This window comes from Stenotrophomonas sp. 85239_Sma (genome assembly GCF_056481725.1).
Window position 1 is genome coordinate 227,142 of sequence record NZ_CM151163.1, and the last position, 111,502, is coordinate 338,643.

Below are 111,502 nucleotides of genomic sequence, written 5' to 3' on the forward strand. Positions count from 1 at the left end.
TGGCGCCCGCAGTGCTTGCAACTGCGGCCACGGCGGCCAGCTGCCACAGGGCATCATCCGTGTCGCCCACCGCACTCAACGCGGCGTGCTCGCGTTCGATCAGCGCGGTATCCAGCCTGGCGTGCGCGAACGAATCGGTGTTCACCAGGCGGCGCAGGAAGCCGGCATTGGTGGTCACGCCCACTACCTGGCAGTCGGCCAGCGCCTGGCTCATGCGGCGCAGCGCGGCATCGCGGTCCACGTCCCAGACGATCAGCTTGGCGATCATCGGATCGTAGTACGGGGTGATGCTGTCGCCTTCCTCCACGCCGGTATCCACGCGCACATGGGCTGACGGCGTGGGCAGGCGCAGCCGGCGCAGCGTGCCGGTGGAGGGCAGGAAGCCACGGTCGGCATCTTCGGCGTACAGGCGCGCTTCGATGGCGTGGCCGTGGATCGAAAGCTGCTCCTGGCGCAGCGGCAGCGGCTGGCCCGAAGCCACGCGCAGCTGCCACTCCACCAGGTCGGTGCCGGTGATGTACTCGGTGACCGGGTGCTCGACCTGCAGGCGTGTGTTCATTTCCATGAAGTAGAAATCGCCGTCCGGGCCGGCGATGAACTCCACCGTGCCGGCACCGACGTAGCCCACCGCGCGCGCGGCATCCACCGCGGCCTGGCCCATCGCGGCACGACGTTCGGGGCTCATGCCCGGCGCCGGCGCTTCTTCCAGCACCTTCTGGTGGCGGCGCTGCACCGAGCAGTCGCGCTCGAACAGGTACACCGCCTCACCGTGGCTGTCGCCGAACACCTGGATCTCGATGTGGCGCGGGCGCTCGACATACTTCTCGACCAGCACGTGGTCGTTGCCGAACGCCGAGGCCGCTTCGCGCTGGCAGCTGGCCAGCGCATCGACGAAGTCCTCGCTGCGCTCGACCTTGCGCATGCCCTTGCCGCCACCGCCGGCACTGGCCTTGATCAGCACCGGGTAGCCGATGGTATCGGCCTGGGCACGCAGGAACGCGGGTTCCTGCTGGTCGCCGTGGTAGCCCGGCGTCAGCGGTACACCGGCCGTGGCCATCAGCGCCTTGGCCGCGCTCTTGTCGCCCATCGCGCGGATGGCGCTGGCCGGTGGACCGATGAAGATGATGCCGGCGGCGGCGCAGGCATCGGCGAAGTCGGCGTTCTCGGACAGGAAGCCATACCCGGGGTGGATCGCCTGCGCGCCGGTCAGGCGTGCGGCGTCGAGCAGGGCATCGGCGCGCAGGTAGCTCTCACGTGCGGCGGCCGGACCAATGTGGATGGCTTCGTCGGCCAGGCGCACATGGCGTGCGTTGCGGTCCGCATCGGAATACACCGCCACGGTGGCGATGCCGAGGCGACGGCAGGTGGCGATGACGCGGCAGGCGATCTCGCCACGGTTGGCGATCAGGACTTTGGTGAACATGGCAACAGGCTCGGTCATGGCACGGGTTACATGCGGAACACGCCGAAGCGCGTCTGCTGCGGGGCGGCGTTGAGGCTGGCCGACAGCGCCAGGGCCAGCACCCGGCGGGTGTCGGCCGGATCGATCACGCCGTCGTCCCACAGGCGCGCGCTGGCGTAGTACGGGTGGCCCTGCTGTTCGAACTGGTCGCGGATCGGCGCCTTGAACGCGTCCTCTTCCGCTGCCGGCCACTGGCCACCCTTGGCTTCGATGCCATCGCGCTTGACCGTGGCCAGCACGCTGGCGGCCTGTTCGCCGCCCATCACGCCGATGCGTGCGTTCGGCCACATCCACAGGAAGTTCGGCGAGTAGGCGCGGCCGCACATGCCGTAGTTGCCGGCGCCGAACGAACCACCGATCACCACGGTGAACTTGGGCACCTTGGCGCAGGCCACCGCCATCACCAGCTTGGCCCCATCCTTGGCGATGCCACCCTGTTCGTACTTGCGGCCGACCATGAAGCCGGTGATGTTCTGCAGGAACACCAGCGGGATGTTGCGCTGGGTGCACAGCTCGATGAAGTGCGCACCCTTCAGTGCCGACTCGGAGAACAGGATGCCGTTGTTGGCGATGATGCCGATCGGGTAGCCGTTCAGATGGGCGAAGCCGGTGACCAGGGTTGCACCGTAGCGCGGCTTGAACTCGTCGAAGCGCGAGCCATCGACCAGGCGCGCGATGACCTCGCGCACGTCGTAGGGCTTGCGCGTGTCGGCCGGGATCACGCCATACAGGTCGTGTGCCGGCAGCAGTGGCTCCTCGCTGGCCTGCACCGCCATCGCCGGTTCCGGCTTGCGCCAGTTCAGCTGCGCGATGATCGCGCGCACCCGTGCCAGCGCCTGCAGATCGTTGTCGGCCATGTGATCGGCCACGCCGGAGATGCGCGTGTGCACATCGGCGCCGCCCAGTTCCTCGGCCGTCACCACTTCACCGGTGGCCGCCTTCACCAGCGGCGGGCCGCCGAGGAAGATCGTGCCCTGCTCGCGCACGATCACGGTCTCGTCGCTCATCGCCGGCACGTAGGCGCCACCGGCGGTGCAGCTGCCCATCACGCAGGCGATCTGCGGAATGCCCTGTGCCGACAGGTTGGCCTGGTTGTAGAAGATGCGGCCGAAATGGTCGCGGTCGGGGAAGACTTCGTCCTGCAGTGGCAGGAACGCGCCACCGGAATCGACCAGGTAGATGCACGGCAGGTGGTTCTGTTCGGCGATCTCCTGTGCGCGCAGGTGCTTCTTCACCGTCATCGGGTAGTAGGTGCCACCCTTGACCGTGGCGTCGTTGGCCACGATCACGCATTCCACACCGCTCACCCGGCCGATGCCGGCCACCACGCCGGCGGCGGGCACGGCATCGTCATACATGCCATGCGCGGCCAGCGGCGCGATTTCCAGGAAGGCGCTGCCGGGGTCGAGCAGGGCGTCGATGCGGTCACGCACCAGCAGCTTGCCGCGTGCGGTGTGCTTGGCACGCGCGGCGTCGCTGCCGCCCAGCGCAGTGCGGGCGAGGGTGGCATGCAGGTCATCGACCACGGCCTGCATCACCGCGCGGTTGCTTTCAAACGTTTCGCTGCCCGGTTGCAGCTGGCTGTTCAGGACGGTCATCGCGGTGGCCTTACAGGGTGCGCTGGAACAGTTCGCGGCCGATCAGCATGCGGCGGATCTCCGAGGTGCCGGCGCCGATTTCATACAGCTTGGCGTCGCGCCACAAACGGCCGGTCGGGTATTCGTTGATGTAGCCGTTGCCACCCAGGATCTGGATCGCCTGGCCGGTCAGCCAGGTGGCCTTCTCGGCGGCGTACAGGATCGCACCGGCGGCATCCTGGCGGGTGGTGCGGCCCTGGTCGCAGGCGCGCGCCACGGCGTAGACATAGGCGCGGCAGGCACCGAGGCCCACGTACATGTCGGCGATCTTGGCCTGGATCAGCTGGAAGCTGCCGATCGGTTCGCCGAACTGGTGGCGCTCGTGCACGTACGGCATCACCACGTCCATCGCCGCCGCCATCAGGCCCAGCGGGCCACCGGACAGCACCACGCGCTCGTAGTCCAGGCCGGACATCAGCACGCGCACGCCACCGCCGACCTGACCCAGCACATTCTCTTCGGGAATCTCGCAGTCCTGGAACACCAGCTCGCAGGTGGGCGAAGAGCGCATGCCCAGCTTGTCCAGCTTCTGCGCGGTGGAGAAGCCCTTCATGCCCTTCTCGACCAGGAACGCGGTGATGCCCTTGGCACCTGCGTCCATGTCGGTCTTGGCGTAGACCACCAGCACATCGGCGTCCGGCCCGTTGGTGATCCACATCTTGTTGCCGTAGAGCACGTAGCGGTCGCCACGCTTGTCGGCACGCAGCTTCATCGACACCACGTCCGAACCGGCGCCCGGTTCGCTCATCGCCAGCGCGCCGACCAGGCTGCCGTTGCACAGGCCGGGCAGGAAGCGCTGCTTCTGTTCTTCGTTGCCGTTCTTGCGCAGCTGGTTCACGCACAGGTTGGAGTGCGCGCCGTAGGACAGGCCGATGCCGCCGGAGGCACGCGAGATTTCTTCCATTGCCACCACGTGGGCCAGATAGCCCATGCCGGTGCCGCCGTATTCTTCTTCCACGGTGAGGCCGAGCAGGCCCTGCTCGCCCAGCTTCGGCCACAGGGACAGTGGGAACTGGTTGCTGGCATCGGCCTCGGCGGCCAGCGGCGCGACCTCGGCAGCGGCAAAATGGGCCACGCTCTGGCGCAGCAGGTCGATGTCTTCGCCAAGATCGAAGTTCAGGGATGGCACGTGCATTGTGGTGGCTCCACGGCGGGATGGCAGGAAATGGACGCACCCGGCGGGGGAGCGGGCGGCGGTCTGCAGGACCGCCACCCGCACGGGCGATGGGCCCAGCGTAGCGGGGTTCGGGTAAGAAGTGAATACGAATTCAAAAATTGAAACTAGAATCAGAACATGGCCTATAAACGCTCTGCATTGATGGAAGAACGCCTGGCGGGCGCCCGAGAACGGATCCTGCTGGCCACCCGCGAGCTGGTCGCCACCGGCGGCTGGCGTAACGCCCCGGTGACCGCCGTGGCGACCCAGGCCGGGGTGTCCACCGGCCTGATCTATCGCCACTTCCCGTCCAAGGCCGAACTGTTCGTGGAGGTGCTCAACGCCGCCGTGGCCCACGAGGTCGCGATCATGGAGCGCATCGCCAGTGGGCCGGAGGTGGCCAGCGAGCGCCTGCGGCTGGCGATCACCGCCTTCGTCCGCCGCGCCCTGGCCGGGCCGGGGCTGGCGCACGCCTTCATCGTCGAACCGGTCGACCCGGACGTGGAAGCCGAGCGCATGCGCGGTCGCCGCGCATTCGGCGATGTGTTCCTGCGGCTGGTGGAAGAGGGCGTGGCGGCCGGTGAGCTGCCGGTGCAGGACGCACATGTGGCCGCTGCCTGCCTGGTCGGTGCCTTCACCGAGGCGATGGTCGGCCCGACCGCGCCGAGCCGCGAAGCGCACCGCGACGAAGACGCGCTGGTGGATGCGATCTGCAGCTTCTGCCTGCGCGCGATCGGCGCCCCGGTAGTCCGGTAGAGCCGGCCGCTGGCCGGCTTCTGTTGCTGGGTCAGATCCCTTTTGCATCGCAAAAGGGATCTGACCCCATTCCCCGCAATGTTGCGCCGCACCAGCAGTGACGCCTGTTGTCGCACGCAAAGCGCGTTCTATACTCGGTCCATCACGCAGTCGCTCAGCCGTGGTCCAACGACTATCAGCCAGGGGTAACGAAGAGTGCGGAATTACGATCTGGAGTTCCTGAAACGCTTCTCCATGGTGATCGCGCTGCTGGCGACCATCACCCTCGGCCTCATCCTCCTTGCCGCCTACATCCACACCCGGATTCCGCCCGAGGTGTCGCCGACCGCGGCCAAGCGCACCGAACAGCGCATCTCGCCCACCGGCGCGGTCTATGCCGGCAGCACCGGCGCCGCCGCGCAGGCCGCCGCCAAGGCCGCTGCGCTGGCCAAGGCCGCCTCGCAGGTGGCCTACGGCGGCACCAAGGATGGCAAGGTGATCTTCGACAACCTGTGCACCGCCTGTCACACCACCGGCGTGGGCATGGCACCGACGCTGGACCATTCGCACTGGGACAAGCGCATCGCACAGGGCAAGGACACCCTCTACAAGCACGCCATCGAGGGCTATACCGGCCCCGACGGCGGCATCATGCCGCCCAAGGGTGGCAACCCGGCGCTGACCGAGGAGCAGATCCACGCCACCGTGGACTGGATGCTGGGCAACTTGAAATAGCCGGTGGTGCCGGCCAGCGGCCGGCACTACCCCGGCTTTGCCCACCAAGGCCTGATCGCCCACATGACCCCGCTGCGCAGGCGGGGTTTCGCATTTCAGGGTTAGTCTGTGCGCCCTCTTCCAAGGAATCGCCCGTCGATGCGCCGCCGCTCCCTCGCCCTTGCCCTGTCCCTGCTGCTGCCGGCCGGCGCCTTCGCCCAGGCCCAGCCGCAGGCCGCACCGGTCGCGTCGCCCTCCGCCGCACGCAGCAGCGCCACCGTGGTGCTGACCGCCGCGCCGGCTGACTGGCGCGCGCTGGATGGCCAGCGCGTGCGCATCGCCGCGCCGCTCACCCTGGCCGGTACCGATGGCCTGGAGCGCTTCGGCCAGCTCACCGTGGCCTTCGATGGCCGCCTCTGGCAGCCGACCGAAGTGGCCGCGCCGGGCACCGCCGGCTACGAGCAGGTGATGGCCGACAACCAGCGCCGCCGCCTGGTGCTGGACGATGGCAGCGATGCCCGCGACCCGGCCAGCGTGGCCTACCTGCAGGGCAACCCGGTGCTGCGCACCGGCATGCAGCTGCGCAACGTGGAGGGCATCGTGCGCGTGGATCCGCAGGGCCGTCCGCGCCTGCAGGTCGAAGGCGCGCTGAAGCTGCCGGAGCTGAAGCGTCCGGCGGTGCCGACGGTGCCGGGCAGCCTGCACGTGGCGGCCTTCAACCTGGAGAACTTCTTCAACGGTGATGGCCAGGGCGGTGGCTTCCCGACCCTGCGCGGCGCGCGCACGCTGGACGAGCACAAGGCGCAGGTGGCCAAGCTGGTCACCACGGTCAACGCGCTGGGCGCCGATGTCGCCGCGCTGATGGAGCTGGAGAACGACGGCTACGGCCCGCAGTCGGCCATCGCCGAACTGGTCGACGCGCTCAACCGCGACCGTGGCGCGCAGGGCGACTGGCGCTTCGTCGACGCGGGCACCGGCCCCGGCGACAATCCGATCCGGGTCGGCATCATCTACCGCAGCACGCGCCTGCAGCCGGTCGGCCAGCCGGCCACGCTGACCGGCGGCCCGTTCGTCGAGCACAGCCGCGTACCGCTGGCGCAGGCCTTCCAGGGCAAGCACGGCGCGCCGTTCGTGGTGGTCGCCAACCACTTCAAGTCGAAAGGCTGCCGCGACGCGAGCGGTGCCGATGCCGACCGCAACGACAACCAGGGCTGCTGGAACGCTACCCGGGTGACTTCGGCGCAGCAGCTGCACGCCTGGCTGCAGACCGATCCGACCGGTACCGGTGCCCAGGACGCGGTGCTGCTGGGTGATTTCAACGCCTACGCGATGGAAGACCCGATCCGCACGCTGCATGACCTGGGCTGGCAGGACGCGTTCAAGGTCGCCAAGGTCGAGCATCCCTACAGCTACGTCTACAACGGCTACACCGGCCGCCTCGACCACGCGCTGCTGAGCCCGGGCATGGCCCAGCGCCTGCGCGGTGCTGCCGAATGGCACAGCAACGCCGACGAGCAGGACGCCAGCGGCTACCAGGGCCGCAACGTGCAGGGCCCGTGGCGCAGCTCCGACCACGACCCGCTGCTGCTGGGCTTCGATAAATAAGGTTCGCCGGGGATCAGCTCTGGGGGGACCTTGATAGGCACGGATGCTGCCGTTGCTTTTGATCTACCAGTCCGCCTTCAAGCGAGCCGAGCATCGCAGGTGAATCAGGGGCGAAGAGGCGCCGATGTCTGAGCGTAGCGAGTTCGGCGCCGTCCCCTGGTTCACCGAGAAGCGCAGGGTACCGGTGCACAGCACCGGCTCGCGGCTGGCGGCGCGTTTCTTTTGGTTACTTTTCTTTTCGCGCGAAAAGAAAAGTGACATCCCACCGTGGGCGCGGAAATGGCCCGCCGCAACCAATGCTCACCCCCAGGCGATCAACCCGATCGCCAGCACCGCCAGTGCAAGCCCGGCGCGGTTCCACTTCGTGGTCGCTTCGCCGAAGGCAAACACGCCCACCAGCGCGCCCAATACCACCACGCCGATGTTCATGCCGGCGAACACGGTGGCCGGGTTCTCCGGCATCGACTGATGCGCATGTACATAGAAAAGAATGTTGCCGCCGTTGAGCAGGCCCAGCAGCGCGCCGGCCCCGAGGTTGCGCCAGGCCAGTCGGCTGCGGCCACTGGTGTGCCGCCACAGCTGCAGCGCCAGCATCAGCACGAAGGCCACGCTGAAGCTGGCCAGCACCGCTGCCATCGAGGGCGTGCCGGAGAGCGCCACCTGCTTGAGCAGCACATCCACCACTGCGAACCCGGCCCATACGCCCAGCAGCCAACCCCAGCCACCGGGTGAGGACGCCACCGCCGGTCCGCGCGGGCGCAGGCTGATCGCCACCATTGCCAGCAGGCCCAGGCCGAGACCGGCCAGCTTCCACGGCGTCGCGGTCTGGCCGAAGAACAGGAACGCAGCAGCCAATGACAGCAGCAGCGACAGCCGCTGCGCCACGTCGCTGCGGACGATGCCGGCCACCGCCACCGCGCGGCCCAGCACCAGGAAGATCGACGGCAGCACCACCGCCAGCGCCAGCAGTGACAGCCATGGCGCGTGTGGTGCGCGCAGCGCATCCAGCGGCGGCTGCAGCACCACGGCGGTGAGCATTGCCGCCACCAGATAGTTCCAGGTGACCATCTGCGCAACATCCAGCTGGCGGCGCGCGGCCACCTTCAACAACACCGAGACCAGCACGCTGCAGATCACGGCCAGGGACAGGTAAAGCATGGGGCGGCCACAGGGCAGGGGCGGGGGACGGTATCATGGTGCCATGCACAAGCCCTCGTTCCCCGTCGCCCCCGGCGAAACTGCCTGCCTTGAACTGGACGGCCCGGCCGGTCCGCTGGAAGTGGTTGTCGACCTGCCCAAGGCCGATGTGCCGGCGCAACCGATCGTGGCCATCGTCTGCCATCCGCTGTCCACCGAGGGCGGCACCCTGCACAACAAGGTGGTCACCATGACCGCTACCACCCTGCGCGAGCTGGGCATCACCACGGTGCGCTTCAACTTCCGCAGCGTCGGCGGTTCGGCCGGTGAGTTCGACCACGGCGTGGGCGAGCAGGATGACCTGAAGGCCGTCGCCGCCTGGGTGCGCGGCCAGCGCCCCGATGACCGCCTGTGGCTGGCCGGCTTCAGCTTCGGCTCGTTCGTTTCGCTGAAGGCCGCTGCCGCGCTGCAGCCGGAAGCGCTGATCTCGATCGCGCCGCCGGCCGGCCGCTGGGATTTCGATGGCATCGCGCCGCCGCCCCGCTGGCTGGTGATCCAGGGCGAGCAGGACGAGATCGTCGACCCGCAGGCCGTCTATCAGTGGCTGGACACGCTGGACGTCCCGCATGAGCTGGTGCGCATGCCCGAGACCAGCCACTTCTTCCACCGCAAGCTGATCGACCTGCGCGGCGCGCTGACCCACGGCGTCAAGCACTGGCTGGGCGCGGCGGCATGAGTGCAACCGAGTTGACCCCGTCGCAGCGGTACGCGGAAGGGGTTGCCCGTGGTGACTGGCAGAACGACCCGGCCCAGCACGCCGCGCTGGCCGAGCTGGACCGCATCCACCTGGGCCTGGTCGACAGCGCCGAAGACGGCTGGCTGGACCGCCTGTCCTCGTTCTGGAAGAAGCCCGAGCCGGTCAAGGGCCTGTACTTCTGGGGCGGCGTCGGCCGTGGCAAGACCTTCCTGGTCGACCTGTTCTACGACGGCCTGCCGATCAAGCAGAAGTACCGCACCCATTTCCACCGTTTCATGCGCAGCGTCCACGAGCGCCTGCGCGAGCACCAGGGGCAGAGCGACCCGCTGGCGAAGATCGCCCAGGAATGGCGCAGCAACCTGCGCGTGCTGGTGCTGGACGAATTCTTCGTCACCGACATCGGCGATGCGATGCTGCTGGCACGGCTGCTGGAGCGCCTGTTTGCCGAAGGCGTGACTCTGGTCACCACCTCCAACACGGCGGTGGAGAACCTGTACCTCAACGGCCTGCAGCGCGAGAGCTTCCTGCCGGCCATCGGCCTGCTGCAGCGCTTCTGCGTCGAGCTGTACGCCGAGGGCACCGAGGATTACCGCATGCGCGCGCTGACCCGCTCGCCGGTGTACCGCGCGCCGCTGGCCGCTGACAGCGATGACTGGCTGGCCACGCGCTGGAACGAACTGAGTGGCGGCCAGCCGGCCAAGCCCGGCAACATCGAGATCGAGGGCCGCAAGATCCCGGTGCGCGGCCGTGGCAAGAGCATCGCCTGGTTCGATTTCGCTGCGCTGTGCGAAGGCCCGCGCGGCCCTTCGGACTACATCGAGATCGCGCACGAGTTCAACACGGTGCTGTTGGGCGGCATCCCCGCCTTCGATCGCCTGAACGAAGATGCCGCGCGCCGCTTCGTCAACCTGATCGATGAACTGTACGACCGCCACGTCAACCTGGTCTGCACCGCCAGTACCTCGCCGATCGAGCTGTATACCGGCACCCGCCTGCAGGGTGCGTTCGAGCGCACCGCCTCGCGCCTGATCGAAATGCAGAGCGCCGAATACCTGGGTACCCCGCACCGGGCGTGAGGGACTCTGTGGGGGTGCATTGCCGGCCAGCGGCCGGCATCGGTCGCGCAGTGATCGGGGGGGGGGGGGCGCGACGGCGTTTCCCTGTGGCCGCTCCTCCGGCCCGGCCGACACATGCAGCCTCGAGTCGCTGCCCGGCTGCTGATCCCTGCATCCACCGGATTCCCACCGGCTGCCCACTACCTATCCACAGGGTTGTCCCTAGCCAGTTTCATCACTGTCATGTGAAGCTGTCATTGTTCCGTTTCTGTGGCGCGTTGTGCCACCGCAATGACGCTTTCGGGCTTGACTGCGCAGCCCGTTCCGGCAGGTCTGAAGCGTCTGATCCAGGCGCTGATGGCACGATCCTTGCGGCGCAAGGGATTGCCGAATTTCACTACATTTGGCGTTGACGGACCCCATTACCCCCACTATCTTGTGGCTGTCGGTCGCAGCAACCCCAATTGCAGGGGGTTGCCCGGGGTACCCATCCGCGATCGTCAACGGCAGTGGCAGGCGCAGGGTCTCACCCCCTGCGACGCCGTCCTGCCATCCTGGGCTGTCATGTCCCGGGCTGCGTCACCCGATGCATCGAGCACCCCCAATCACGCCAAGAGGACACACGCCGTGAGCACCGAATCCAGCGCCACCATCGAGAAGGAAAGCGAATTCCTGTTGACGTCGCCGCCGACGGCCAACGCGATGAGTGTGACCAAGCGCAATGGGACCACCGAACTGGTGGACCTGAACAAGATCGTGCGTGCGGTGCAGCGTTCCTCCGAAGGCCTGCACGCCGTCGATCCGATGCGCGTGGCCACCCGTACCATTTCCGGCCTGTACAACGGTGCCACCACCCGCGAGCTGGACGAACTGTCCATCCGCACCGCCGCCCTGCTGATCGGTGAAGAGCCTGAATATGGCCGCCTTGCTGCGCGCCTGCTGGCCAACTACATCGCCAAGGAAGTCTCGGGCCAGGAAATCTACGCCTTCTCGCAGTCGGTCAGCCGTGGCCATGAAGTCGGCCTGATCAACGACCGCCTGCTGAACTTCGTGCAGACCAATGCACGCAAGCTCAACGATGCGATCGACATGTCGCTGGACCTGAACTTCGATTACTTCGGCCTGCGTACCCTGTACGACCGTTACCTGCTGCGCCATCCGCACACCCGCAAGGTGATCGAGACCCCGCAGCAGTTCTTCCTGCGCATCGCCAGCGCGCTGAGCGAGGACGTGCCGGAAGCCCTGGCGCTGTACAAGCGCATGGGCAATCTGGACTACCTGCCGTCCAGCCCGACCCTGTTCAATTCCGGCACCACCCACGAGCAGCTGTCCTCGTGCTTCCTGCTGGACTCGCCGCAGGACTCGCTGGAGTCGATCTATTCCAAGTACGGCGACATCGCCCAGCTGTCGAAGTTCTCCGGCGGCATCGGCGTCAGCTACACCCGCGTGCGTTCGCGTGGTTCGCTGATCAAGTCGACCAACGGCCACTCCAACGGCATCGTGCCGTGGCTGAAGACCATGGATTCGTCGGTCGCCGCGGTGAACCAGGGTGGCAAGCGCAAGGGCGCGGCCTGCGTCTACCTGGAAACCTGGCACGCCGACGTCGAGGACTTCCTCGAGCTGCGTGACAACACCGGTGACGAAGCCCGCCGTGCGCACAACCTGAACCTGGCCAACTGGGTGCCGGACCTGTTCATGAAGCGCGTCGAGGCCGACCAGGAATGGTCGCTGTTCGATCCGCGCGTCGTGCCGGAGTTCACCGACCTGTTCGGTGAAGCCTTCGAAGCCGCCTACCTGCAGGCCGAAGCCCAGGGCAAGGCCAACCGCACCATCTCCGCGCGCAAGCTGTACGCCCGCATGATGCGTACGCTGGCCGAGACCGGCAACGGCTGGATGACCTTCAAGGACAAGTGCAACCGCGCCAGCAACCAGACCCTGCGTCCGGGCAACGTGATCCACCTGTCCAACCTGTGCACGGAAATCCTGGAAGTCACCTCCAACGATGAAACCGCGGTGTGCAACCTGGGTTCGATCAACCTGGGCAACCACTTCGACGAGCACAACGAGTTCGACTTCGAGAAGCTGGCCGAGACCGTGCGCCTGGCCGTGCGCCAGCTCGACCGCGTCATCGACCTAAACTTCTACCCGATCGAAACCGCCCGCCGCGCCAACCTGCGCTGGCGTCCGGTCGGCCTGGGCTGCATGGGCCTGCAGGACGTGTTCTTCCGCAAGCGCCTGCCGTTCGACAGCGCCGAAGCCCGTGCCCTGTCGAAGAAGATTGCCGAGGCGATCTACTTCCACGCGCTGGAAACCTCCTGCGAGCTGGCCCAGGAACGTGGCAAGCACCCGTCGTTCAACGACACCCGTGCCGCCGGTGGCGAACTGCAGTTCGACGCCTGGAACGTGGTGCCGGAAGACACCGCACGCTGGGATGCCCTGCGCGCCCGCATCAAGGAACACGGCCTGCGCAACTCGCTGATGATCGCGATCGCGCCGACCGCGACCATCGCCTCGATCGCCGGCTGCTACGAGTGCGTCGAGCCGCAGGTGTCCAACCTGTTCAAGCGCGAGACCCTGTCCGGTGATTTCCTGCAGGTCAACCGCTACCTGGTGAACGAGCTGAAGAAGCTGGGCCTGTGGACGCCGGAAATGCGCGATGCCATCAAGCTGGCCGAAGGCTCCATCGCGGGCGTGGCACAGATTCCGGAAACGCTGCGCGAGGTCTACCGCACCGCGTGGGAACTGCCGATGCGTTCGCTGATCGACATGGCCGCCGAGCGTGGTGCCTTCATCGACCAGTCGGCCTCGCTCAACCTGTTCATGGAAAGCCCGAACATCGGCGCGATGTCCTCCATGTACATGTACGCCTGGAAGCAGGGCATCAAGACCACCTACTACCTGCGTTCGCGCCCGGCCACCAAGATCGCCAAGACCACGGTGAGCGCTGCGGCCCCGGCCAAGGTGTTCAGCCCGGACGAAGCCATCGCCTGCTCGCTGGAAAACCCGGAAGCCTGCGAGGCCTGCCAGTAACACACCGCGCGGTGGGTGCCGACCGTTGGTCGGCACTCGAACACTTCGCACCTGTAGAGCCGAGCCATGCTCGGCTGCGGAAAAACACCCACGGTAGCGCCGGGCCATGCCCGGCGGCTCACCCAGGAATTCAAGGAAACACCCATGGCCGACAAGCCCAAGCAGATGCTGCTCGATCCCGGTTTTGAACTGACCCTGCGCCCTATGCGCTACCCGCAGTTCTATGACATGTACCGGAATGCGATCAAGAACACCTGGACGGTGGAAGAGATCAACTTCCAGATCGACATCACCGACCTGCACAGCAAGATGTCGCCGGGTGAGCGCCACCTGATCCACCGCCTGGTCGCGTTCTTCGCCACCGGCGACTCGATCGTGTCCAACAACCTGGTGCTGAACCTGTACCAGCACTTGAACGCGCCCGAAGCGCGCATGTACCTGTCGCGCCAGCTGTATGAAGAAGCGCTGCACGTGCAGTTCTACCTGACCCTGCTCGACAACTACCTGCCGGATCCGGAAGAGCGCGTCAAAGCCTTCGCCGCGGTTGAAAACATCGACTCGATCAAGAAGAAGGCCGACTTCTGCTTCAAGTGGATCGACTCGATCCAGGACCTGACCCGCATCGAGACCCGCGAACAGCGCCGCCAGTTCCTGCTCAACCAGATCTGCTTCGCCGCCTGCATCGAAGGCCTGTTCTTCTTTGCCGCCTTCGCCTACGTGTACTACTTCCGTTCGCGCGGCCTGCTGCCGGGCCTGGCCTCGGGCACCAACTGGGTGTTCCGCGACGAGAGCGCGCACATGGAGTTCGCGTTCGAGTCGGTGCGCGTGGTGCGTGAGGAAGAGCCGGACCTGTTCGATGACGAGATGAAGCAGCAGGTCTACGACATGCTGGCCGAAGCCATCGAATGCGAAGTGCAGTTCGCCGAGGACGTGCTGTCCGGCGGCGTGGCCGGCATCTCGACCCGCGACATGCGCCAGTACCTGCAGCACTGCGCCGACCAGCACTTCGCCAAGCTGGGCATGGAAAAGAAGTACAACGTGCGCAACCCGCTGCCGTTCATGGAACTGCAGGACGTGCAGGAACTGACCAACTTCTTCGAACGCCGCGTCTCGGCCTACCAGGTCGGCGTGCAGGGCGAAGTCGCCTTCGACATGAACTTCTGATCGAACCGGTCAGGCCTGTCGCAACAAAAAACCCCGGCCAACGCCGGGGTTTTTTGTTTCTGTAGCGTCGAGCCATGCTCGACTGCTCGACCCTACGGTCAGCGCCGGCCTTCCACCGCCATGCGCACCGCCAGCCCCGCCAGCACCGTGCCCATCAGCCAGCGTTGCAGCATCTGCCAGATCGGGCGCGCGGCCAGGAAGCCGGCGATGCTGCCGGCCATCACTGCGATCACCGCGTTGACGCTCACGCTGACGGCAATCTGGGTGAAGCCGAGTACCAGCGACTGCATCAGCACGCTGCCATGGCCTTCCGGGTGCAGGAACTGTGGCAACAGGGACAGGTACATCACCGCGATCTTCGGGTTCAGCAGGTTGGTCAGGAAACCCATCGCGAACAGCGTGCGCGGGCCGTCCGGTGGCAGGTCGCGTACCGCGAACGGCGAGCGGCCACCGGGCTTGAGCGCCTGCCAGGCCAGGTACAGCAGGTACAGCGCGCCGCCGATGCGCAGCGCGTCGTAGGCGAACGGCACGGTCATCAGCAGGGCAGTGATGCCCAGTGCCGCGCACAGCATGTAGAACACGAAGCCCAGCGCCACCCCGCCCAGCGAGATCAGGCCGGCACGGCGGCCCTGGCAGATCGAGCGCGAGACCAGGTAGATCATGTTCGGCCCGGGCGTGAGCACCATGCCCAGCGAGATGAGGGCAAAGGCCAGAAGGTCGGAGGTCGCGGGCATGGGCGGTCCTGGCAATGGGCGTGGCGCAGTGTAGCGCTGCCTGCACAGGGCCTGGCTTAAAATCGCGGCACCCCACACCGAAGCACCCCATGACCCCGATCCCCGAGACCGTGCCGCCCATCGAAGTGCGCATGGCCGAAATCGTCTTCCCCAACCACACCAACCACCTCGGCACCCTGTTCGGTGGCCAGGCGCTGGCATGGATGGACAAGGCCGCGTTCCTGGCCGCCGCCCGTTACTCGCGCCGCACCGTGGTGACCGCGCGCAGCGACCAGGTCGACTTCAAGCTGCCGATCCGCATCGGCCAGATGGTGGAAACCATCGGCCGCATCGTCGAAGTCGGCCGCAGCTCGATGAAGGTGGAGGTGGAACTGGTCGCCGAAGACCTGCACAGCGGCGAGCGCAAGCTGTGCACCCGCGGCCACTTCGTGATGATCGCGCTGGACGAGGAAGGCCACCCGATCGCGGTGCCGCCGCTGCCGGCGGCCTGACCCGGCCAACGGACCGGCGCTTGCGGGGGCGTCACCGCGCCCCCATCTGGCAGCCATGACCCCGCCACTGACCGACTTCATCGACCGCGCCCAGCGCCTGTTCGTACTGACCGGCGCTGGTTGCAGCACCGCTTCGGGCATTCCCGATTACCGGGATACCGACGGCCAGTGGAAACGCACGCCGCCGGTGACCTACCAGGCCTTCATGGGCGAGGCTGCCACCCGCCAGCGCTACTGGGCGCGCAGCCTGCTGGGCTGGCCGCGCTTCGGCCTGGCCCAGCCCAACGGCACCCACCAGGCCCTGGCTGCGCTGGAAAGCCGCGGCAAGCTGCAGGTGCTGCTGACCCAGAACGTGGACGGCCTGCACCAGCGCGCCGGCAGCCACAACGTGATCGACCTGCATGGCCGCCTGGATCTGGTGCGCTGCATGGGCTGCGAGCGCCGCAGTGGCCGCGAGGACTTCCAGCAGCGCCTGCTGGACGCCAACCCCGGCTGGGACGCGCTGGAGGCAGGCATCGCGCCCGATGGTGATGCCGATCTGGAGACCGATTTCTCCACGTTCGTGGTGCCCGAGTGCCCGCACTGCGGCGGCGTGTTGAAGCCGGACGTGGTGTTTTTCGGCGAGAACGTGCCGCGCGAGCGCGTGGCCGCCGTGCACGAGCACCTGCAGCAGGCCGACGCCGTGCTGGTGGTGGGCTCGTCGCTGATGGTCTATTCCGGCTTCCGCTTCGTGCAGGCCGCGGCCAGGGCAGGGTTGCCGGTGGCGGCACTGAACCGTGGCCGCACCCGTGCCGACGACCTGCTGTTGTTCAAGGACGAGCGGGACTGCGCCGAAGCGCTGGCCACGTGGGCTTCGCCCTGAGCCGAGCCCACGCCCGGCTGCAGCAGGCCACGCGAAACAGCGATCCATCCAGACGGTTGATCCGGGAGCCGCGCAGCGGTGCAATACGCACCCCCTACGTCGTTCATCACCGTCTTGAGCCAGCTGTTTTCGCCGATCTCGTTCGGCCCCCTGACCCTATCCAACCGCATCGTCATCGCGCCGATGTGCCAGTACTCCGCCGAAGACGGCCGCGCCAGCGACTGGCACGCCATGCACCTGGGCAACCTGGCGCAGTCCGGCGCCGGCCTGTTGATCCTGGAAGCCACCGCGGTCGAGCCGCGCGGCCGCATCAGCTGGGCCGACCTGGGCCTGTGGGATGACGGCACCGAGGCGGCGCTGGCGCAGGTGCTGGCCAGCGTCCGCCGCTGGTCGCCGATGCCGCTGGGTATCCAGCTGGGCCATGCCGGCCGCAAGGCCTCGGTGAACCGTCCGTGGGACGGTGGTGGCCAGCTGCCAGCGGATGATGCGCATGGCTGGGCCACCGTGGCACCGTCCCCGCTGCCGTTCCATGCCGCCGATCCGGCACCGCAGGAACTGGACGAAGCCGGCATCGCCGAAGTCATCGCCGCCTTCGCCGCCAGTGCGGTGCGCGCCGAGCGCCTGGGCTTCGAGCTGATCGAGCTGCATGCTGCGCACGGTTACCTGCTGCACCAGTTCCTGTCGCCGCTGAGCAACCGCCGCACGGATGGCTACGGTGGCTCGCTGCCGAACCGTCTGCGCCTGCTGGTGGAAGTGTTCGATGCGGTGCGTGCGGCGGTGTCCGACAAGGTCGCCGTGGGCGTGCGCATCTCCGCCAGCGACTGGGTCGATGGCGGCTGGGACCTGGTGCAGAGCGAGGCGCTGGCGCAGGTGATGGACGCGCGCGGCTGCAACTTCCTGCACGTTTCCAGTGGTGGCCTGGACGAGCGCCAGAAGATCACCGTCGGCCCGGGTTACCAGGTGCCGTTTGCAGCAGCGATCAAGGCCAAAGTGCGCATGCCGGTCATCGCGGTGGGCATGATCACCGAGCCCGAGCAGGCCGAGTCGATCCTGCGCCACCGCCACGCCGATGCCGTGGCGCTGGCGCGCGGCATCCTCTACGACCCGCGCTGGCCGTGGCACGCCGCCGCCGCGCTGCGCGACAGCGTGGAACCGGCGCCGCAGTACCTGCGCTGCGAACCGCGTGATGCGCGCGGGGTGTTCAAGGCGCGCTGACGCAATCTGCGAGCGCATTGTGACGCTTCAGGATGCAGGGGATCTGCGCGACGGCGAGTTGCGGCATAACCTGTCGCAACGAACTAGGAATGATTGCGGATACTACTTTATGTGAATGACACCTCATTGCGCTGGGTGCGGACATTGCAACGTTGAGCTGCACACACGGGTGTGCAGCCAATGGAGAAACGCAATGAAACCCATGATGCTGGTGGTTCTGCTCTCGGCTGTCTCTCTGTCCGTATCAATGCCTGCCTCTGCAGGTGACAACGTGGCGAATGTCTCCGGGGCGGAGAATGTCTCGCTCATGCACGCCCCTGTGAACTCGCGGGGGCGGCTTGATCTTCACCTGATCGAGCTCTCTCCCGAATCCCCACTGATGTTGCTTTCACCCCTTGCGCGCAAGCAATTTGTCGATTCGCTGGTGTTTGGCGACCGGGGACTGGCCAGCTTCAGCTACGAGCCCATCGTCTCTGAACTGAGTGCAGGTGAAGCCTATCGACTCCTGTCACTCTTCGGGGCACAGCGCGCAATTGTGTACATCCCAGGGTTGCGGAAGGCGTCGGAAGCGGATCATTGGGTTGCACCGGCGGCCAATCCTAACCCGGTATTTGACGATTACCCGGGCTACGCCTGTTCGGGGCGTGCGACCTGCTCAGAGTCCATGCACAGCATCTGCATGTCGAGCTGCTGACCGGATGACGGCGTGCAGGCTGCTTCTCTGGTGCCTGTTGCTGCCCACGAGTGCGTGGGCAGCACCTGCAATAGACACCCAGCTGCGGGATCTCGATCAAGCGCTGCTGGCTTCAGGTGCATCGGACCGGGTCGCGAGGCTGGCGAGCGCATACGCTTCATGGGAGTCTTCGGCGTCGCCAGGTGACGGCTGCAATACGCTGAGCGATCTGGACCTTGAGGCTGCGTTTCGGGCCAGCGTCCACGTCTCAAGGTACGTCGGGGACGAGGAGTGGCTTGGCAAAGTCCGATGCATTCATGCAGAACTGGTGCGGAGAGGTACTGCCAGAGAGACAACGCACAGGAAAATGCACGCGGTCCTCGTGCAGGTTCGACATTTTGCCGAGGCCAATGAGCTGCGTGAGATGGCGTCGTTGCGTGTAAATGAGCTTCCCGAGATAGAGCGGAACGTGCCTGACCAGCATGGAATTCTCCACCCTCTTGCGAGTGGGACGCTGGAATGGCGGCGATGGGAGTCCAGGGAGGGACTGGAAGTGATCGCCTATGTCAGTCCGGCATGCGCTCCCTCCCGACGCGCGATGCGCATGATCATGAACGAACCAGAATGGACATGGATTCGATCCAGCATGCGCTTTGTCGTGCGTCGATCTCCTGCATGGCCGCAGCCGGGTGTCAGTGAGTGGAACAAAAGCAATCCCTCTCATCCCATGCTGCTCCAAGCGGGACCCGCGGGCTGGAAAGCGTTGGATGTCCATGAAACTCCGGTATTCCATGTTTTCAGGAATGGGCTGCTCCTGCGCACCCTGGCGGGATGGGCAGACGCCAGTGCTCACCTGATGAGCCTGAAGGAGAGTTTCTGACCGCGAAGGCTCTGCGCTCTTCCCTTCACACCCGCCAGGCCGGCGCCATGCCGGCCTGCAAGTGCTCGAACAGCGCGCGGATCTTGGCGGTGAAATCGCGGCGGTCGCTGACGCAGAAATAGACCTCCATCGGCTCCGGGCGCCATGCCGTGTCGGCGCCGAACACCGCCCGCAGGCGACCATCGCGCAGGTAGGGCTCGGCCACGAACGCAGCCAGCCGGGTGATGCCGGCACCGGTCGCGGCCAACGTTGCCAGTGCATCGATGTCATCGCAGACCATGCTCGGCGGCAGTGCGGCGTCTACGCGCTGGCCATCCTTCAGCAGGCCCCAGCGCAGCGGCCGGCCATCGGTGGGGAAGCGGTGCAGCAGCCCGCGATGGCTGCCCAGTTCAGAGGGTTCCTGCGGCGTGCCATGGGCCTTCAGGTAGGCCGGCGAGGCGCAGAACACGAACGGCACGCGCGCCAGCTGCCGTGCAACCACACCGTCCTCCAGCTGCGCACCGATGCGGATGCTGGCATCCACCGCCTCTGGACCATGCTGCACGGCCCGGTCGGTCAGGCGCAGCTCCAGCTGCAGTTGCGGGTAGCGCTGCTGCAGCGACGGCAGCAACGGAGCAAGCACATGGCGGCCGAACGCGCTGCTGCTGGCGATGCGCAGCGGCCCGGCCGGTTCAATGTCGCCGGAGGTGACCAACGCCTGCGCGCGTGCCAGGTCGGCTTCGATATGGCGCACCTGCGCCAGGTACAGCGCGCCGGCTTCGCTGAGCGCCAGCTGGCGCGTGCTCCGGTTCAGCAGCCGTACCCCCAGATGCGCCTCCAGCCGGTTGATGTTCTGGCCGACGGCGGTGGCGCTGATGCCAAGGATGCGGGCCGCGGCGGAAATGCTGCCGGTCTCTGCGGTGCGGGTGAAGCTGCGGATCAATTGCAACAGGTTCATGACCGACCAGCTTGCCATGGGTATAGCCAAGTATCGCTTGGGACTGAACCAAGCAGGTCGGTTGCATCGGTGACCATCGATCCATCAGGCAGGGCGCTGCCCTACACTCGGGCGATGCGCCCCGATTCCATTCTTACCTTGTCCTGCCCCGACCGCACCGGCATCGTCTACCGCGTGTCCGGCCTGCTGTTCGACCACGGCTGCAACATCCTCGATGCCCAGCAGTTCGGCGACGAGGAGAGTGGCCGCTTCTTCCTGCGCGTGCATTTCGACCGTGACGCCGGCCTGCCGCTGGAGACCGTGCATGCCGCGATGGCCACGCTGGCCGAAGGCTTCGGCATGGACTGGCAGCTGCATGATGGCCGCCGCCGCGCGCGGCTGCTGGTGCTGGTCAGCAAGCAGGGGCACTGCCTCAACGACCTGCTGTTCCGTGCCCACAGCGGGCAGCTGAAGGTCGACATCGCGGCGGTGGCGTCCAACCACGCCGACTTCGCGCCATTGGCCGCGTCCTACCAGGTGCCGTTCCACCACCTGCCGGTGACCGCCGATACGCGTGCGGTGCAGGAACAACAGATCATCGACCTGGTCGAGCGCGAGCGCATCGACCTGGTGGTGCTGGCGCGCTACATGCAGATCCTGTCACCCACGCTGTGCCGCACGCTGGCCGGCCGTGCGATCAACATCCACCACAGCTTCCTGCCCAGCTTCAAGGGTGCGCAGCCGTACCACCAGGCGCACGCGCGCGGCGTCAAGATCATCGGCGCCACCGCGCACTACGTCACCGAGGATCTGGACGAAGGCCCGATCATCGAACAGGACGTGGCCCGGGTGGACCATGCGATGGCGCCGCGCGAGCTGGTGCGGCTGGGCAGCGATACCGAATCGCTGGTGCTGGCACGCGCGGTGCGCCGCCATGTGGAGCACCGCATCCTGCTCAACGGGCACCGCACAGTCGTGTTCCGTTAGGGTCGGGTTGCATCTACCGTCGCGTGCTCGATCACGGCCTTCCCTTCCTTCCTGCTTGCAGGCCTGGGGCAGGTGGAGCGAACACCGTCGATGTGCTCCAGAAGGCCCTGGGGGACCGGCGACCACATCGGGTCCAGGACGAAGTCCACGCCTTCGCGTCGTGCGAGTTTGGCAGCGGGAATGAAATCGGCATCACCGGCGACCAGAACAATCTGACGGACTTGTCGTTTGAGGGAAAGTGAGGAGATATCCAGGCCGATACGCATATCGACGCCCTTCTGTCTGACCTCGGGGTGCAGATCCTCGGGCAGGAGCGTGGAGAATGCGCGCTTGCCTTTCAGAAGTGCATCGAGCGTTCGGGAATCGGTTGTCCACGAACTGGAATCCGCGAGATGACCAAGGCGCAGTGCCACTTTGCGCTTCTGCTTCAGGGCCTCGTGCAGGCTGACCCTGAAGCATGCCTCCGGTGAGCGTGCATAGTCGATGCAGGCGCCCGAGATCGGGTTGTGCATCCGCTTTCGCAGCGGTGGGCAGTCGTAGAAGAAGATCCGGTAGAGATCCCGCCGCTCGCAACCTGACGAGGCCAGGTGGGCGAGCGCCCACCGATGCGCCACTTCTGCGGCACGCTCAGCGTTGCTGGCGTTGTGAGGTTCAATCCGGCGGAACCGCTTAACGAAGTAACCGCCATCGATCAGGATCGCTGTTGGCATGCCTTTGCCCTTCCGATTCCACCCAGTAAAAAGCCCCCGGTTCGGCCGTCCCGCGATCTGTAGGGGGGCGTACTTGGAGGGCTGGATCGAGTTCATTGTGTTGCCGCAGGCTGCGGCCTGCAAGCGGCAGAGGCGACATTCTTGGCTTTGGTATCTCACACCCAGCGACGCCGCGTCCATTGAGCGGCGGTCGCCCGTCAGATGATCGCAATCCCCGCCTTGCCCAGCGCCTCGCGCACCATTGCGTCGTTGGCGTCGGTCACCGGCCTGGTCAGCTCCCACAGGAACTTCACCCGGAAGCCGGACTTCACCGCGTCCTGTGCGCTCCACAGCACGCAGTAATCGCGGGCCAGGCCGCACACGTGCACTTCGCGGACGCGGCGCTCGTGCAGCCAGCCTGCCAGACCGGTAGCTGGGCGCTCGCCATCGGGGCCATGGTTCTCGCGGAAGGCGCTGTACGAATCCACCTGTTGGCGCGTGCCCTTGCGCAGGATCAGATCGGCCACGGTCCAGTCCAGGCCCGAGTGCAGGGCGGCACCGGCGCTGCCCTGTACGCAGTGGTCGGGCCACAGGGTCTGCGGCTGCGCGTGCAGCAGGATGGTCTCGAACGGGCGCCGGCCGGGGTACTGGCTGGCAAACGAGGCATGGTCGGCCGGGTGCCAGTCCTGGGTCGCCACCACGGTGCGGTAGCGGCGCTGCGCCAGCAGATCGGCAATCGGTGCCACCAGCGCATCGCCCTGGTCGCAGGCCAGCGCGCCACCGGGCATGAAGTCCGGCTGCAGGTCGATCACCAGCAGGGCGACGTCGGCGGGCAGGGCGGTCATGGCAGTTCCGGCACAACAGAAGGGGCGACCAGCGTGGCCGCCCCATGCCTGGACGTCAATCGCCCTGCGGCGTTTCAGCATCCTGCCCGTAGTACAGCAGGCCGATCCTGATCCGTTCGCGGCCGTTCTCGCGGCGGTGGCGGTTGGCGTCGCGCAGCGAGTACACGCAGCCGCAGTACTCCTGCTGGTAGAACTGCTCGCGCTTGCTGATCTCGATCATGCGGCTGGCACCACCGCCCTTGCGCCAGTTGTAGTCCCAGTACTGCAGGCCTTCATAGCGCGACGCGGCGCGGATGCCGCAGTCGTTGATCTGCGCCATGTTCTTCCAGCGCGAGATGCCCAGTGACGAGCTGATGGTGTCGTAGCCATGCTCATGCGCGTACAGCGCGGTGCGCTCGAAGCGCATGTCGAAGCACATCGTGCAGCGGATGCCGCGCTCGGGCTCGTTCTCCATGCCGCGCGCACGGCTGAACCAGTTGTCGGTGTCGTAGTCGCAGTCGATGAACGGGATGCCGTGCTGCTCGGCGAAGCGGATGTTCTCCTGCTTGCGCAGCTCGTACTCCTTCACCGGGTGGATGTTGGGGTTGTAGAAGAAGATCGCGTAGTCGATCCCGGAAGCGGTGATCGCCTCCATCACTTCGCCGGAACAGGGCGCGCAGCACGAATGCAGCAGCAGGCGCTTGCCGTCGGCGGGCAGGGTCAGGGTGGGGCGTTGGGGCTGGGTCATCGTCAGGTACCGCATGGGCCGCCGGCAACGGCGGTGGCCCACGCATCAGTGCATGGGTGAACGGGTCTGGCCGGATACCGTGAACAGGACGCGCGCGGCCACACCGCCTGCACGCGCAGGACGACGACGGCCCCGGCAACCTCCCCGCGGAGATTCCAGGTCGAGTCAGGGGACGGTCGTGTCCCCCGGCCGGGGCCGGTATTCGGGCTGATGGACACGGGCCGCAGCCCACCTACTACCCGCCGCTTCCCAGGCATGCGCCCAGTGCTGTTGGCAGGATTCGTTTCCATTCACCGCTGCGGGGCAGCTCCGGAATGGGCGCGCGAAGCGCCTTCACCGGATTCCCGTTTAAATCCTTCCCCGCGCCGGAGCGATGGGAGGGATACCTTCGGCGTGTGCAAAGTGGACCTGTTGGCCGCGCGGGTCAAGGGGCACCGGGGTCGGATCCCATTGCGCTGCAACGGGATCCGACCCCAGCGGAAGGAAGGGGTCGGATCCCGCTGCCACGCAGCGGGCTCTGACCCCGGTCGGGATGCACCTTCAACGCCCCGCCGCCGCCCGGGCGCGGATGTCGTCCATCCGCTGGTCGTGCAGCAGGCGGCCGTTCTCCCACACGGTCACCATCGCGTCCTCGAAGCCGGTCGGCAGCGTTTCGTCACCGCTGGGGGGCAATGCCACCGTGTGCAGGCTGCCGTCATCCAGGCGCCGCAGCAGGCGCATGCGGCCGCGCTTGCTGGCCTTGCCGGCGTCGGTGATCGGGTCCTTGTAGACATCGATCCACTCGCCGTCCACCCGTGCGGCCGAACACTTCAGCGCGAACTTCTGGGTATCGCGGTCCAGCCGCTGCAGCAGCGCACCGCCCATGCCGAAGGCCACGTTGTCGGCGGCGTAGCCGTTGTCGGTGATGCGCTGCAGGATCGCCCGGATGGTGTCCGGATTGATGCCATCGCCCTGGATCACCCGCACGTGGTTGAGCACGCGGTAGCCCTTGCCGTTGAGGCTGTGGCCGAAGGCTTCATCCAGCCGGCGCAGGCTTTCGGCCACCACCTCCACCGGGTCGCCCGAGTCGGGGCGGATGACCAGGGTGGCGCCCGAGGCGATCACCTCATCACGCAGCGTCGTGCCCCAGTGCTCGCTGATCGCGCGGTAGATGTCATAGCTGTCCGACACCACCGCCACGATCGCACCGGGCTTGCCGAACTGGCGCAGCATGTTGCGGTAGGCGTCCACCTCGCGCTCGCGGCCCCAGCTGGTGATGGTGCTGTGCTCGGCGGCGGGGATCGAATAACCGGCCATTGGCGCGTGATAGTGCGCGCGCGCCAGGCACAGGGCCGATACGGTATCGGTGCCGAGGAAGTTGACCAGATGTGCGGCACCGCCCAGCGCCGCCGATTCCAGGCTCGATACACCGCGGGCGCCGAAGTCGTGCAGCTTGAACGGCAGCTGCCCCTGCGGGTCGTCGCTGGTCTGCTGCAGGAAGCCGGCGATGGTCTGTCGCGCATGCCAGCTGATGGTGGCCACGGTGACCGGGTACCACACACGCAGCAGCAGGGTTTCCAGGTACGAAGGCACCCAGAACGCGGCCGGATCGGTCGACTCGATGGTCATCAGCGCTTGGTGCGTGGGCACCACGCTGCCCTCGGGCACGGCGCGGATGCGCACTGGCAGGTGGCCGCCCAGGCGGTCGACGATGCCGCGCCAGCCGGCCTCGTTGAACGGTTCGCCATGGGCGGCGAATACCGCAGCAGCGTCGTCGATGTCGGCGTGGGTGACCGGCCGTGCCAGGGCGTCCTTGAGGATCGCCTGCAGGCCGAAGAACACCGTGCGATCGTGCAGGCCGCCACGTGATTCCACGTAAAAGAACGTGGCATCGGTACCCGGCGGGTACTGCAGCCAATGGCTGGCCTTGTAGCTGTCGGTGTTGAGGAGAAGATTATCGAGGTAGTGCATGACGGAAGCTCCTTCGCGTCGAATGGCACCGGCGGTCTATCCGCCAGTGGGGAGGCCGGGCAGGTCAGCCGCGGCCGAGGAAATACTCCAGGATGTGCAGGTGGTCTTCGAACAGCTGCGGGCCCATGTCCAACGCTTCACTCACCGGTATCCAGCGCGCCTTGTCGGCGTCGTCGCCGCCGCGCACCGGCGGCAGTTCGCCGGCCGGGAATTCGAAGTGGAAACCGTGGGTAATGGTGCGGCCGCGCTGGCTGCGGTCGGGGTGGTCGAAGACCTGCTGGCCCTTCAGCGAACCCTTCAACACCGGCAGCGGAATCTTCAGCCGGGTTTCCTCGCGCAGTTCGCGCAGGCAGCTGTCGAGCAGGCTCTGCTCCTGGCCGACGAAGCCGCCGGGCAGCGCCCACAGCCCCTTGCCGGGTTCCGAGCGGCGCCGCACCAGCAGCACGTGGCCCGAATGCACCACCACCGCATCGGTGGTGACGAAGGTGGGCGCATACGGCGCATCCTTCCAGGCGGCCTTGTACTGTTCGATGAAGCGGTACTCGGCCACCAGCTGGCCATAGGCGGGCGCGCTCCTGCGGAACGCTTCGAGCATGTCGTACACCGGCGCCGGCACGTTGCCACGCAGCATCAGCAGCGCGCCGTGGAAGTCGACGTCGCCGGCTTCGAACAGGTAGCGCCGCAGCTCGGTGGCCGACAGGGTGGCGGTGTGCTGCACGTCCACCAGCGGCCACTGCGGGAATTCGCGCAGGTAGTAGCTGGAGGCGTCCTTGTCCATGCCGATCAGGCCAACCTTCGCATCGGCGGCGGCACCGTCGTTACGCAGCGCTTCGGCCACCTGTCGCTGCACGCTCGCGATCCACTGCGCTTCGTTGTACAGGTGGTCGCGCAGCGGGCGGATCAGCAGGCGGTCGGTGTGGCCATCGAGGGCGGCCTGGATCATCACGGCGCGTTCGGCCACGGTCCAGGGATTGCGCAGGCTGCGGGGGGTATCGGCAGAACCGACCAGGAAGATCAGCTTGCGGGCCCGGCTCAGGGCCAGGCGGGCAACGGCGGCGTGGCCGTTGTGGAAGGGCTCGAATCGCCCGATGAAGACGAGATAGTCGAATTCCATGAGAATCCCTCATGTCGTTGTGGCAGCCGCGGGTCTGTCCCTTGGCTTGCTGCAGATGCTACGCCGATGGTGGGGCGGGTCAAGCCTGCAGGCATGCCTTCGGCTGAACACCGAAGATTCCTGCCCGGACTGCGCTGCTGTTCTCAGGCCCTGAGAAGCCTCTGCGCCATACTGGCACCCACGCGGCGGACGGCATGCTCGGGGGCAAGACAGTGGCGGACAAGTACTGCGATCTGGTCATGAAAGGCGGTATCACCAGCGGCATCGTGTACCCCAATGCGGTACTGGCGCTGGCGCGCGAGTATCGCTTCAAGAGCATCGGCGGCACCTCGGCGGGCGCCATTGCTGCGGCGGTGGCGGCCGCGGCTGCATGCGGTGATCGCCGCATGCAGGCCGGCGAGCACCTGCCCGGCGATGCCGGCTACGGCGGGCTGTCGGCGGTGTCGGCGCAGCTGTCGCGGCGCGGCTTCATCTACAGCCTGTTCCAACCGGCGCGGGGCGCACGCGCCGCTTATCGGCTGCTGGTGGTGTTGACCGGCAACGCCGGCCTGCCGCGCAAACTGCTGTGCCTGGCCGTTGCCGTGTTCCAGATCGCACCGCTGGAAGTGCTGGTGTCATTGGCGCTGCTGCTTGGCCTGGGCTGGTGGGGTGGTGGCTGGAGCGGTGTGGCGGCTACCTTGCTGCCGTCGCTGCTGTGCGCCTACGGTGCCGGCGTGGCCGGGGCTGCGCTGCGGGTAGCGCGGGTGGCGCGGCGCAACCTGCTGGGCCTGTGCAGCGGCCTCGGCCGCGATGCACGCACGCCAGCATTGACCGAGTGGCTGCACGAGTGCCTGCAGCAGCTGTCCGGCAAGCCGCTGGATGCGCCGCTGACCTTCGCCGACCTGCACGACGCGCCGCGCTATGCCGGTGAGCCTGACAGCCCGCATGCGATCAGCCTGCAGATGATCACCACCTGCGTGTCGCACAACGAGCCGCGCACGCTGCCGCTCGGCGGTGCGCAGTTCTGGTTCCTGCGCGAGGAGTTCGAGCAGCTGTTCCCCGCCAGCGTGGTGCAGTGGCTGGTGACGCAGGCCGGCCCGCCGCTGGAGGTCGAAGGGCGGCGGTACTACCACCTGCCACAGGGGCCGAAGCTGCCGGTGCTGGTGGCCACGCGCATGAGCCTGAGCTTCCCGCTGCTGATCAGCGCGGTGCCGCTGCATGAGCCCTCGCGCCGCGAGCGCCGCTGTGAACCGACCGCGCCTGCGGCCGACCAGGAGCACAACGTGGCCGACAGCATGGAAGGGCTGACCAGTGCCGGCCAGGCCTGCGGCCCGGTGATCACCGCGTTCCGCATCTGCTGGTTCTCTGATGGTGGCATCAGCAGCAACTTCCCGATCCACCTGTTCGACGCCGCCCTGCCGCGCTGGCCGACGTTCGCCATCAATCTGGTCTACCCGCAGCATGCCGAAGATGTGAGCCACGGCAGCAGTGGCCGCCAGACGCTGGAACATGCCGTGTTCCTGCCCACCGAGAACCGCCACGGCTGGCAGCGCACCTACCAATCGATCGCCACGCCGCTGGCCGCTGCTGAACTGGGTCGTTTCCTGTTCGCGGTGGTGGCGACCATGCAGAACTGGCGCGACCTGCTGCAGGCGCGCGCGCCGGGCTACCGCGACCGTATCGTGCACGTCAGCCTGCAGGGCGACGAAGGCGGCATGAACCTGGACATGCCGCAGGAGGTGCTGACCCGCATCGCCGACAAGGGCAGCCTGGCCGGTGCGCGCTTCTGTTCGTTCTCGTTCGAGAACCACTACTGGATCCGCTGGCGCAACCTGGCTTCGGCCTACCAGCGCTACACGCTGGAAGTGGCGCGAACCGACGACCCGGCACAGCAGGTGCTGGCCTACCGCGCGGCGTACGCGATGGTCGCCCGCGGTGAACCGGCACCACCGTCGTACAAGCTGGGCTCGGAAGACAAGCGGCTGGCCTCGCAGCAGCTGTGGGGGTTGATGGTTGAACAGGGACGTACCTGGGATGACCTCGGCCCCGACCTGACCGACGGTGCACCGCGTCCGCTGCCGCAGATGAAGGTGACGCCGATCTACTGAGCCGGTCCTCAGTAGATCCACGCCATGCGTGGATCTACCGTATCGACCAAGGTCGACACCCACCAGGTCAATACGTCGTTCCGACAGATGGCATGAACGTTTCGAAGGCGGGGGGGGTGTCAGGTTGCGGGGTGTCCGCGGCATGGATGCCGCGGCCAAGCCCCCAGGGATGGGTTCACGGCGTCCCCGCAATCTGACACTGCCCCGCCATCCGACAGCACACCAGCTTTTGACGTTGCTTCGGCTTTTGCTGTTGCCTCTGCAGGTGCAGGGCGCAGCCCTGCCGAACCCCCTACCGCCCCGGCAACTGCGCGAACGCGCGCTGCATGCAGTCCTCGCGCGGGCATACCCGGCACCCCGGGCCGATTGATACCGAGTTGCCCGGGCTCTGCACATCCAGCCCCAATGAATACACCAGCCGCTCGGCATGCTGCAGATCGCAGCCCAGCGCCACCGCGAAGGTCTTGCGCGGCTGGCCATGGCCGACCGGACCGCTGCTGACCTGCCGCGCCAGCCAGAAATGGCGACGCCCATCGGGCATGCGCGCCGTCTGCGTCAGGATGCGGCCTGGCTGGTTGAACGCCTCGTAGACGATCCACAGCGGGCACGAACCGCCTACCTGCGAGAAATGGAAATCGGTGGCCGAATGGCGCTTGGACACATTGCCGGCGCGGTCCACGCGGATGAAGAAGAACGGCAGGCCTGGCGCACTGCGCCGTGCCAGCGTGCTCAGCCGATGGCAGACCGCTTCGAAGCCGACGCCGAACTGGTGCGCCAGCAGTTCGATGTCGTAGCTGCTGGTTTCGGCCGCGCGCAGGAAGCGCATGTACGGCATCACCAGCGCGCCGGCGAAATAGTTGGAAAGACCGATCCGCGCCTGCGCGATGCGCGCGTCATCGGTGAAGCCGGCGCGCGCCACCACCGCATCGATCTGCGGCAGGTAACCGTGCAGCGCCAGTTCGGCCGCCATCTGGAACGCCTGCTGGCCAGGCTCCAGGTAATCGGGCAGCCACAGCCGCCGCGCACCGGCATCGTATTGCCGCTTCTCGCGCCCGGCCTGCAGTGCGGCCACTTCCACCAGCACGCCATGGCGGTCGGCCAGCAGCTGGCGCAGCCGCGGTGCCACGTGCCCGGGCGACAACCCCCATTCGGTGAACAGCTGCTCGGCCAGCTCGTCCAGCTCGGGAATGTGGTTGTGCATGCGGTTGAAGAAGTCGCGGACCTGGTCGCCGGCCGGCAGGGTACTGCCAGCACCAGGCTCGCCCAGCTGGAATTCCAGTGCGGCGGCATGCTCGCGCAGCGCCAGGTGGCGGCGATGCAGGTCCAGCAGGGCGCGGCTGACCTGCGGCAGGTTGCCGGCCAGCGCGCGCAGTTCGGTGGCACTGACGTCGGCCAGGCCCAGGTCGCGCAGGGTCTCACCCAGCGCTTCCTGCAGCGCGGCGGGCTCATCCTCGTCGAACAGTGCCGAAACATCGCCCAATACCTCGCCCAGCTTCTTCTGCACCGCCGGCGTCAGTGGGCGCTTGTTGCGCTCGATCTGGTTCAGGTAGCTGGGCGACAGCCCCAACGCCCGTGCCAGATCAGCCTGGCTGTAGCCGCGCTGCTCGCGCAGCCGCAGCAGGCGCAGGCCAAGTTGTCGCTGGGGGGCTGAATAATTCACAGAATTAACATGAATCGTCTGGCGTGTTGGCCAGATTAAGCGGATTCAGCCCGGAAATCGAGATGAGTGCTGTGAATAATGTCAAGCATCTTTCGCACCCAGTGGGATTGTCGTCATGACTGTTGCAGCGCCCCGTATCCGCATGCTGATCGATGGCCAGTTCGTTGAATCGGCCACCTCCCACTGGCAGGACGTGATCAATCCGGCCACCCAGGACGTGCTGGCCAAGGTGCCGTTCGCCACCACCGGCGAAGTGGACGCTGCCGTCGCCGCTGCCAAGGAAGCCTTCAAGACCTGGCGCAAGACCCCGATCGGCACCCGCGCGCGCATCTTCCTGAAGTACCAGCAGCTGATCCGCGAGCACATGAGCGAGCTGGCCCACATCCTCACCGCCGAACAGGGCAAGACCCTGCCGGACGCCGAAGGCGATGTGTTCCGCGGCCTGGAAGTGGTCGAGCACGCCGCCGCCATCGGCAACCTGCAGCTGGGCGAGCTGGCCAACAACGTGGCCAATGGCGTGGACACCTACACGATCATGCAGCCGCTGGGCGTGTGCGCTGGCATCACCCCGTTCAACTTCCCGGCGATGATCCCGCTGTGGATGTTCCCGATGGCGATCGCCACCGGCAACACCTTCATCCTCAAGCCGTCCGAGCAGGACCCGATGGTCACCATGCGCCTGGTCGAGCTGGCGCTGGAAGCCGGCATTCCGAAGGGTGTACTGAACGTCGTCCACGGCGGCGAGGAAGTGGTCAACGCGATCTGCGACCACCCGGACATCAAGGCCGTCTCGTTCGTCGGTTCCACCCGCGTCGGTACCCACGTCTACAACCGTGCCTCGCTGGCCGGCAAGCGCGTGCAGTGCATGATGGGCGCCAAGAACCACGCCGTGGTGCTGCCGGACGCCAACAAGGAGCAGACCCTCAACGCGATGGTCGGTGCCGCCTTCGGTGCCGCGGGCCAGCGTTGCATGGCCGCCTCCACCCTGGTGCTGGTGGGTGAAGCACGCAACTGGGTGGAGGACCTGGTGGCCAAGGCCAAGACCCTGAAGGTCAGCGGCGGCACCGTGGCCGGCACCGATGTGGGCCCGGTCATTTCCTGCAGCGCCCGCGAGCGCGTGGAAGGCCTGATCGCCTCGGGCGTGGAGCAGGGCGCCAAGCTGGTGCTGGACGGCCGCAAGCCGCAGGTCGATGGTTTCGAGAAGGGCAACTTTGTCGGCCCGACCATCTTTGCCGGTGTCACCACCGACATGCGCATCTACCAGGAGGAGATCTTCGGGCCGGTGCTGGTCATCCTCGAAGCGGAGACGCTGGAAGAGGCCATCGCGATGGTCAACAGCAACCCGAACGGCAACGGCACCGCACTGTTCACCCAGTCCGGCGCCGCCGCGCGCAGGTTCCAGGAAGACATCGACGTCGGCCAGGTCGGCATCAACGTGCCGATCCCGGTGCCGGTGCCGCTGTTCTCGTTCACCGGTTCGCGCGCGTCCAAGCTGGGCGACCTGGGCCCGTACGGCAAGCAGGTGGTGCTGTTCTACACCCAGACCAAGACGGTCACCGCACGCTGGTTCGATGACGAGACGCTGAGCCACGGCGTCAACACCACGATCAGCCTGAAGTAACGGCAGGAGCAGCCATGAGCCACTCGATGACGACGGAACTGGAAGAAGCGCAGCAGGCGTACCGCGAGGCGGCGCGCGACTTCGCACAGGCCGAACTGGCGCCGCACGCCGCGCGATGGGATGCGGAGGGCATCTTTCCGCGCGAGGCGATCGCCAAGGCCGGCGAACTGGGCTTCTGCGGTCTGTACATGGACCCGGAAGTGGGCGGCAGCGGCCTGAGCCGACTGGACGCCGCCGTCGTTATCGAGGAGCTCGCCAACGTCGATCCGTCGACGGCGGCGTACATCAGCATCCACAACATGGCCTCGTGGATGGTGTCCACGTGGGGCCAGCCGGCACTGCGCGATGCGTGGGGTACCGACCTGTCTTCGGGCAACAAGCTGGCTTCGTACTGCCTGACCGAACCGGGCGCCGGTTCCGATGCGGCGTCGCTGAAGACCACCGCCCTGCGCGATGGCGACTTCTATGTGCTGAACGGCTCCAAGGCCTTCATTTCCGGCGCCGGTGCCACCGAGCTGCTGGTGGTGATGGCACGTACCGGTGGTGCCGGTGCCGGCGGTGTCAGCGCCATTGCGGTGCCGGCGGACCTGCCGGGCATCAGCTTCGGTCGCAAGGAAGAGAAGATGGGCTGGAACAGCCAGCCCACCCGTGGCATCACCTTCGAAAACGTCCGCGTGCCGGTCAGCCACCTTCTGGGAGAGGAAGGCGGCGGCTTCAAGCTGGCGATGAAGGGGCTCGATGGCGGCCGCATCAACATCGCCGCCTGCTCGCTGGGTGCGGCGCAGGGCGCGCTGGATGCCGCACGCCGCTACATGGGCGAACGCCGCCAGTTCGGCAAGGCGTTGGCCGAGTTCCAGGCACTGCAGTTCAAGCTGGCCGACATGGTCACCCAGCTGGTGGCTGCACGGCAGATGGTGCACACCGCCGCGCGCAAGCTCGATGCCGGTGCCAGCGATGCCAACGTGTGGTGCGCGATGGCCAAGCGCTTCGCCACCGATGCCGGTTTCAACGTCTGCAACGAAGCACTGCAGATCCACGGTGGCTACGGCTACATCCGCGAATATCCGATCGAACGCCTGCTGCGTGACTGCCGCGTGCACCAGATCCTGGAAGGCACCAACGAGATCATGCGGGTGATCGTTGCCCGTCACCTGCTCAACACCGAAGAGGAACTGCGATGAAGGATTGGCGTACCCAGGAGCACGTGGGCCTGAAGGTCGAGGTGGATGGCCACACCGCCGTGGTCACCCTGAACAACCCGCCGGCGCATACCTGGACCGTGCACAGCCTGTCGGCGCTGCGCGACCTGGTGGGCGCGCTCAACGCAGACCGCGACATCTATGCGCTGGTGATCACCGGTGACGGCGAGAAGTTCTTCTCCGCCGGTGCCGATCTCAACCAGTTCGCCTCCGGCGACAAGGCCGCCGCGCGCGAAGCCGCGCGCCGCTTCGGTGAAGCCTTCGAGGCGCTCTCCGGGTTCCGTGGCGTGTCGATCGCTGCGATCAACGGCTATGCGATGGGTGGCGGCCTGGAATGCGCACTGGCCTGTGACCTGCGCATCATCGAAGACCACGCCCAGGTCGCGCTGCCGGAGGCCACCGTCGGCCTGCTGCCGTGCGCCGGTGGCACCCAGAACCTGCCGCGCCTGGTCGGCGAGGGCTGGGCCAAGCGCATGATCCTGCTGGGCGAGCGCATCAACGCCGAGACCGCACTGCGCATTGGCCTGGCCGAAGAAAAGGTCGGCAAGGGCGAAGCCAAGGCGTTGGCGCTGGAATGGGCGAAGAAGGCCGGCAAGCAGAGCCCGACCAGCATCGCCGCCTGCAAGACCCTGGTGCAGGCCACCCGCACCGGCACCCACGCCTCGGCGCTGGTGGCCGAGCGCGAAGCCTTCGTCGACCTGTTCGACACCGCCGACCAGGTCGAGGGCGTGACCGCCTTCCTGGAAAAGCGCGCCGCGCAGTGGAAGAACGCATGAGCACCGACGCCGCTGCCGACGACGCACCGGTGCTGTTCGAAGAGCGCGTGGCCGGCAACGGCACGCGCATCGGCATCGCCACGCTCAATGCGCCGCGTACGCTCAACGGCTTCTCGCTGCCGATGGCGCACCTGCTGCTGAAGCAGTTGAACGCCTGGGCCGACGACGATGGCATCGCCATGGTGGTGCTGCAGGGTGCCGGCGAAAAGGCGTTCTGCGCCGGCGGTGACCTGCACAGCCTGTACAAGAGCATGGTCGCCTTCCGCGAGGCCGGCCGCAGCGACATCCGCGAGAACGACTACGCGGCCGAGTTCTTCGACGTCGAGTACCGCGTCGATTACCTCATCCACACCTACGCCAAGCCGATCCTGTGCTGGGGCCATGGCATCGTGATGGGCGGCGGCATCGGCCTGATGTCCGGCGCCAGCCACCGCGTGGTCAGCGAGCGCTCCAAGCTGGCCTTCCCGGAAATCACCGTCGGCCTGTTCCCCGATGTAGGTGGCAGCTGGCTGCTGCCGCGCGTGCCGGGCAAGGGTGGCCTGTTCCTGGCCCTGACCGGCGCGCTGCTCAACCCGGGAGATGCCATCTACGCCGGCCTGGCCGATGTGCATGTAGCCGAAGAACGCCGCAGTGCGGTGTTCGATGCGCTGCTGCAGGTGGCCTGGTCGGGCGATGCCGCGCACAACCACGAGCGCCTCAGCCATCTGCTGCAATCGCATGCCAGCGATGCCGCGACCGGTCCGCTGCTGGCCAACGCGGCGCAGGTCGATGCGCTGTGCGAAGGCGATGACCTTGAAGCGATCGTCGCGCGCATTGCCGGCCTGCAGACCGACGATGCCTGGCTGCAGGCGGCACAGAAAACCCTCGCCGCCGGCGCACCGGGCTCGGCACGGCTGTCGTACGAGCTGCAGCGCCGCAGTGCTGGCCAGGACCTCGCCGCGGTCTACCGCCTGGAGTACATCGTCGCCCTGCATTGCACCGCCCATGGTGATTTCGCCGAAGGCATCCGCGCGCTGCTGATCGACAAGGACCGCAATCCGCAGTGGAACCCGGCCACCCTGGCCGAGGCCACCGCCGCGTGGGCCGACACCTTCTTCGCTTCCCCCTGGGCCGATGCCGCGCACCCGCTGGCTGACCTGGGTACTCCCCTTGCTGAAAGGAGCCTTGCATGAGCCACATTGCATTCATCGGGTTGGGCAACATGGGTGGCCCGATGGCCGCCAATCTGGTCAAGAACGGCCACGCCGTGCGCGTGTTCGATCTGGTCCCGGCCGCAGTGCAGGCCGCCGTCGATGCCGGTGCCAGCGCCGCGTCATCGGCACGCGACACCCTGGCCGATGCCGAGATCGTGATCTCGATGCTGCCGGCCAGCCGCCATGTCGAAGGCGTGTACCTGGGCGACGACGGCATCCTCGCCGCGATCCCGGCCGGTGCACTGGTCATCGACTGCAGCACGATCGCACCGGCCAGCGCCCGCAAGGTCTCTGAAGCGGCCGCCGCACGTGGCCTGCAGATGATCGACGCGCCGGTATCCGGCGGTACCGCCGGTGCCCAGGCCGGCACGCTGACCTTCATCGTCGGTGGCGAAGAGGATGCGCTGGAACGCGCCCGTCCGGTGCTGCAGGCAATGGGCAAGAACATCTTCCACGTCGGCGCCAGTGGTGCCGGCCAGGTCGCCAAGCTGTGCAACAACATGGCGCTGGGCGTGATCATGGCCGTCACCGGAGAAGCCATCGCACTCGGCGTGGCCCATGGGTTGGACCCGAAGGTGCTGTCGCAGATGATGGCGGTCAGCACCGGCCGCAGCTGGGCCACCGAAGTGTGCAACCCGTGGCCGGGCGTGCTGGAGAATGCGCCGGCCTCGCGTGGCTACAGCGGCGGTTTCGGCAGCGATCTGATGTTGAAGGACATGGGCCTGGCGGTGGAAGCGGCGATGAGTGTCGGCGCCTCGATCCCGCTGGGCGAAGTGGCCCGCAACCTGTATTCGATGAACCACCAGGCCGGCCGCGGCAAGCTGGATTTTTCCAGCGTCGTGCAGCTCATTACGAGCGAGAAGTGACCTGGTAGTGCCGGCCGCTGGCCGGCAACCTCATGCCCCCGCGTGGGACAACGAAGGTGGGATGGGCGGATGTTCGGTTTCGACCGGCATCCGCCCATTTTTTTGGGGTCGGATCCCTTTCGCAACGCGAAAGGGCTCTGACCCCGGCCGCATCAGGCAACGATCAGCGTCACGTCGATGTTGCCGCGGGTGGCATTGGAGTACGGGCACACGATGTGCGCCTTCTGCACCAGCTCTTCCACCTGCTCGCGCGGCACGCCGGGCACGTTGATGGTCAGCTCGGCTTCGATGCCGAAGCCGGTCGGGATCTGGCCGATGCCGACCTTGCCGGTGACAGTGGTGTCGGCCGGCAGCGCGACCTTGGCCTGGCCGGCCACGAACTTCAGCGCACCGAGGAAGCAGGCCGAGTAGCCAGCGGCGAACAGCTGTTCCGGGTTGGTGCCCGGGCCGCCGGCCCCACCCAGCTCGCGCGGGGTCGACAGCTGGATGTCCAGCACGTTGTCGGACGAGACGGAACGGCCTTCACGGCCGCCGGTGGAGGTGGCCTGGGCGGTATACAGAACCTTTTCGATGGACATCGGGATGCTCCTGGTCAGTGGGTGGGTGTTGCGTTGGAGCCTACTTTGCCCGGTTTCTGCGTACGTTGGGTTGCAATGCGTACGAAAAATTTGATCGATCGTCCTGCCGGCCTAGATCGTCCATTCGCGGTCGGTGGTGAACATGATGGTCAGCCAGCGGTCCGGAGAGGCCTCGCCCAGCGCATCGCCGATCTCGTCGCGCAGCTGGTCCCATTCCAGAAGGGGGCGCGGCGGGTCGTCCTCGCGCACCACGAAGAACAGCTCGATCTGCTCGCCACGCCCCACCTGCGCCACATAGCTGCGGTGCTCGACGAAACCATGCTTGGCGACGATCGCGCGCGCCACCGCGTCCACGTGCGCCTGCAGTTCAGGCGGGGTGACCAGCAGGATGCCGGCCAGCGCCCGGCGCACGGTGCCGAGCGGGGCGATCATCACCAGTACGCAGACGAAGGCAAGGATGGCCGGGTCGATGTACGGCCCGACCCAGGCCAGCGAGGTGCCGCGCACCAGCACGCCACCGAGGAAGGCCAGCAGATAGCAGGCCGACATGCTGGCGGCGATCACCCAGTTCTTCGCGTCCAGTGCGATGAATTCCGAACCGATGCGGCGGTTGGCACGCAGCACGAACCAGGCCAGCGCACCTTCACCGACGATCGACAGCCCAGCGAAGGCAATGGCCGGGCCCAGCGCGATGTGGCGGCCACCGGACATCAACGCGTCCACCGCATTGACCAGCGCATACAGCGCCGCACCGATCATCAGCGTGCCGCTCACCCCCAGCACGATCGGCTCCAGGTGCCAGAAGCCCATGGTGAAGCGCTGGTTGAGCCGCGATTGCAGCGCATCTGTCTGCGTGGACAGCGCGATCAGCCGCGCCACCAGCAGTGACAGCCAGGTCATCACCACATCGATCAGGCCGTAGATGCCATCGAAGATGATCAGCGAGGAATTGGCCAACAGGCCGAACACCACCGCGCCCGCAGCCAGCAGCAATGAGCCTGCGATGGACAGGCGCAGCACGCCTTGTTCGGTAGCGGGATCGAAGAACTGCGGGTTGGTGGCCATGCCCCGATTGTAGAGCGGCGCCATGCCTCGCTGCCGTTGCGGCCTGCCGACGCTGTCCCTGGGCAGCCCCGTGCCGTAGACTGCGCCCTCCCACGCTCCCCGACGACGCACTGCAGTGATCACGCCACCCTGACCCTTGCCGCACATCGGCAGCCGGCCCACCCTGCTCAGGAACCCGCGTCTTTCCACTGCAGCGCCATGCGGCCACGCCCGCGTGCGCGCGGAGTTTTCCCATGCAAACGTCCTATCCGCTGCGCCAGCAATGGCTCGGCAACCTCCGTGGTGATCTGCTGTCCGGCATGGTCGTCGCCCTGGCCCTGATTCCCGAGGCCATCGCCTTCTCGCTCATCGCCGGCGTCGACCCCAAGGTCGGCCTGTACGCCGCGTTCTCCATTGCGGTGGTCACCGCCATTGCCGGTGGCCGCCCCGGCATGATCTCCGCCGCCACCGGCGCGATGGCACTGGTGATGGTCGACCTGGTCAAGGACCACGGCCTGCAGTACCTGTTCGCCGCCAGCATCCTGGCCGGCCTGCTGCAGGTGCTGGCCGGCGTGTTCAAGCTCGGCTCGCTGATGCGTTTCGTTTCGCGCTCGGTCATCACCGGCTTCGTCAACGCGCTGGCGATCCTGATCTTCCTGGCGCAGATGCCGGAACTGATCGGCCGCGGCCCGACCGTCTACGTGCTGTGTGCCGCCGCCCTGGCAATCATCTACCTGCTGCCACGCCTCACCCGTGCGGTGCCTTCGCCGCTGGTGGCAATCGTCGTGCTCACCGCCGTAGTGATCGGCTTTGGCGTGGACGTGCGCAGTGTTGGCGACATGGGCCAGCTGCCGGACAGCCTGCCGCAGTTCCTCATCCCCGACGTGCCGCTCAGCTGGGAGACCCTGCGCATCCTGCTGCCGGTGTCGGCCACGCTGGCGGTGGTCGGCCTGCTCGAATCGATGATGACCCTGCAGATCGTCGAGGACATCACCGAGACGCCCAGCGAGCGCAACCGCGAATGCGTCGGCCAGGGCGTGGCCAACGCGGTCACCGGTTTCCTCGGCGGCATGGCCGGCTGCGCGATGATCGGCCAGTCGGTCATCAACGTGACGTCTGGTGGCCGCGGCCGCCTGTCCTGCCTGGTGGCCGGCGTGCTGCTGCTGGTGCTGGTGGTGTACGGCAGCGACCTGGTGCGGCAGATCCCGATGGCTGCGCTGGTGGCGGTGATGATCATGGTCAGCATCGGCACTTTCAGCTGGCGCTCGCTGCGCGACATGCGCACGCATCCGCGCAGTTCCTCGGCCGTGATGTTGCTGACCGTGGTGGTCACCGTGGCCACCCACGACCTGGCCAAGGGCGTGCTCAGTGGCGTGCTGCTGTCGGCGCTGTTCTTCGCCCGCAAGGTCGGCCGCATGCTGGAGGTGCAGCGCGAGGATGCCGGAGACACGCAGGTCTACCGCGTACGTGGCCAGGTGTTCTTCGCTTCCGCCGGCCAGCTGGGCGCGGCGTTTGACTACCAGCACGTAGCACCGAAGGTGCAGATTGACCTGCGCGATGCCCACCTGTGGGATCTGACCGCCGTGGCCGCGCTGGAGCGCGCGCAGGAAAAACTGGCCGCGCATGGCGCCGATGTAACGGTGGTGGGGCTCAATGCCGCCAGCCGGACGTTGATCGAGCAGGTGGGTGGGCGCGGCGGCGGGCACTGAGTTCGCACTCTTCACTCGCCGCCACCTGTGCTGGGACATGGGTGCATAAGCGCTTCGGCAGGGGGCACCCGGGTGACCGCAGCGGCGGTCACCCGCGTTGTTGCATCAGTGCCTGCGGCCCATGCACCTGACTTCCACCCGCATGTCGGCGTCCATCACTTCGCTGGTGCAGATCATCTGGTTGTCGCCCGGCCCGATGTTGGGGCGCACGCCCAGATCGAAGAGGTAGCGACTGAAGTCCATGTAGGCGTCACTGGTGATGCCACCGGGGAACTCGTACACCACCGGCTTGCCGTCCTTGGCAACGTCTGCTTTCGTCTCTGGAACCGGGTTGCCGTGAACGTCGAGGCCGGTGCCGGGAATAGGCGCCCAGCTTTTCATCTCGATGTCGTAGGAGGCCTTGATGCTGGAGCCATCGGCGAAGTTCAGGGTGGTCACCGGGCGGCCCGCAGTCAGCGAGATGTTCTTTCCCCTGACCGAATTGACGAAGGTCATGTGCGCCGCATACCCGCGGGCGAGCCAGGAGGCATTCAACTGTTCGATCGCGTTGTTCATCCTGGCCGGGCTCTGCAATGCATCGTATACGGTTGCCGGCACCGGCCGGTCTGCGGCGGGAGCCGCCAGTGCCCGTCGCACGCGTGCAGTCGCCATCGCTTGCTGGGGGAGTCTCCACGTGTTCGATGCAACGTCGTAGTTCATTTCAAGGCTGCGCCCATTCGCGTGCCAGAAGCGGACCAGGGCTACGAAGTAGTCTTCCAGGTCCTGTTCGATCGGCAGCTCCTGGATCCTGCGATCCCACAGGATGACGAACTTCCGTATCTCTCCCGTGGAAATACTGGTTACCAGCGCACCGCCGACGTCGACGTCCGACAGCGCGGCCGCCTGCATCTGAGCGTATGAACACCCTTCGCACGGGATATCTTGTATCTGCTTCACCTGCGCGTGCGCTCCCTGCGCACAGAGCAACAACGCCACCGCAGTGGCGTATCGGAACAGCCTCATCGAATTCGATTCCTAGATGGATGGATTGGGTAGGAAATGAATGACGATCCTGGCTACTGACGCAATGACCAGCGCAATCGACACGGCGCGGGTGAAGCGATGAATCTCGCGCCGTTGGAAGGGTATCCATACCGTGAGCAGGATGGTCGTGAGACCAAAAACCAGCACCGGGGTGCCGGAGGTCGTCATCGCCATGCACAGGCTGATGAAGGCGAACAGCTCCAGGACCAGTTCGATGTAGGTGCGTTGCTGCATTACATGTTCCGTTTGCCTGGGACATCCATGCCGCACATCGTCATGCGGCGCTCAAATGATAGCACTTCTCATTCGTATTTGGCGGGATGGCGGGCGTGTGCCACACCGGCAATGGGGCGCCGACGCTTCGCACACCGCCTGACGCCCCGCCGCCGTTCAGCCACCCGGTGTAAACTATTGATCTCACTAGCAATGCCAGTCTCCACGATCAACACCCCGATGACGTCCGCCGCCGCCCGTTACGCCGATTCCCTGCGCCTGTCCGTGGCCCCGATGATGGACTGGACCGATCGCCATTGCCGCGTGTTCCATCGCGTGCTGGCACCGGGTGTGCGCCTGTACACGGAAATGGTGCACGCCAATGCGGTCATCCACGGCGATCGCGAGCGCCTGCTCGGCTTCGACCGCAGCGAGCAGCCGCTGGCGCTGCAGCTGGGTGGCAGCGACCCGGCGCTGCTGGCGCAGGCTGCGCGCATCGCGGCGGAGTGGGGTTACGACGAGGTCAACCTCAACTGCGGCTGCCCCTCCGACCGCGTGCAGGCCGGGCGTTTCGGCGCCTGCCTGATGCGCGAGCCGGTGCTGGTGGCCGACTGCGTGGCGGCGATGGTCGACGCGGTCGAGATCCCGGTGACGGTGAAGTGCCGCCTGGGCGTGGACGAGGACAACGATTACGACGTGTTCGCCGCCTTCGTCGACCGCCAGGTCGCCGCCGGTGCCGCGATGGTGGTGGTGCACGCGCGCAACGCGTGGCTGAAGGGTCTGTCGCCGAAGGAGAACCGCGAGGTTCCGCCGCTGAAGTACGACTGGGCCTACCGCCTGAAGCAGGAGCGCCCGGCGCTGCCGGTGGTGCTCAATGGTGGCCTGGCCAGCCTCGAGGCGGTGCAGGCGCAGGCCGCGCACGTCGATGGCGTGATGCTGGGCCGTGCGGCCTACCACGACCCCTACCTGCTGCATCAGCTGGAGGCGCTGCACACCGGCGCCCCGCTGCAGGCGCGCGGCGACCTGCTGCGCGCGATGCGTCCGTACATCGAGGCGCGGCTGGGCGAAGGCCTGGCGCTGAAGCACATCACCCGCCACCTGCTCGGCCTGTTCCACGGCCAGCCTGGTGGCCGCGCATTCCGCCAGGTGCTGAGCGAGGGCGCGCACCGCCCTGGTGCCGATTGGAGCTTGGTCGAGCAGGCGCTTGCCGTGACCGAACGCGACAGCGATCGCGCCGCAGCGTGACCTTCGTCACATTCCTGACTTGACAAGGCGCGGCGATTCGTCCCGAATGTTCACCTAGCTGAACATCGCGGGGTCGCCGCCGGAAAAGTTCAGACCGGATTCACTGCCCCAAACCAAGAATTTGCAAAGGATTTGTAAAACGCCGGACCCCAAACCCGGCATCCGGATTTACGACTTTTGAACGAATCGCCGTGCTCGGCTAGGATCGCATCGATGTCTTCCGTTCCCCTCCATTGCCGCATTGCCCTGGCCACCTGCGTGGTGCTGGCGGTTGCGCCGCTGTCGTCGGCGCTGGCACAGCAGCCGCCGCGTGGCGACCAGGGGCGGGCGGAGATGATGGAGCGGGGCGAGCGCGGCAACCGTGGCGACGAGCGGTCGCTGTCCGATGCCGTGCGCCGCGTGCAGCGCACCACCGGCGGCCACATCCTCGGCGCCGAGCGCGTGCCGTTCGATGGTCGTGATATCAACCGGGTGAAGTACATGGACGACCGGGGCCGGGTCCGCTATATGGACGACCCCGCCCCGTCGCGTTCACAGCCGCGCACGCCGCGGTCGGATATGTCATCACTACGCGGCGATAACCCCTGAACAGGGATAGTTGTCGCTATCAACCCGTACCCCACAGGCCTCCGGGCCACACCCAGGACACTAGGGAGAGTTCATGCGTATCCTTCTGGTCGAAGACGAAGCCCCGCTGCGTGAGACCCTGGCAGCCCGGCTCAAGCGCGAAGGCTTTGCCGTCGATGCTGCGCAGGACGGCGAGGAAGGCCTCTACATGGGGCGCGAAGTCCCGTTCGATGTCGGCATCATCGACCTCGGACTGCCCAAGATGTCGGGCATGGAGCTGATCAAGGCCCTGCGTGACGAAGGCAAGAAGTTCCCGGTGCTGATCCTGACCGCGCGTTCGAGCTGGCAGGACAAGGTCGAGGGCCTGAAGCAGGGTGCCGACGATTACTTGGTCAAGCCGTTCCACGTCGAAGAGCTGCTGGCCCGCGTCAACGCGCTGCTGCGCCGCGCCGCCGGCTGGAGCAAGCCGACCCTGGAATGCGGCCCGGTCGCCCTGGACCTCGCCGCCCAGACCGTCAGCGTGGCCGGCAGCAATGTCGACCTGACCAGCTACGAGTACAAGGTGCTGGAGTACCTGATGATGCATGCCGGTGAACTGGTCTCCAAGGCCGACCTCACCGAGCACATCTACCAGCAGGACTTCGACCGCGACTCGAACGTGCTGGAAGTGTTCATCGGCCGCCTGCGCAAGAAGCTGGACCCGGATGGCGAGCTGAAGCCGATCGAGACCGTGCGCGGTCGCGGCTACCGTTTCGCGATCCCGCGCAACGAGGGCTGAGCCGGCTCACCCTGGCGATAACACGATGTCCGGCCGTCTGTGGTTCTTCCGACGCTGGCGGCCGCGCTCACTGCAGGCGCGCCAGATGCTCGCCGCGTCCGTGGGCCTGGTCGCGTTCCTGGCCCTGGCCGGTTACGCGCTCGACGCCGCCTTCGCCGATACGGCGAAGGCGAACCTGCGTGAGCGCCTGAAGAACTACGCCACGTCCTACGCGGCCGGCATCGACTTCACCCGCGACCGCTCGCTGTACATCCGCGAGCAGCCGCCGGATTCGCGCTTCGATGTGCCCGGCAGCGGCCTGTACCTGCAGGTGGTGATGCCGCACGGCAAGGGCAATTCGATGTCCGCCGAAGGCCCGATGCTGCCCACCGTGGGCGGCGGCCTGCTGGCGCCGCGCCAGGAAGTGTTCGAAGGCCCGCTGCCGATGATCCAGATCGATGGCAGCCAGGGCTCGGTCTACCGCTATGGCCTGGGCCTGGTGTGGGGCGCCGACGCCGACCCCGCCACCGAATTCCCGTACACCATCTACGTGATGGAAGACTCGCGCGCGCTGGGTGCGCAGCTGCGCGTGTTCCGTGGCCGCGTCTGGTTCTACCTGGGCGGCATCGGCCTGATCCTGCTGCTGCTGCAGACCGTCATCCTGCAGTGGAGCCTGCGCCCGCTGCGCCGCGTGATCACCGAGCTGACCAAGGTGCAGCGCGGCGAGACCGAGCGCATGAGCGAGCGCCACCCGCGCGAGCTGGAACCGCTGACCGACAGCATCAACGCCTTCATCGAAAGCGAGCGCGAGAACCTCGAGCGCCAGCGCAACACCCTGGCCGACCTGGCGCACAGCCTGAAGACGCCGATCGCGGTGCTGCGCACGCAGATGGACAGCGGCGCCGGCGACAACGCACTGCGCGAGGAACTGGACGTGCAGCTGCAGCGCATGAACAACCTGGTCTCGTACCAGCTGGCGCGCGCGGCCTCGTCCGGCCACAAACTGTTCTCCGCGCCGCTGCCGATCGAGTCCAACGCCGAGGAAATCGTGCGTGGCCTGGAAAAGGTCTACGCCTCCAAGGGCGTGCTGTGCGAATTCGACATCGACCCGGCCGCGCGCTTCCACGGGGAACCGGGCGACCTGCAGGAACTGCTCGGCAACCTGCTGGAGAACGCCTTCAAGTGGGCCAACCGCCGCGTGCTGCTGACCGCGCAGCCGCTGCCGGCCCCGAACGCACGCCGTGCCGGCCTGCTGCTGGCGGTGGACGACGATGGCCCCGGCATCGCCCCGGACGACATCGGCAAGGTGCTGCAGCGTGGCGTGCGTGGCGACGAGCGCGTGCAGGGGCATGGTATCGGCCTGTCGATCGTGCAGGACCTGATCAAGGATTACCGCGGTGAACTGACCGTGGGCCGTTCGGGCGAACTGGGCGGCGCCCGCTTCGAAGTGCGCCTGCCGCCGGGGCCGTAAGCCGCGCATTCGCGTCGGCCGGGCATCGCCCGGCGCAACAGCGCGCGGGTATTCCGGCACTACCGCAATTCGATCTTCGGCGGCTCGCCGTAGAACCGTCGCAGCTGCGCGGCCACCTCCGGCAACGCCTGCTGCAGCAGATCCGGTGCCGAGAAGTGGTACTCGCTGGTTACCGCGAAGAACTCCTCCGGCGCTTCGGCAGCGTACGGATCGATCAGCGTTTCCTCGCCCGCGTCCACCTGGGTACAGAAGGCGTCGTAGGCGCGCTGGAAGGTGGCTGCCCATTCGCGCTGCCATTCGCGCGGCAGCGGCGGGGTGCCGTCCATCGCGCCATCCAGCGCATCCAGCTTGTGCACCATCTCGTGCACTGCCACGCAGTAACCCTCGTGCGGCGCCGCCAGGTCGGCCTGCACGTCGGCCCAGGACAGGATCAACGGGCCACTGTCCCACGACTCGCCGATCAGCTCGTCATCCCACTCGTGCAGCACGCCCGCCGCATCCATGTGGCTGCGGTGCACGCGGAACGCATCGGGGTAGACGATCAGCTGCGACCAGCCTTCCAGCCCCACCTCGCCGAACTCCAGCAGCGGCAGGCAGCACAGCGCGGCCAGCAGCACCCCGTCACCGGCCTGCAGCTGCAGCTCGCCGATCGGGGTGATGGTCTTCTCGTGCAGGAAGCGCGTGGCCAGTACGCGCAGGCGCGCGCGGCGTTCGTCGTCCAGGCCGTGCAGCCAGGCCGCGCGGCGGCAGGCGTCTTCCCAAAGTGCATCGTCGATTGGCCGCGGCGCAGGCCGCAGCCACTGCAGCAACGACTTGATCAGCGGAACATTCCCGGCAGGTAGCTGTGCCACTTCGGCGCACGGATGCGTTGCAGCACGTCATCGTCGCTGCCACCGCCGCCGGTGCTGGTGGCACTGCTGGCGGCCGGGCGTACCGCCGCCGGCTTGGTGGTGGCGGCCGAGGTGGTCGCGGTCGGCGCGCGCTGCGAGGCGGCATCCCCGTTGGACGACACGCAGGCGCCGCGGCTGTCGTCCAGCGCTGCCGTCGCAGACGCCGCGAAGGGCATCATCAGCAGGATCAGGCAATGGGCATAACGGCGCATTGACGACATCCACGTTAAGGGAGGGTGAGTTCCCGATTCTAGCCCGAACCCGGCGCCCCGTTGGAAGCCCCTGCGGAACCCAGCGTGGCGGGCGTCGCTGGCGGCTTTCCCGCATAATTCCTTCCTGACTTCGTGGAAGCTGCCGTGGACGATCGCCAATTGCTGGCCAAACTCGCTGCCGGTCGCCTGTCCGGCGACGCCCTGGCCCGTGAGCTGGGCCAGACCCGCGCGGCAATTTGGAAGCGTATTCAAGGGCTTAGGGCCGCCGGTGTGGACGTCGAGGGCCGCGCCGGCGAAGGCTATGGCCTGACCCGCCCGGTCGATCTGCTGGATTCGGACGCGATCCGCGCCGGTCTGCCGGCCGGGGTTCTGCCGCTGCTGCACGACCTGCAGGTGGCCTGGACGGTGGATTCGACCAACGCCGAATTGCTGCGTTGCAGCGCGCCCCAGCGCGGGGTCGGCGTCCTGCTGGCCGAACGCCAGACCGGTGGCCGTGGCCGTCGTGGCCGCAGCTGGGCCTCGCCACTGGCCGCGCATATCTACCTGTCGGTGCTGCGCCTGTATTCCGGTGGCCTCGGCCGCCTGGCCGGGCTGAGCCTGGTGGCGGGCATCGCCGTGGCCGAGGCGCTGCACGACCTGGGCTATACCCAAGCGCAGCTGAAGTGGCCGAACGACCTGATCGTCGATGGCAACCGCAAGCTGGTCGGCCTGCTCGCAGAAGGCGGTGGCGAATACGCCGGCCCGGCGCGCGCGGTGATCGGCATCGGCATCAACACGCACATGCCGCCGTCGTTCGCCGAGCAGATCACCCAGCCGTGGGTGGACCTGGACACGCTGGCTGGCAAGCCGGTGGACCGCAACGTGGTCGTCGCTGCCGTGCTGACGCGGCTGCTGCCGGCGCTGGAAGAATTCGATCGCGAAGGCCTCGCTCCGTTCCTGCCGCGCTACGCCGCCTTCGACATGCTGGCCGGCCGCGAAGTACGCGTGGAACTGGACGGGCAGTGGCAGCACGGTACCGCGCTTGGCCTGGCCGATGACGGCGCATTGCGCGTGCGCATCGATGGCCGGGAACGCCTGCTGCATGCCGGCGAAGTCAGCGTGAGGGCAGCATGAGCGATTGGTTGTTCGACCTGGGCAACTCGCGCTTCAAGTTCGCGCCGTTGCAGGGCGACCGCGCCGGTGACGTGCAGGCCTGGGCGCATGGCGCCGAAGGCATGGCCGGGCAGCCGCCGCACAGCCTGCCCAGCGGTACCACCGCGTTCGTGGCCAGCGTGGCCGCGCCGTCGCTGACCAGCGCCATGCTGGACCAGCTGCAGCGCCGCTTCGAGAACGTGCATGTCGTGCGCACCAGCGCCGAGTGTGCCGGCGTGCGCATTGCCTATGCCAAGCCGGAAAAGTTCGGCGTCGATCGTTTCCTGGCCCTGCTGGCTGCCGCAAAGGCACAGCGCCCGGTGCTGGTAGTCGGCGTGGGCACCGCACTGACCATTGACCTGCTCGACGCCGATGGCCAGCACCACGGGGGCCGCATTTCCGCATCGCCCACCACCATGCGCGAAGCGCTGCACGCGCGTGCGGTGCAGCTGCCGGCGACCGGCGGCGACTACAGCGAGTTTGCCAACGACACCGCCGATGCGCTGGCCTCCGGCTGCGACGGCGCCGCGGTGGCGCTGATCGAACGCAGCGCGCAGCAGGCGCACACGCTGCTGGGCGTGGCACCGTCGCTGCTTGTGCACGGTGGCGGCGCACCGGCGCTGATGCCGTTGCTGCCCGGTGCCGATTACCAGCCCTCGCTGGTGCTGGATGGCCTCGCCCGCTGGGCGGTGCACCAGCCCGCACGCTAGTATCCGCGCATGCTGACCCGTGCCCTGATCGTCGTACTGGCCATTCTCAATCTTGGCGTCGCCTGCTGGTGGCTGCTGCGCGATGCGCCGCAACCGCCCGCGCCGCCGCCGCAACCGGCCGGTGTGGCCGAGCTGCGCTGGGTGCCCGGTGGTGTGGATGCCGCTGCAGCCGCCGAAGCGACTGCTGCAGCCCCGACCGCGCCGCTGGTGGAACGCGAGCCGGCGGCGAAGACGGCTGTGGCTGCGATGCCCGCGCCGGTGCCGGCCAAGCCGGAAATTCCCAAGCCGCAGACGGCAGAGGCTGTGCCGGTTGCCGCTGCTGCGAAGCCGGTAGCGCCACCCGCACCCGTTCCGGCACCGGAACAGCCCGCAACCCCGCCCGCGGCTGCTGAGCCAGCGCGCTGCGTCGCGCTGGGCCCGTTCGCCGACCGCGCCGCCGCGAGCAGTGCGCAGGGGAAGGCCGGCACGCTGCTCAGCCAGGTACGCCTGCGCGAACAGCCCGCTGCCAGCGGCAGTGCCCGCTACCGGGTGATGCTGCCGGCCGCCGCCAGCCGCGACGAAGCGCAGGCCACGGTGAAGCGCATCGTCGCCGCCGGCCTGAGCGACTACTACATCATCAGCCAGGGCGAGGAGGCCAACGCCGTGGCGCTGGGCCAGTACCGAAACCGCGAAGGCGCCGAACGGCGCATGGCGGCGGTGCAGGCCGCCGGCTTCCAGCCGCGCCTGGTCGCCAGCGGCGACGCCGGCCAATGGTGGCTGGAAGGGCAGCTGGCGGCGGGCACGCAGCCGGCCCAGGCCCAGCAGCGCAGCGGGGCGGCACAGAGCCGGTCGCTGGAATGCGCGCGGTTGCGCTAGAATCCCTGGACCGCGGCGCTGCCGCCGGTGCACCACCCATGCCGCTTTAGCTCAGTCGGTAGAGCAACTGATTTGTAATCAGTAGGTCGTCCGTTCGATTCGGACAAGCGGCACCACTTGGGATCTCCGTTACGCCCCGGAAGCAGGGGGTCAGCGAGAAAGGCCAGCGCAGTGCGCTGGCCTTTTCGCGTTCAGGCCTACTGCAGACGAATCAACTCGTTTCCAATCTGCTGGCACCGTTGCAGCATCGACTCGCCGGATGGCGTTCCAAGCCGGATGGTGCCGTCCACCAGCAACGGATAGGTCTCAAGCCGCACACGATAGGCCTGCTGGGACGAGATGCGTACTGCCCGATCACCCGAAGCAAGCGGGGCTCCGGGCAAGCTCTCTTCCTTGATGAGCCCGTTGATCTTGAGCTGGGCACACAGCCCTGCGTAGTAGGCGCTTCTTTCGTCGCGCGCTCGCGGATGCCTGGTAGCGTGCCCTAATGCGTGAAGGCTCTCGTGCGCAACCAGGTCAACGAGATCCGCGAAGGCTTGTCGTTGATCGCCGTAGACGTGCGATGCAAGTGCAAGCGTCCTGCCTGTCGCAAAGCGGCCAAGCGATCTTGTCCGTATTGCCCCCGCAGTGCCTTCCGGCACGAGCAGGATCCGATAGCTGTTGGATGCCGCCGGTATCCATGACTCGGCCAGGTCCGCCGCCGCATCGATCCGTGAACAGACATCTTCAGCAACGATCACAAGCCCATCCGCGATCTGCAGGCTGATGCTCCGCTCAGTGTTTGCACAGCGGTGGACGTGCGTAGTGCCTACGGCGTTTCGCCCGGGAAGCAGGGAAGCAGTGTGGAAGTAGCGGAGAGGGCCCAGAGGAACAGAAACAACTTCGGTGTATCCAGCTGAGGCAACCCCTTTGGGAACCGCAGTGGTAGTGCAGCCTGAAAGCAAAACGGTGCAGACACCGAAAAGGAACATCGCGACTCTGTACATCCCGCCCCCGTGTAGAAGCGGGATGGATGCCCCCGCTCCGGTGAGTTAACCAGTAGCAAATTGGCATGCACAAGTGTGGCGCTGAGTGATTGACGCAATCGCGCACCTCACACTCGAGGTAATAGCTCGCCTTTCATCGCTTCTCCCAAAAGTGCGGGTGCCCAAGGCGCACCCGCATCCCCTGCTGTTTACTACCCAGCAGTGGGTCTGCCTGATTCGATGGCTGGGGGCGTGGCGTTATAAGGCTGCACGCTGGGGATCTCAACGTTCCGCATTACTGAGCCCCGCCCACCTGCAACGCCACATACTCCGCCAGCCCCCGGCAGGCCAGCATCAGCCCTTCGCGCGTGCCATCGCCGATGTCGTCTTTCTCTTCCCCGTCCACGCGCACACGCTCGGCGGCGTGGTACAGCTCCAGCAGCGACACCAGGCCCACCGCGGCGCGATCCCGGCGAGCGGCGGCCACGGCCTGGCCGGGTGTGCTGGCCGGCCCTTGCCACGGCTGTCCGTCGGCGGCATCACCGGCGCGGATGCGCTGCAGGCAGCTGGGAAGGTTGATCGGCGCGGGTGCCTCGTTCGCAGCGGCAAAAGCGGCTTCCAACGGTTGCGCCAGTTCGGGCGGCAGTCGCAGGGCGGCCTCGCCCAGTGTGGCGGTCAGGTATGGGTGGTGGGGCTTGGACATGCGGGCATCCTCGTGCGGAACAGAGGTGCCACCGGAGAGGGGTGGCGGGCGATACGTGGTTTCCAATCCCGGGACTGAATGAGCCGGTGGGCACGAGGCCCCCACGCACCGCCCGCCGTCGATCGGCGAACGGATTGCCAGCCGGCGCCGCTCTTGAGAAGACGGCGCCGGCTGGCAAGCGTATACAGCTTTCAGTCTTCGGGTTGGAAATCCCGGCCACCCCGCTGAAGGTGGCAATTCATCATGCGCACGCGAAATCACCGCCTGCCAGTCGTTTGTTTCGATGACATCGGGTGATCTGAGAGGAAAAATGAATTATCGCCTTTGGCCCGTTTCGAGCATCGCAATGCCAGAGGCGACATATCGCGCAGTGCCGTGATCCACGATAAATCAGGCCGTGCCATCGCTCTCGCACTGGCCATGGCGGGCCACGGTGTAAAGCTGGCTTAACCAGCCCGGCGGCGCTTCAGGACCACCCTACCAGACCTGAATCCCCATGCGCGGCACCCGGTTCTTGATATTCCTCACGGAAAGCCCGCCACGCCCCATCGCATACTGCCGCCACAGGCCCACCCCGGGCCCCTTCGGGATCCGATCATGCGTCGCCACGCCCTGCCGCTCACCGCCGCACTGTTGTCCACCGTTTTCGTGGCCCCGGCCATGGCCGCGGTGCCGTTCTTCAACGCCAGCTGCCCGGGCGGCATCGACGTGCACGCCGACGAAGGCGGCCCGGTCTACGTGCAGGGCCGCGAGGCCACGCTGAAACGCTTCAACGACCGCTATTTCGAAGCACGCGACGCCAACAGCGGCATCACGTTGTCGATCAGCAGCAGCGACGACGGCACGGCGCAGATCAGCTACACCGGCCGTGGCGGCGCCAATGGCATCTGCCAGGTCAGTGCCAGCGGAACGCCCGCGCGGGAAGAGCATCGCGACCGCCGTCGCCACGATGACGACAACGATGCGGCGTTGCCGCGCGAGGTGACCTGCGAATCCACCGACCAGCAGCAGGTGTCGTGCGACATGGATACGCGCGGCAACGTGGAGGTGGTGCGCCAGCTGAGCCACACCCGCTGCGAAGAGGGCAGGAACTGGGGCCTGTCGCGGCACTCGGTATGGGTGAACGGCGGTTGCCGCGCCGTGTTCCGCAATGTGTCCAAGGTGGCGTACAGCGCACCGGCGGGTGATACCGCACTGGGCTCCTGCAACATGCGCAAGGGCGCGCAGGGCACGCTGGTGACCCAGATGCCGGTGGGCAACGATTACCAGGAACTGATCATCGATTATCCCGAAGGCCGCTTCCTGTGCATGATGCGCAACAACGGCCAGGTGCAGAGCCTGACGCCGGTTCGCCGCCGCGGCGGTTGAGGTGCCGCGGCGGCGAATCCGCCGTCGGCCACGTGTCTGAAGGGGGCAGCGCGGTGCGCGTTGCCCCTGTTTCGTTACTGCTGGTTTACCGGGTCATTGCCCTTCTTGTAGGTGTAACCGGTGACATCCCAGCCGCCGCCATGGCCGGATGAGGGTTCTACCCAGGTGAATTCCCACGTCTGCAGGGAGCCATCGGGAAGCAGGTTTTCCACCCGGTAGATCTCACCGGGAATGCCCTGCTCCGGCAGCTTGCCAGGAATCGATCCGTCCGAGCGTGCAGATGCGCCCCCGACGGAGAGCGCCTGTCGTTCCACCTGTACGTTGCCGTAGCCCTGCGGGGCGAACGACGGCTTCACCCGCTGCGCCACCCAGTCGAGCACCTTGCGTGCGCCCGCCGTCTGCATGGGATACGCGTCGGTGGTCACCGTATGCGTGACGCGTTGCGAGGAGGCACTGGCAGCGGCGGGAAACAGTCCGCCCAGGGCAATTGCCAGTACCGCCAATCCATTGAGTGCATGTTTCATGCGCGTGGTGCTCCATGAGTGAGGAAGTGAAACGGCACCTTCAGGGTGCCGGCGCAGCGTGGAGACAACATCAGCTTCGCGTAAGAGGCGAAACCGACCGTGGTGTGAAGTGGGTCGCGGAAGATTGAATTCCTGACGACCCAGCGCTGGAATGCCTGACCGGATAGGGCTGCCAGGCCGCGGCGATCTGGCCAATGCCCTGCTGCACCGCCGCGAGTGGTGTCACACAGCTCTGGCTAGACTGTGCTTCTTTTTCCCCACCGCAGGAGGCACCCATGGCCCATCCCATCTCCGTATCCCTGATTGGCGTTCCCACCGATGTCGGTGCGGGCCATCGCGGTGCACGGCTGGGGCCGGAAGCGCTGCGCGTGGCGGGCCTGCCGGAGGCGCTGGAAGCGCGCGGCGTGGACGTGCGCGACCTGGGCAACCTGGATGGTCCGCGCAACCCGTGGACGGCGCCGGTGGAAGGCTATCGCCATCTGGATGAAGTGGTGGCGTGGAACCATGCGCTGATGGAAGCCAGCTATGCCGAACTGCAGGCCGGGCGCATGCCGATCATGCTTGGCGGCGACCACTGCCTGGGCATCGGTTCGATCACCGCCGTTGCGCGCTGGTGCCGCGAGCAGGGCAAGACCCTGCGCGTGCTGTGGCTGGATGCGCACTCGGATTTCAACACCAGCGATGTGACCCCGTCGGGCAACATCCACGGCATGCCGGTGGCGTGCCTGTGTGGCCTCGGCCCGGACGCGCTGACCCGCCTGGGTGGTACGTCGCCGGCGATCACCCCGGCGCAGATGCACCAGATCGGCATCCGTTCGGTGGACCCGGAAGAGAAGCGCCTGATCAAGACCCACAAGGTGGATGTCTACGACATGCGCTACATCGACGAGAACGGCATGAAGCGCGCGGTGGAAGCAGCGCTGGCCGGCATCGACGAGAACACCCACCTGCATGTCAGCTTCGATGTGGACTTCCTCGACCCAAGCATCGCGCCGGGCGTGGGCACCACCGTGCCGGGCGGGGTGAACTACCGCGAGGCGCAGCTGGTGATGGAGATGATCGCCGACACCGGGCGCATGGGATCGCTGGATATCGTCGAGCTCAACCCCTTGCTGGACAAGCAGAATGCCACCGCCGAGCTGGCCGTGGACCTGGTGGAAAGCCTGTTCGGCAAGTCCACCCTGATGCGCGACTGAGCTCCCGGCCTGAACGGATCGCCGAACCGTTCACACCCGCTCCACGCCCCTGCCGCCAGATTGCACTTCACGCGGCGGCAGTGGGCATTGGTGCCCTCCCGCCGAGCGAAAGAATCCCATCCGCGAATGAAGCGGTATAGCGGCGAACCCAAGGAGAAGCCCATGAAGCGCGTAGTTGCCCTGATGCTGTTGTCGATGTTCTCGGTGGCCCTGCTGGCCGGTTGCAACACCGTTGCCGGTGCTGGCAAGGACGTGCAGAAGGCCGGTGAAAAGGTAGAGGACGCCGCCAAGGGCAAGTGAGCCCGGCGCGGACTGGAAAGCGAAAAGGCCGGGAATCATCCCGGCCTTTTTCGTTTGTGCTTTTCGCAGTACGACTGTCGAAGCGGAGTGAACCATTCAAGCAGGTGAGCATGTATTTCATTGCGGGTTGACCGGCATTCAACGGCCGCCACGCGAAGCTGGAGCCACGGTAAGAACGCCGTTGCAACCAAGGACTCCCAGCAATGAACAAAGACATCATTTCCGGCAAGTGGTCGCAGCTGAAGGGCAAGGCCCAGGCCAAGTGGGGCGATCTGACCAACGATGACTTCGATGTGGCCGAAGGCAATGCCGAGTATCTGGCCGGTCGCCTGCAGGAACGTTATGGCTGGGCCAAGGACCGCGCCGAGAAGGAGGTCCGGGATTTTGAAGACAGCGTGCGCAAGGACTATCCGGACTACAAGTAAGCACCACGGTTTGCCCTACAACACGACGCCCGCACCGTGAGGTTGCGGGCGTTGTGTTGTCTGTACGGGGTGGTCAGCGTGCCGGCGGGTCCGGCACGTAGCGGTTGGGGAATGCCTGCGGCTCGCGCGGCAGGCGCGAGGGGGAATCCACCAGGATGCCGCGCGCGCGCAGGTTGCGCGCGCTGTCGTAGCGCAACTGCAGGACCTGGGCCGGGCTGCGGCTGGCACGTTCGAAGTCGGTATCGCGCACCGAGGACTGTTCGCGCGCGCCATGGCCGGTACCCAGCGCCGGGGCTCGCGACTTGCTGGCGTAGCCCTCGATGCGGCTGGCGCTGGCATCGGCCGCAGCTTCGGCCGCCGGGGCCGGTGCTGGCAGGCTGCGGCGCAGGATTGGCTCCGGGCGCCAGCGGCGTGCTTCCTCGAACACGGCCACGCCCACCACGCCGATGTTGTCCGGGCGGCCGGTGCGGCTGGCATAGCTGCCGCTGGGGCTGCTGAACACGAACTGCGCCACTTCATCCTGGCTCTTGCGCCAGCCGGTGATGTCGGCGCGCTGGCCGGGATTGAGCACGTAGCCGGTCTGCGAGGGATCGGCATCCTCGCCGGAGATGGCGTTGACGCCGTCCACCGAGAGCACCACCAGCACCCGGCGCGGGCTGTCGTTGTACAGGCGCACGGCGTAGCGGTGGCCGCGCTCGCCGGCCACCCAGCGCTGGCCTTCGGCGGGGTAGCTGCGCAGTTCGGTACCGCGGTCGCGGTCGACCAGGGCCATGCGCACGGGGCCGCCCTCGTACACCGGCGGCGGCATCGGGGCCGGGCGGAAGCCGGCCAGGGGCAGGATCAGCAGCAGGGGCAGCAGGCGTTTCATCGGGCGTCTCCAGCGGGGTTGCGTGAATGAACGCGCCGCAGGCCCTGACGGGGTTGGTGGCGTGCAAGGTAAACTGGCCCCGTTCATCGAAGGTTACCCCACGCAGTCATGACGACCCGAGTTCTTACCGGCATCACCCCCTCCGGCACGCCCCACCTGGGCAACTACGTTGGCGCCATCCGTCCGGCCATCGCGGCCAGCCGCGCCCCGGGGATCGAGAGCTTCTTCTTCCTGGCCGACCTGCACAGCCTGATCAAGTCGCAGGACCCGCAGCGCACCCAGCGCGCGACCCTGGAGATCGCGGCCAGCTGGCTGGCCTGCGGCCTGGACCCGGAACATGTGTGGTTCTATCGCCAGAGCGACATCCGCGAGACCACCGAGCTGATGTGGTTCCTGACCGCCATCGCCAGCAAGGGCATCCTCAACCGTGCGCACGCCTACAAGGCCGCGGTGGACAAGAACCGCGAGGAAGGCGTGGACGAGGACGCAGGCGTCAGCGCCGGCCTGTTCATGTACCCGGTGCTGATGGCCGCCGACATCCTGATCTTCAAGGCCAACCAGGTGCCGGTGGGCCGTGACCAGATCCAGCACATCGAGATGGCGCGCGATTTCGCGCAGCGCTTCAACCACGTGTACGGCAAGGAGTACTTCCCGCTGCCGGACGTGGTGATCGACGAGCAGGTGGCAACGCTGGCGGGCCTGGATGGCCGCAAGATGAGCAAGAGCTACCACAACACCATTCCGCTGTTCGTGCCGCGCGAGGAGCTGAAGAAGCTGGTGTTCTCGATCCTGACCGACTCGCGCGCACCGGGCGAGCCGAAGGACACCGAAGGCTCGGCGCTGTTCCAGATGTACCAGGCGTTCGCCACGCCGGAACAGACGGCGGAGTTCGCCAAGGCGTTCGCTGCGGGCATCAGCTGGGGCGATGCCAAGCAGCAGCTGTTCGAGCGCATCGACAGCGAGCTGTCGCCGCTGCGCGAGCGCTACAACGCGCTGATGGCCGAGCCGGAGAAGATCGAAGCGCTGCTCAAGCGCCGTGGCCAGCAGCTGCGCGAGCAGCTGGCGGCACCGCTGCTGGACGAGCTGCGCCATGCGGTGGGCCTGCGTGACCTGTCCACTGCGGGCGACATCGCCAGCGAGGACGCCGGCGTGGCCCGCGTGGCACCGCCGCTGTTCAAGCAGTACCGCGAAAAGGATGGGCGCTTCTACTTCAAGCTGACCGCCGGTGACGGCACGCTGCTGATCCAGAGCGAAGGCTTCGATTCGCCGCGCGATGCGGGCCAGCTGATCGCGGTGATCAAGCAGGCAGAGCAGGGGGACCAGCTGCAGAGCGAGCTGTTCAAGCTGGAAGCGGACGTGGATGTAGTGCTGGCCGCGCTGGCCGTTCTGCGCGAAGCGTAAGGGGTCGTGCCCGTGGCATGATGTCCGCGCGCCGCCGGCGCGATGACATGGAGTCTGCGATGGCCTGGTTGTCGCTGCTGCTGTTCCTGCCCTGGTTCCTGCTGCTGGGCAGCCTGTACTGGCTGTTCCCGCGCCAGCCGCGTACCGCGCGGCGGCGCCTGTTCGATGGCGCCACCCTGGTGCTCGCGTTCGCCCTGAGCATCGCGTCGATGCTGTGGGGCTACCGCATCGGCGTGGTGCAGCCTGCTGCCGGCCCGATCTGGCCGCAGGTGCTGGCGGTGCTGTACGCCTATGGTGCGTTCCTGGCAGTGTTGGTGCTGGCGTTGCTGCTGCGGCCGCGGTTCGCATTGCGCTCCGGCTGATCGGTAGTGCCGGCCGCTGGCCGGCACTACCCGACCAAAGCCGCATCGAACCCGGCCCGCCAGCGCGCCTAACATGGGGGTCTATTCCCGATCCTGCCAGGTGCGTGCCGATGACCGCCGACCCCAGCATCCACACCATCGATACCGGCTTCCAGCGCCCGGATTTCGACGCGGCCTACCTGATCGTCGAAAACGGCCGCGCCGCGTTCGTCGACTGCGGCACCGGCCTGTCGGTGCCGGCGATGCTGCAGGCACTGGCCGACGCTGGCCTTGGCGTGGAGGCGGTGGACTGGCTGCTGCTCACCCACGTGCATCTGGATCACGCGGGCGGTGCGGGCCTGCTGATGCAGCAGTTGCCGAATGCGAAGGCGGTACTGCACCCGCGCGGTGCGCCGCACATGATCGACCCGGCCCGGCTGATCGCCGGTGCCACGGCGGTGTACGGCGCCGAAGAGATCGCGCGCAGCTATGGCCGCATCGAACCGATTCCCGAACAGCGCGTGGTGGTGGCCGAAGACGGCCACCGCATCGACCTGGCCGGCCGCGAGCTGGTGCTGTTGCATACCCCGGGCCATGCGTTGCACCACTATTGCGTGTGGGATGCGCGCAGCCGCAGCTGGTTCACCGGCGATACGTTCGGTATCTCCTACCGCGAGCTGGACAGCACGCAGGGTGCTTTCATCTTCCCGACCTCTTCGCCGGTGCAGTTCGATCCGGAGGCGATGAAGGCCTCGATCCGGCGCATGCTCGATTACGCGCCGCAGGCGATGTACCTGACCCACTATGGGCGCGTGCAGCAGGTGGAGAAGCTGGCCAACGACCTGTTCGAGCAGATCGATGCGATGGCGACCATCGGCCGCCGGTGCGACGGCCGGCCGGACCGCCACCGTTGTTTGCTGGCGGCGCTGCAGGCGCTGTACCTGGAACGTGCACAGCTGCATGGTTGTGCGCTGGACCAGGCGGCGGTGACCGCCGTGCTGGCGATGGACATCGAGCTCAACGCACAGGGCCTGGCCTGCTGGCTGGACCGCGTCCGCCAGTAGATCCGCGCCATGCGCGGATGAGGCGCCTCCACGCCGCGCGGCGATGTCACGACCACGTTACACTCTGGTGACTTCCAAGCTAGCCGTGGTACTGCCGTGAATCCGATGCGCGTGTTGCTGCTGTCGTCCTGCCTGTTCGTCGGTGGCCTGGCCCATGCGGCCAACGACCTGCCGGGCGGCGGCATCGATCCGCAGGCACTGTCGCGCCATGTGCGCGTGCTGGCATCGGATGAATTCGAGGGCCGCGCGCCGGCCACCGAGGGCGAAGAGCGCACGGTGCAGTACCTGATCGAGCAGTTCCGCAGTTATGGCCTGCAGCCGGGCGGCGTGGACGGCAGCTGGGTGCAGCCGGTGCCGCTGGTGCGCGCGCAGCTGGAGGGCGCGGCCAAGGCCAGCCTGTCGCTGAAGCAGGGCAAGCGTGCGCTGGCCAATGGCGTGGACGTGACCCTGCAGAGCCTGCAGCCGCGCAAGCGCGTGCAGATCAAGGACGCGCCGCTGGTGTTCGTCGGCTACGGCATCGACGCGCCGGAACGCCACTGGAACGACTACAAGGACGTGGACCTGCACGGCAAGATCGCCGTGGTACTGATCAACGATGCCGATTTCGAAGCCGATGCACCGGGCGCATTCGACGGCAAGGCGGTGACCTACTACGGCCGCTGGACCTACAAGTTCGAGGAAGCCGCGCGCCGTGGTGCCGAGGGCGTGCTCATCGTGCACGAGACCGCGCCGGCGGCCTACGGCTGGGCCACGGTGAAGAGCTCGGGTACCTCGCCGCTGTTCGACATCGAGCGCGGCCAGGCCGAGGCAATGGCGCAGCACACGCCGCTGCGTGGCTGGATGCAGCGCGAGCTGGCCGAGGCGATCTTCGCCGACGCCGGCCTCGACTTCGATGCGGAGAAGCGCAAGGCGATGCGTGCCGACTTCCGCCCGGTGGCGCTGGACAACGCGAAGCTGAGCGTGGATTTCGCGCTGAAGCGCGAGCAGGTGGTCACCCGCAACGTGGTGGCCAAGCTGCCCGGTGGCGAGCATGGCGACGAAGCGGTGATCTTCTCCGCGCACTGGGATGCGTTCGGCATCGGCCAGCCCGACGCCAAGGGTGACCGCATCCGCCGCGGCGCGATCGACAACGCCACCGGCGTGGCCACGGTGCTGGAACTGGGGCGCGTATTCGCCGCCGGCCCGCAGCCGCAGCGCACGCTGTACTTCGTGGCGCTGACCGCCGAAGAGAAGGGCCTGCTGGGTGCCAGCTACTACGCTGCACACCCGCTGGCGCCGCTGGACAAGACCGCCGCGGTGCTGAACATCGAGATGTTCAGCCCGGATGGCGCGACCCGTGACATCGCCTCATGGGGCAAGGGCCGGGTCTCGCTGGAAGGCGACCTGGAACGCGTGGCCAAGGCCCGTGGCCGCAGCTACAGCCCGGACCCGAACCTGGAAGCCGGCTTCTTCTACCGCGCCGATCACTTCGCCTTCGCCCGTCTGGGCGTGCCGGCGATCACCATCGGCCCGGGCCTGGACAAACTGGACGGTGGGGTTGAAGCCGGCCGCGCGCTGCGCGAGAAGTACTTCGCCGACTGCTACCACCAGGCCTGCGATGCCTGGACGCCGAGCTGGGACCCGAGCGGCCACGCTGCCGACACCCTGCTGGTCTACGACCTGGGCGCGGAGCTGGCCAACAGCCGCCGCTGGCCGACGTGGGAAAAGGAGTCGGAGTTCCGTGGCGCGCGCGACAAGAGCGAAGCGGCCCGCCGTTGAGGTGGTGCCGGCCAGCGGCCGGCGCTACCGTCGCTGGCGCAGCAGCTTCCACGCGCCCCAGCCGCCGGCGGCGAGCGCTGCCAGATAGCACGCCACCATCGTGCGCAGTCCCACCGGCGACCCGGAATTGATGCCGCGGTGCAGGCGCAGTTGCAGCGAGCTGTGGCCGCTGCCCAGGTCCACTGCCAGCTGCAGCGCCAGCGCGGCGCAGAACACCAGCAGGGCGATCCCGAATCCGATGCGTGGCCATGCAGCCTGCGCGTTGGGGCGGCGCAGCAGCCAGGCCAATGCCGTGGCTGCGGCCAGCGTCGCCGCGATCCACATCAGCGGCGAGGCGGGAGACGCAGCGGCCACCGGCAGTGCACCGGTGGCCGCGATCAGGGCAACGCGCTTACTTGCGGGTGCCGTCGAGCCAGTTCGGGCCCTTGTTGGTGAGGAAGAACACATAGACCACCAACGATACCGCGATCGTCGCGGTCACGTAGATGGCGAACCAGTCGACGTGGCCGGTCTTCAGCGCGCCCTGGTACAGCAGCGGGGCGGTGCCGCCGAACAGCGAGTTGGCCAGCGCATAGCCCAGGCCCACGCCCAGTGCACGCACGTGGGTGGGGAACAGTTCGGCCTTCACTACCGCGTTGATGGAGGTGTAACCGGTGAGGATGACGAACGCCATGGCCAGGGTCAGGAAGGCCAGGGTGGCGTCATGCTGGTGCGGCAGCTGGGTGATCAGGTACCAGCTGTACAGCACGCCGCCGACGCCGAAGAACACCAGCAGGGTCTTGCGGCCGATGAAGTCCGACAGCCAGCCGCCGACCGGTTGCAGCACCATCAGGAAGGCCAGCACGCCCAGGTTGATCAGGGTGCCGGTCATCGGGTCGTTGCCGGCGAAGGCGCTCTGGATCATCTTCGGGCCGTTCACCGAGTAGGTGTAGAAGGCCACGGTGCCACCGGCGGTGATCAGGAAACACAGCAGCAGCGGCCGCCACTGGTGCACGAACAGTTCGTACATCGAACCGGACTTCTGCGCCTTGCCCTCGCGCGCGGCCTCGATCGACGACTCTGACAGCGACTCGTCCATGCCCCGGCGCAGCCAGAACACCACCACCGCGGCGATGCCGCCGATGCCGAAGGCGATGCGCCAGCCCCACTCGGAGATTTCCGGCTTGCCCCAGAAGGTGAGCATCAGCAGCAGGGTCAGCTGGGCCAGTACGTGGCCGCCTACCAGGGTGACGTAGTGGAAGGACGACAGGAAGCCGCGGCGGCCGGGAATGGCGGCTTCGGACATGTAGGTGGCGCTGGCGCCGTATTCGCCGCCCGTGGCGAAACCCTGCAGCAGGCGTGCGCACAGCAGGATGACTGCGGCCCAGATGCCGATGCTGGCGGCGGTGGGGGTGATGGCGATCAGGAACGAACACAGCGCCATCAACGTGACCGATACGGTCAGCGCCAGGCGGCGGCCATGGCGGTCGGCGAAGCGGCCGAAGAACCAGGCGCCGATCGGGCGCATCAGGAAGGTCGCCGCGAAGATCGCCCACACGTACATCGTGGAGTTCTTGTCGTCCGGCGAGAAGAACTGCGATTCGAAGTACACGGCAAACACCGAGTAGACGTAGACGTCATACCACTCCACCAGGTTGCCGGCGGAGCCTTTGAGGGTATTGGAGATCGACCGCCGCAGGGCGGCACGGTCGTTCGCGGGGACAGCAGGTTGGGGCGTGGTGCTCATCTGGGTGGAAATCCTCGATGCGGCGCGTCCGTGCGCAGGGAAAACGGCGCCCGGCCTTGGGGCGGCGCGGCCGGGCAGCCCCTCTTGGTACTGCATCGGCCGTCAATGCGGGGTAGCAGACCAGGGCAGGGTGCATGGATGGATGACAGCGTGCCACCGTATGGGGTCCCGGACCATACTCAAAACGTCCTAGAATCCGCCTTCCCCCGGCTCCCTGGTGTGTCATGTCGGCTCCCCCCTCTTCGTCTGCGGCTGCCCCCCGGGGTGGCCTTGTCGCGCTGGCACTGCTGCTGGTCTACGTGGTCTGGGGTTCGACCTACCTGGGCATCGCCAAGGCCCTGCACGGCGGCGCACTGCCGCTGACGATGGTCTCCGGAAGCCGCTTCATCATTGCCGGCGGCCTGATGTTCCTGGCGCTGCGCCTGTTCTGGAAGCTGCCGAACCCGACCCTGCGGCAATGGCGCAACCTGGTCATCATGGGCGTGACCATGCTGGTGCTGGGCAACGGCATGGTGGTGCTGGCCGAGCGCGAGGTGTCCTCGGGCCTGGCCGCCACGGCGGTGGCCTCGGTGCCGTTGTGGATGGCGCTGTTTTCGGCGCTGCGCGGCCAGCATGCCAGCCGCGGTGAGTGGCTGGGCATCGCCATCGGCTTCCTCGGCGTGGTCTGGCTCAATGCCGGCAGCAGCCTGACCGCCTCGCCGACCGGGCTGGTGCTGCTGCTGATCGCACCGATCGGCTGGGCCTTCGGTTCGGTGTGGGCACGCGGCCTGGACCTGCCGGGCCCGTTCATGACCGCGGCCGGGCAGATGGTCTGCGGCGGCGTGCTGCTGGTGCTGATCGGCCTGGCGGTGGGCGAGCGCCCGACCACATTGCCCGACACCGGTGGCCTGCTGGCGATGGCCTACCTGTGCGTGTTCGGCTCCATCGTCGCCTTCACCGCCTACGTGTGGCTGCTGCAGAACGTGCGCCCGGCGCTCGCGGGCAGTTACGCGTACGTCAATCCGGTGATCGCGGTGCTGCTGGGCGCGCTGCTCAATGGTGAACGTTTCGGCTGGCGCGACCTGCTGGCGATGGCGGTGATTCTTCTGGGCGTGGTGGTACTGACGATGGCAAGGACGCGAAAGCGATGAGCATGGACGAGAACGAACAACGCCGGGGCCTGCTGGTCACCGCATCCACCTTCGTGATCTGGGGCCTGGTGCCGGTCTATTGGCACCTGCTCAACGAGGTGCCGTCGTTCCAGATCATCGCCCACCGCATCATCTGGAGCACGGTGATGGTGCTGGGTTGGCTGCTGATCAGCGCGCGCCTGGGCTGGTGGCGGAAGATCGCTGCACAGCCGCGCGCGCTGCCGATCCTGCTGGTGTCGAGCCTGACCATCGCCTTCAACTGGGGCCTGTACATCTGGGCGGTCAACGCCGGCCATGTCATCGAGACCAGCCTGGGCTACTTCATCAACCCGCTGGTGAACGTGCTGCTGGGCGTGCTGGTGCTGAAGGAACGCCTGCGCCGGCTGCAATGGGTGGCGGTGGCGATGGCAGCCGTGGGCGTGGCCTGGCTGACCATCGACGCCGGCACACCGCCGTGGATCGCGCTGGGCCTGGCCTGTTCGTTCGGCCTGTATGGCCTGCTGCGCAAGCTGGTTTCGGTCGACCCGGTGGCCGGCCTGGGCGTGGAAAGCCTGTACCTGTTCCTGCCGGCCCTGGCCTTCGCGATCTGGGCGGAGAATGGCCATGGCGGCGCGTTCTTCCATGGCTGGGGCTGGCGCAACGACCTGCTGCTGATCTTCGGCGGCGCAGTCACCGCCGTGCCGCTGATCGGCTTCGCCTACGGCGTGAAGCGCATTCCGCTGTCGCTGGTCGGCATCCTGCAGTACATCGCGCCGAGCCTGCAGCTGCTGCTGGGTGTGTTCTTCTTCCACGAAGCGTTCGACACCGCCAAGGCGGTCGGCTTTGCCGCGATCTGGGCCGGCCTGGTGCTGTTCGTCGGCGACAACATCCGCACGATGCGCGCCGCGAGGCGCTGACCGGGGCGGGGTCGCATGGAACGGGGTCAGAGCCCTTCGCGGGGCGAAGGGATCCGACCCCGCTTCCCGGAAAAAAGAACGGCGCCCCGAAGGGCGCCGTTCTGCTTCCATCCACGGCCAGGAGAGAGGGATGGCCGTGGCGGGAACGCGGTTGCAGGCTTAGAAGCGCTGCTGGTACTTCATGTACATGAAGCGGCCGATGTCGAAGCCACCGTAGTAGGTGAAGCTGCTGTTCGGTTGGGTGTACATGATCGGACCTTGGTGGTTGAACACGTTGTTCACGCCCAGCGACACGGTGCCATCCCACGGCAGGCTGTATCGCACCTGCAGGTCGTGGAAGGTGTTGGAGCCCACCTTGTTGGTCGGCGATGCGCTGGTGTACGACGAGTTGAAGCCCGGCATGTTGCACTCGTCCATGTACGAGCACTTCTCCTTCATGCTGGAGTAGTAGCGCGCGGTCCAGCCGATGCCGAGGTCGCCGTACTGCCAATCCAGGTTGAAGGTGGAGCGCACGCGGAAGTCGCCCGCCCAACCGGTACGCTGTTCCACCGGGGTGGTGGCGGCACTGTCGTTGCGCTGCTCCAGGTAGTCGGTGTAGGTGGTGTTCCAGTTGACGGCGAACTTGCCGAACGCGGTTTCCGGCAGGCGGTAACGCACGTTGATGTCATAGCCGGCGGTTTCGCGGTAGCCCGCGTTGACCAGCGAGCGGTCCAGCGCGTTGACCTGGCCGTTGCTGCCACGGGTGAAGCGGCCGCAGGCGGCATCCGAACCCTGCACGTAGCACTGTTCCAGGATGTTGGTGGCCGACTCACCAACGATGGCGTTGTCGATGCGGATCTTCCACCAGTCCAGGCTGAGGTCCAGGCCCTGCACGAAGTCCGGGCTGTAGACCAGGCCCACGGTCCAGGTCTTGGCGGTTTCCGGCTTCAGGTCCGGGTTGGAACCCGAGCTGAAATCGGTGGTGGCCTGCTGGCCGGGCTTGGTGGCCACGCTGCCATCGCTGTTGAGCTGGCGGAAGTTGGCCGGCACCTTCAGCGCCTGGCAACGGGCAGCAACGGTCGGGCTGGTGGCGGCGGTACCGAAGGAGGTATCGCACGGGTCGGTGAACGAGTCGCGACTGCTGACGGTGCCACCGTACAGGTCATCCACGGTCGGCGCACGGAAGCCGGTGCCATAGGTGGCGCGCACCAGCAGGCTGTCGATCGGCTTCCACTTCAGGCCGAACTTGCTGTTGGTGGTCGAACCGAAGTTGTTGTAGTCCGAGTAACGACCGGCCATGTCCAGCGACAGTTCGCGGGCGAACGGCAGGTCGGCCAGCAGCGGCACCTGCAGTTCCAGGTAGACCTCGTTGAGCGAGTAGTTGCCGCGGGTCGGCTGGCCGCTGGTGCCGGCGATCTCGCCCTTCTGCACCATCGTGTCCGGGGTGTAGCTGGCTTCTTCGCTGCGGTGCTCGAAGCCCATCGCGGCCAGGATGTCGCCGGCCGGCAGGGTGAACAGCGAACCGGAGATGTTGCCGCTGGCGACCTTGGTGGTGCTCTGCATCTTGTCGACGAAGCGGGTGAACAGGTAGTCCTGCACGTCCTGGTTGCTCAGCGAGCCAGGGCCGGTGTAACCCATCGGGGCGGCCGGGTTCCACGGCACGCAGCCGGCGATCACCGCGCCCGGCGCACCGCAACGGGCCACGCCGCCGTCCATGAAGGACGGGCCGACGGCCAGGTTGACGTGCGGCTGGTACATGCTGCCGGTACCGATGCGCTCGCCTTCGTTGCGGTTGTACATGTAGTTGACGTTCCAGTCCCAGTACCGCGAACCGGTTTCGAAGCTGCCTTCCAGGCCGATGCTGGCGCGCTTGGTTTCCAGGTTGTTCTCGGTGCCGCGCGGCAGTTCCTCGGTGCGGTGCGCGAACAGCGCGTCCTGGCCCCACAGGTTGAACGTGCTGTCCTTGGACAGGGCGGCACGGCTGCCATTGCGGGCCTGTGCGGCGCTGACCGAGTACGGGTAGCCGGCCAGGTGCTTGGTCGATTCGCGCTTGCTGTACAGCGCGTCGGCGACGATGCGCAGGTTGTCGGTGATCGAGAAGCCACCGTTGGCGAACACCGAGGTGCGCTCCAGGCCGGTCAGCAGGCTCATGTTCGACTTGGTGTTGGCACCATCGGCCGGATCCGGCGCGTGGAAGTTACCGGCCTTGCTCGGGTCGCCGCCCGGGCCCACGGTCAGGTTCCTGCCGCCGACGGTGACGCTGCCCCACGGGGTGTTGCCGTTGAGGCCATCGTTCGGGTGGCGCGGGCCGTTGGTGTAGCGGCTGAACTCGCGGTCCTTGCCCAGCACCTCGTCTTCCTTGGTGCGCTCGGCGCCTACGCTGAACCAGCCGCGGTCGAAGGTCTTGCCGAAGGTCGCGCTGTAGGCGCGCTTCTGGCCGTCACCCTGGCCGTACTGGCCGACATAGACGCTGGCTTCGCCACCATCGAAATTCTTGCGGGTGATGATGTTGACCACGCCGGCAATGGCATCGGAGCCGTACAGCGCGGAGGCACCGTCGGTCAGCACTTCCACGCGCTCGACGATGGACGACGGGATCGAGGCCAGGTCGGAGTAACCGCCGGCGCTGACGCCCATGCGGCGGCCGTCGATCAGCACCAGGCTGCGTTCCGGGCCCAGGTTGCGCAGGCTGACGTACATGCCGCCGAAATCGCGCGAGGAGGTCAGCGAAGACGCGCGGCTCATGCTCGGCGCACCGGCGGCAGGAATGTCCTGCAGGATGTCGGCGACGTTGACGTAGCCCTTCTTCTCGATCTCGGCGCGATTGAGCGCGACCACCGGCTGTGCGGTTTCGACACTGGCCTGGCGGATGCGCGAGCCGGTGATTTCGATGCGGTCGAGGTTGGTCGGGGTATCGCCAGTGCTCTGTGCGAAGGCGGGGGTGGTGCAGCTGGCGGCCAGCGCGATGACGATCGCGTTGCGCAGCGGATTGGTTTTCAGGGACATCCGTGAAATCTCGTGTTTCAGTAAAAACAAGCGCCCGTTCTATGGGCGCGTGGGGTGCTGCAAACCAACGTGGGGGGCGCGATTCTAGAATGTTTCCATTCGTAACTGTTTGTCTCGACGCCGCTGGACGTGCGCGAAAATGAATCGCAACCAACAATCCACAGATGCGCTGTGCGCAGCGTCACGCGCGCTGCGTTTGCGATGGGAAGAGGCATCGATAGCGGCACAAACCCGGCATGCTTGAGCGGTTGCGACAACACGTCGCAGTGCACAACCATGCCCAGTCGCTCTTCAGTTGCGACGCGCCCACCTGCATGGAATGCTCGTCTCGTTGTCACCGAACGAAGGAGATGAAGGAGTGATTCATCTTGAAGAGGCACGCCGTCGCGTAGAGGCTGCACTTGTCGACGACGAAGAACCGGTTGTCATCACGAACGAGCATGAGGTGGTCGAAGGCTGGCTGTTCTGCTTCCAGTCGTTGCGCTACCTGCAATCCGGCGAGATCTCAGACGCGCTGGCCGGCAATGGGCCGATCTTCTTCGACAGGCAGACGGGCGAGCAGCACGCGCTGGGCACGGCATATGCGCCTGAAGAAGCCCTGCGTCAGCATCTGGCACTGCGCGCCCTGCCGTCTGATGCCGCGGCGGCGGATTTCTGAGTTCGGCAACGAAAAAGGGACGGAGCTTTCGCTCCGTCCCTCTGCAGGATGCGCAGTCTGTCGCTGCGTGATGCTCAGGTTTCGCGCAGCGCCGTGGTGATCGGCAAACGCGCCGCGCGCAGTGCGGGGAACAGGCCACCGACCAGGCCGATGCCCAGTGCCCATTTCAGGCCGGTCCACAGCAGTTCCGGCGAGACGTGGAACTTGAACACCACCGCACTGAAGTTGCTGCCGATGGTGGACACGCTGTAGCCATTGAACAGCAGCCATGCAACCGCACAGCCCAGCAGGCCACCCAGCAGCGCCAGCAGCATCGTCTCCAGCATCACCGCCGTCACCACCGGCAGGCCGCGGAAGCCGATCGCGCGCATGGTGGCGATCTCGCGGGCACGCGTGGCCACCGCTGCGTACATGGTGTTGAGCGCGCCGAACACCGCACCGACCGCCATGATCGTGCCGATCACCTTACCCAGGATGTCGATCAGCTTGGTCAGCCCGCCGCCCTGCTTGCTGTAGTAGACGCGGGTGGTTTCCACGTCCAGTTTCAGGCGCGGGTCGGCGGCGACGGCGGCCTTGAACTGCTCGAAGCCGGCCTTGCCATCGGTGCGCACGCTGATCGACTGCCACGCACTGCGCTGGTAGGTGGTGGCCAACGTATCGGCGTCGGTCCACAGTTCCGAATCATGCGCATCGCCGGTGGCGAAGACACCGACCACGGTCCAGGTCTGGTTGCCCAGGGTAAGCGTCTTGCCAACGTCCAGATCGCGGAACTGGCCCTTGGCGCCTTGGCCAACCACGATCTCACGCAGGCCGGTAGCGAACTTGCGGCCTTCGACGATCTTGACCTTGTCATGCACCGCCCACGCCTGCGGGCCCACGCCGCGGAACTGCGCATTGACGTCGGTGCCATCGGACTTCGACACCAGGTTGACCACCTGCGACAGCTCCGGCGAGAGCAGCGGCCGGCCCTGCGCATCGCGGCTGATGCCGGGCAGGGTGGACAGCATCGGTACCTGCTCGCGGGTGATCACCGAGTTGGTTTCGGCCTGCGAGCCGCCACGCAGCACGATGGCGGTGGTGTCATCGCCGGTGTTGTTGAGCGTGGCCTGGAAGCCTTCGCCCATCGCCAGCATCGCCACCAGCACGCCGACCACGCCGGCGATGCCGACCACGATCACCGAGGAGGCGCCCCAGCGCTGCGGCAGGCTGGCCACGCCAATACGGGTGGCGGCCAGCGCCAGCCGTCCGCCGCGGGTCAGCAGCAGCCACAGTGCCACCAGCACGGCCACGGCCAGCACGCCGATCCACGGCAGGCTGATCCACAGCACCAGGCCGACCACCAGCAGCAGCACCGTCACGCCGTTGCCCAGCCACTTCTTGAGTTTGCTCTTGAACATGTCTGTGTTCTCCTCAGCGGCCGGCCAGTGCGTCGACGATCTTCAGGCGCTTGGCACGCAGCGCCGGCAACAGGCCGACGATGATGCCGATCACCACGATCAGGCCCAGCCCCATCAGCCAGGTCGGCGTCGGCACGTGCGGCGGCAGCATGCCCATGCTCTTCGGGCCGATGGCCGGCAGGATCAGCGCGGCCAGGCCCATGCCGATCAGGCCGCCCAGGCCGATCAGCAGCACCGACTCCACCATCACCAGGGTCAGCACGGTGCTGTCCTTGAAGCCCAGCGTCTTCAACGTGGCCAGCTCCGGCACGCGCTCGCGCACGGCCTGTGCCATGGTGTTGCCGGTCAACAGCAGCAGGGTGAAGAACACCGCGCCCATGATCGAGGTGACGATCATGCCGATGTCGGCGAACTGCTTGACGAAGGCCTGCTGGAACGCCGATTCGGTCTGGGTCTTGGTCTCGTGGTCGGAGTTGGCCGAGATCGCGTCGATCGCCTGCGCCACCCGCGAGGAGTGGTCCGGGTTGTCCAGCGTCACCGTGTACCAGCTCACCTGGTTCTTGATGTAATCGTTGGATTCATCGAAGTACTTCCAGTTCATCATCAACTGGCGTTCTTCATTGGCGGCCAGCGCACGGTCCTTGGAGCGGTAGATGCCCTTGAGCACCAGCGGCCAGTCGTTGCTGCCGCCACGCGGGAAGATCGTTGCCTGCAGCGGAATGGTGTCGCCGATCTTCCAGCCGAACTGCTTGGCCAGGGTCTCGCCGACGATGGCGCCGGTGCGGGTCTGCTTCCAGTCTTCCAGCTGCGCCGGGTCGATCTGCAGCTCGCGGTAGACATCGAAGTAGTTGGGCGATACCGAGAAGTTCGGGAAGAAGTTCTTCGGGTCCTGGTAGATGCCACCGAACCACATGCCATAGGCCACGTCGCGCACGCCAGCGACCTGCCGCACCTGCGTTTCCAGGCGGATCGGCAGTGACTGGGTGATCGACAGCCGCGAAGCGACCACCAGCCGGTTGGCCCCTTCCACGCTGCCGCCGGAGGTGAACGCCACGCGCACCGAGTCGAGCATGCCGAACAGCAGGAACGCGGCTACTACCGAGAGCAGGGTCAGCAGGGTGCGCGTGCGGCTGCGGAACAGCTGCGCCCACACCAACGAGAAGTATTTCATCGCCGTGGCCTCCGTCAGTGGGCCAGCGGCGCGTCGGCCAGCTCGCCCTTGTCCAGGTGCACCGTGTGCGTGGCGTACTCGGCGGCCTTCGGGTCATGGGTGACCATGATGATGGTCTTGCCATGCTCGCGGTTGAGCTGCTGCAGCAGGCCGAGGATCTCCTCGGCGGACTGGCGGTCGAGGTCGCCGGTGGGTTCGTCGCAGATCAGGAAGGTCGGGTCGGAGACGATCGCCCTGGCGATCGCCACGCGCTGCTGCTGGCCGCCGGACAATTCATTCGGGCGGTGGCTGCGGCGGTCGGCCAGGCCGACCAGGGTCAGCGCGATCTCCGCATTGCGGCGGCGCTGGGCGGCATTGAGGTGGGTCAGCAGCAGCGGCAGCTCCACGTTCTTCTGTGCGGTCAGCATCGGCATCAGGTTGTAGAACTGGAACACGAAGCCGACATGATGGCTGCGCCAGGTCGACAGCTGGCCGCCGCTCATTTGGTCGATGCGCTCGCCCTCGATGCTGATTTCGCCGCCGCTGGGATTGTCCAGGCCACCGATCAGGTTGAGCAGGGTGGTCTTGCCAGAGCCGGACGGGCCCATCAGCGCGACGAAGTCGCCGCGGGCGATGTCCAGGTCGATGCCGTGCAGCACCTGCACTTTCTCGGGACCACGCTGGTAGGTCTTGGTGATGTTGCGCAGTGAAACCAGGGTCGACATGGGTGATTCTCCACGGAAGGCGGGAAACGGGGAAGCGCACCGGCGGAGGCCGGGGGGCGTGCGTCGAACGGTGCTGCCGGCGGCGCCCGAAGGCGCCAGGCCGTTACTGCGCTTGTTTCTGTTGCACCTTGGCGCCATCGCGCAGGGTGTCGGGCGGGTTCACCACCACCGACTCGCCTGCGCTTACGCCCTTGAGGATCTGGCGGTCCTTGCCCATCGCCTGGCCGGCCTCGACCGTGCGCTGCTGCACGCGGTTCTCGTCACCGAGCACGAAGGCCACCGAGGCGCCGTCGCGCTGGACCACGGCGCCGCCCGGCACGCGCACGCCCTGCGGCTTGGCCGCGGCCTGCGGCTGCGCCTGTTCCAGGAAGCTGACCCGCACGCCCATCTCCGGCACGATGCGCGGGTCCTTCACCTTCAGCGCCACGCGCACCTTCACCGTGGCCTTGCCGCGGTCGGCGGTGGGGATGATGGCGATCACCTCGCCGGGAATCTTCCATTCCGGGTAGGCGTTGAGCGTGGCTTCCACCGGCATCTTGGGCTGCACGCGGCCGATGAAGGCCTCGCCGACCTCGACTTCGATCTCCAGCGAGTCCATGTCGACGATGGTGCCGATGCCGGTACGGGTGAAGCCACCGCCGGCCGACAGCGGCGAAACGATTTCGCCCGGCTGCGCCGCCTTGGCGGTGACCACGCCGGAGAACGGTGCGCGCACGATGTTGTTGTCCACGCCCAGGTCGGCGATGGCCAGCTGGTCGTGGGCGACCTTGACGTTGCGCTGTGCGGTATCCAGCTGCGCGCGCAGGCTGTCGCGCTGGGCCACGGCCTGGTCGTACTGCGAGCGCGACACCAGCTGCTGGCCGACCAGCGCCTGCAGGCGGCTGGCTTCGGCGGCAGCTTGCCGCTGCTGCGCCTCCAACCCGGCGACCTGGCTGCGCGCGGCCTGCAGCTGCGAGGCGTACAGGCTGCGCTGGGCGTCGGCATCGATCGGGTCCAGCGTGGCCATGATCTGGCCCTGCTCCACCCGCATGCCTTCCTCGATCATCACCTCGCGCACCTTGCCGGTGATCTTGGCCGAGACCGTGGCCATGCGACGGGCGACCACGTAACCACTGGCGTCGAGCACCGAACTGCTGGCGCTGCCCTGCTGGATGGCCACGGCGGGGGCGGTTTCCACGTCCACCGCCGGCGCGCGGCCGAACAGGGCGAAGGCCGCAGCGGCCAGCAGCAACACGACCACGATGATTGCGATCCACAGCCAGCGGCGGCCACCGCCATTGCTGCCACCACCGGAGGCGGGCGGCGGCTTGCGTTCGATACGGAGTTCCTTCAACAGCTCGGCAGAAGCGTTCATTCGTTCCATCACAGGCGTTCGGGCGGGTGTGGCCGGAAGCGCAGACGGCGGCGGTTCCGGCGGTGGAGCGTGCGGCACAGCATGAAGGCAGGCACAGCGATGACGGCAGTGACAGCTGTCACCCGATGACACTGACGGCAGCAACTGCGAAATGTGACCACGGCGGCACAGGATGGCAACGTCCCCGCTACCGGTACCGCCCATGGATCCGATCGCCCCGTCGCTGGCCCGCCTGCAGCAGGTGCAGGTGCGCTACCGCGACCATACCGCCCTGCATGGCATCGACCTGCAGGTCCGTGCTGGCCAGGTGCTGGCGTTGCTGGGCCGCAACGGTGCCGGCAAGAGTACCGCGATCAGCGTGCTGTTGGGCCTGCGCCGTGTCGACGCCGGCCAGGTCGAACTGCTCGGCGGCGACCCGCAGCATCGCGCCAGCCGCCTCGGCCTGGGCGTGATGCTGCAGAGCACCAGCCTGCCAGCGATGCTGCAGGTGGATGAACTGGTGGCGCAGGCCAGCGCCTGCTATCCCGACCCGATGCCGTTGCAGGAGGTGCTGCAGCGCGCGGGCCTGCAGGCGCTGGCGCGCCGTCGCTATGGCCAGCTGTCCGGCGGCCAGCGGCGTGCCGTGCAGTTCGCCATCGCCCTGTGTGGCCGCCCACGCGTGCTGTTCCTGGACGAGCCCACCACCGGCCTGGACATCCAGGCGCGGCAGGCGATGTGGCAGGCGATCCGGCAGCTGGTGGCCGAAGGCTGCGGTGTGCTGCTGACCACCCATTACCTGGAGGAGGCTGAAGCGCTGGCGCAGCGGGTGGTGGTGCTGGAGCAGGGGCGGGTGCTGGCCGATGCGCCATTGAGCGAGCTGCGCCTGACTGATCGGCCGCGCCGCATCCGCTGCCGCAGTGTGCTGCCTGCTGAAGACGTACTGCGGTGGCCGGGCGTGCAGGAGGTACAGCGTGACGGTGAACACCTGCAGCTGCTGGCGAGCCCGGCCGAGCCGGTGGTGGCCCGCCTGCTGGCTGCCGACGCGCAGCTGCGCGAACTGGAAGTACAGGGCGCGGCGCTGGCCGACGCCTTCCTCGACATGACCCGGGAGGCTGCATGAACACCCTGATCCGACCCGCCGGGCAACCGCTGCCTGTGTGGCGGCAGGTACTGCGCCCCTACCGTGCCGAACTGCTGGCCGAACTGCGCCGGGCCTGGCGCACACCGGCGTTCGCAGTGCCCTCGCTGCTGTTCCCGGTGCTGTTCTACCTGCTGTTCGGCGTGCTGCTGGGGCGCGGTCACGCGCCACTGTACCTGCTGGCCACCTACTGCGTGTTTGGTGCGATGGCCCCGGCGCTGTTCGGCTTCGGCGTGCAGCTGGCGCTGGACCGCGAAGGCGGCCTGCTGACCCTCAAGCGCGCGCTGCCGACGCCGACGGCAGCACCGCTGCTGGCACGGCTGGCCATGGCGGTGATGTTCGCGCTGCTGGTGGCCTCGCTGCTGATCGGCGTGGCACACGCGTTCGGTGGCGTGCGGCTGCATGCGCTGCAGGTGCTGCAGCTGCTGGCGGTGGCGGGCCTGGCGGCAGTGCCGCTGGGGGCGATCGGCCTGCTGATCGGCAGCCATGCCAGTGCCAGCGCGGCGCCGGCGATGGTCAACCTGGTCTACCTGCCGCTGGCCCTGCTGTCGGGCCTGTGGTTGCCGCTGTCGGCGCTGCCCGCCGTGTTCTCGACGATGGCACCGCTGTGGCCGACCTGGCATCTGGCGCAGCTGGCGTTGCCGGTTGTCGGGCTGCCCTCCGCGGGCAGTCTCGCCAGCCATCTGCTGGTGCTGCTGGTGGTCACGGTAGTGGCGCTGCTGTTGGCACGGCGCCGCCTGCGCCGGATCGGCTGAACTGGCATGATCGGCAGCGATCGTCCCCGCCTGGATCCGCCCGTGCCACCGAGCTGGCTTGCCTCCCTGCTGCGCCCCGCACCGGATTCGGCGGTGGCCGAGCTGCTGCGACGTGGCAAGTCGCCCTGGGGCGGTGCGATCCACCTTCTGTGGTCGGTATGGATCTTCCTCACCCCGGTGCTGGGGAACGGCTTCACCCTGCGCTGGCTGCTGCTGACTCTGGTCAGCTATCCGCTGTTCCTGCTGTTCTACGCCAAGGTGATGCTGGCGCCACGGCACCATGCATGGCGCTATGCGCTGGGCATGATCGTGATGGCCCTGGTACTGCTGCCGTGGTATCCCTCGGGACTGAGCTATTTCGTGTTCGGCTGCGTGATGATCCGCATGAGCGGGCGGGGCGGCTGGTGGCAGTATCTTCTGCAGCTCGCTGGGTTGAACCTTCTGTTCTGCAGCACCGCGCTGTACTTCGGTTATCCGTGGCAGGCCATGGTGTGGATGCCGGCGGTCTCGTTCATCGTCGGGCTGGTGGTGAACGTGGAGGCCCTGAGCCAGCAGCGCGACGTTGCCCTGCAGCTGTCCCAGGACGAGGTGCGGCGGCTGGCAACCACCGCCGAGCGCGAGCGCATCGGCCGCGACCTGCACGACCTGCTCGGCCATACCCTGTCGCTGATCACGTTGAAACTGGAACTGGCGCGCAAGCTGCACGACCGTGGCGATGCGCGCGCGCGGCAGGAGATCGGCGAAGCCGAGGCGATCGCCCGCGAAGCGCTGGCACAGGTGCGCAGTGCGGTGACCGGCATCCGCGCCAGCGACCTCGCTGGCGAGCTGGCATCGGCACGCCTGCTGCTGGAATGCCAGCAGGTACATCTGCAGTACACGACGCCACCTGCCATGCCGGTGGACGTGGAACGTGGCCTGGCACTGGTGCTGCGCGAGGCGGCAACCAACATCGTGCGCCATGCGCAGGCGACCCGGGTGCAGGTGGATTTCACGATTGAGGAACGACAGTTGGCGATGCAGATACGCGATGACGGCCGTGGCGGCGTGCAGGCCGAGGGCAATGGACTGTGCGGCATGCGTGAGCGGGCCGCAGCACTCGGTGGCCAGTTGACGCTGCAGTCGCCGCGCGGGGCCGGCACAGTGCTGACGGTACGGGTGCCGTTGATGGCCGCGACCACGCCGCTGTCGTCCACGTCGTTGGCGCAGGACGGTGCCGCATGATCCGCATCCTGTTGGCCGAAGACCAGGCGATGGTGCGCGGTGCACTGTCGGCGCTGCTGGGCCTGGAGCCGGATATCGAGGTGCTGGGCAGCGCCGCCGATGGCGAAACCGCGTGGCGGATGCTGCAGCAGCTTCAACCGGACATCCTGGTTACCGACATCGAGATGCCCGGCCTGTCCGGTCTGGAACTGGCGCAGCGCATCGCCCGCCACGAACTGCCGATCAAGGTGGTGATCGTGACCACCTTCGCCCGTGCCGGTTTCCTGCGCCGCGCGCTGGAGGCGGGCGTGCTGGGCTACCTGCTGAAGGACGCACCGGCCGAGAACCTGGCCGACGCGCTGCGCAAGGTGAAGCAGGGCATCCGCGCGATCGACCCGCAGCTGGCACTGGATGCGTGGTCGCAGGCCGATCCACTGACCGACCGTGAGCGCCGCGTGCTGCGGCTGGCGGGCGAGGGCCGCAGCGCGAGCGAGATTGCCGAGCAGTTGGGGTTGTCGCACGGTACGGTGCGCAATTACCTGTCCGAGTGCATCGGCAAGCTGGGCGTGGCCAATCGGATCGAGGCGTATCGGCTGGCGCGGCAGAAGGGGTGGTTGTAGGGGCGGCCTGCCTTTCCTGGTGATGTCGTTTCCGCGACGGCGGAGGGGTGTCACTTTCTTTGCTCGTGCAAAGAAAGTAACCAAAGAAACACGCCGCCAGAGCGCGAGCCGGTGCTACGCACCGGTGCCCTGCGCTTCTCGGGGAATCAGGGGACGGCGCCGAACTCGCTGCGCTCAGACACTGGCGCCTCTTCGCCCCTGATTCCCCTGCGATGCTCGGCTCGCTCAAGGCGGACCCAACGTCAAAGGCAAAAGCTGCACCCAGTAGATCCACGCCATGCGTGGATGCTCTTGCTGTTGATCTTGACCTTCCAGTCCGCCTTGAGCGAGCCGAGCACCGCAGGTCCGGCGAGGGCGAAGAGGCGCGGGTGTTTGAGCGCAGCGAGTTCCCGCGCCGTCCCTCGACGGGCCGAGGAGCACAGGACACCGGCGTGCGCAGCACGTCGGCTCGCGGCCGGCGGAGCGTTTCTTTGGTTACTTTCTTTGCGCGCAAAGAAAGTGACACCCCCCCGCGGTCGCGGAAATGACATCACCGGGAACTCCCGGCGAACCCGCTCAATCCTTCCCGCGCGCCATCGCCTGGAACACCCCATCACGCCGGATCCACAGGTGGAACAGCGCCGCACCCACATGCATCAGCACCGTGGCGAACAACACATACGCCAGCAGGCTGTGCGCATTACGCAACGCGGCATACAGCGCTGGGGTATGCGGCACGATCGGCGGCAGGTGCAGGCCGCCCCACAGCACGATCGGGTAGCCGCCGGCCGACAGCATCGCCCAGCCGATCAACGGCATCGCCAGCATCAGCGCGTACAGCATCCAGTGCGAGGCCTTGGCCGCCATCACCTGCCACACCGGAAGATCCGCCGGCAGTGGCGGCGGGCGATGGCGCAGCCGGTTGTACAGGCGCAGCAGCACCAGTACGCCAATGGCGATGCCCAGCGGACGGTGCAGGTCGATCAGCATCGGTCGCAGGTGCAGCGAGGCAACCATGGTCACGCCGACGAACAGCATGGCGATGATCATCAGTGCCATGGACCAGTGCAGCACCCGCGCCAGCAGGTTGAAGTGGCCGTTGCCGGTGCTCATCGCGCGGCCTCCTTCGGTTGCTCGACGTTGCCGGTGGCGCGTTCGCGTTCGCGGCGGTTGAAGGACTGCGAGTACACGGCGGAGCGGGCCGCCAGGATCGGATCGTCACTGCCACGCACGCCACTGGGCAGGATCAGCGGATCGAAATTGATCTGGCCGCACGCGCCCTGTTCCTGCGACTGCATGCGGTCCAGGCTGAGCACGCCGGCCACCACCTGATCACGCGACTCGGGCCACGGTACCGACGGATCATCGATGGCATCGCCGGGCTCGGCCGTGGTCACGACCAGGTTCCAGCGCACCGGGCCGCTGGCCAGGCGCCGCTGCAGTTCCTGGCTGAGGAAATCGACGCTGGCCTTCTTGCGCGTTTCCGCATCCATCTCCACCACCGGCGACTGCGGCTGCCAGTGCCAGCGCACTGCGCGCTTCTGGCCCTGCGCGTTGGTGAACCAGAAGCTGTTGACGCTGTTGAAGGTGGTGTCGGCCCAGCTGCTGGTCCACGGCGCGGTCTTGGCCCACTGCTGGAAGGCCTGTGCACTGGGGTACTTGACCAGCACCGCAGCCATCTTCTGCGGGTCGGGCTTGCCGGTGGCCGGGTCCGGGATGGAGGCGCGGGTCTGTTCGTAGAACGCCTCGGCGTTGGGCACGGCGAAGAACGGGAAACTGTTCATCGCCATGCGCCATTCCTGGCCATCATCGCTGACCATCTGCACCGCCAGGCTGCGCACGCGCGCGGTGTTGTCGGCGCCATACGGGTCGCCGCCGCCGATCGACAGGCGGCCCATCACCGGCACGCGGCGTTGCGAGAACACCCGTGCACTGGACAGGGTGGGGGCCTGCGCACTGGGTTCGAACCAGCCGTTCACGCAGATGCCCTTGCTGTGCGCGCGGCGGAAGCCGGGATGTGCCGGTCCGGTGGCCTCGATGGTGTCGGTGAAGCGCTGCGCGGTGAGGCGGTCGCCAATCCAGCCGGCCAGCCAGGCAAAGGCCAGCGCGACGCCGCCCAGGATGAGCGCGATCAGTGCGATCCAGAGCAGCGGTGAATGCCCGCGCGGTGCGCCCGCCGTCTGGCCGGCACGGGTGTAGCGGAAGAGCGACATGGTCGGGTTCCTGCCTTCACGGAGCGTGTGGGTGGTCGACCCACACATCCTCGCAGAACCCGGCCGGGGCCGGAATTCAATTTTTCGTCAGATTTGCCGGGGACGGCGTGCCGACCAACGGTCGGCACCCACCCGATCAGCTGTAGCGCTGCTTCAGCATCGCCCACGCCGAACGCAGCGCCAGCGCTTCGCCACCGGCCGGACGGCCCGGGCGTTCGCCGTCGTTCCAGGCGTACACGTCCAGGTGCGCCCAGCGCTGGCCGTCTTCCAGGAAGCGCTCCAGGTACAGCGCGGCCGTCACCGAGCCGGCCATGCGCGAACCGGCGTTGGCCAGGTCGGCGATGCCGCTGCTCAGGTAACGCAGGTAGGGGCGCCACAGCGGCATGCGCCAGACCGGGTCGCGCGTCGCGTCGCCAGCCTGCAGCCACTGCTGGGCCACGCTGTCGTCATTGCTGAAGAGCGCCGGCAGATCCGGGCCCAGAGCGATGCGTGCGGCACCGGTAAGGGTGGCGAAGTCCAGCACCAGGTCCGGCTTCTGCTCACCGGCGAAGGTCAGCGCATCACACAGGATCACGCGGCCTTCGGCATCGGTGTTGTCGATCTCCACGCTCAGGCCCTTGCGGGTGGCGATCACTTCGCCCGGGCGGAAGGCATCCGGGCCGATCGCGTTCTCCACCGCCGGCACCAGCAGGGTCAGGCGCACCGGCAGCCCGCGCGCCATCACCAGGCCGGCCAGGGCCAGTGCATGCGCGGCGCCGCCCATGTCCTTCTTCATGTTGCGCATGCCGTCGGCCGGCTTGATGTCCAGGCCGCCGGTATCGAAGCACACGCCCTTGCCGACCAGCACCAGCGCCGGATCGGTGTCCTTGCCCCAGCGCAGCACGATCAGGCGCGGCGCGCGGTGCGATGCGCGGCCCACGGCGTGGATGGCCGGGAAGTTCTGTTTCAGCAGTTCATCGCCGGTGATCGCTTCGACCTGCGCGCCATGCGCATCGGCCAAGGCGCGCGCGGCGTCTTCCAGCTGCTGCGGGCCCATGTCTTCGGTCGGGGTGTTGACCCAGTCGCGCACGCGCAGGCTGGCGGCGATCAGGTCGGCCACCTCGCCGGACGGTGCCGCCACCAGCTGGGCCGGCGCGCGGTTGCGCTTGCGGTAGCGGTCGAAGCGGTAGCTGCCCAGGCCCCAGCCCAGCTGCAGCAGCGCCAGTTCGGCGGCCGGCAGTTCGCTGGCCAGCTGCCACACGCTGCCTTCCGGCAGGGCGTGCGGGGCATGCGCATAGCTGTAGGCATCAGCACGATCACCCACACCCATCACCGCACCGGCCAGGCCATCGGTGCCGGGCAGCAGGGCCACGCTGTGCGCGCCGGCATTGAAGCCCTGCGACGCCAGCCAGGCCTGGGTGGCGGCCGGCTGGCCGTCCTTCCAGGCGGCGAACTGCTCGCGGTCCAGCACGTACAGCGGCAGCGCTGCGGCGGTGTCGGTGGTGAAACCAGTGATCTCGCTCATGCGTCAGGTACTCCGGGGTGCGGCGGCGTCGAGGTTGGCGTCCAACCAGTCGGCCAGGCCGGTGAGGGTGTTGAACTGCAGGTCCGGCTGCAGGTGCGGATGGGTCCAGGTGGCTGCTTCGCGATTGATCCAGCACCCGCGCAGGCCGGCAGCGATCGCCCCGGCCACGTCCATCTCGGCATGGTCGCCGACATGCAGTACCTGTGCCGGCACCACACCCAGGCGGGTGCAGGCGGCGTGGAAGATGCTCGCCTCGGGCTTGGCGGCGCCGTGCTCGCGCGCGCCCAGCTGGAAGGCGAAATGATGGGCCAGGCCGATCCGCTCCAGATCGGCATTGCCGTTGCTCAGCGCTGCCACCGGCACCCGCGCGGCAATCCGCGCCAGCGCGTCGATCGCATCGGGGTAGCACTCGACCTGGTTGCGTGCGGCGAAGAACACGTCATACGCCGGTTCCAGCAGCTCCAGGCTGGCGCCGCTGGCCTGCAGGGCTTCGTGCAGGGTCAACCGGCGCAGCGCGCTCAGGTCGTGGTGGAGGTGCGGATGGGCGTGGTACAGGCGCTCGCGCAGTTCGCGCATTGCCGCCACCGGATACATCGCAGCAGTGGCGGGGCTGTGTTCACGCATCCACTCGTGCAGGACCAGGTCGATGCGGGCGCCGATCGGAGCGAACGGCCACAGCGTGTCGTCAAGGTCGAGAGTGATGGCTTGGACGGGGAAATTCACCCCGCCATTCTACGCCTGCCCGCGCGGGCTTTCATTCCAGCAGCCGGGCCCAGCCCTGCATGCCGTCCAGTCGCGCCAGCACCAGCTTGATGCAGACCAGCAGCGGCACCGCCAGCAGCAGGCCGATCATGCCCCAGGCCCAGCCGAACACCATCAGCGCCAGGATCAGCACCAGCGGCGACAGCTTCATGCGCCGGCCCAGTACGATCGGGGTCACCATCTGCCCTTCCAGGGTGTGCAGGGCCAGGTAGGCGGCGGCCGGCAGCAGGGCCTGCAGCGGATCGCGGAACTCGACGAAGCCCATCAGCAGCATCAGTGCCACGCCGATCAGCGGCCCCACGTACGGGGCGAAATTCAGCAGCGCAGCCACCGTGCCCCACAGCAGCGCTTCCTGCAGGCCGATGCCGAGCAGCATCAGCACACCGGCGAACACCAGCCCGACCAGGGTGTTGATCACGCTGATGGTCAGCACATACCGCGAGACCTCGCGCTCGATCGAACGCAGGATGTCACTGGTGAAGCGCTGCTGCTGGCGGTTCGGGAACAGGGCGATCGCCGCGCGCTGCAGGCTCTGCCCGTAGATCATGAAGAACAGGGTCAGCAGCACCACCGCCAGCACCGACGCGGCCAGCCGTGGCGCACGGGTCAGCATGCGGTACGGGTCGTCGAGCTGGGCGCGGATCACCTGCACCTTGCGGTTGCTGTCGCCGCCGGCAACGCGGGCGAAGTTCTCCGCGGCCTGGTTGGCCTGCTGCACCGGCTTGGTCAGGCCCTGTACCTGGCGGGCGATCTTGCGCAGCTGCTGCGGTGCTTCCTGCGCCCACTCCATCGCCGGTCCGATCAGCTGCACTGCCAGCGAGCCGGTCACGCCCAGGCCGGCACCGAGGATCAGCAGGGCGCCCAGCGCACGCGGAATCCACAGCTTCTGCAGCAGGCGCAGGATCGGATTGCCGACCAGCGCGAAGAACATTGCCAGCAGCACCGGCAGGATGATGTCCTGCGCCGCCCATAGCGTGTAGCCCACCGCCAGGGTCGCCAGCACCACCAGCGACATCGGTCCGCGCGGACGCGACGGTGGCGGCAACGGTGCATCGGGCTGTTCGGGGCTGGCCGGTGACGGGGACAGGTGGGACTCGCTCATCGACGCACCAACCGGGAAGGGGAGCGCATTATCCGCCGGCCGTGATCGGCGCGGCGGATTCCGTGGATCAACGTTCGGACAGCTCGGTGGCCGCTTCGGCCGGGCGCGGTTCGCGCAGTTCCGGTTCGGGTTCCGGGCGCGGTGCCGGTGCAGGCGGTGCTTCAGCAGCGGAGGCTGCCGCTGACGCCTGTTCGCTGGCCTCGCCGGCTTCTTCGGCCGCGTCGTCGGCGGTGGCGGCTGCCTGCGCCGCCATGGCCGTGGCGAACGCGGCCTGCGCGCTGGCGAACAGGTTCGAGACTGAACCCACCATCTGCAGCCAGCGCGCACCGTTGACCTTGCCCGGCACTTCCAGCTTGCCGGCAATGAAGCCGCCGGCCAGGCCGACCACCACGATGCGCAGCGGTGACCAGCCCTGTCGCCAGACCTGGCTGAGCGTGGACCAGTGGTCCTGGGTCTCGACCAGGCGCACGGTCACCACCTGTTCGCAGCGTTTCACCCGCCGCTGCAGTGCACCGAACTTCATGGCTTGCCCTCTGGCAGCTGCACGTCGGCATCGGGATCGTCTTCGCTGGGCTCGTCGAACAGGCCCAGGCGTGACAGCTGGCGCCGGGTGGCGTGCATGCCGGTGTGGTGGAAGAAGTAGGACACTCGCCAGATCGCATAGCCGGTAACGGCCAGGCTCAGCAGCGAGGTGATCAGCAGCGCCTGCAGCCAGCTCAGGCCCCAGCTCTGCAGCAGGGCGATGAGGGTGGCGGCCATCAGCAGCCAGGCCGAGGCACCGAACACGATCGCCACGCCGGCCCAGGCCAGTGCACGCCCGAACGCACTGCGTGCCAGCGCGAAGTCGGCCGAGGCCAGGCGGCGCAGCGAGCGCAGTGAATGCTTGGCCGAATCGGCGGCGGCACGACCGGCCGCGCCGACCTGGCGGATGCTCTCATCCAGCGGCGGGGTGGCCGCCGGATCAGGGGCTTGCGCGTTGTCTTCGCTCACGCCGCGGCTTACTTGTCGCTGCTGCCGCGGGCCAGCTTGGCGATGATCCAGCCGGCAGCGAAGGCGACGCCGAACGAGGCCAGCGGACGCTCGCGGATCAACTCGGCTGCGCTGTCGATCAGGTCCTTGCCCTTGTCCATCAGGGCATCGACCTGCTCCTTGGCGGCGGCACCACCGAACTCGGCGGCGGCCAGGCCGGACAGCGCGCTGTCGGACAGTTCAGCCTTGACGTTGGCCTTGCCGATGCGCAGTTCGTCGGTCGCTGCGCCGGTTGCGCCCTTGATCGCACCGCCGGCGGCCGTGGCGGCCTGCTTCAGATGGGAACCGGCTTCACCCAGGTGTTCCTTCAGGTTCTCGGTATTGGTGGGGCTCATCGAATCACTCCTGTTGCGATGGGGGAACGGGTGTCGGCGGTGCCGACCTGGACTGACAGCAATAGCATTGCCGCGGTATAGGGGGTGTTACGGCAGGGCGATCAGCGCATCACGAGCTGGCCCTGCTGCTGGCCGTTGTTGCGCAGCACGCGCACCACCAGGGTCGGCGGGCGTTGCTGGAAATTGGCTCGCCAGCTGGCCAGGTCGGCGAATTCACCCACGGTGGCGTCGGTGATGATGTCGCCCTGCTGCAGGCCGTTGGTCGCCGCGCGGCTGCCGCGCTTGACCTCGCTGACCAGCACGCCGCCGACGCCCGACTGCCGCAGCGACTCGGGCAGGTCGACGAAGGTGGCACCGGTCAGCCGGGGGTCCAGGCTCTCACCGGTGACCGCACGCGCCTGTTCCTTCAGCGTTGCCTTGATCTGCAGTGGCTTGCCTTCGCGTCGGACGTCCAGCGCCAGCGGGCTGCCGACCGCCGCCAGGCCTTCCACGTTGTGCAGGGCTTCGGCGCTGTCCACGCGCTGGCCGTTGGCCGAGACCACCACGTCGCCCGGCTTCAGTCCGGCCGCGGCGGCGGCCGATCCGGCCAGCACGCGTGTGATCAGCGCACCCCGCGTTTCGCCCAGGCCCAGCCCCTGCGCGATCTGCGCGGTCAGGTTCTGGCTCTCCACGCCCAGCGTGCCGCGCACCACCACGCCGTGCTTGACCAGCTGGTCGACCACGCTGCGCGCCAGGTTGGACGGAATCGCCAGGCCCAGGCCGATGTTGCCGGCCATGCTGCCCTGCGGGTTGAAGCTGGCGGTATTGATGCCGACCAGCTGGCCCTGCAGGTCGACCAGTGCGCCACCGGAGTTGCCCGGGTTGATCGACGCATCGGTCTGGATGAAGTTCTGGTAGCCCAGGCCACGGATGCCGCTGCGGCCCACCGCCGAGACGATGCCCGAGGTGACCGTCTGGCTGAAGCCGAACGGGTTGCCGATGGCCACCACGAAGTCGCCTACCCGCAGGCGGTCGCTGTTGCCGAGCTTGATGTCGGTCAGGTTCTGCGCCGGGATGCGGATCAGCGCGATGTCGGTATCGCGGTCCGAGCCGAGGAACTCGGCCTTCACCGTGCGCCCGTCGGCCAGTGTCACCTGCACGTCATCGGCGTTCTCGATGACATGGTGGTTGGTCAGCACCAGGCCTTCCTTGGCGTCGATGATCACGCCGGAGCCGAGCGATTCGTTGATGCGCTCCTGCGGGATGTCCGGGAACAGGCGGCGGAAGAACGGGTCGTTGAAGAAGGGGTTGCGCACGCGCACCACCTGCTTGGTGTTGACGCTGACCACCGCCGGCATCGCTTTTTCCAGCATCGGCGCCAGCGATGGCACCGCCTGCCCGGCCACCGCGGCCGGCAACGCCGCCGTGGTCGGCAGTACCGCTGGCAGTGGCGCGGCGTCGGCACGGTTGTCCAGGTGGGCATTGATGCCGGTGGCAACGAAGCCACCGAAGGCGGCGGCGATTGCGAGCGTGAGCAGGGTGGGAAGCGGTCGCATGGGAGTCGGTTCGCTGGCGTGGGTGGGGGCGGTTCGGCCCTACGGTAAAACAGGCTGAATGAGTGTGTCGCGGTCTGGATAAATGCGCCATGAAAATCGCAGGCTGCAAAAGGCCGGCGCGGAGGGGGGCAACAGGCTGTGGCGACACCCGCACAGGCGACGCCTGCGCCACCAAAGATGATCGCTTGGCGCGCGGACACCGACGGATACTTGCGCAGTTCCGCGCAGCCGGGTGCCGCAATGCGCCGCAACATGCACCGGATGCCGTATCCGTGCGACCGCACGCAACGGCAATCCCCGACCACGTGCTTGGCGTGGCGTAGTCCTTAAAAAAAGGGGTTTCCTGCAAACCCGGCGCTCTTGTAGCGGTGCTGCGCTACACCATGGCCGTCGCATCAGATGCGATTGCGGGCGCGTGCCCCGTTCCACGATCGTCAATGTCGGTATAGCATCGCCCCGTTTTGATACTTAAGGCCCCCAGGAGGGCAACATGAGCAACGGTAATGGTGTGTCGGTCGTGACCGACGCCGTCGAGAACGTCAAAGAAACCGCCGCCAACGTCGGCGAGACCATCGCCCACGCCGCCGAAGACGCCGTGAAGTCGGTCAAGAAGACCGTCAAGCGCGCCACCAAGGCTGCCGGTACCCGCGTTGCCAAGGCCAAGAAGGCTGTGGCCAAGGTCGAGAAGACCGTTGCCAAGAAGGCCGAGAAGGCCGCCAAGTCGGTCGGCAAGACCGTTGCCAACGCCAAGAAGAAGCTGGAAGCGGCCAAGAAGAATGCCAAGGCCGAAGCCGCTGCCCTGAAGAAGGAAGTGGCCAAGAAGAAGGCCGCTGCAGGCAAGGCTGTGACCAAGAAGGCCGCTGCTGCCAAGAAGACCACCAAGGCCGCCACCAAGGCTGCCGGCAAGAAGGTCGCCACCGTGAAGAAGGCCGCCACCAAGAAGGCTGCCGTCGCGAAGAAGACCGTTGCCAAGAAGGCCGCTGCGGCCAAGAAGGTTGTCGGCAAGAAGGTCGCCACCGCCAAGAAGGCCGTGGCCAAGAAGACCGTCGCCGCCAAGAAGGTCGCTGGCAAGAAGACCGTCGCCGCCAAGAAGGTCGCTGGCAAGAAGGCCGTGGCTGCGAAGAAGGTTGTCGGCAAGAAGGTTGCCGCCACCAAGAAGGTCGCCACCAGGAAGACCGCGGCCACCAAGAAGGTGGTCGGCAAGAAGACCGCCGCTGCCAAGAAGGTTGTCGGCAAGAAAGTTGCCGCCACCCGCAAGACGGTCGCCAAGAAGGCTGCGCCGCTGAAGAAGGTCGCCGCCAAGAAGGCTCCGGCCAAGAAGGCTCCGGCCAAGAAGGCCGTGCGCAAGGCCGCCAAGCGCAAGTAATCGCGCCGTGACCGAAGGCCCTGCCACCCACCGGGTGGTGGGGCCTTTCGCGTTTATGGGGCGCGGTCTGGGGCAAGATGCAGGTTCTTCCTGCAGGAGCCCTGACCATGCGTGGTATCGACTTCAGTTCCTGGCAGGGCGTGCTGTCCACGTTGGCCGGCCTGGTTTTGATCACCCTGCTGGGCGTGGGCATCCGCCTGCTGGTGATGCAGACCCTGCAGCAGCGCCGCGAGCGCGAGAACCGGCAGATCAACGAACGGCTGCGCACGCTGATGGCGGCCTACAAGACGCTGGGGGGTTCGTTCACTGGAGAACTGGGCGTGGATCCCAGCCATCGCCGTGACCTGCGCCAGCGCGAAGATGCCGAAGGCATCGCCGAGCCGCGCTCGGATCGCGCGCGCCGCATCCGCGATGCAGTCGAGGCCGCGCTGTCGGACATCCTGCTGCTGGGCACCGACGAACAGGTTCGGCTGGCCGCGCGTGCGGCCAACGAACTCGCACAGGGGCGGCCGGTGCACATCCACGACCTGGTGGTCTCGCTGCGCGATTTCGTGCGCGCAGCATTGGACCTCGCGCCGATCCCGTCCGACCTGCACATTCCACCGCAGGGGCCGACCCGGCCCAGTGCCAGCGGCGGCGGCAAGGGCCGCAACGATGGCGATGCCAAGGGCGCCCGCAGTGGTGGAGGTGGCGGCGGCGGAACGGGTGCCGGCATGGGTGGCATGGGCCTGGGTGCCGGCGCCGCACTGGGCGCCGGCCATGCCGCTGCCGGCGATGAAACGGACGCGCGCTGAGCACGTCCGCCGGGTTCAGCGCGTCAGTTCGTAGATCGGCACGAAGCCGCCGTAGATCATCCGCGCGCCGTCGAACGGCATCGGATTTTTCGCCGGATCGAACCGCGGATCTTCCATCATTTTCTTCATCCCGGCGTCGCGGGTCGGCTTGTCCGGCCATTCGATCCAGGAAAACACCACCGTCTCATCCGGCGTGGCTTTCACCGCGCCGAAGAAGTCGGTGGTCTTGCCGTGCGGTACGTCGTCACCCCAGCATTCGACCACGCGCAGCGCCCCGTACTCGACGAAAACGGGATCACCCGTGCGTGCGTGGGCGAGGAACTTCTCCTTGTTGGCGGTGGGCACCGCCAGGACGAAACCATCGATGTAGCTCATTGCCTGCCTCCGGATGGACCGTGCCGCATGCACGGCCTTCAAGTACCCGACGAACCAGGGCGCCCTGGTTCGACATCCTGTGTACGCCTGTTCAGCCCGGGCCGCCGGGCAGCGGTGCCAGCACCGTATCCGGCGGCTCCCGGCCGGCCAGGTGACGCACGAAGTAGTCCCACATGCGGTGCGTGTAGGTGGCGTCGTTGCGGAACAGCTCATGGTCCTGCCGGGCCAGGTACAGCAGGTCGTAGCGGCGCTGGGCCGTGTTCAGGGCCGCAGCCAGCTGCAGGGTCAGTGCCGGCGGTGCGTTCTCGTCCAGTTCGCCGTAAACCAGCAGCAGATGTCCGCGCAGGTTGCCGGCCAGCGCTGCATTGTCGAGCCCGGCAAAGGGTGGCGGCACGCCATCGGCCATCGCCGCAGCTGGCAGCACGCCACCGAACAGCCGGTCCATGCCGTGCAGTGTGCCGCCGTACATGCCCTGGAAGTTGTGGCTGCCAGCCGAAGCCACGCCGACCCTGTAGAACGCCGGATAGCGCAGCAGGGCGCGTGCTGCACTGTAGCCGCCGAACGAATGCCCATAGATGCCGACCCGCTGCAGATCGATGCCCCGGTAGCGTTCGCCCAGCTGGCGCAGTGCAGCCACATGGTCATCCAGCTGCACATCGGCGGCGTGCAGGAAGCTGCTGTCATGGAACGCCTTGTCGCGGCCGCCGGTGCCGCGCGCATCGATGCTGACCACCACGAAGCCCAGTTCGGCCAGGCTGGCGCGCGAGACGGGATTCAACGCCGATACGGCTTCGGCATAGGTCACCGGCGCATTGCTGATGAAGGCACCGCCGTACATCGCATCGATCACCGGGAAGCTGCCGTCATCGCGATAGTCGCGGGGCAGGTAGACGGTGGCGAAGATCGGCGTGCGCCCGTCGGCAGCCAGCAGCCGTTCGCGCCGTGGTGGGCGCCAGCCGGCAGCAACGATCGCGCTGTCATCGGCTGTTTCCAGCACCATCACTTCACGGCCGTCATCGCTGGCCCGCAGCAGGGTGCGTGGTGGCTGGTCGAGACGGGAAACGGTATCCACCAGATAGCCACCGCCAGGCGACAGTGCCTGGGGAGCGCGCCCGCCGAACAGCGCGCCGGTACCGGCATCGGCCAGGTGGTCATTGCCTTCGGCGGCCAGGCGCTGGACCGGCCCGCCCTGCAGCGAGACCCGGTACAGGCCGCGCACGTAGGGATCGCCCCCCTCGATACCCCCGGCGCTGAAGTACACCCAGCCGCGCGCAGCGTCCACGCCCAACAGGTCACGCGCCGCCCAGCGGCCACGCGTCAGCTGGCGCAGCACCTTGCCGTCGGACAGGCGCACCCGGTACAGATGGCCCCAGCCATCGCGCTGCGAGAACCACACGGCCGTGTCCTGCCCAGGCAGGATCGCCACCGCCGGCCGGTTGTACGAGTACACGTTGAGCTGCAGGCGGGTATCGCTGGCCTCCTCCAGCACGGTGCGCAGTGCACCGCTGCCGGCCTCGATCTCCACCAGGCGCAGGCGCCGTGGCGCTGCGAAGTGCGCGACCACGGCATACAGGCGGCCACCGTCCCAGCCCAGGATGCCGGCCTCGCTCAGGGTGTTCCAGCCCTCGGGCAGCGCGATGTCATGCTGCCTGCCGCTGCGGGTATCGACCACATACAGGCTGTCGCGTACCTGTTGTGCATCGCCAAGCACTCCCAGCTTCACTGTATGCACGCGCGGGCGCGCGCTGTTGGCCGGCGTGCTTTCCAGATAGGGGTAGTCCTGCAGCGCACGTTCGTCGTAGCGGATGCCGGCCACGTAGCGGCCGTCCGGTGACCAGCCGACCGCGAACGGCCGCGCCGGCATCCGGCCCTGGCGGCGTGGAATGCCACGCAGGGTGAAGTCCGGCAGTACGCCATAACCCTGGCCGGGTTCACCGCCGGTGGTCAGCGCTCGTGCTGCCATTCCGGGCGACTGCAGCCACAGATTGTGGTCGCGCACCTGCAGCCAGGCATCGCCAGCGGGCGCAGGCAGCGCATCTGCCGGCGGCATTGCATCCTGCGACCGCACGCAGTGCCAGCGTGGCCATTGGCAGTCGATCGGCATCTCACCGCTGAAACGCAGGCGCAGGCCATCACCCATCACCTGCACGCTGGCCAGGCGCAGGCGTGGTCCGCTGGCTCCGAAGGGCGCAACCGCAGTGTCCAGTGCGTCTGGCTCGAACAGGATCTGCCGGGTGGCCTGCGCTGGATCGACCAGGACCGCTTGGCGTCGGCCCTGCGCATCTTCGCGCTCGTACCAGAAGCGGCCATCGGCCAACCAGTTCGGCATGATCGAAGCATTGCGCAGTGCACCGCGCAGATGACTGTCGTGCACGCGTTCGGCGCGCTGGTAGTCGGAGGGTTGCAGCGGCTGCGCCGATGCGATGGAAATCACGCCGGCGAAGGCCAGGATGGCGGCGCAGAACGGCAACCGCAGCGGGGCAGGCACGTACAAGGCAACCTCCTTTTGCAATCGTCGGCGGGATTCAGATGCACGCGCGCCGCGCGCGTATGCCAGACGAAGCCTGAATCAAGGCAAAAAATTCAGCAATGCGAAGACTGCTGTTTTCAGGGAACGTTGTGGCGAATAACGGAGAATTTACATTCCCGATGCGATGGCGCCCTGGCGCTGCTGCACACCATAAGAAAGTAAAGGTGTACCCCCATGAAGAATTCGCTGATTGCTCTGGCCCTGGCCGCTGCCCTGCCGTTCACCGCCTCGGCTGCTGAGAACCTGTCCTACAACTACGCCGAAGCCGACTACGCCAAGACCGACGTCGATGGCATCAAGGCGGATGGCTGGGGCGTGAAGGGTTCCTACGGCTTCCTGCCGAACTTCCACGCCTTCGGCGAATACAGCCGCCAGGAAATCGACCACACCAACCTGAAGGTTGACCAGTGGAAGATCGGTGCCGGCTACAACGTTGAAATCGCTCCGAGCACCGACTTCGTTGCCCGCGTTGCCTACCAGAAGTTCGACCCGAAGCACGGTCTGGACTTCAACGGCTACAGCGCTGAAGCCGGTATCCGCACTGCCTTCGGCGCCCACGCCGAGGTCTACGGCATGGTCGGCTACGAAGACTACGCCAAGAAGCACGGCGTCAATCCGGATGGCGAGTGGTACGGCCGCCTGGGTGGTCAGGTCAAGCTGAACCAGAACTGGGGCCTGAACGGCGAGCTGAAGATGAACCGCCACGGCGACAAGGAATACACCGTCGGCCCGCGCTTCAGCTGGTAATTGCCCACTCTGCGCGATTCCCGCGCTGGAGAAGCTCCAACAGGCCCGGCATTTGCCGGGCCTGTTGCGTTTGCGGCGTGGCAAACCGGAACGCTGTCTGACTGACCGGGTTGGCGGGCCGGCCATTGCAAGGAATTGGATTCCGCCGCTGCGGGCACCGACCTACGGTGGATGCCCCATGTTGCCTGGACAGGCCGCGATGCCACCGACCCTCCCGCCCCTGCTGCCTGATCGGCCACGACGCTTGGCATTGCTGGACCCGCACCCGGTGCTGCGGTTGGGGGTGGAAGTGCTGCTGCGCCAGCACAGTGGCGTGCAGGTCCGGGTGAGCCTGTCCAGCGAGGCCCATCTGCTGCAGCTGCTGGAGCGCAGCCCGGCATGCGTCGACCTGCTGCTGATCGATGCGTTGCCGATGGGCGACCTGGGCGATGGATTGGCCCTGTTGCGCGTGCTGTCGCAGCGCTGGCCGGCGCTGCCGGTGCTGGTGCTCTCGGCGCACTGCAATGCCAGCACGGTGGCCACTGCGATGCGTGCTGGTGCGCGCGGCTTCCTGTCCAAATCGACGCCACCGGACCTGCTGCTGCGTGCCATTGACGTGGTCGCCCGGGGAGGCCGCTTCGTGCCACCGGAACTGCGCGCGGAACTGAATCTGCCACGCACCCGTGCACGCAGGATGCCGGCCCCGGCACTGGCGCCGCTGAGCCAGCGCGAACGTGAAGTGCTCGGGCTGGTGCTGAAAGGGATCAGCACCAGCGAAATGGCCCTGCGATCGGGGCGCTCGGCCAGCACGATCAGCTCGCAGAAGACGTCGGCCTACCGCAAGCTCGGCATCCGCGGTGACGGCGACCTGTTCCGCTTCCGGCACCTGCTGGAGTGCGGATGAGCGGTCTTACTCACCCTGGTACTGCTTCTCTTCCACCAGTGCCGAACCGGCCACGCGGTTGATCTCGTTCTTCACCTGCACGCGCTCGCCGTTGGTGCCGTAGACGCCGCGTGCCAACTGGATGAACGCATCGTCGAACGCCTGGGCCGCTTCCTTGTCGCGCAGCTGGTCCTGGATGTCCCACATGCGCTCGTTGATCGCTTTCAGCTGCTGCTGCAGTGCGGCCAGCGCCGGCTGTGCCTGCAGCTGCTGCTGCAACAGGGGCAGCAGGCCATCCAGCTCGGTGCGCACGTTGGCCAGCTTGGCGGCATCGTCGATGCGCTCTGCCTTGATCTGGAGAATGGTGATCTTGTCGATCAGCTCGCCGATCGATACCGGGGTCAGGATGGCGTCCACGCGGTTGGTTCCTGGAAACAGGGCGTCATGATACCGCGCCGCTGGCGCGTGGCCCCGATCCCAAGGGATTTACGCCGAATTTGCGCCGCAGGCCGGGCCGCACCCTCGATCCGTTACGGCCACGCACTGGACACTGCCGTCCCGGCGGCGTGGCCGCTTTCGACGAGGAACACAGTGCAGTGAACAGCAAGGGGATGATGGCGGCGGTGGTGGCCGCCCTGGCAGGCCTGCTCGGCATCGGCAGCGCGCAGGCACAGGTGCAGGCAAGTGGCAGCGCAGCACTGACCAGTGATTACGTGTGGCGCGGCAGCTCGCAGAGCGATGGCGACCCGGCGGTGCAGGCCGGCGCGAAGGTCTCGATCCCATCGGGCTGGTACGCCAGCGTGTGGGGGTCCAACGTCTCGTTCAAACCGGACAATGGCGCTCGCAGCGAATTCGACCTGGTGGCGGGCTGGTCCGGCGCGCTGGCACCGGACTGGACGCTGGATGCGAACCTGACCCGCTATGTGTACCCGGGCACCGGCCGCGCGCTGGACTGGACCGAACTCAACACCACGCTGACCTGGAAGCAGCGTGCCTGGCTGCAGGTCGCGCATTCCAATGATGCGTTGGCCGGTGGCCATCGCGGAACCTATGCCCAACTGGGCGTGCGTGTGCCGCTGCACGAACGCGTGCGCCTGGAAGCAGCGGTGGGGCAGTACTGGCTGGCCACCACACAGGGCCCGGACTACCTGCATGGCCAGCTCAGTGCCATTGCCACGCTGGCTCCGGCATGGGAGCTGCGCGCCACCGTGCATGACACCGACAGTGCCGCCAAGCGCCTGTTCCCCGGCAACGCCGGCGGGCGATGGGAACTGGCGCTGCAGGGCAGTTTCTAGTTCAACGATGCCGCCTGGCGCGCACGCAGCGCGCCGGGCAACCACAGCAGCAGGGCAAGCACGGCCACCGCGGCACCGGCCACGCAGATGCCGGTCCAGCCGAAGCGCTGGTAGACCTGCGCCGACAGCAGCGAGCCCAGCGAGCCGCCGATGAAATAACCGGTCATGTAACCGGCATTGAGGCGGTTGCGTGCCGCAGGCTGCAGCGCATAGATCAGGTTCTGGTTGCTGACGTGCAGCAGCTGCGCGGCCAGGTCCAGCACCACCACGCCAACCAGCAACGCCAGCAGCGAGTGGGCCGACAACCCCAGTGGCAGCCACGACAGCAGCAACAGCACAAGCGCGATGGCGGTCGCACGACCGGTCTGGCCACGGTCGGACATGCGGCCGGCCAGGCCCGCGGCCAGCGTGCCGGCGGCACCGACCAGCCCGAACAGGCCGATGGTGGCATCGCTGTAGGCGTAAGGCGGCTGCGCCAGCAGGAACGCAAGCGGAGTCCAGAAGATCGCGAACATGGCGAAGCTGCAGGCACCCAGCAGGGTGCGCTGGCGCAGCACCGGCTCCTGCACGAACAGCACGCCGATCGAGCGCAGCAATGCGAAATAGCCGAGGCCGGCGCTGTGATGGAATCGCGGCAGCCCGCGCTGCAATGCCAGTGCGGTCAGCACCAGGGTGCCGGCGGCGATCGCATACACCAGGCGCCAGTCGCCCAGGCTGGAAAGCAGGCCGGCCACGGTACGCGCCAGCAGGATGCCCAGCAGCAGGCCACTCATCAACGTGCCGACCACGCGGCCACGATGCTCCGGCGCGGCCAGCGTGGCCGCAAACGGAACCAGTACCTGTGCCACCACCGAGAACAGGCCGGTGATCGCGGTGCCCACCAGCAACCATGTCAAGGACGGCGCACAGGCACTGATCACCAGCCCACCCGCCGACAGCAGGCTCATCACCACGATCAGGCGGCGGCGTTCGAACAGGTCACCCAGCGGCACCAGCAGGATCAGTCCGGCGGCATAGCTCAGCTGCGCAGCGGTGACCACCATGCCGACCTGGCCGAACGGCACGCCGAAGGCATCTGCGATGGTGTGCAGCAGCGGTTGCGCATAGTAGTTGCTGGCCACGGCCACGCCGGTGGCGACCGACATCAGCAGCACCTGCCAGCGGTGCAGAGGGGGGAGGGACGGGCTCACGCGGTGTTCCAGGAAGCGGGGTGCACAGTGTCCGCCTGCTGCGATCATGATGGAAATGAATCATCATCATCCCTGTCATCTGAAAATGAGATGGTTGCATGAATCTCAAGCAGCTCGAATTCGCCGTGGCGCTGGCCGAAGAGGGCAATTTCACCCGTGCCGCCGAGCGCTGCCACGTGGTGCAGTCCGCGCTCAGTCACCAGATCGCCCATCTTGAACAGGAACTGGGCACAACGCTGTTCGAGCGCCTGCCACGCCAGGTGCGGGCCACCGCCGCCGGCGAGGCGCTGCTGGTGCACGCACGCCAGGTGCTGGCCAGCCTGCGCCATCTGCGCGCCGACGTGGCTGCCGTCAGTGGCGAGGTGCGCGGGTTGCTGGCCATCGGGCAGATCTCTTCGCTGACCGGCATCGACGTCGTGGCGATGCTGGCGGCCTTCCAGCAGGTGCACCCGCAGGTGGAGTTCCAGTTGCGGGTGGACAAGAGCGAGGACCTGATCGCGCAGGTGCAGTCACGTGCGCTGGACGTGGCGCTGGTCGGTCTGGCGCCGTCGGCAGCGCTGGACGGGGTCTGTCACCGCATGCTGCAGGAGGAGGATCTGGTGGCGGTGTTGGCGCCATCGCACCCGCTGGCCGGGTGCAAACGCTTGCCCTTGACCGCGCTGCAGGATGAAGCGCTGGTCGACTTCCCGCGTGGTACCGGTGCGCGCCGGCAGACCGACGATGCCTTCGCCGTCGCGGGGCTGCCACACACGGTGCGTTTCGAGGTCAACCTGATGGAACTGGTCGAGCGCTTCGTCCGCCATGGGCTGGCGGTTGGCATCGTGCCGGCGTTGATCGCCGAAGGGTTCCAGGGGGTGGTGCAGATTCCGTTGCAGCCGGCCCCGACCCGACGCGTGCACCTGGTCTGGCAGCGGCTGCCGACACCGGCGGCGCGGGCGTTCGTCGAGGCCGTGCTCAGCCGCGCAGGCGCAGGCTCAGGCCCTTGAGGAAATTGCGCAGCATCTGGTCCAGGCAACGCCGGTAATTGGCGTGGCCGGGCTGGCGGAACAGCGCGCCGACTTCCGACTTGGACACCTTGAAGCCGGCGCTGGCGAAGATCTCCATCAGATCGACGTCGCGCAGCTGGAACGCCACGCGCAGCTTCTTCAGCACCAGGTTGTTGTCGATGCGGGTTTCCACCGCACGCTGCGGCTGGCTCTCATCGCGACCGCGCAGGTGCACGATCAGGCCATCGAGGAAGTGCGCCAGCGCGCTGTCGCTCATCGCCTCGAAACCGGCTTCGTCCTCGCGGCGCAGCCAGGCCTTCACCTGCTCGGGATCCACGGCGAAGGCCGGATCGGCCATCTGGCACAGGGTCACCACGTGGTGGTCGCCCAGGTCCAGGGAATAGCGCACGCTGCGCAGGACATCGTTGTTGATCATGGCCCATTGTACCGGCCTGGCGCTTGTCACCGGACTGTCATCGTATTGCAGCATCGTGAGCGCTCTCCTGCAGAGATCTTTGCCGATGCGCCGGTACCTCCTCGCCACCCTGCTTGCTGCCAGCAGCTTCGCCGCCAACGCGCTGGACCGCTTCGTGCCGGTCGAACAACGGCTCAGTGCGGCCCAGCTGGCCGAAGTTGGGCTCAGTGCGGCTCAGTTGCAGGCCCTGAACCGCGTGCTGCGCGATGCCGAGGGGCGCCACCCGGTGCCAGTCACTGCGGTTGCGGGCGCGCCGGTGCCGGCCAACGTTCCCGCCCCGGCGGCGATGCACCTGGGCCTGGATGAGGGGCCGGTCAGCGCCCGTGTGGTCGGAGACGTCGCGGGCTGGGAACCGGGTACGGTGTTCACCCTGGACAACGGCCAGCAGTGGCAGGTGATGAAGGGCCAGATGACATTGCGCAAGACCCTGCAGGCACCGCAGATCGAAGTGATTCCGGGTATCGCGGGGCGCTGGTTCCTGCAGGTGGATGAAGACCTGCCCAAGGCAAGGGTGTTCCGCCTGCGTTGAACCTCGCCGGCCCAGACCGCGGCCTGATGCGGCAACGCAGCGGGCGGCCGAGGGTGCCAGAATGATGGCCTGGTTCCTCACGGAGTTGTCTGCATGACCCGCACTGCCCTGATTACCGGCGCCACTTCCGGCTTCGGCGCCGCAGCCGTCCACCGCTTCGCCCAGGCGGGCTGGAAGGTGATCGCCACCGGCCGCCGCGGTGAACGCCTGCAGCCCTTGGTCGAGCGCTATGGCAAGGACGTGGTGCATGCCGCCGTCTTCGACATCCGCGATCCGGTCGCGATGGAAGCGGCGCTGCTGGCACTGCCGCCGGCCTTCGGCGAGATCGATCTGCTGGTCAACAACGCTGGCCTGGCGCAGGGCACCGCGCCGGCGCAGAGCGCCACGTTGTCGGACTGGACCACGATGATCGACACCAACATCACCGCGCTGGTGACACTGACCCACCGCCTGCTGCCGCAGCTGGTGGAGCGCAAGGGCGCAATCATCAACATCTCGTCGGTGGCCGGTGTCTACCCGTACCCGGGGGGCAACGCCTACGGCGGCACCAAGGCCTTCGTCAGCCAGTTCTCACTCGGCCTGCGTTCGGACCTGCACGGCACCGGCGTGCGCGTGACCACCATCGAGCCGGGCATGGCCGAGACCGAGTTCACCGTGGTTCGCACCCACGGCGACCAGAACGCGTCGGACAAGCTGTACAGCGGCGCCAACCCGATGACCGCCGAGGACATCGCCGAACAGATCTTCTGGGTGGCCACGCTGCCACCGCACCTGAACATCAATCGCCTGGAGCTGATGCCGGTCAGCCAGTCGTTCGCTGGTTTCCAGGTCGCCCGCGAGAGCTGACCGCCGTTTGTAGCGTCGAACATGGCCCGGCGCTGCAGAAGCAAAAAAAAAGCCGGGCAATGCCCGGCTTTTTCATTTTCATCCACGCCGGCAGACTCACTGCGCCTTGATCGCCATCGCCTGCAGGCCGGTGCCATCCAGCTTCTGCTTGGCTTCAGACAGCTCGCTGGCGCTGCCGTATGGCCCCATGCGTACGCGGTACACGGTCTTGCCGTTGATCTGCGCCGATTCCACGCGAGCCGCCAGGCCCATCATCGCCAGCTTGGCCTTGGTGGCTTCGGCATCGCCGGACGCACCGAAGGCACCTGCCTGCAGGATGTAACGCGCGTTGTCGGCCGCTGCTGGGGCGGCAGTGGTCGCCGGCGTTGAGGGTGCGGTTTCCGCGCGCGGTGCCGGGGTGGCGGCCGCCGTGCTGGTCGACGCGGGGGCGGTGCTGGCCGGCGGGGTTGCCGCGGCCGGGCGTTCGCTCAGCGGTGCCGGCAGCGGACGGTGGGTTGCGGTCACCGGTGCGGTGCTGGCGACGCTGGCCGTTGAGGTCGCTGCCGGCGTGGCCGTGCTCGCCGGCGGCACCGGCTTGCCTTCCAGTGCGGCCTGCGCGCGCGACGCTTCGGCCTTGGCCCGGCGCTGGTCCTCGGCGCGCGCGCTGGCGGCCAGTTCGGCGTCGGACATTTCCACTTCCTTGCCCGGCAGCAGGGTGTAGAAGTCGTACTGCGTCGCGGCGGGCTTCTCCGGTTCGGCCGGCTTCGGCGTGGCCGGCTGCGTGGCGGGCTGGCTGCCGACATCGCTGTCGGCATCAGCAACCGGGGCCGGCTGCGCGTTCGGGTTCGGCTGCGGACCGGCGCGCAGGAAGCCGTCGCCTTCGCCCTTGAACAGGTTCGGCGCCGCCAGGAACACCACGGCGGCGATCGCCACACCGGCCACCAGCCACACCCATCCGGGTGTGCCCTGGCTGCTGCTGTTGCGTCGTGCCTGGCTTTTGCCGCGTCGTGCTGCCATGTGTACTGCGTCTCCTGATGCTTACATTTTTTCCGGGGCGCTCACGCCCAGGAGTTCGAGGCCGTTGGCCAGCACCTGGCGCGCCGCGCAGGCCAGGGTCAGCTTGGCATTGCGATCGGCGGCGTCGTCCACCAGCACCGGCGTCCCGTGATACCACGTGTGGAAGGCGTGCGCCAATTCACGCAGGTACTGCGCCACCAGGTGCGGCTCCAGCGCCACGCCGGCCGCTTCCACCACTTCCGGATACCGCGAGATCTCGTTCATCAACACCAGCGAGGCATCGTCGGACAGGCGGCCGAGGTTGGCCAGGCCATTGCCCTGCTCGTACACCAGGCCTTTTTCCTGCGCCTGGCGCAGCAGGCTGCAGACACGGGCGTGCGCGTACTGCACGTAGAACACCGGGTTGTCGTTGCTCTGCTGGCGGGCCAGGTCGATGTCGAAGGTCAGCTGCGAATCGGGCTTGCGCGCGATCAGGAACCAGCGGGTCGCATCGCGGCCGGCTTCCTCGATCAGGTCGCGCAGGGTGAAGTAGCTGCCGGCACGCTTGGACAGCTTCACTTCTTCGCCGCCGCGCATGACGGTGACCATCTGGTGCAGCACGTATTCCGGCCAGCCCTGCGGGATGCCCACTTCCATCGCCTGCAGGCCGGCGCGCACGCGCGCCAGCGAGCCATGGTGGTCGGCGCCCAGTTCGGTGATCGCGCGCTCGTAGCCGCGCTGCCACTTGGACAGGTGGTAGGCCACGTCCGGCACGAAGTAAGTGAACGTGCCGTCGGACTTGCGCATCACGCGGTCCTTGTCGTCACCGAAGTCGGTGCTGCGCAGCCAAAGCGCGCCGCCTTCCTCATAGGTGTGGCCGGACGCCTGCAGCTTGGCCACCGCTTCGGCGACCTTGCCGTCGGCGTACAGCGAGCTTTCCAGGAAGTAGATGTCGAAGTCGACGCCGAACGCGGCCAGGTCCAGGTTCTGCTCGTTGCGCAGGTAGGCCACAGCGAAGCGGCGGATCGCCTGCATGTCGTCCGGGTCCTTGGCACCGACCACGGTGCTGCCCTCCAGGTCGACGCTGGCGCCGGCCATGTAGGCGCGGGCGACGTCGGCGATGTATTCACCGCGGTAGCCGCCTTCCGGCCAGCCGTCCTGGTCCGGTGCGATGCCCTTGATCCGGGCCTGGGTGGACAGCGCCAGGTTCTCGATCTGCACGCCGGCGTCGTTGTAGTAGAACTCGCGCTTGGCGTTCCAGCCGTTCGCATCGAGCACGCGTGCCACGCAGTCGCCGATCGCCGCCGCGCGGCCATGGCCGACATGCAGCGGGCCGGTCGGGTTGGCCGACACGTACTCCACGCCCACCGTGCGGCCATTGCCGGACAGGTTGCGGCCGTAGTCGTGGGCTTCCTTGATGACCGACGCGGCTTCACGCTGGTACGCGGCCGGGGCCAGGTGGAAGTTGATGAAGCCGGGACCGGCGATCTCGACCTTGCTCACGTCCTCGCTGCGCGGCAGCGCCTCGACCAGCGCCTGTGCCAGTGCACGCGGATTGCTGCGCGCGGCCTTGGCCAGCAGCATCGCGGCGTTGGTGGCGAAGTCGCCATGGTCGCGGGTCTTCGGGCGCTCGACCACGAACTCCGGCGGCAGCGAGTCGGCGGTCAGGGTGCCATTGGCGCGCAAGGCTTCGATGCCTTGGCTGATCAGGGCGCGGAGGAGATTTTTCACGAGGCCTGCTGTGAGAATGAGCGGCGGAATCGCCCATTTTAGCGCAGATACCCGCGCCCACGCTGACCAGAACATGCCTGCCGGGGCATCCGCCCGCCCCGGGCCAGGGCCGTTCAGCCGAACAGGCGCGGCTGGGGCTGGGCCAGCAGGCCCCGTTCAGCAAACGAAACGGGACGACCCTCGCCCACCACGAAATGATCCAGCAGGCGCACGTCCACCAGTGCCAGCGCCTGTTGCAGTTCGTCGGTGATGCGGGTATCGGCGCTGGAGGGCTCGGGGTCGCCGGACGGGTGGTTGTGGCTGAGGATCACCGCTGCTGCATTGTGCAGCAGGGCTCGCCGCACCACCTCGCGGGGATAGACCGGGGCGGCGTTGATGGTGCCCTGGAACAGCTCCTCGCAGGCGATCAGGCGGTGGCGGTTGTCCAGGAACAGTGCCATGAAGATTTCACGGGCCTGGCCGCGCAGGCGGTGCTGCAGATAGCGGCCGACTGCGGCCGGGTTGTTGCCGACTGCTTCGCCGTGTTCCAGCTCCGCGGCCAGATAACGGTGGGCCAGTTCCAGTCCGGCAGCCAGCGTACAGCTGCGGGCCGGGCCCAGCCCGGGCAGGCGGGCCAGCTCGCGGGCGGGGCGGTCCAGCAGGACGCGCAGGGGGCCATGCGCCTGCAGCAGGTCGCGCGCGGTCTGCACCGCGTCGCGGCCACCGAAGCCCGAGCCCAGGAACAGCGCCAGGAGCTCTGCGTCGGACAGCGTGGCAGGGCCGCGTGCGATCAGCTTTTCGCGGGGGCGTTCCTGTTCGGGCCAGTCATGGATGGGCATGCCTGCATCATCGGCAGTACGGACGATGCGTCACATCAGGGCATCGCGCACGTCCGGGTCGGACGTTGCCTCAGTCGCGCCGCGACTGCAGGTAGGCGAACAGCTCCTGGTTGTTCTGCAGGCCCAGCTTGCGCTTGGCCTCGGCCTTCTGCCGGCTGATCGTCTTCGGGCTGCGGCCGCAATGGACGGCGATGGCGTTCACCTTCAGCCCCGCGGCCAGCAGGTCCAGCACTTCCTGCTCGCGGGCCGACAGCGCCGCCGGTTCGCGCGCGAACATCAGGTCGCGCGCCTGCAGGTGGTGGCGCAGCTGCTGCGAGACGAACACCTGGCCCGCCATGGCTGCGTTCAAGGCCTGCGGCAGCTCGCCGAAATCGGCGCACTTGTCGACCAGGCCGCTGACACCCTCACGCAGCAGGCCGTCGAGCAGGCCGGGGTGGCGGGCGCCGGTGAGTACCACCACCGGCATACCGGGGTGGCGGGTACGCAGTTCAGCGATCAGTTCCGGGCCGTCCGGGCCGTCGCCGGGCATGTGGAGGTCGGTCAGCACCGCGTCGCAGCCGTGGTGCTCGACCAGTTGCAGCAGCTGGGCGCCGTCACGCGCGCTGCCGACGACCTCCATCAGATGGGTCTGCAGCACGATGCGGATGCCGTGCAGGACGACGGGATGGTCGTCGGCGATGATGATGCGCGGGTGCACGCGGAATCCTTGAAAAGCGAAGCGGCACACCTGCGGTGGCCACTGACGATTCTGCAAACGTGACCGGCCTGCAGGTATAGGAAAGTTCCGAAACGCAGTGGTTTGAACCCCGGAAGCGCTGTGGTGCAAGTCCCATCTGCTGATAGCCGCCCGCTATGTGCACTGTGCACCGGGACATTACCGACCATCGGGTAAGCTAATGCCCTCGTTTGCACAGGAATTCCAGGTGGCTGACTCCCCCAACGCTTCCCCCGCGCCGGCTCGCGCGCTGGAAGGCCAGAAACTGCTGTTGTGCGTCGGAGGTGGGATCGCGGCCTACAAGGCCCTGGAACTGGTGCGTCGCCTGCGCGATGCCGGTGCCCAGGTGCAGGTGGCGATGACCGCCGGCGCCCAGCAGTTCGTCACCCCCCTCAGCTTCCAGGCGCTGTCCGGGCAGCCGACCCGCACCACACTGTGGGACAGCGCTGCCGAACAGGCCATGGGCCACATCGAGCTGGCCCGTTGGGCCGATCGCATCGTGGTCGCGCCGGGAACGGCCGATCTGCTGGCCCGACTGGCCCAGGGCCATGCCGATGACCTGGTCAGCACGTTGTGCCTGGCCAGCACCGCACCGCTGACGATCTGCCCGGCAATGAACCACCGCATGTGGCTGCATCCGGCGACCCAGGCCAACATTGGCCTGCTGCGCCAGCGAGGCGCGCAGGTGATCGGCCCGGTGGATGGTCCGCTGGCCGAAGGTGAATCCGGTCCCGGCCGGCTGGCCGAACCCGTCGACATCGTGGCCGCGCTGGCGGCCAATGGCGCCGCCGTTGCAACGGTTGCCGCGCCGGAAACCCGTGCCCTGCAGGGGCTGCGCCTGCTGATCAGTGCCGGCCCGACCTACGAGGACATCGATCCGGTGCGCTACGTCGGCAACCGCAGCAGCGGCAAGATGGGTTTCGCTCTGGCGGCTGCCGCAGCGGCGCTGGGGGCGCAGGTGGTACTGGTCAGCGGCCCGGTACAGCTGGCGACGCCCCCCGGTGTACAGCGGGTCGATGTGCGTTCGGCCGCGCAGATGCGCGATGCCGTGCTGAAGTCGTTGCCGGCCGACATCTATATCGGTGCCGCAGCGGTGTCCGACTACACGCCGCGCCAGGTCGCCCCGCAGAAGCTGAAGAAGACCGCCGACAGCCAGTCGCTGGTGATCGAGCTGGTGCGCACGCCGGACATCCTTGCCGAAGTCGCCGCGCAGACGCAGTCTCTGAAGCTGGTGGTCGGCTTTGCCGCCGAAACCCACGATGTGGAGAAGTACGCGCGCGGCAAGCTGGTCGACAAGCGCCTGGACCTGGTGATCGCCAACCAGGTCGGCATCAGTGGCGGCGGTTTCGAGAGCGACAACAATGCCGCCACTGCCTTCTGGCAGGACGGTGAACAGGTATTCCCGGCCGCCTCCAAGCGCGAGCTGGCCGAACAACTGCTGGCGCTGATCGCGCGGAGACTCCAGGCATGACCCAGGCATCCCTTTCCCACCCGCTGCAGGTCAAGCTGCTTGATCCGCGCTTCGGCGACAGCTGGCCGCTGCCGGCCTACGCCACCGAAGCCAGCGCCGGCATGGACCTGCGCGCAGCACTGGATACCGCGATGACCCTGCAGCCGGGTGACACCGCGCTGGTGCCCAGCGGCCTGGCCATCCACATTGCCGACCCGAACCTGTGCGCGGTGATCCTGCCGCGTTCGGGGCTGGGCCATCGGCATGGCATCGTGCTGGGCAACGGTACCGGACTGATCGATGCCGACTACCAGGGGCCGCTGCTGATCAGCGTCTGGAACCGTGGCCGCGAGGCCTTCACCATCGAGCCGGGCGATCGCATCGCGCAGCTGGTGGTGGTGCCGATTGCCCGCGTCAGCCTGCAGGTGGTGGATACTTTCACCGACAGCGTGCGGGGCGCGGGTGGATTCGGCCATACCGGGGTGCGTTGACAGGGGACATCGATGAGCGGCATCGGGGAAGGACAGCGGGGACGGTCGTTGGGTCGCAATGCACCTCTACTGGGGGTGCTGTTGATCGTGCTGGCCGGCTGGTTCGGATGGAGCGCGGTGCAGCAATGGCGCCAGGAGGCCAACGGGCAAGCGCTGGAAGAGGCGCGTGACCAGGCCGTGCAGGGCCTGCAGCAGGCCGCCGCGGGCCAGTTGCAGCAGCTGCGGCAGCAGCTGAAGAACGACCGCGTGCAGCAGGCGCTGCAGGCCGGCGATGCCGCTGCGGCGGCGCTGGCGCTGCGCGAGAGCTGGACGGGGGTCGAGCAGGTCGAGGTGCTGGCGGCCGATCTGGGCAAGGCCTATGCCGACCCGGCTACCTTCGGGTACGCCCGCCTGGCGCTGCTGGAAGCCGCGCTGGCTGAGGCCAGGCCAAGCCTGCGCGTGGTCCGCGACGGCGGCGGCAACCGCCTCGGCCTGGCCGCGCCGGTGCAGCTGGGCAGCCTGGGGCCGGCGGTCGTCTATGTCCGCCAGCCGCTGCTGCGGCTGACCTCGCCGCTGGACCAGGTCCGTGCGCCATCCGCCGGCTTCCTTGGCCTGCGCCAGGGAGGGTTCGATCTGGTCACCCAGGGCAACCCGGCCTTGGCCGAAAGTGCGGAAGCCTTGGCGCGCCCGGTTGCAGGCACCCCGCTGCGGCTGGTCGCGTCGGTGCCGAATGTCGAAGCCGGTCCGCTCGGCCTGGGCGCGCTGGCCAGCGCCATTGTTGCCTTGCTGCTGGCCTTTATTGCCGTGTTGCTGGTGGTCGGTCGCGGTCGCCTGCCGAAGTCGCTGCCATTGCCGCGCCGTGCTGCCGCGTCCGAGGTCGACCATGGCCCGACCCTGAGCGAGAGCCTGCAGCAGGCGCCGCCACCGGTGGCGGCCGTGGCCAGCAGTGGCGATGCCACGCCACCGCCACCGCCGGTGCCGGCCGAAGAACTGGCTGCCGGAATCTTCCGCGCCTACGACATCCGCGGCGTGGTGGGCAGCGAACTGACACCGAAGACCGCGGCGCTGATCGGCCAGGCCATCGGTACCGTGGTGTTGGAGCAGGGGCTGCGTGAGGTGGTGATCGGACGCGATGGTCGGCTGTCCGGCCCCGAGCTGACGGCCGGGCTGGCCGAGGGCCTGCGCCGTGCCGGCTGCGCGGTGATCGACATCGGCCTGGCGCCGACCCCGCTCGTGTACTTCGCGGCCTTCCACCTGCGTACCGGCAGCTGCGTGGCAGTCACTGGCAGCCACAACCCACCCGAATACAACGGCTTCAAGGTGGTCATCGGCGGCGAGACGCTGTCCGGCGATGCCATCACTGATCTCTACCAGCGCATCGTCGAGGGCCGCCTGGTGCAGGCCGCCGAGCCGGGTGACTACCAGCAGCGCGATGTCAGTGCCGATTACATCCAGCGCATCGCCGATGACGTGCAGCTGGACCGTCCGCTGAAGGTCGTGGCCGATGCCGGCAATGGCGTGGCCGGTGCCCTGGCGCCGCAGCTGCTGGAAGCAATCGGCGCCGACGTCATCCCGCTGTACTGCGATGTCGACGGCACGTTCCCCAACCATCATCCCGACCCCAGCGAGCCGGCCAACCTGGAAGACCTGGTGCAGACGGTCAAGCGCTTCGGCGCCGACCTCGGCGTGGCCTTCGACGGCGACGGCGACCGGTTGGGCGTGGTCACCGGCGAAGGCAGGATCATCCATGCCGACCGCCTGCTGATGCTGTTTGCCGCCGACGTGCTGATGCGCAATCCCGGCGCGATGGTGATCTACGACGTGAAGTGCACCGGCAAGCTGTCCGACCATGTGCTGCGCAATGGCGGCAGCCCGCTGATGTGGAAGACCGGGCATTCGCTGATGAAGGCGAAGATGCGCGAGACCGATGCCGAGCTGGCCGGCGAGATGAGCGGCCATTTCTTCTTCAAGGAACGCTGGTTCGGTTTCGACGACGGCCTGTACGCCGCTGCGCGCCTGCTGGAGATCCTGGCCCAGCGCGGGGAGACTCCGGACGAGGTGCTGGGCGAACTACCCGAGATGGTCGCCACGCCGGAGCTGAAGGTACCGGTGGCCGACGGAACGCCGCACGCGCTGGTGGCAATGCTGGTGGCGGCCGCACAGTCGCCGGACAGCCCGTATGTGGGGGGCCGCCTGTCGACCATCGATGGCCTGCGCGTGGACTTTGCCGATGGCTGGGGCCTGGTGCGCGCCTCCAACACCACGCCGGTGCTGGTGCTGCGTTTCGAGGGCAGCGATGAGGCCGCGCTGGAGCGCATCAAGGCATTGTTCCGCAGCCAGCTGCAACCGGTGCTGGGCGACACCCCGCTGGGGTTCTGAGGTGGGCCGGGCTGCGCCCGGTACCCGCCGGAGCAACGGCAGCATCACCATCATTCGCTTTGGAGGGTGCCGAACGTTGGTCGGCACGCCTCACCCCTTGAACCGCAAGCCCACGCCCGGTTCGGTGAACAGGTAGCGCGAATCCAGCGCTGAATCGCCCAGCTTGTGCCGCAGCTTGCCGACCAGGATGCGCAGGTAATGCGTGTCGTGCTGGTGGGTCGGGCCCCAGATCTCCTGCAGGATCTGCGGCTGGGTCACCACGCGCCCGGCATTGCGCAGCAGCAGCGACAGCAATGCATACTCCTTGCGGGTCAACGCCACCGGCTCGCCCTCCAGCGCCACCTCGCGCCGCACCAGGTCCACGTGCAGGTGGCCATCGTCGAACACCGGCGGTGTGCCATCGGTCGGCACGCTGCGCGTGCGCAGCAGCGCGCGTACCCGCGCCATCAGTTCCTGCGTGCCGAACGGCTTGGTCACGTAGTCGTTGGCGCCGGTATCCAGCGCGCGCACCTTCTCGGCCTCTCCTGCGCGCACGGTCAGCATGATCACCGGCACCTGGCTCCATTGCCGCAGCTGTTCCAGCACCTCGTGGCCTTCCATGTCCGGCAGGCCGATGTCCAGGATCACCAGATCCATGTCCTCGCTGGCGGCGAGCTGCAGGCCTTCCTGCCCGGTGGCCGCCTGCCTAACCTGGTAGCCCTGCGCGCGCAGGCTGATGTCCAGGAACCGGCGGATCTGGGTTTCATCATCGATCACCAGCACGCGCGCGGCCGGTACGCTGGCATCAATCGGAGTCGGACTCATCGTGGGAGGCTGGCTTGAGCAGGGGCAGGGTGATGCGGATCAGGGTACCGCGACCGTCGCGTCCGGGCAGCGCCTGCACGCTGCCGCCATGCGCGCCGATCATGCCCTGGCAGATGGTCAGGCCCAGGCCGGTGCCGTGGCGGCCCCGGTCACCGCGTTCGACGCTGTAGAACATGTCGAAGATGCGCGCACGCTCGTCGTCGGGAATGCCGGGGCCGGCATCGATCACGTCGATGCGCAGCTGGCCGTCCAGTTCGCGCGCCTGCACCTGCACGGCGGCATCGGGCGGCGAGAATTTGGCCGCGTTCTCCATCACGTTGAACACGGCCTGTTCGACCAGTGCCGGGTGTACCCAGATCGGCGCCAGCGTAGGCGGGATGTCCAGCTCCAGCCGCACCCTGGGCTGGTAGCGCTGCAGGCGCCGCGCGGCCGAGCCGATCAGTTCGTCCACGCCGATCCAGTCGCGGTTGATCTTCAGCCCTTCATGGCCAAGCCGGGTCATGTCCAGCAGGTTCTGGATGTAGCGGTCCAGCCGTTCGCCTTCGACCAGGATGGTGTCCAGCAGGGCACGGCGATCAGCCGTATCCATCGCCGCACCGTAGCTGGCCAGGCTGTCGGCCGAACCGATCATCGCCGCCAGTGGCGAGCGCAGGTCGTGCGATACCGAAGAGAGCAGCGCCGAGCGCAGCCGCTCGGTTTCGTTGTTGACGTGCGCCTGCTCCAGTTCGGCCACCAGCCGCGTGCGCAGCGCGGCCTGGGCGATGTCATCGACCATTGCTTCGGCCAGCTGCCGTTGCTCGGGCAACAAGCGCGCCTGTGCGCCGGGCAGGTACAGGCCGGCCACGCCGACGGCGCGGTCCTCGCCATCCAGCAGCGGCAGGAACCACCACTGTGCCCCGGCCAGGGTGTCGGTGAAGCGGCCGCTGGGCTGGCCATGGCGCAACGCCCAGTCGGCGGCGGCCAGGTCGGTATCGCCGGGCTGGCTGCGGCCACCGGTTGCGGTATCCGCGCCGATCCGCAGCCACGCCGGCACGTCCATGGCCTGTTCGAGCGCATGCCGACCCGCCTGTGCCACCTCGCCGTTGCCAGCGGCACTGGCCAGCTGACGGCCCAGCTGCTGGCGCGCACGTGCGTGGCGGTTGGCTGCACGCAGCGCGATCACCTGCATGCGCAGGCGCGAGGCCAGGCGCCCGGCCACCAGTGCAGCGGCCAGGAACAGGAACACGGTGATCACGCCCTGGCGCGCACCGATGGCGAAGGTGAAGCGGGGTGCGATGAACAGGAAGTTGTAGGCGAGGAAACACAGGATCGCCGCCATCACCGCTACGCTGGCGCGCGTGCGCGCCGCCACCAGTACCACCGCTACGATGAACACCATCGACAGGTCGGCCATGCCCACCCAGCGTTCGACCAGCCATGCCACCGCACAGGCCAGCGCGGTAGCGATCAGTGCCTGCGCCGGTTCATGGCTGATGCCGCGTACCGGCGGCAGCAGGCTCTCGCGGCGTGAGCGTGCCCGCGCCTGCGGCGTGCTGATGATGGTGATCTCGTAGTGGGCGCCACGCTGGATCAACTGCTGGGTAAGGGTACGATTGAACATCCGCGCCAGGGGACGTTCTCGGGTCCGGCCCAGTACCAGGGTCGATATGCCATTGTGCGCGGCGTGGTCGAGCAGGGCATCGGCGATGCTCGAACCATGCAGCAGTTCGGCGTCACCGCCCAGCCGCCGTGCCAGTGCGAAGGCCGCGTCGATCTCGCGCCGGGTCGCTTCGTCCTGGCGCCGGCCCTGCACGGTCACCACTGTCCAGGGGGCGTCGCGGCGTTCGGCGATGCGCCGTGCCACCCGCACCAGGTATTCGCTCTGGCCACCCCCATCGATGGCCACCAGCACGCCGCGACGCAACGGCAGGTTGCCTTCGCCACGCGCGGCGCGGGTCTCGCGCAGGCTGCTGTCGACGCGGTCGGCGGCTTCCTGCATCGCCAGTTCGCGCAGCGCGGTCAGGTTGGCCGGCGAGAAGAATGCCTGCAGTGCCTGCGCAGCCTGTTCGGGCACATAGACCTTGCCTTGCTGCAGGCGCGCGATCAGTTCGCGCGGCGGCAGGTCGACCAGCACGATGTCATGCAGGCGGTCGAGCACGCCGTCCGGCACGGTTTCGCTCACGCGCACGCCGGTGATCCGCATCACCACGTCGTTGAGGCTTTCCAGGTGCTGGATATTGACCGTGGTCCAGACGTCGATGCCGGCGTCCAGTAGCTCCATCACGTCCTGCCAGCGCCGCTCATGGCGGCTGCCGGGTGCATTGCGGTGGGCCAGTTCATCCACCAGCACCAGTGCCGGGTGCCGTGCGAGCACGGCATCCAGGTCCAACTCCTGCAGGGTGTGGCCGTGGTAGGCCACTGCCTTCAGCGGCAGCTGCGGCAGGCCCTCAAGCAGCGCCTGGGTATCGGCGCGGCCGTGGGTTTCCACCAGGCCCACCACCAGGTCGGCGCCGCGGCGCAGCTGTTCCTGCGCGCGGGTCAGCATGGTGTACGTCTTGCCCACGCCCGGCGCCGCGCCGAGGAACACGGTCAGCTTGCCGCCGGCTTCGCGTTGCAGGCCTTCAACCAGGGCATCGGCCTGGCGGGTACGTGCATCAGTCATGGGGGCCGTTGTCATGGCCGCCATTGTGCGCGCCGCCGGTGCAGGCCTGCATCACGGCGCCTTGGCCGCATGGTCCAGCGCGAAGTTCAGTGTCACCACGTTCACCCGCGGCTGGCCGAACAGGCCCCACTGCCGCCCTTCGGTATGCGCCTGCACCAATGCCTGCACGCGCTCCACCGGCAGGCCACGGGCACGCGCCACGCGCGCCACCTGCAGTTGTACGGCGGCAGGCGACAGCTGCGGATCCAGGCCGCCGGCGGACTGGGTGACCAGGTCCGCCGGCACCTGCGCCGGGGCGACACCTTCGCGTGCGGCCACTGCAGCCGTGCTGGCCGCAACACGCTCGGCCAGCGCCGGGTTGCTGCGCGCCATGTTGGAACCGGCCGCGGCCATCGGGTCGTAGTTGGCCGCCGACGGACGTGCCTGGAAGTAGCCGTCACCGGTGAACGGCTGCGACAACCATGCCGAGCCGCGCACCTCGCCGCTGCCATCGCGCAGCAGGCTGCCTTCGGCCTGGGTCGGGTAGGCCAGGCCGGCAAAACCCGTGGCGATACCGGCGTAGACCGCGCCAGCCAGCAGCAGGGTGGCCAGGCCCAGGCCGATCGCCGGGCGCCAGCTGGCGCCATCCTGCAGGCTGGCCACGCGGGCCCCGGCCTTCTGTTCGCGCGGAAGGGAAGATGACGTGGACACAGAACGGTTCATGCGCCGAATACCAGGACAAGGAGGAGGTCGATCAACTTGATCGCCGCGAACGGCAGCAGTACGCCACCGACGCCGTACACCAGCATGTTCCGGCGCAGCAGCGCCGTTGCAGTGGCCGGGCGGAAGCGCACGCCACGCAGGGCGAGCGGGATCAGGGCGGGAATCACCAGGGCGTTGAAGATCAGCGCCGCCAGCACCGCGTTGCGCGGGCTGGACAGCTGCATCACGTTCAGTGCGGCCATGGTCGGAACGGCCGCGGCGAACAGCGCCGGCAGGATCGCGAAGTACTTGGAGACGTCGTTGGCCAGCGAGAAGGTGGTCAGTGCGCCGCGGGTGATCAGCTGCTGCTTGCCCACTTCCACCACCGCCAGCAGCTTGGCCGGGTCCGAATCGAGGTCGACCATGTTGCCGGCCTCCTTCGCCGCCTGCGTACCGGAGTTCATCGCCAGGCCGATGTCGGCCTGCGCCAGCGCCGGGGCGTCGTTGGTGCCGTCGCCGACCATCGCCACCAGGCGGCCACCGGCCTGCTCCTGGCGGATGCGCGCCAGTTTGTCTTCCGGGCGCGCCTCGGCGATGTAGTCGTCGACGCCGGCTTCAGCGGCGATGGCGGCGGCGGTCAGCGGGTTGTCGCCGGTGATCATCACCGTGCGGATGCCCATTGCCCGCAGCTGTGCGAATTTCTCGCGCATGCCGTGCTTGACCACGTCCGACAGCTCGATCACGCCCAGCACGTGGCGGCCCTCGGCCACCACCAGCGGCGTGGCACCATTGCGCGCGACCTGCTCGACCCGCCCGCCGAGTTCAGCCGGCACGCTGCCGCCCAGCGCCTGCACATGGGCACGGATCGCATCGGCGGCGCCCTTGCGGATCTGCCGGCCGTGTTCCAGGTCCACGCCCGACATGCGGGTCTGTGCACTGAAGGCGAGGTAGTCGGCATGGTCCGGTTCGGCGGTGGTGCAGCCCTGTTCGCGTGCCAGGCGCACGATCGACTTGCCTTCAGGGGTCGGGTCGGCCAGCGAGGACAGCAGTGCCGCTTCGCGCAGCTGGCTGGCGTCGATGCCGGCCAGCGGATGGAAGTGGCTGGCCTGGCGGTCGCCGTAGGTGATGGTGCCGGTCTTGTCCAGCAGCAGCACGTCGACGTCGCCGGCCACTTCCACCGCCTTGCCCGACTTGGCCAGCACATTGGCGGCCAGCGCACGGTTCATGCCGGCGATGCCGATGGCCGGCAGCAGGCCGCCGATGGTGGTCGGGATCAGGCACACCAGCAGCGCGATCAGCAGCAGCGGATCGACCTGCACGCCCACGGCTGCACCGATGGCCGGCAGCGTCGCCACCACCATCAGGAAGGTCAGCGTCATCGCCGCCAGCAGCAGGGTCAGCGCGATCTCGTTCGGGGTCTTCTGCCGGTTGGCGCCCTCCACCAGGGCGATCATCCGGTCCAGGAAGCTGTGTCCCGGTTCGGCGGTCACCCGCACGATGATCTGGTCGGACAGCACCTTGGTGCCACCGATCACGCCGGAGCGGTCGGTACCAGCCTCGCGCAGCACGGGGGCCGATTCGCCGGTCACCGCCGCTTCGTTGATGGTGGCCAGGCCCTGCACGATCTCGCCATCGGCCGGCACCAGTTCACCGGCACTGACGATCACGTGGTCGCCCGGGCGCAGTTCGGCGGCCGGCACCTGGGTTTCAGCGGCACCCGGCTGCGGCGCAGCCAGCCGGCGCGCCACCAGGTCCTGGCGGGCTCGGCGCAGCGAGGCGGCCTGGCCACGGCCGCGCGCTTCGGCCACCGCCTCGGCGAAGTTGCCGAACAACACGGTCACCAGCAGGATCGCGGTCACCGCCAGGCCGAAGCCCAGCGGCGCATTGCCGGTCAGGGTGACGATCGCGGCGACGATCGTGCCGGCCATCACCACCGCCATCACCGGGCTGCGCACCAGATGCATCGGCGACAGCTTGCGCACCGCTTCGACCAGCGCATGGCGCAGGCCGGCGCCATCAAGCAGGGCGGGGCGCGGTGCATGGGTACTACGGGTTGAACTTGCTTGGGTACTCATCGGGGTGTCCTTAGTGCAGTCCCAGGCTCAGGTGGTCGGCGATCGGGCCGAGTACCAGCGCCGGCATGAACTGCAGCACGGTCAGGATGACGATCACCGAGACCAAGGTCAGGGCGAAGGTCGGGGTTTCGATCTGCAGGCTGCCGGCAGACTCCGGCGCCTGGCGCTTGGCGGCGAGCTGTGCGGCCACCACCAGCGGGATGATCAGCAGCGGGAAGCGGCCCAGCAGCAGCACCAGCGAACAGCTCAGGTTCCACCACAGCGTGGCGTCAGCCAGCCCTTCGAATCCGGAGCCGTTGTTGGCGTAGGCCGAGACATACTCGTAGAACACCTGGCTGATGCCATGGAAACCGGGATTGGAGGTGCCGGCCAGGCCGGGCACGGCCAGGGTGATCGCGGTGAACACCAGCAGGGTGATCGGCTGCAGCAGCACCAGCAGGGCCAGCAGCCGCACCTGTGGCGTCTCCAGCTTGCGGCCGAACAGTTCCGGCGTGCGCCCAGTCATCAACCCGGCCAGGAACACGCCCAGCAGCAGATAGACGATGAACTGCTGCAGGCCACAGCCGATGCCGCCCCAGATCGCGCTGACCAGCATGTTGACCATCGCGATGCCACCGCTCAGCGGCGCCAGCGAATCGTGCATGCCGTTCACCGAGCCGTTGGAGACCTGGGTGGTCACCGCCGCCCACAGCGCCGTGCCGTCGGCGCCGAAGCGCACTTCCTTGCCTTCCATCAGCAGCGGGGTGGCGGCGCTGGCGCTATGCCCTTCGCTCCACACCGTCGCGCCGGTGGACAGCAGCGACATGCCCAGCATGCAGCTGAACACCAGCGCGCCAAAGCGACGGCGCCCGGTGAACGCGCCGATCATGAAGATCACCGCCATCGGCACCAGCAGGATGCCGACGATCTCCAGCGCGTTCGACAGCGGGGTCGGGTTCTCCAGCGGGAAGCTGCTGTTCGGGCCGTACCAGCCGCCACCGTTGGCACCCAGCTGCTTGGCCGCGACCATCGCCGCCACCGGGCCCAACGGCAGTTTCTGTTCGGCCATGCCGGCGCTGGCATCGATCGGCGTGGCCTGCGGCCCACCGGCCATCGTCGACGGTACGCCCTGGCTGGCCAGCAGCAGGGTCCATACCAGGCACAGCGGCAGCAGGAAGCGCACGCACAGGCGCACCACGTCCACGTAGTAGTTGCCGACCGCCACCTGGCGATCATCGCCGGTACCGCTGGCCGCCGTGGCCTGCGGCGCACGCGAGAACAACGCGCGCAGCGTCGCCACCGCCAGCGCCAGGCCCATCATCGGTGTCACCACCTGCAGGCCGGTGATGCCGGTCATCTGCG

105 protein-coding genes, 1 tRNA gene and 1 riboswitch (2 of these 107 only partly in view) are annotated in these 111,502 nt (G+C 67.5%); of the genes, 54 read left to right on the plus strand and 52 right to left on the minus strand.

Annotated elements, in window-relative coordinates; all coding sequences use genetic code 11:
- The 3 genes in view from ACYKG1_RS01000 to ACYKG1_RS01010 are tightly spaced (at most 26 nt apart) and all read right to left on the minus strand, a layout consistent with a single transcriptional unit that may run on beyond the window.
- A protein-coding gene (locus tag ACYKG1_RS01000; protein WP_478471532.1) for an acetyl/propionyl/methylcrotonyl-CoA carboxylase subunit alpha crosses the window boundary here: on the minus strand, window positions 1-1,423 show its 5' portion. It extends 560 nt beyond the left edge of the window; only the first 1,423 of its 1,983 coding nucleotides appear in the window; the start codon lies at window positions 1,421-1,423; the stop codon falls past the left edge of the window.
- A 26-nt stretch (window positions 1,424-1,449) separates the two neighbouring features.
- Complete coding sequence (locus ACYKG1_RS01005) at window positions 1,450-3,060, minus strand: carboxyl transferase domain-containing protein (RefSeq protein ID WP_262084017.1); 1,611 nt, start codon at window positions 3,058-3,060, stop codon at window positions 1,450-1,452.
- Between the two features lie 10 nt (window positions 3,061-3,070).
- On the minus strand, window positions 3,071-4,234 hold the full coding sequence (locus ACYKG1_RS01010; RefSeq protein ID WP_478471534.1) for an isovaleryl-CoA dehydrogenase: 1,164 nt from the start codon (window positions 4,232-4,234) through the stop codon (window positions 3,071-3,073).
- A 159-nt stretch (window positions 4,235-4,393) separates the two neighbouring features.
- On the opposite strand from ACYKG1_RS01010, the gene ACYKG1_RS01015 reads away from it, so the two are divergent.
- The 3 genes from ACYKG1_RS01015 to ACYKG1_RS01025 all read left to right on the plus strand — a co-directional run bounded on the left by ACYKG1_RS01015 (window position 4,394) and on the right by ACYKG1_RS01025 (window position 7,309).
- Window positions 4,394-5,011: a TetR/AcrR family transcriptional regulator gene (locus tag ACYKG1_RS01015; RefSeq protein ID WP_262084016.1), complete on the plus strand. Its 618-nt coding sequence runs from the start codon at window positions 4,394-4,396 to the stop codon at window positions 5,009-5,011.
- A gap of 195 nt (window positions 5,012-5,206) precedes the next feature.
- Window positions 5,207-5,725 carry a c-type cytochrome gene (locus ACYKG1_RS01020; protein ID WP_005407662.1) on the plus strand — a complete coding sequence of 173 codons (519 nt, stop codon included), beginning with the start codon at window positions 5,207-5,209 and terminating at the stop codon, window positions 5,723-5,725.
- A 138-nt stretch (window positions 5,726-5,863) separates the two neighbouring features.
- On the plus strand, window positions 5,864-7,309 hold the full coding sequence (locus ACYKG1_RS01025) for an ExeM/NucH family extracellular endonuclease (protein ID WP_478471536.1): 1,446 nt from the start codon (window positions 5,864-5,866) through the stop codon (window positions 7,307-7,309).
- A gap of 300 nt (window positions 7,310-7,609) precedes the next feature.
- Here the strand turns inward: ACYKG1_RS01025 and ACYKG1_RS01030 are convergent, their stop codons facing one another.
- A complete protein-coding gene (locus ACYKG1_RS01030) occupies window positions 7,610-8,467 on the minus strand; it encodes an EamA family transporter (protein WP_478471537.1) in 858 nt (285 codons plus the stop codon).
- A gap of 43 nt (window positions 8,468-8,510) precedes the next feature.
- On the opposite strand from ACYKG1_RS01030, the gene ACYKG1_RS01035 reads away from it, so the two are divergent.
- The 4 genes from ACYKG1_RS01035 (at window position 8,511) to ACYKG1_RS01050 (ending at window position 14,452) form a co-directional block, all read left to right on the plus strand.
- Window positions 8,511-9,182, plus strand: coding sequence for an alpha/beta hydrolase (locus ACYKG1_RS01035; RefSeq protein WP_100474956.1), 672 nt, complete (start codon window positions 8,511-8,513; stop codon window positions 9,180-9,182).
- A complete protein-coding gene (zapE, locus tag ACYKG1_RS01040) occupies window positions 9,179-10,279 on the plus strand; it encodes a cell division protein ZapE (protein ID WP_008267934.1) in 1,101 nt (366 codons plus the stop codon). The genes ACYKG1_RS01035 and zapE overlap by 4 nt, the downstream gene beginning before the upstream one ends.
- Before the next feature lie 606 nt (window positions 10,280-10,885).
- Window positions 10,886-13,288 (plus strand): ribonucleoside-diphosphate reductase subunit alpha, encoded by a 2,403-nt coding sequence (locus ACYKG1_RS01045; protein ID WP_262084012.1) that lies wholly within the window; start codon window positions 10,886-10,888, stop codon window positions 13,286-13,288.
- 144 nt (window positions 13,289-13,432) lie between these two features.
- Window positions 13,433-14,452 carry a ribonucleotide-diphosphate reductase subunit beta gene (locus ACYKG1_RS01050; protein ID WP_100474954.1) on the plus strand — a complete coding sequence of 340 codons (1,020 nt, stop codon included), beginning with the start codon at window positions 13,433-13,435 and terminating at the stop codon, window positions 14,450-14,452.
- Between the two features lie 98 nt (window positions 14,453-14,550).
- Here ACYKG1_RS01050 and ACYKG1_RS01055 read toward each other — a convergent pair whose 3' ends face one another.
- Entirely contained in the window at window positions 14,551-15,186 is a 636-nt protein-coding gene (locus tag ACYKG1_RS01055) for a LysE family translocator (protein ID WP_478471538.1), read from the minus strand.
- Between the two features lie 89 nt (window positions 15,187-15,275).
- Between ACYKG1_RS01055 and ACYKG1_RS01060 the strand changes: the two genes are divergently transcribed.
- The 5 genes from ACYKG1_RS01060 (at window position 15,276) to ACYKG1_RS01080 (ending at window position 19,307) form a co-directional block, all read left to right on the plus strand.
- Entirely contained in the window at window positions 15,276-15,677 is a 402-nt protein-coding gene (locus tag ACYKG1_RS01060; RefSeq protein ID WP_005407672.1) for an acyl-CoA thioesterase, read from the plus strand.
- Between the two features lie 55 nt (window positions 15,678-15,732).
- On the plus strand, window positions 15,733-16,539 hold the full coding sequence (locus ACYKG1_RS01065) for an NAD-dependent protein deacetylase (protein WP_478471539.1): 807 nt from the start codon (window positions 15,733-15,735) through the stop codon (window positions 16,537-16,539).
- A gap of 114 nt (window positions 16,540-16,653) precedes the next feature.
- Window positions 16,654-17,754, plus strand: a complete 1,101-nt coding sequence (locus ACYKG1_RS01070; protein WP_100474950.1) for an NADH:flavin oxidoreductase/NADH oxidase — start codon at window positions 16,654-16,656, stop codon at window positions 17,752-17,754.
- A 193-nt stretch (window positions 17,755-17,947) separates the two neighbouring features.
- On the plus strand, window positions 17,948-18,448 hold the full coding sequence (locus ACYKG1_RS01075) for a hypothetical protein (RefSeq protein WP_478471540.1): 501 nt from the start codon (window positions 17,948-17,950) through the stop codon (window positions 18,446-18,448).
- Window positions 18,449-18,794: 346 nt separating this feature from the next.
- Window positions 18,795-19,307, plus strand: coding sequence for a hypothetical protein (locus tag ACYKG1_RS01080; RefSeq protein WP_478471542.1), 513 nt, complete (start codon window positions 18,795-18,797; stop codon window positions 19,305-19,307).
- 25 nt (window positions 19,308-19,332) lie between these two features.
- On the opposite strand, the gene ACYKG1_RS01085 is transcribed toward ACYKG1_RS01080, so the two are convergent.
- On the minus strand, window positions 19,333-20,244 hold the full coding sequence (locus ACYKG1_RS01085) for a LysR family transcriptional regulator (RefSeq protein WP_478471543.1): 912 nt from the start codon (window positions 20,242-20,244) through the stop codon (window positions 19,333-19,335).
- Window positions 20,245-20,358: 114 nt separating this feature from the next.
- On the opposite strand from ACYKG1_RS01085, the gene purU reads away from it, so the two are divergent.
- Complete coding sequence (gene purU, locus ACYKG1_RS01090) at window positions 20,359-21,210, plus strand: formyltetrahydrofolate deformylase (protein WP_478471545.1); 852 nt, start codon at window positions 20,359-20,361, stop codon at window positions 21,208-21,210.
- On the opposite strand, the gene ACYKG1_RS01095 is transcribed toward purU, so the two are convergent.
- The 5 genes from ACYKG1_RS01095 to ACYKG1_RS01115 form a co-directional block, all read right to left on the minus strand.
- On the minus strand, window positions 21,207-22,016 hold the full coding sequence (locus ACYKG1_RS01095; RefSeq protein ID WP_262227463.1) for an NYN domain-containing protein: 810 nt from the start codon (window positions 22,014-22,016) through the stop codon (window positions 21,207-21,209). The two genes, purU and ACYKG1_RS01095, sit on opposite strands and share 4 nt — an antisense overlap.
- 101 nt (window positions 22,017-22,117) lie before the next feature.
- Window positions 22,118-22,744, minus strand: a complete 627-nt coding sequence (pncA, locus tag ACYKG1_RS01100; RefSeq protein WP_478471547.1) for a bifunctional nicotinamidase/pyrazinamidase — start codon at window positions 22,742-22,744, stop codon at window positions 22,118-22,120.
- Between the two features lie 55 nt (window positions 22,745-22,799).
- Window positions 22,800-23,486, minus strand: a complete 687-nt coding sequence (locus ACYKG1_RS01105; protein WP_428993178.1) for an epoxyqueuosine reductase QueH — start codon at window positions 23,484-23,486, stop codon at window positions 22,800-22,802.
- Between the two features lie 161 nt (window positions 23,487-23,647).
- Window positions 23,648-23,877, minus strand: a riboswitch (cobalamin riboswitch).
- A gap of 134 nt (window positions 23,878-24,011) precedes the next feature.
- On the minus strand, window positions 24,012-25,421 hold the full coding sequence (locus ACYKG1_RS01110) for a nicotinate phosphoribosyltransferase (RefSeq protein WP_478471548.1): 1,410 nt from the start codon (window positions 25,419-25,421) through the stop codon (window positions 24,012-24,014).
- 64 nt (window positions 25,422-25,485) lie between these two features.
- The gene (locus ACYKG1_RS01115) at window positions 25,486-26,535 is read right to left on the minus strand and encodes a bifunctional nicotinamide-nucleotide adenylyltransferase/Nudix hydroxylase (protein ID WP_478471549.1); all 1,050 of its coding nucleotides are present in this window, start codon (window positions 26,533-26,535) and stop codon (window positions 25,486-25,488) included.
- Between the two features lie 194 nt (window positions 26,536-26,729).
- On the opposite strand from ACYKG1_RS01115, the gene ACYKG1_RS01120 reads away from it, so the two are divergent.
- Window positions 26,730-28,622: a patatin-like phospholipase family protein gene (locus ACYKG1_RS01120; protein ID WP_478471551.1), complete on the plus strand. Its 1,893-nt coding sequence runs from the start codon at window positions 26,730-26,732 to the stop codon at window positions 28,620-28,622.
- Window positions 28,623-28,914: 292 nt separating this feature from the next.
- On the opposite strand, the gene ACYKG1_RS01125 is transcribed toward ACYKG1_RS01120, so the two are convergent.
- Window positions 28,915-30,282 carry a helix-turn-helix domain-containing protein gene (locus tag ACYKG1_RS01125; RefSeq protein ID WP_262084001.1) on the minus strand — a complete coding sequence of 456 codons (1,368 nt, stop codon included), beginning with the start codon at window positions 30,280-30,282 and terminating at the stop codon, window positions 28,915-28,917.
- Window positions 30,283-30,397: 115 nt separating this feature from the next.
- Here ACYKG1_RS01125 and ACYKG1_RS01130 point away from each other — a divergent pair, with 115 nt between their 5' ends.
- The 5 genes from ACYKG1_RS01130 to mmsB are packed head-to-tail and all read left to right on the plus strand — an operon-like array spanning window position 30,398 to window position 35,937.
- Window positions 30,398-31,903 (plus strand): CoA-acylating methylmalonate-semialdehyde dehydrogenase, encoded by a 1,506-nt coding sequence (locus tag ACYKG1_RS01130; RefSeq protein ID WP_100474941.1) that lies wholly within the window; start codon window positions 30,398-30,400, stop codon window positions 31,901-31,903.
- A gap of 14 nt (window positions 31,904-31,917) precedes the next feature.
- The gene (locus tag ACYKG1_RS01135) at window positions 31,918-33,084 is read left to right on the plus strand and encodes an acyl-CoA dehydrogenase family protein (RefSeq protein ID WP_478471552.1); all 1,167 of its coding nucleotides are present in this window, start codon (window positions 31,918-31,920) and stop codon (window positions 33,082-33,084) included.
- The gene (locus ACYKG1_RS01140) at window positions 33,081-33,878 is read left to right on the plus strand and encodes an enoyl-CoA hydratase (RefSeq protein ID WP_087921197.1); all 798 of its coding nucleotides are present in this window, start codon (window positions 33,081-33,083) and stop codon (window positions 33,876-33,878) included. The genes ACYKG1_RS01135 and ACYKG1_RS01140 overlap by 4 nt, the downstream gene beginning before the upstream one ends.
- Window positions 33,875-35,050 carry an enoyl-CoA hydratase/isomerase family protein gene (locus tag ACYKG1_RS01145; protein ID WP_100474939.1) on the plus strand — a complete coding sequence of 392 codons (1,176 nt, stop codon included), beginning with the start codon at window positions 33,875-33,877 and terminating at the stop codon, window positions 35,048-35,050. The genes ACYKG1_RS01140 and ACYKG1_RS01145 overlap by 4 nt, the downstream gene beginning before the upstream one ends.
- The gene (mmsB, locus tag ACYKG1_RS01150) at window positions 35,047-35,937 is read left to right on the plus strand and encodes a 3-hydroxyisobutyrate dehydrogenase (RefSeq protein ID WP_262227468.1); all 891 of its coding nucleotides are present in this window, start codon (window positions 35,047-35,049) and stop codon (window positions 35,935-35,937) included. The genes ACYKG1_RS01145 and mmsB overlap by 4 nt, the downstream gene beginning before the upstream one ends.
- 152 nt (window positions 35,938-36,089) lie before the next feature.
- On the opposite strand, the gene ACYKG1_RS01155 is transcribed toward mmsB, so the two are convergent.
- Entirely contained in the window at window positions 36,090-36,515 is a 426-nt protein-coding gene (locus ACYKG1_RS01155) for an organic hydroperoxide resistance protein (RefSeq protein WP_004153735.1), read from the minus strand.
- 111 nt (window positions 36,516-36,626) lie between these two features.
- Window positions 36,627-37,604, minus strand: a complete 978-nt coding sequence (locus ACYKG1_RS01160; RefSeq protein ID WP_262227469.1) for a cation diffusion facilitator family transporter — start codon at window positions 37,602-37,604, stop codon at window positions 36,627-36,629.
- A 209-nt stretch (window positions 37,605-37,813) separates the two neighbouring features.
- Here ACYKG1_RS01160 and ACYKG1_RS01165 point away from each other — a divergent pair, with 209 nt between their 5' ends.
- Window positions 37,814-39,268 carry a SulP family inorganic anion transporter gene (locus tag ACYKG1_RS01165; RefSeq protein ID WP_478471555.1) on the plus strand — a complete coding sequence of 485 codons (1,455 nt, stop codon included), beginning with the start codon at window positions 37,814-37,816 and terminating at the stop codon, window positions 39,266-39,268.
- A 105-nt stretch (window positions 39,269-39,373) separates the two neighbouring features.
- Here ACYKG1_RS01165 and ACYKG1_RS01170 read toward each other — a convergent pair whose 3' ends face one another.
- Together ACYKG1_RS01170 and ACYKG1_RS01175 are read right to left on the minus strand one after the other, a co-directional pair.
- Entirely contained in the window at window positions 39,374-40,270 is an 897-nt protein-coding gene (locus ACYKG1_RS01170; protein WP_100474935.1) for a hypothetical protein, read from the minus strand.
- A 12-nt stretch (window positions 40,271-40,282) separates the two neighbouring features.
- On the minus strand, window positions 40,283-40,525 hold the full coding sequence (locus ACYKG1_RS01175; RefSeq protein ID WP_100474934.1) for a hypothetical protein: 243 nt from the start codon (window positions 40,523-40,525) through the stop codon (window positions 40,283-40,285).
- A gap of 192 nt (window positions 40,526-40,717) precedes the next feature.
- Between ACYKG1_RS01175 and dusA the strand changes: the two genes are divergently transcribed.
- The 4 genes from dusA to ACYKG1_RS01195 all read left to right on the plus strand — a co-directional run bounded on the left by dusA (window position 40,718) and on the right by ACYKG1_RS01195 (window position 44,544).
- On the plus strand, window positions 40,718-41,749 hold the full coding sequence (gene dusA / locus ACYKG1_RS01180) for a tRNA dihydrouridine(20/20a) synthase DusA (RefSeq protein ID WP_162292090.1): 1,032 nt from the start codon (window positions 40,718-40,720) through the stop codon (window positions 41,747-41,749).
- 213 nt (window positions 41,750-41,962) lie between these two features.
- Window positions 41,963-42,337, plus strand: a complete 375-nt coding sequence (locus tag ACYKG1_RS01185; protein WP_100474933.1) for a hypothetical protein — start codon at window positions 41,963-41,965, stop codon at window positions 42,335-42,337.
- Between the two features lie 73 nt (window positions 42,338-42,410).
- The gene (locus ACYKG1_RS01190) at window positions 42,411-43,094 is read left to right on the plus strand and encodes a response regulator transcription factor (protein ID WP_004136763.1); all 684 of its coding nucleotides are present in this window, start codon (window positions 42,411-42,413) and stop codon (window positions 43,092-43,094) included.
- Between the two features lie 25 nt (window positions 43,095-43,119).
- The gene (locus ACYKG1_RS01195) at window positions 43,120-44,544 is read left to right on the plus strand and encodes an ATP-binding protein (protein WP_100474932.1); all 1,425 of its coding nucleotides are present in this window, start codon (window positions 43,120-43,122) and stop codon (window positions 44,542-44,544) included.
- Window positions 44,545-44,603: 59 nt separating this feature from the next.
- Here the strand turns inward: ACYKG1_RS01195 and ACYKG1_RS01200 are convergent, their stop codons facing one another.
- Window positions 44,604-45,395, minus strand: a complete 792-nt coding sequence (locus ACYKG1_RS01200) for a M90 family metallopeptidase (protein WP_478471558.1) — start codon at window positions 45,393-45,395, stop codon at window positions 44,604-44,606.
- Window positions 45,362-45,646: a hypothetical protein gene (locus ACYKG1_RS01205; RefSeq protein ID WP_478471560.1), complete on the minus strand. Its 285-nt coding sequence runs from the start codon at window positions 45,644-45,646 to the stop codon at window positions 45,362-45,364. Before ACYKG1_RS01205 ends, ACYKG1_RS01200 begins: the two co-directional genes overlap by 34 nt.
- A 144-nt stretch (window positions 45,647-45,790) precedes the next feature.
- On the opposite strand from ACYKG1_RS01205, the gene birA reads away from it, so the two are divergent.
- From birA to ACYKG1_RS01225, 4 genes are all read left to right on the plus strand, one after another.
- Window positions 45,791-46,759: a bifunctional biotin--[acetyl-CoA-carboxylase] ligase/biotin operon repressor BirA gene (birA, locus tag ACYKG1_RS01210; protein ID WP_100474930.1), complete on the plus strand. Its 969-nt coding sequence runs from the start codon at window positions 45,791-45,793 to the stop codon at window positions 46,757-46,759.
- Window positions 46,756-47,487, plus strand: a complete 732-nt coding sequence (locus ACYKG1_RS01215) for a type III pantothenate kinase (protein WP_478471562.1) — start codon at window positions 46,756-46,758, stop codon at window positions 47,485-47,487. Before birA ends, ACYKG1_RS01215 begins: the two co-directional genes overlap by 4 nt.
- 9 nt (window positions 47,488-47,496) lie before the next feature.
- Window positions 47,497-48,342: an SPOR domain-containing protein gene (locus tag ACYKG1_RS01220; protein WP_478471563.1), complete on the plus strand. Its 846-nt coding sequence runs from the start codon at window positions 47,497-47,499 to the stop codon at window positions 48,340-48,342.
- A 40-nt stretch (window positions 48,343-48,382) separates the two neighbouring features.
- A tRNA-Thr gene (locus tag ACYKG1_RS01225) sits at window positions 48,383-48,458 on the plus strand.
- An 81-nt stretch (window positions 48,459-48,539) separates the two neighbouring features.
- Here the strand turns inward: ACYKG1_RS01225 and ACYKG1_RS01230 are convergent.
- Window positions 48,540-49,082 (minus strand): hypothetical protein, encoded by a 543-nt coding sequence (locus ACYKG1_RS01230; protein WP_100474927.1) that lies wholly within the window; start codon window positions 49,080-49,082, stop codon window positions 48,540-48,542.
- A gap of 520 nt (window positions 49,083-49,602) precedes the next feature.
- Window positions 49,603-50,010: a hypothetical protein gene (locus ACYKG1_RS01235; protein WP_478471564.1), complete on the minus strand. Its 408-nt coding sequence runs from the start codon at window positions 50,008-50,010 to the stop codon at window positions 49,603-49,605.
- Window positions 50,011-50,607: 597 nt separating this feature from the next.
- Between ACYKG1_RS01235 and ACYKG1_RS01240 the strand changes: the two genes are divergently transcribed.
- Window positions 50,608-51,378 (plus strand): DUF3011 domain-containing protein, encoded by a 771-nt coding sequence (locus tag ACYKG1_RS01240; RefSeq protein ID WP_478471565.1) that lies wholly within the window; start codon window positions 50,608-50,610, stop codon window positions 51,376-51,378.
- Between the two features lie 74 nt (window positions 51,379-51,452).
- Here the strand turns inward: ACYKG1_RS01240 and ACYKG1_RS01245 are convergent, their stop codons facing one another.
- On the minus strand, window positions 51,453-51,902 hold the full coding sequence (locus ACYKG1_RS01245) for a hypothetical protein (protein WP_478471567.1): 450 nt from the start codon (window positions 51,900-51,902) through the stop codon (window positions 51,453-51,455).
- A 275-nt stretch (window positions 51,903-52,177) separates the two neighbouring features.
- Between ACYKG1_RS01245 and rocF the strand changes: the two genes are divergently transcribed.
- From rocF to ACYKG1_RS01260, 3 genes are all read left to right on the plus strand, one after another.
- On the plus strand, window positions 52,178-53,098 hold the full coding sequence (gene rocF / locus ACYKG1_RS01250; RefSeq protein ID WP_004153767.1) for an arginase: 921 nt from the start codon (window positions 52,178-52,180) through the stop codon (window positions 53,096-53,098).
- Window positions 53,099-53,260: 162 nt separating this feature from the next.
- Window positions 53,261-53,398 (plus strand): entericidin A/B family lipoprotein, encoded by a 138-nt coding sequence (locus tag ACYKG1_RS01255; RefSeq protein WP_014035659.1) that lies wholly within the window; start codon window positions 53,261-53,263, stop codon window positions 53,396-53,398.
- 203 nt (window positions 53,399-53,601) lie between these two features.
- Window positions 53,602-53,823 (plus strand): CsbD family protein, encoded by a 222-nt coding sequence (locus ACYKG1_RS01260; protein WP_019661831.1) that lies wholly within the window; start codon window positions 53,602-53,604, stop codon window positions 53,821-53,823.
- Window positions 53,824-53,896: 73 nt separating this feature from the next.
- Here the strand turns inward: ACYKG1_RS01260 and ACYKG1_RS01265 are convergent, their stop codons facing one another.
- The gene (locus ACYKG1_RS01265; RefSeq protein WP_262083987.1) at window positions 53,897-54,691 is read right to left on the minus strand and encodes a hypothetical protein; all 795 of its coding nucleotides are present in this window, start codon (window positions 54,689-54,691) and stop codon (window positions 53,897-53,899) included.
- A gap of 108 nt (window positions 54,692-54,799) precedes the next feature.
- Between ACYKG1_RS01265 and ACYKG1_RS01270 the strand changes: the two genes are divergently transcribed.
- From ACYKG1_RS01270 to ACYKG1_RS01285, 4 genes are all read left to right on the plus strand, one after another.
- Complete coding sequence (locus ACYKG1_RS01270) at window positions 54,800-56,092, plus strand: tryptophan--tRNA ligase (RefSeq protein ID WP_478471569.1); 1,293 nt, start codon at window positions 54,800-54,802, stop codon at window positions 56,090-56,092.
- Between the two features lie 59 nt (window positions 56,093-56,151).
- Window positions 56,152-56,454: a hypothetical protein gene (locus tag ACYKG1_RS01275; protein ID WP_100474921.1), complete on the plus strand. Its 303-nt coding sequence runs from the start codon at window positions 56,152-56,154 to the stop codon at window positions 56,452-56,454.
- Between the two features lie 110 nt (window positions 56,455-56,564).
- A complete protein-coding gene (locus ACYKG1_RS01280) occupies window positions 56,565-57,497 on the plus strand; it encodes an MBL fold metallo-hydrolase (RefSeq protein WP_478471571.1) in 933 nt (310 codons plus the stop codon).
- A 105-nt stretch (window positions 57,498-57,602) separates the two neighbouring features.
- Window positions 57,603-59,255, plus strand: a complete 1,653-nt coding sequence (locus ACYKG1_RS01285; RefSeq protein WP_478472683.1) for a M28 family metallopeptidase — start codon at window positions 57,603-57,605, stop codon at window positions 59,253-59,255.
- A 24-nt stretch (window positions 59,256-59,279) separates the two neighbouring features.
- On the opposite strand, the gene ACYKG1_RS01290 is transcribed toward ACYKG1_RS01285, so the two are convergent.
- Window positions 59,280-59,579: a hypothetical protein gene (locus tag ACYKG1_RS01290; protein ID WP_478472685.1), complete on the minus strand. Its 300-nt coding sequence runs from the start codon at window positions 59,577-59,579 to the stop codon at window positions 59,280-59,282.
- A 67-nt stretch (window positions 59,580-59,646) separates the two neighbouring features.
- Window positions 59,647-60,981 (minus strand): MFS transporter, encoded by a 1,335-nt coding sequence (locus ACYKG1_RS01295; protein WP_478471573.1) that lies wholly within the window; start codon window positions 60,979-60,981, stop codon window positions 59,647-59,649.
- Window positions 60,982-61,205: 224 nt separating this feature from the next.
- Here ACYKG1_RS01295 and yedA point away from each other — a divergent pair, with 224 nt between their 5' ends.
- The gene (gene yedA / locus ACYKG1_RS01300; protein ID WP_262083984.1) at window positions 61,206-62,111 is read left to right on the plus strand and encodes a drug/metabolite exporter YedA; all 906 of its coding nucleotides are present in this window, start codon (window positions 61,206-61,208) and stop codon (window positions 62,109-62,111) included.
- Window positions 62,108-63,007 (plus strand): EamA family transporter RarD, encoded by a 900-nt coding sequence (gene rarD, locus ACYKG1_RS01305; RefSeq protein ID WP_100474915.1) that lies wholly within the window; start codon window positions 62,108-62,110, stop codon window positions 63,005-63,007. Before yedA ends, rarD begins: the two co-directional genes overlap by 4 nt.
- A 159-nt stretch (window positions 63,008-63,166) precedes the next feature.
- Here rarD and ACYKG1_RS01310 read toward each other — a convergent pair whose 3' ends face one another.
- Window positions 63,167-65,992 (minus strand): TonB-dependent receptor, encoded by a 2,826-nt coding sequence (locus ACYKG1_RS01310; RefSeq protein ID WP_478471575.1) that lies wholly within the window; start codon window positions 65,990-65,992, stop codon window positions 63,167-63,169.
- A gap of 319 nt (window positions 65,993-66,311) precedes the next feature.
- Here ACYKG1_RS01310 and ACYKG1_RS01315 point away from each other — a divergent pair, with 319 nt between their 5' ends.
- Entirely contained in the window at window positions 66,312-66,650 is a 339-nt protein-coding gene (locus tag ACYKG1_RS01315; protein ID WP_219635043.1) for a YrhB domain-containing protein, read from the plus strand.
- Window positions 66,651-66,724: 74 nt separating this feature from the next.
- Here ACYKG1_RS01315 and ACYKG1_RS01320 read toward each other — a convergent pair whose 3' ends face one another.
- The 4 genes from ACYKG1_RS01320 to ACYKG1_RS01335 all read right to left on the minus strand — a co-directional run bounded on the left by ACYKG1_RS01320 (window position 66,725) and on the right by ACYKG1_RS01335 (window position 71,276).
- On the minus strand, window positions 66,725-68,047 hold the full coding sequence (locus tag ACYKG1_RS01320) for an ABC transporter permease (RefSeq protein WP_478471577.1): 1,323 nt from the start codon (window positions 68,045-68,047) through the stop codon (window positions 66,725-66,727).
- 13 nt (window positions 68,048-68,060) lie between these two features.
- The gene (locus tag ACYKG1_RS01325) at window positions 68,061-69,218 is read right to left on the minus strand and encodes an ABC transporter permease (protein WP_100474912.1); all 1,158 of its coding nucleotides are present in this window, start codon (window positions 69,216-69,218) and stop codon (window positions 68,061-68,063) included.
- Window positions 69,219-69,232: 14 nt separating this feature from the next.
- Window positions 69,233-69,922 carry an ABC transporter ATP-binding protein gene (locus ACYKG1_RS01330; RefSeq protein WP_019661817.1) on the minus strand — a complete coding sequence of 230 codons (690 nt, stop codon included), beginning with the start codon at window positions 69,920-69,922 and terminating at the stop codon, window positions 69,233-69,235.
- A gap of 103 nt (window positions 69,923-70,025) precedes the next feature.
- Window positions 70,026-71,276 (minus strand): efflux RND transporter periplasmic adaptor subunit, encoded by a 1,251-nt coding sequence (locus ACYKG1_RS01335; RefSeq protein ID WP_262227488.1) that lies wholly within the window; start codon window positions 71,274-71,276, stop codon window positions 70,026-70,028.
- A 202-nt stretch (window positions 71,277-71,478) separates the two neighbouring features.
- On the opposite strand from ACYKG1_RS01335, the gene ACYKG1_RS01340 reads away from it, so the two are divergent.
- From ACYKG1_RS01340 to ACYKG1_RS01355, 4 genes are read left to right on the plus strand one after another with little or no spacing between them, the layout of a single operon-like run.
- The gene (locus ACYKG1_RS01340; protein WP_478471580.1) at window positions 71,479-72,375 is read left to right on the plus strand and encodes an ABC transporter ATP-binding protein; all 897 of its coding nucleotides are present in this window, start codon (window positions 71,479-71,481) and stop codon (window positions 72,373-72,375) included.
- Complete coding sequence (locus ACYKG1_RS01345; protein ID WP_478471582.1) at window positions 72,372-73,148, plus strand: ABC transporter permease; 777 nt, start codon at window positions 72,372-72,374, stop codon at window positions 73,146-73,148. Before ACYKG1_RS01340 ends, ACYKG1_RS01345 begins: the two co-directional genes overlap by 4 nt.
- Window positions 73,149-73,154: 6 nt before the next feature.
- Window positions 73,155-74,369, plus strand: coding sequence for a sensor histidine kinase (locus ACYKG1_RS01350; protein WP_478471583.1), 1,215 nt, complete (start codon window positions 73,155-73,157; stop codon window positions 74,367-74,369).
- Window positions 74,366-74,968: a response regulator transcription factor gene (locus ACYKG1_RS01355; RefSeq protein ID WP_100474907.1), complete on the plus strand. Its 603-nt coding sequence runs from the start codon at window positions 74,366-74,368 to the stop codon at window positions 74,966-74,968. The genes ACYKG1_RS01350 and ACYKG1_RS01355 overlap by 4 nt, the downstream gene beginning before the upstream one ends.
- 555 nt (window positions 74,969-75,523) lie before the next feature.
- Here the strand turns inward: ACYKG1_RS01355 and ACYKG1_RS01360 are convergent.
- The 9 genes from ACYKG1_RS01360 to ACYKG1_RS01400 form a co-directional block, all read right to left on the minus strand.
- Window positions 75,524-76,060 carry a cytochrome b gene (locus ACYKG1_RS01360; RefSeq protein WP_100474906.1) on the minus strand — a complete coding sequence of 179 codons (537 nt, stop codon included), beginning with the start codon at window positions 76,058-76,060 and terminating at the stop codon, window positions 75,524-75,526.
- Window positions 76,057-77,160, minus strand: coding sequence for a catalase family peroxidase (locus ACYKG1_RS01365; RefSeq protein WP_478471585.1), 1,104 nt, complete (start codon window positions 77,158-77,160; stop codon window positions 76,057-76,059). Before ACYKG1_RS01365 ends, ACYKG1_RS01360 begins: the two co-directional genes overlap by 4 nt.
- Before the next feature lie 136 nt (window positions 77,161-77,296).
- Window positions 77,297-78,664, minus strand: a complete 1,368-nt coding sequence (locus tag ACYKG1_RS01370; RefSeq protein ID WP_478471587.1) for a leucyl aminopeptidase family protein — start codon at window positions 78,662-78,664, stop codon at window positions 77,297-77,299.
- Between the two features lie 3 nt (window positions 78,665-78,667).
- The gene (locus ACYKG1_RS01375) at window positions 78,668-79,387 is read right to left on the minus strand and encodes an HAD family hydrolase (protein ID WP_100474903.1); all 720 of its coding nucleotides are present in this window, start codon (window positions 79,385-79,387) and stop codon (window positions 78,668-78,670) included.
- A 31-nt stretch (window positions 79,388-79,418) separates the two neighbouring features.
- Complete coding sequence (locus ACYKG1_RS01380) at window positions 79,419-80,528, minus strand: AI-2E family transporter (RefSeq protein ID WP_478471589.1); 1,110 nt, start codon at window positions 80,526-80,528, stop codon at window positions 79,419-79,421.
- A 67-nt stretch (window positions 80,529-80,595) separates the two neighbouring features.
- Window positions 80,596-81,051, minus strand: a complete 456-nt coding sequence (locus ACYKG1_RS01385; RefSeq protein ID WP_100474901.1) for a protein sip-5 — start codon at window positions 81,049-81,051, stop codon at window positions 80,596-80,598.
- Window positions 81,048-81,518 carry a phage holin family protein gene (locus ACYKG1_RS01390; protein WP_004153834.1) on the minus strand — a complete coding sequence of 157 codons (471 nt, stop codon included), beginning with the start codon at window positions 81,516-81,518 and terminating at the stop codon, window positions 81,048-81,050. The genes ACYKG1_RS01385 and ACYKG1_RS01390 overlap by 4 nt, the downstream gene beginning before the upstream one ends.
- A gap of 8 nt (window positions 81,519-81,526) precedes the next feature.
- Entirely contained in the window at window positions 81,527-81,892 is a 366-nt protein-coding gene (locus tag ACYKG1_RS01395; protein ID WP_004153835.1) for a hypothetical protein, read from the minus strand.
- 101 nt (window positions 81,893-81,993) lie between these two features.
- A complete protein-coding gene (locus ACYKG1_RS01400) occupies window positions 81,994-83,427 on the minus strand; it encodes a Do family serine endopeptidase (protein WP_262083974.1) in 1,434 nt (477 codons plus the stop codon).
- A 490-nt stretch (window positions 83,428-83,917) separates the two neighbouring features.
- Between ACYKG1_RS01400 and ACYKG1_RS01405 the strand changes: the two genes are divergently transcribed.
- Window positions 83,918-84,793, plus strand: coding sequence for a histone (locus tag ACYKG1_RS01405; protein WP_478471591.1), 876 nt, complete (start codon window positions 83,918-83,920; stop codon window positions 84,791-84,793).
- A gap of 107 nt (window positions 84,794-84,900) precedes the next feature.
- Window positions 84,901-85,587: a hypothetical protein gene (locus tag ACYKG1_RS01410; RefSeq protein ID WP_100474898.1), complete on the plus strand. Its 687-nt coding sequence runs from the start codon at window positions 84,901-84,903 to the stop codon at window positions 85,585-85,587.
- A gap of 15 nt (window positions 85,588-85,602) precedes the next feature.
- On the opposite strand, the gene ACYKG1_RS01415 is transcribed toward ACYKG1_RS01410, so the two are convergent.
- Both ACYKG1_RS01415 and ACYKG1_RS01420 read right to left on the minus strand, forming a co-directional pair.
- Window positions 85,603-85,962, minus strand: coding sequence for a DUF1428 domain-containing protein (locus ACYKG1_RS01415; RefSeq protein ID WP_100474897.1), 360 nt, complete (start codon window positions 85,960-85,962; stop codon window positions 85,603-85,605).
- A gap of 91 nt (window positions 85,963-86,053) precedes the next feature.
- Complete coding sequence (locus ACYKG1_RS01420; protein WP_478471594.1) at window positions 86,054-88,456, minus strand: S9 family peptidase; 2,403 nt, start codon at window positions 88,454-88,456, stop codon at window positions 86,054-86,056.
- Window positions 88,457-88,666: 210 nt separating this feature from the next.
- On the opposite strand from ACYKG1_RS01420, the gene ACYKG1_RS01425 reads away from it, so the two are divergent.
- Together ACYKG1_RS01425 and ACYKG1_RS01430 are read left to right on the plus strand one after the other, a co-directional pair.
- Entirely contained in the window at window positions 88,667-89,239 is a 573-nt protein-coding gene (locus tag ACYKG1_RS01425) for an OmpO family porin (protein WP_100474895.1), read from the plus strand.
- A gap of 199 nt (window positions 89,240-89,438) precedes the next feature.
- Complete coding sequence (locus ACYKG1_RS01430; protein ID WP_202908136.1) at window positions 89,439-90,122, plus strand: response regulator transcription factor; 684 nt, start codon at window positions 89,439-89,441, stop codon at window positions 90,120-90,122.
- A gap of 6 nt (window positions 90,123-90,128) precedes the next feature.
- Here ACYKG1_RS01430 and ACYKG1_RS01435 read toward each other — a convergent pair whose 3' ends face one another.
- Window positions 90,129-90,518, minus strand: coding sequence for a DUF6165 family protein (locus ACYKG1_RS01435; protein WP_100474893.1), 390 nt, complete (start codon window positions 90,516-90,518; stop codon window positions 90,129-90,131).
- Window positions 90,519-90,697: 179 nt separating this feature from the next.
- Between ACYKG1_RS01435 and ACYKG1_RS01440 the strand changes: the two genes are divergently transcribed.
- Window positions 90,698-91,396, plus strand: coding sequence for a TorF family putative porin (locus tag ACYKG1_RS01440; protein ID WP_478471596.1), 699 nt, complete (start codon window positions 90,698-90,700; stop codon window positions 91,394-91,396).
- Here ACYKG1_RS01440 and ACYKG1_RS01445 read toward each other — a convergent pair.
- A complete protein-coding gene (locus ACYKG1_RS01445; protein WP_345780436.1) occupies window positions 91,393-92,541 on the minus strand; it encodes an MFS transporter in 1,149 nt (382 codons plus the stop codon). The two genes, ACYKG1_RS01440 and ACYKG1_RS01445, sit on opposite strands and share 4 nt — an antisense overlap.
- A gap of 143 nt (window positions 92,542-92,684) precedes the next feature.
- Between ACYKG1_RS01445 and ACYKG1_RS01450 the strand changes: the two genes are divergently transcribed.
- A complete protein-coding gene (locus ACYKG1_RS01450) occupies window positions 92,685-93,572 on the plus strand; it encodes a LysR family transcriptional regulator (RefSeq protein WP_478471597.1) in 888 nt (295 codons plus the stop codon).
- Here ACYKG1_RS01450 and ACYKG1_RS01455 read toward each other — a convergent pair.
- Window positions 93,541-94,008: a YehS family protein gene (locus ACYKG1_RS01455; RefSeq protein WP_478471598.1), complete on the minus strand. Its 468-nt coding sequence runs from the start codon at window positions 94,006-94,008 to the stop codon at window positions 93,541-93,543. The two genes, ACYKG1_RS01450 and ACYKG1_RS01455, sit on opposite strands and share 32 nt — an antisense overlap.
- Window positions 94,009-94,093: 85 nt before the next feature.
- Here ACYKG1_RS01455 and ACYKG1_RS01460 point away from each other — a divergent pair, with 85 nt between their 5' ends.
- On the plus strand, window positions 94,094-94,576 hold the full coding sequence (locus tag ACYKG1_RS01460; RefSeq protein ID WP_478471600.1) for a hypothetical protein: 483 nt from the start codon (window positions 94,094-94,096) through the stop codon (window positions 94,574-94,576).
- Between the two features lie 93 nt (window positions 94,577-94,669).
- The gene (locus ACYKG1_RS01465; RefSeq protein WP_100474889.1) at window positions 94,670-95,422 is read left to right on the plus strand and encodes an SDR family NAD(P)-dependent oxidoreductase; all 753 of its coding nucleotides are present in this window, start codon (window positions 94,670-94,672) and stop codon (window positions 95,420-95,422) included.
- A 96-nt stretch (window positions 95,423-95,518) separates the two neighbouring features.
- On the opposite strand, the gene ACYKG1_RS01470 is transcribed toward ACYKG1_RS01465, so the two are convergent.
- The 4 genes from ACYKG1_RS01470 to ACYKG1_RS01485 all read right to left on the minus strand — a co-directional run bounded on the left by ACYKG1_RS01470 (window position 95,519) and on the right by ACYKG1_RS01485 (window position 99,643).
- Window positions 95,519-96,418, minus strand: a complete 900-nt coding sequence (locus tag ACYKG1_RS01470) for an SPOR domain-containing protein (protein WP_478471602.1) — start codon at window positions 96,416-96,418, stop codon at window positions 95,519-95,521.
- A 21-nt stretch (window positions 96,419-96,439) separates the two neighbouring features.
- On the minus strand, window positions 96,440-98,128 hold the full coding sequence (argS, locus tag ACYKG1_RS01475; protein WP_478471604.1) for an arginine--tRNA ligase: 1,689 nt from the start codon (window positions 98,126-98,128) through the stop codon (window positions 96,440-96,442).
- 113 nt (window positions 98,129-98,241) lie between these two features.
- Complete coding sequence (radC, locus tag ACYKG1_RS01480) at window positions 98,242-98,946, minus strand: RadC family protein (protein ID WP_100474886.1); 705 nt, start codon at window positions 98,944-98,946, stop codon at window positions 98,242-98,244.
- Window positions 98,947-99,016: 70 nt separating this feature from the next.
- Complete coding sequence (locus ACYKG1_RS01485) at window positions 99,017-99,643, minus strand: response regulator (protein WP_262083967.1); 627 nt, start codon at window positions 99,641-99,643, stop codon at window positions 99,017-99,019.
- Between the two features lie 199 nt (window positions 99,644-99,842).
- On the opposite strand from ACYKG1_RS01485, the gene coaBC reads away from it, so the two are divergent.
- Genes coaBC through ACYKG1_RS01500 form a run of 3 tightly spaced genes read left to right on the plus strand, consistent with a single transcriptional unit; the run spans window position 99,843 to window position 103,960 of the window.
- Window positions 99,843-101,132 carry a bifunctional phosphopantothenoylcysteine decarboxylase/phosphopantothenate--cysteine ligase CoaBC gene (gene coaBC, locus ACYKG1_RS01490; RefSeq protein WP_478471605.1) on the plus strand — a complete coding sequence of 430 codons (1,290 nt, stop codon included), beginning with the start codon at window positions 99,843-99,845 and terminating at the stop codon, window positions 101,130-101,132.
- Window positions 101,129-101,602: a dUTP diphosphatase gene (gene dut / locus ACYKG1_RS01495; protein ID WP_262083965.1), complete on the plus strand. Its 474-nt coding sequence runs from the start codon at window positions 101,129-101,131 to the stop codon at window positions 101,600-101,602. The genes coaBC and dut overlap by 4 nt, the downstream gene beginning before the upstream one ends.
- A 12-nt stretch (window positions 101,603-101,614) precedes the next feature.
- Window positions 101,615-103,960, plus strand: coding sequence for a phosphomannomutase/phosphoglucomutase (locus tag ACYKG1_RS01500; RefSeq protein WP_478471607.1), 2,346 nt, complete (start codon window positions 101,615-101,617; stop codon window positions 103,958-103,960).
- A gap of 90 nt (window positions 103,961-104,050) precedes the next feature.
- Here the strand turns inward: ACYKG1_RS01500 and ACYKG1_RS01505 are convergent, their stop codons facing one another.
- The 5 genes in view from ACYKG1_RS01505 to kdpA are tightly spaced (at most 51 nt apart) and all read right to left on the minus strand, a layout consistent with a single transcriptional unit that may run on beyond the window.
- The gene (locus ACYKG1_RS01505; RefSeq protein ID WP_100474881.1) at window positions 104,051-104,764 is read right to left on the minus strand and encodes a response regulator transcription factor; all 714 of its coding nucleotides are present in this window, start codon (window positions 104,762-104,764) and stop codon (window positions 104,051-104,053) included.
- The gene (locus ACYKG1_RS01510; protein WP_100474880.1) at window positions 104,745-107,405 is read right to left on the minus strand and encodes a sensor histidine kinase; all 2,661 of its coding nucleotides are present in this window, start codon (window positions 107,403-107,405) and stop codon (window positions 104,745-104,747) included. Before ACYKG1_RS01510 ends, ACYKG1_RS01505 begins: the two co-directional genes overlap by 20 nt.
- 51 nt (window positions 107,406-107,456) lie before the next feature.
- A complete protein-coding gene (gene kdpC / locus ACYKG1_RS01515; protein ID WP_478471609.1) occupies window positions 107,457-108,107 on the minus strand; it encodes a potassium-transporting ATPase subunit KdpC in 651 nt (216 codons plus the stop codon).
- On the minus strand, window positions 108,104-110,161 hold the full coding sequence (gene kdpB / locus ACYKG1_RS01520) for a potassium-transporting ATPase subunit KdpB (RefSeq protein WP_478471610.1): 2,058 nt from the start codon (window positions 110,159-110,161) through the stop codon (window positions 108,104-108,106). Before kdpB ends, kdpC begins: the two co-directional genes overlap by 4 nt.
- 10 nt (window positions 110,162-110,171) lie before the next feature.
- Window positions 110,172-111,502 carry the 3' portion of a potassium-transporting ATPase subunit KdpA gene (kdpA, locus tag ACYKG1_RS01525; RefSeq protein WP_478471612.1) on the minus strand. The gene runs 379 nt beyond the window's last position, so only the last 1,331 of its 1,710 coding nucleotides appear in the window; its start codon lies beyond the right edge, outside the window — the gene reads right to left on this strand; the stop codon is at window positions 110,172-110,174.

Bases quoted from the DNA above. Each gene is read 5' to 3' on its own strand.
- ACYKG1_RS01005 (WP_262084017.1), bottom strand. From the start codon at position 3,060: ATGACCGTCCTGAACAGCCAGCTGCAACCGGGCAGCGAAACGTTTGAA.
- ACYKG1_RS01010 (WP_478471534.1), bottom strand. From the start codon at position 4,234: ATGCACGTGCCATCCCTGAACTTCGATCTTGGCGAAGACATCGACCTG.
- ACYKG1_RS01015 (WP_262084016.1), top strand. From the start codon at position 4,394: ATGGCCTATAAACGCTCTGCATTGATGGAAGAACGCCTGGCGGGCGCC.
- ACYKG1_RS01025 (WP_478471536.1), top strand. From the start codon at position 5,864: ATGCGCCGCCGCTCCCTCGCCCTTGCCCTGTCCCTGCTGCTGCCGGCC.
- ACYKG1_RS01030 (WP_478471537.1), bottom strand. From the start codon at position 8,467: ATGCTTTACCTGTCCCTGGCCGTGATCTGCAGCGTGCTGGTCTCGGTG.
- ACYKG1_RS01035 (WP_100474956.1), top strand. From the start codon at position 8,511: ATGCACAAGCCCTCGTTCCCCGTCGCCCCCGGCGAAACTGCCTGCCTT.
- zapE (WP_008267934.1), top strand. From the start codon at position 9,179: ATGAGTGCAACCGAGTTGACCCCGTCGCAGCGGTACGCGGAAGGGGTT.
- ACYKG1_RS01050 (WP_100474954.1), top strand. From the start codon at position 13,433: ATGGCCGACAAGCCCAAGCAGATGCTGCTCGATCCCGGTTTTGAACTG.
- ACYKG1_RS01055 (WP_478471538.1), bottom strand. From the start codon at position 15,186: ATGCCCGCGACCTCCGACCTTCTGGCCTTTGCCCTCATCTCGCTGGGC.
- ACYKG1_RS01060 (WP_005407672.1), top strand. From the start codon at position 15,276: ATGACCCCGATCCCCGAGACCGTGCCGCCCATCGAAGTGCGCATGGCC.
- ACYKG1_RS01065 (WP_478471539.1), top strand. From the start codon at position 15,733: ATGACCCCGCCACTGACCGACTTCATCGACCGCGCCCAGCGCCTGTTC.
- ACYKG1_RS01075 (WP_478471540.1), top strand. From the start codon at position 17,948: ATGAAACCCATGATGCTGGTGGTTCTGCTCTCGGCTGTCTCTCTGTCC.
- ACYKG1_RS01080 (WP_478471542.1), top strand. From the start codon at position 18,795: ATGCACGCGGTCCTCGTGCAGGTTCGACATTTTGCCGAGGCCAATGAG.
- ACYKG1_RS01085 (WP_478471543.1), bottom strand. From the start codon at position 20,244: ATGAACCTGTTGCAATTGATCCGCAGCTTCACCCGCACCGCAGAGACC.
- purU (WP_478471545.1), top strand. From the start codon at position 20,359: ATGCGCCCCGATTCCATTCTTACCTTGTCCTGCCCCGACCGCACCGGC.
- ACYKG1_RS01095 (WP_262227463.1), bottom strand. From the start codon at position 22,016: ATGAACTCGATCCAGCCCTCCAAGTACGCCCCCCTACAGATCGCGGGA.
- pncA (WP_478471547.1), bottom strand. From the start codon at position 22,744: ATGACCGCCCTGCCCGCCGACGTCGCCCTGCTGGTGATCGACCTGCAG.
- ACYKG1_RS01105 (WP_428993178.1), bottom strand. From the start codon at position 23,486: ATGCGGTACCTGACGATGACCCAGCCCCAACGCCCCACCCTGACCCTG.
- ACYKG1_RS01110 (WP_478471548.1), bottom strand. From the start codon at position 25,421: ATGCACTACCTCGATAATCTTCTCCTCAACACCGACAGCTACAAGGCC.
- ACYKG1_RS01115 (WP_478471549.1), bottom strand. From the start codon at position 26,535: ATGGAATTCGACTATCTCGTCTTCATCGGGCGATTCGAGCCCTTCCAC.
- ACYKG1_RS01120 (WP_478471551.1), top strand. From the start codon at position 26,730: ATGCTCGGGGGCAAGACAGTGGCGGACAAGTACTGCGATCTGGTCATG.
- ACYKG1_RS01130 (WP_100474941.1), top strand. From the start codon at position 30,398: ATGACTGTTGCAGCGCCCCGTATCCGCATGCTGATCGATGGCCAGTTC.
- ACYKG1_RS01135 (WP_478471552.1), top strand. From the start codon at position 31,918: ATGAGCCACTCGATGACGACGGAACTGGAAGAAGCGCAGCAGGCGTAC.
- ACYKG1_RS01140 (WP_087921197.1), top strand. From the start codon at position 33,081: ATGAAGGATTGGCGTACCCAGGAGCACGTGGGCCTGAAGGTCGAGGTG.
- ACYKG1_RS01145 (WP_100474939.1), top strand. From the start codon at position 33,875: ATGAGCACCGACGCCGCTGCCGACGACGCACCGGTGCTGTTCGAAGAG.
- mmsB (WP_262227468.1), top strand. From the start codon at position 35,047: ATGAGCCACATTGCATTCATCGGGTTGGGCAACATGGGTGGCCCGATG.
- ACYKG1_RS01155 (WP_004153735.1), bottom strand. From the start codon at position 36,515: ATGTCCATCGAAAAGGTTCTGTATACCGCCCAGGCCACCTCCACCGGC.
- ACYKG1_RS01160 (WP_262227469.1), bottom strand. From the start codon at position 37,604: ATGGCGCCGCTCTACAATCGGGGCATGGCCACCAACCCGCAGTTCTTC.
- ACYKG1_RS01165 (WP_478471555.1), top strand. From the start codon at position 37,814: ATGCAAACGTCCTATCCGCTGCGCCAGCAATGGCTCGGCAACCTCCGT.
- ACYKG1_RS01170 (WP_100474935.1), bottom strand. From the start codon at position 40,270: ATGAGGCTGTTCCGATACGCCACTGCGGTGGCGTTGTTGCTCTGTGCG.
- ACYKG1_RS01175 (WP_100474934.1), bottom strand. From the start codon at position 40,525: ATGCAGCAACGCACCTACATCGAACTGGTCCTGGAGCTGTTCGCCTTC.
- dusA (WP_162292090.1), top strand. From the start codon at position 40,718: ATGCCAGTCTCCACGATCAACACCCCGATGACGTCCGCCGCCGCCCGT.
- ACYKG1_RS01185 (WP_100474933.1), top strand. From the start codon at position 41,963: ATGTCTTCCGTTCCCCTCCATTGCCGCATTGCCCTGGCCACCTGCGTG.
- ACYKG1_RS01190 (WP_004136763.1), top strand. From the start codon at position 42,411: ATGCGTATCCTTCTGGTCGAAGACGAAGCCCCGCTGCGTGAGACCCTG.
- ACYKG1_RS01195 (WP_100474932.1), top strand. From the start codon at position 43,120: ATGTCCGGCCGTCTGTGGTTCTTCCGACGCTGGCGGCCGCGCTCACTG.
- ACYKG1_RS01205 (WP_478471560.1), bottom strand. From the start codon at position 45,646: ATGCGCCGTTATGCCCATTGCCTGATCCTGCTGATGATGCCCTTCGCG.
- ACYKG1_RS01215 (WP_478471562.1), top strand. From the start codon at position 46,756: ATGAGCGATTGGTTGTTCGACCTGGGCAACTCGCGCTTCAAGTTCGCG.
- ACYKG1_RS01220 (WP_478471563.1), top strand. From the start codon at position 47,497: ATGCTGACCCGTGCCCTGATCGTCGTACTGGCCATTCTCAATCTTGGC.
- ACYKG1_RS01235 (WP_478471564.1), bottom strand. From the start codon at position 50,010: ATGTCCAAGCCCCACCACCCATACCTGACCGCCACACTGGGCGAGGCC.
- ACYKG1_RS01240 (WP_478471565.1), top strand. From the start codon at position 50,608: ATGCGTCGCCACGCCCTGCCGCTCACCGCCGCACTGTTGTCCACCGTT.
- ACYKG1_RS01245 (WP_478471567.1), bottom strand. From the start codon at position 51,902: ATGAAACATGCACTCAATGGATTGGCGGTACTGGCAATTGCCCTGGGC.
- rocF (WP_004153767.1), top strand. From the start codon at position 52,178: ATGGCCCATCCCATCTCCGTATCCCTGATTGGCGTTCCCACCGATGTC.
- ACYKG1_RS01255 (WP_014035659.1), top strand. From the start codon at position 53,261: ATGAAGCGCGTAGTTGCCCTGATGCTGTTGTCGATGTTCTCGGTGGCC.
- ACYKG1_RS01260 (WP_019661831.1), top strand. From the start codon at position 53,602: ATGAACAAAGACATCATTTCCGGCAAGTGGTCGCAGCTGAAGGGCAAG.
- ACYKG1_RS01265 (WP_262083987.1), bottom strand. From the start codon at position 54,691: ATGAAACGCCTGCTGCCCCTGCTGCTGATCCTGCCCCTGGCCGGCTTC.
- ACYKG1_RS01270 (WP_478471569.1), top strand. From the start codon at position 54,800: ATGACGACCCGAGTTCTTACCGGCATCACCCCCTCCGGCACGCCCCAC.
- ACYKG1_RS01275 (WP_100474921.1), top strand. From the start codon at position 56,152: ATGGCCTGGTTGTCGCTGCTGCTGTTCCTGCCCTGGTTCCTGCTGCTG.
- ACYKG1_RS01280 (WP_478471571.1), top strand. From the start codon at position 56,565: ATGACCGCCGACCCCAGCATCCACACCATCGATACCGGCTTCCAGCGC.
- ACYKG1_RS01285 (WP_478472683.1), top strand. From the start codon at position 57,603: ATGCGCGTGTTGCTGCTGTCGTCCTGCCTGTTCGTCGGTGGCCTGGCC.
- ACYKG1_RS01290 (WP_478472685.1), bottom strand. From the start codon at position 59,579: ATGTGGATCGCGGCGACGCTGGCCGCAGCCACGGCATTGGCCTGGCTG.
- ACYKG1_RS01295 (WP_478471573.1), bottom strand. From the start codon at position 60,981: ATGAGCACCACGCCCCAACCTGCTGTCCCCGCGAACGACCGTGCCGCC.
- yedA (WP_262083984.1), top strand. From the start codon at position 61,206: ATGTCGGCTCCCCCCTCTTCGTCTGCGGCTGCCCCCCGGGGTGGCCTT.
- rarD (WP_100474915.1), top strand. From the start codon at position 62,108: ATGAGCATGGACGAGAACGAACAACGCCGGGGCCTGCTGGTCACCGCA.
- ACYKG1_RS01310 (WP_478471575.1), bottom strand. From the start codon at position 65,992: ATGTCCCTGAAAACCAATCCGCTGCGCAACGCGATCGTCATCGCGCTG.
- ACYKG1_RS01315 (WP_219635043.1), top strand. From the start codon at position 66,312: ATGCTCGTCTCGTTGTCACCGAACGAAGGAGATGAAGGAGTGATTCAT.
- ACYKG1_RS01320 (WP_478471577.1), bottom strand. From the start codon at position 68,047: ATGTTCAAGAGCAAACTCAAGAAGTGGCTGGGCAACGGCGTGACGGTG.
- ACYKG1_RS01325 (WP_100474912.1), bottom strand. From the start codon at position 69,218: ATGAAATACTTCTCGTTGGTGTGGGCGCAGCTGTTCCGCAGCCGCACG.
- ACYKG1_RS01330 (WP_019661817.1), bottom strand. From the start codon at position 69,922: ATGTCGACCCTGGTTTCACTGCGCAACATCACCAAGACCTACCAGCGT.
- ACYKG1_RS01335 (WP_262227488.1), bottom strand. From the start codon at position 71,276: ATGAACGCTTCTGCCGAGCTGTTGAAGGAACTCCGTATCGAACGCAAG.
- ACYKG1_RS01340 (WP_478471580.1), top strand. From the start codon at position 71,479: ATGGATCCGATCGCCCCGTCGCTGGCCCGCCTGCAGCAGGTGCAGGTG.
- ACYKG1_RS01345 (WP_478471582.1), top strand. From the start codon at position 72,372: ATGAACACCCTGATCCGACCCGCCGGGCAACCGCTGCCTGTGTGGCGG.
- ACYKG1_RS01350 (WP_478471583.1), top strand. From the start codon at position 73,155: ATGATCGGCAGCGATCGTCCCCGCCTGGATCCGCCCGTGCCACCGAGC.
- ACYKG1_RS01355 (WP_100474907.1), top strand. From the start codon at position 74,366: ATGATCCGCATCCTGTTGGCCGAAGACCAGGCGATGGTGCGCGGTGCA.
- ACYKG1_RS01360 (WP_100474906.1), bottom strand. From the start codon at position 76,060: ATGAGCACCGGCAACGGCCACTTCAACCTGCTGGCGCGGGTGCTGCAC.
- ACYKG1_RS01365 (WP_478471585.1), bottom strand. From the start codon at position 77,160: ATGTCGCTCTTCCGCTACACCCGTGCCGGCCAGACGGCGGGCGCACCG.
- ACYKG1_RS01370 (WP_478471587.1), bottom strand. From the start codon at position 78,664: ATGAGCGAGATCACTGGTTTCACCACCGACACCGCCGCAGCGCTGCCG.
- ACYKG1_RS01380 (WP_478471589.1), bottom strand. From the start codon at position 80,528: ATGAGCGAGTCCCACCTGTCCCCGTCACCGGCCAGCCCCGAACAGCCC.
- ACYKG1_RS01385 (WP_100474901.1), bottom strand. From the start codon at position 81,051: ATGAAGTTCGGTGCACTGCAGCGGCGGGTGAAACGCTGCGAACAGGTG.
- ACYKG1_RS01395 (WP_004153835.1), bottom strand. From the start codon at position 81,892: ATGAGCCCCACCAATACCGAGAACCTGAAGGAACACCTGGGTGAAGCC.
- ACYKG1_RS01400 (WP_262083974.1), bottom strand. From the start codon at position 83,427: ATGCGACCGCTTCCCACCCTGCTCACGCTCGCAATCGCCGCCGCCTTC.
- ACYKG1_RS01405 (WP_478471591.1), top strand. From the start codon at position 83,918: ATGAGCAACGGTAATGGTGTGTCGGTCGTGACCGACGCCGTCGAGAAC.
- ACYKG1_RS01410 (WP_100474898.1), top strand. From the start codon at position 84,901: ATGCGTGGTATCGACTTCAGTTCCTGGCAGGGCGTGCTGTCCACGTTG.
- ACYKG1_RS01415 (WP_100474897.1), bottom strand. From the start codon at position 85,962: ATGAGCTACATCGATGGTTTCGTCCTGGCGGTGCCCACCGCCAACAAG.
- ACYKG1_RS01425 (WP_100474895.1), top strand. From the start codon at position 88,667: ATGAAGAATTCGCTGATTGCTCTGGCCCTGGCCGCTGCCCTGCCGTTC.
- ACYKG1_RS01430 (WP_202908136.1), top strand. From the start codon at position 89,439: ATGCCACCGACCCTCCCGCCCCTGCTGCCTGATCGGCCACGACGCTTG.
- ACYKG1_RS01445 (WP_345780436.1), bottom strand. From the start codon at position 92,541: ATGTCGGTCGCCACCGGCGTGGCCGTGGCCAGCAACTACTATGCGCAA.
- ACYKG1_RS01450 (WP_478471597.1), top strand. From the start codon at position 92,685: ATGAATCTCAAGCAGCTCGAATTCGCCGTGGCGCTGGCCGAAGAGGGC.
- ACYKG1_RS01455 (WP_478471598.1), bottom strand. From the start codon at position 94,008: ATGATCAACAACGATGTCCTGCGCAGCGTGCGCTATTCCCTGGACCTG.
- ACYKG1_RS01460 (WP_478471600.1), top strand. From the start codon at position 94,094: ATGCGCCGGTACCTCCTCGCCACCCTGCTTGCTGCCAGCAGCTTCGCC.
- ACYKG1_RS01465 (WP_100474889.1), top strand. From the start codon at position 94,670: ATGACCCGCACTGCCCTGATTACCGGCGCCACTTCCGGCTTCGGCGCC.
- ACYKG1_RS01470 (WP_478471602.1), bottom strand. From the start codon at position 96,418: ATGGCAGCACGACGCGGCAAAAGCCAGGCACGACGCAACAGCAGCAGC.
- radC (WP_100474886.1), bottom strand. From the start codon at position 98,946: ATGCCCATCCATGACTGGCCCGAACAGGAACGCCCCCGCGAAAAGCTG.
- coaBC (WP_478471605.1), top strand. From the start codon at position 99,843: ATGCCCTCGTTTGCACAGGAATTCCAGGTGGCTGACTCCCCCAACGCT.
- dut (WP_262083965.1), top strand. From the start codon at position 101,129: ATGACCCAGGCATCCCTTTCCCACCCGCTGCAGGTCAAGCTGCTTGAT.
- ACYKG1_RS01500 (WP_478471607.1), top strand. From the start codon at position 101,615: ATGAGCGGCATCGGGGAAGGACAGCGGGGACGGTCGTTGGGTCGCAAT.
- ACYKG1_RS01505 (WP_100474881.1), bottom strand. From the start codon at position 104,764: ATGAGTCCGACTCCGATTGATGCCAGCGTACCGGCCGCGCGCGTGCTG.
- ACYKG1_RS01510 (WP_100474880.1), bottom strand. From the start codon at position 107,405: ATGACTGATGCACGTACCCGCCAGGCCGATGCCCTGGTTGAAGGCCTG.
- kdpC (WP_478471609.1), bottom strand. From the start codon at position 108,107: ATGAACCGTTCTGTGTCCACGTCATCTTCCCTTCCGCGCGAACAGAAG.
- kdpB (WP_478471610.1), bottom strand. From the start codon at position 110,161: ATGAGTACCCAAGCAAGTTCAACCCGTAGTACCCATGCACCGCGCCCC.